Genomic DNA, 112,087 nt, shown 5'->3' with positions numbered 1-112,087 from the left:
CGCCACGTCGCCGTCGACGCGGACCTCGTAGTCCATCGTACAACTCGAGTCGCCGAGCCGGGTGACCGAGAGCGCGACCGTGGGGTCGTCGCCTTTGGTGATCGGACGCTCGTAGGAGATCTCGAGGGTGACGATGACGAAGGATATCTCCTCGTCGGCGAGTCCAGCCACGTCCCGGAGGTAGTCGGTCCGGCCGGCCTCGAGGTAGCTCGCGTAGACGGCGTGGTTGACGTGGTTCATCGGATCGAGATCGCGGAAGCGAACGGGGACGTCGACGGTAAACTCAGCACTCATTGTGTGTTTTCCGAGCAGACTGAGACGAAAATACGTACCGATTCGGGTAGTCGGTACTACTGATCCAGAGCAAGAGAGTGGCCGGAGAGACGGGTATCGTATATTGAGGAGAGCCCTCTGCTATCGTGGCAACAGCGAGTTGTCACGCCCTCCCCAGCCGGTCTCTACTCACGGACGCGAAGCGTCCGTCTGTTTACGGGCTTCGCCTGTTCACGTGGTATGCGAGACCTCCGGTCTCGCACTATTCGTATGGTTCGCGGGACCGACGGTCCCGCGCTATTCCTTCGCTCATCCACTGTCAGAGCGAACTCTGACAGGCCCTCGCTCGTAAACTCGCGAGGACCTCGCGCAGTATCGTCGGCTGCCTTCGCTAGCGCTCAGCCAGCCGACAGTGCGCGCCACCGCAGATCGGTTCGGCAACTGAAACCGAGAGAAAACGTTCCGTATTCACCGGGCCGCTCTGTCGTCACTCGTACAGCCGCGCGTGTTCGCTACAGAACGCCGGCTCGCGAAGCTGTGCGTCGATCAGGTCCTCGTGGTAGTGGGCGTTGAACAGCCGACACACCTCCCGATCGCAGAACGCCTCGCCGGTCTCGAGGTAGTGGTACGTCTGCAGGACGTACCCTTTCAGCGCGTCGGTCGTTCGCGGGTCGTTCTCGACCAGAAAGTCGCCCTCGACCTGGTTCTCGAGGACCTCCCGCGGCGGGGCGTCGCCGGAGAGCAGGGCGTGGCGTTGCTTTTCCTTGTAGTATGCCTCGGGCTTTGCGGGAGCCTCGTAGAGGCCGGGCACCGAAACGAGTCCCGGCTGTCCGAGGACGGTGACGCGCTTGTGCCAGCGGCCGTCGTGGTCGCCCCACGTTCCGATGGCTCGATCGAGGATCGGGACGTGGAGCGTCTCGAGGCCCCGTTCGTCTTCGGGGAGGGCGGCGTTGAGTGCCCGCTGGATCCCCACGCCGTCGTAGAGGACGCCGCCTTCGCGTTCGGGGTGCTCGAGGGCGCGCTCCTCGTAGCGGATCGTCCCCAGCATCGTGGTGCCCGTCTCGCGCTCGTAGGGCGAGGGAACCCGCGCCTCGGCGAAGCGTTCCGGGAGGTCGTCGATGCGGTGGACGTCGAGGAACCGCTCCCGGACGGCCACGTCCGCGTCGATCCGCGCTCCCAGCCAGTCGGCGACTGCGTCGACCTCGGCGACCGTCGACGGCGCGCGATAGCAGATGACTCGTTCGACCATGCGGAACGGTACCGTGTTCAGTCGTCGGCCGGTGCGGCCCGCGACGTCAACTCGACGGGATCGGCGTCGACCTCGAGTTCGTCGAGTGCGACCTGCGCGGCGCGTTTCCCCGAGACGAGCATGGCACCGAAGGTCGGGCCCATCCGCGGGAGCCCGTAGGTCGTCGCGGTCGCCATCCCGGTCGCGACGAGGCCGTCGTGGACGAGGCCGGTGTGCTCGACGACGGCGTCCTCGCTCTTGCCGACCCACATCGAGTCGTGACCGGGCGAGTCGTGGCCGGGTGCGCCGTACGTATCGGCGTCGGTCTGGTCCATTCCCGTCGCGGATTCCTCGGCGTCGGCGATGCCGGGTGCGTCGAGGACGCCCCGCTCGTCGAGTTTCTTGACCGCCATCGCGTCGTGGCCGGTGGCGTCGATGACCAGATCGGCCTCGACGGCGATCGGGTCGACGCAGGTGATCTCCCGGGGCAGCGCGTGGACCGGGGTCCAGTTCATGACGATACCGGACACCTTGTGGTCCTCGCGGATGACGATGTCCGTGAACTCGGTCATGTTCTGCATCTTCGCGCCTGCGTCACAGGCGGCCTTGATGAGGCCGGAACAGGCCTCGGGGCCGTTGGCGACGTAGAGGTCCTCGCTGTCCTGGGACTCCTTGTAGGAGACGTCGAGTTCGTCGAGGACCTGCTGGGCGGGATCCCGGACCGTGACCTTGTTCATCAGGAAGCCGCCGAGCCAGAACCCGCCGCCGAGGTAGTTGTTCTTCTCGACGACCATCACCTTCACGCCGCGTTCGGAGAGTTCCTTCGCGGCCGTCAACCCCGAAGGACCCCCGCCGACGATGATGACGTCCGAGTCCGAGAAGTCCATGAACTCCTCGGTCCACTCCTGTCCGATCGCACGCGTCACGTCTGCTTCGCCGACCTGGCTGAACTGCTCGAATTCGCTCATACAACTAGGTGGTATTACTCAGTAGTGTTAAGTCTATCGTAGCCACTATCGAAGATATAATCAACTTTCGTGGGATTCTCGCGGAGGAATACGTTCGGCGACGAACGCGTCGTCGTCGAAGACCCGCGGTTCGGCCGTCCGAGGACCGACTCGACGATTCATACGGTTTGCCGTCCCGATTGACCGGTGAGACTGCAGGACGGTCCCACCGGCACTGACGGACGGGAGACCGTCTCAGTCGTCGACGAAATCCGTCTCGCTCTCGGTGCCGGAAGCCGGCCCGTCTCGAGTCCCGCCACCACCGGGGGGCTCGGTACTGCTATCGTCGATGACGCCTTCGGCCCACGTTCCGAGCCGGAACCAGGCGACAGCCACGACGAAGGCCGCGACCATGCCGACGGCAAACGCCCACCAGATCCCCGCGACGCCCCACTCGAGGGCGGCGACCGTCACGCCGATTCCGGGGAGCGTCACGGACCACGAAAAGGCGAGGACGACGACGAGGGGGATCCGGAAGACCCACCGCGAGAGGATCGAGAGGATCATGGCCTCGCGGGTGTTCCCGGCCCCGCGGAACGCGCCCTGGATGACCATCACGCCGGCGAAAAGCGCCCAGAAGGGGGCGGTGATTCGCAGGAAGTCGATCCCCTCGGTGACGACGGCGGGATCGGCGACGAAGAGTCGCAAAGCCGCCGCCGGAAACGCGAACAGGATGGCCGCGACGACGAAGATGAACGCCATCGTCGCCGCGGTGGCCGTTCGCGCGACGGCGACCGCCCGATCGGGCGTCTCCGCGCCGAGGTTCTGGCCGACGCCGGTCGCGGTCGCCTGGCCGACGGCCCCGGCGACGGCCCATGTTACCGACATCAGCCGGATACCGATCCCGTACGCCGCGGTGGGCGCGGCCCCGAAGCGGGCGACGAACCCGGCCATCGCCACCGCCGCGAAGCTGCGGGCCCAGCCGTCGAACGTGGCGGGGTAGCCGATGTGGACCAGTCGCGCGAGAAGTGTCCGATCGGGCGTGAGATCCCCGAGTCGCAGCCGAACGCCGAATCCCCCATCGAGGAGAATCGCGATCCCCGCGGCGGTCGCGAGCCCGCGCGAGAGGAACGTCGCGATGGCCGCGCCCCGCGTCCCCATCGCGGGGAACGGGCCCCAGCCGAGGACGAGAAACGGATCGAAGACGACGTTGAATCCCGCCGAGACGAAGACGAGCCACATGGCCGTCTTCGTGTCGCCCGCACCCTGCAGCGAGGCTCGGAAGGCGAAGAAGAGGAAGGTAAAGGGCAAGGCGAGGAAGATCACTTCGATGTAGGCGAGCGCTTCGAGGAAGACCGGGCCTCGAGCGCCGATCAACTCGAGCAGCGGTCGCCGGACGGCGTATCCCAGCGCTGCGAGGACCGTCGAGACGGCGAGCGTGAGCAGGATCGTCTGAGCGACGACGCGGTCGGCCGTCCGGTCGTCGCCGGCACCGACGTACTGGGAGACCAGCGCGATGGTGGCGGCGGTGATCCCCATCGCGGTCGAGACGAACAGCCAGGAGAGGGGGAACATCAGGGAGACGGCGGCGACGGCGTCACTGCTCACGCGGCCGACCCAGAACATATCGGCGAGGTTGTAAACGGTCTGGAGGAGGTTCCCCAGGACCAGCGGCCACGCGAGGCGGAGGAGCTTGGGGGAGATCGCCCCCGTCGTCATGTCGACGCGCTTGCGCTCGGGATCCGTCGCTGCCACGAAGTCTCGTGTGTGAATCTCAGTCAGGTACAACAAAAGGGATCGGCTCGCGGGAGCCGTTGCCGGTTCCGGAGCCGACGATGCTCATCCGCTTCTGGCAATGATTCCGCGCCGCTCGGGGATCGAAGATCCAGTCGGTCGGTTAGCGCGGTCGTTCTATCGATACGTTGTCTGTCTGGCCTGTCCCCGCCCGGAAGCCGCGGAAGGTGTCGATCCCCGGGAACCGGTTGACGACGCGCCGCCGACGGGTACCGGTAGAGAGGGCCACCGGAACGGCGACGATCAGAACCACAGTCAGGGCGATCCCGATCGAGACGAGGCCGACGAAGGAGGCGATGAAGACGAATGCGACGAGCGCGCCACCGACCAAGCGCCAGGCGCGATCGAATCCACTGAGAGTTTGTTCCATTTTGGTATTCTCCGCGTGAGTTCACGCGGTTCCCTCTATGACTCGAGCGGAAATAACACATCCGGTAGCACACCACATGGTATTCGCTCGCGCGCTCGAGCGAGCCGTCCCCACTGCCGGTGTGCTGTGCATAGATCCCTCACGCACACACGCGACGCACGAACGCACGCACACCCGCGCAGTACCCGGGTTTTCGGCGAAAGCGTTATCAGATCTTCAGTCGTACCGAGCGACGATGACCGACACTCGTCCGCGACGACCGCGACCGGACGGCCGACCCGGAGGTGAGCCGCGGTGGAACTGATAATCACGGAGAAGGACAACGCGGCCCGCCGGATCGCCGACATCCTGAGCGGCGGCACCTACGACTCGAGCCGCGAGAACGGCGTCAACGTCTACGAGTGGGGCGGCAAGCGATGCGTGGGGCTGTCGGGGCACGTCGTCGGCGTGGACTTCCCCTCGGAGTACTCCGACTGGCGGGACGTCGAGCCCGTCGAGTTGATCGACGCCGACGTCGAGAAGACGGCGACGAAGGAGAACATCGTCGCAACGTTACGGCTGTTGGCCCGTCGCGCCCAGCGCGTGACGATCGCGACCGACTACGACCGCGAGGGGGAACTGATCGGCAAGGAGGCCTACGACATCGTTCGGAACGTCGACGACGACGTCCCCATTCGCCGGGTTCGGTTCTCTTCGATCACGGAAAACGAGGTCCAGAACGCCTTCGACGAGCCCGACGAGCTCGATTTCGACCTCGCGGCTGCCGGCGAAGCCCGCCAGATCATCGACCTCATCTGGGGGGCCGCGCTGACTCGCTATCTCTCACTGTCCGCAGGCCAGCTGGGCAACGACTTCATCTCCGTCGGCCGGGTGCAGTCGCCGACGCTGAAGTTGATCGTCGACCGCGAGCGCGAGATCGAAGCCTTCGATCCCGAGGACTACTGGGAGATCTTCGCGGACCTCGCGAAGAGCGAGGCGCAACGCGCCTCGGAGACGTCGAGCGGTGAGGAACCGCGAGACGACGACACCGCCTTCGAGTCCCAGTACTTCTACCGCGACGAGGACGACAACGAGGCCGAGCGCGTCTGGGAGGAAGCCACCGCGGACGAGGTCTACGAGACGCTCGCCGACCGCGACGCCGCGACCGTCGTCGACGTCAATCGGCGGACCCGCACCGACACGCCGCCGGAGCCGTTCAACACGACCCAGTTCATCCGCGCGGCCGGTGCCATCGGCTACTCGGCCAAGCGGGCGATGTCGATCGCCGAGGACCTCTACACCGCCGGCTACATAACGTATCCGCGGACCGACAACACCGTCTACCCCGACGACCTGGACCCCGGGGAGCTCTTAGACGAGTTCGTCGGCCACTCCTCGCTCGGTGAGTCCGCCGAGTCGCTGCTCGAGGCCGACGAGATCGTTCCGACGGAGGGCGACGAGGAGACGACCGACCACCCACCCATTCACCCGACGGGCGAGATCCCGAGCCGCGGCGACGTGGGCGACGACGAGTGGGAGGTCTTCGAACTCGTCGTCCGGCGGTTCTACGCGACCGTCGCCGAGGCTGCGATCTGGGAACACCTCAAGGTCGTCGCCGAGGTCGACGACTACCGGCTCAAGGCAAACGGCAAGCGCCTCGTCGAGCCCGGCTACCACGACGTCTACCCGTACTTCTCCACGACCGAGAACTACGTCCCCGACGTCGACGAGGGCGAGGAACTGGCGCTCTCCGACGTCGAACTCGAGGCCAAACAGACCCAGCCGCCCCGTCGCTACGGCCAGTCGCGGCTCATCGAGACCATGGAGGAGATGGGGATCGGGACGAAGTCGACCCGCCACAACACGTTGGAGAAGCTCTACGATCGGGGCTACATCGAGAGCGATCCGCCGCGCCCGACCAAACTCGCGATGGCCGTCGTCGACGCGGCCGAGAACTACGCCGACCGCGTCGTCAGCGAGGAGATGACCGCCCAACTCGAGGCCGACATGGACGCCATCGCGAACGGCGAGGCGACGCTCGACGACGTGACCGACGAATCGCGCGAGATGCTCGAGGAGATCTTCGAGAACCTCGCGGACTCCCGCGAGGAGATCGGCGATCACCTCCGGAAGTCGCTGAAAGACGACAAGCGACTCGGCCCCTGTCCCGAGTGTGGCGAGGACCTGCTCGTCCGGCGGAGCCGCCACGGCTCCTACTTCATCGGCTGCGACGGCTATCCCGACTGCGAGAACACGCTGCCGCTGCCATCGACCGGCAAACCGCTCATTCTCGAGGAAGAGTGCGAGGAACACGGCCTGAACGAGGTCAAGATGCTCGCGGGCCGACAGACGTTCGTCCACGGCTGCCCGCTCTGTAAGGCCGAGGATGCCGGTGAGGGGCCGGTGCTGGGTACATGTCCGGAGTGTGGCGACGAGCACGGCGGCGAACTGGCGGTCAAAACGCTCCAGAGCGGGTCGCGACTCGTCGGCTGTACGCGCTACCCCGACTGCGAGTACTCGCTGCCCCTGCCCCGCCGCGGCGAGATCGAGGTCACCGACGAGCACTGTGAGGAACACGACCTGCCCGAACTCGTCGTCCACAGCGGCGACGAGCCCTGGGAACTGGGCTGTCCGATCTGTAACTACCAGGAGTTCCAGGCCCGCGAGAGCGAGTCGGGCTCCGACCTCGAGGCGCTGGACGGCGTCGGCGCGAAGACCGTCGAAAAACTCGCCGACGCGGGGATCGAGGACCTCGAGGATCTGACCGAGGCGGATCCCGACGCGGTCGCGGACGACGTCGAGGGCGTCAGCGCCGATCGCATTCGAAGTTGGCAGGCGAAGGCGTAGGTTCGGACCTGCGTTTTGACGGTTTGAACCCTTTCTCGGAGAAGACGGCGGGCAGTTGCGAGTAGCGAGACCACGGCAGTGTGCCGAGGCACGCGGCCGAACCGACGACGGCGAGCGCCTCGACGGCGTCTCGCTGGACGCGAGTCGATCGGCGCGCGAACCCAACGGGGGTCGCTGGGCCGTCTCGAGCCAGGTGAACTAAACCGATCTCGGCCGTGTGTGGACCCATGACCGACCCACGCGACCGGTGGAACGAGCGATACGAAGGGCCTACCGCCGAATTTCCCGACGATCCCGTTCCGGAACTCGAGGGCCGACTGTCGACGCTTCCGGACGGTCGCGCGCTCGACGTCGCGACGGGAACCGGCCGAAACGCCGTCTTCCTCGCCGAACACGGGTACGAGGTGGACGCGGTCGACGTGTCCGACGTGGCACTCGAGCGTGCCCGCGATCGGGCCGCCGACCGGAGCGTCGACGTGAACTGGATCCGTGCGGACGTGGCCGATTTCGATCCCGGCTGCCAGCGCTACGACCTGATCACCGTGAGCTTCTTCGCCGCCCTCGAGTGGCTGCCCGATCTCAAGGACGCGCTCGCCCCCGGCGGCGTCTTGCTCTCCGAACACCACCTGCGTTCGAGCGACCCCGTCGCCGGCCCCTCGAGCGATCGGTACCGGTATCGATCGAACGACCTGCTGCGGGCCTGTCTCGACCTGACGATCCTCTCCTACGAGGAACGACGGCGGCCGATCGCGGGCGACGCCGACGAGACGATCGCCGTCGCGACGCTCGTCGCGCGACGCTCGAGCGGTGGTCGGCAGTCGTATCCGAACGAGTCCGTCGCCGACTCGGACAGCACGTCTCGCTGAGACACGCCGCTCCACGAACCAGTTTTCGGACGGCGAGGCGCTGGCCCGGTCTTTCGAGAGCGCTCTCACGAGCGGCGACGCGACGATATTTCCTCCCCTACTGGCGTTCTCGGGGCAGTTCGCTGCGTTTTTCACACTTCGGTGCCGAGACGAGACCCATGGCGTCCCTCGTCGTCACGGCACTGGCTGGCGTGATCTTCGGCCTCGCACTCGCGGCCCCGCCGGGGCCGATGAACGCGATCATCGCCGAGGAAAGCGTCGTCCGGGGCTGGCGGGCCGGCTTCCGGGCCGGGCTCGGTGCGATGCTCGCGGACGCGATCTTCTTCGTCCTCGCGCTGGGCGGCATCGTGGCCGTCCTCGATCGCGTTCCGGCCGTTCGACCCGCGCTCTATCTGGCCGGGGGCTGTCTCATGTTGTACTTCGCGGTCGGTGCGATCGGCGACGCGAGGGCTGCCACGTCGTTTACCGACGCCAGCCGGGCCGCAGCGACGGGGTTTCGCAAGACGTTCGTCCTCTCGTTGACTAACCCCTACCAGATCGGCTTCTGGCTCACCGTCGGCGTCGGCCTCCTCGAGCCGGGAACCCTCGACGTCCTCGCGTACGCACCGGCCGTGGGGCAGGCACTCGCCGGGACGTTGGTCGTCCAGACCGGTTCGCCGGCGCTACTGATCGGCTTCTTTGGCGGAATCGCCGTCTGGATCGTCACCTATCCGGCCGCGCTGGACGCGGCGGGTCGACGTGTCGACGCCTTTGCGCCCGCCGTTGCCACACTGAGCGCGGTCGTCCTCGTCGGCTTTGGGCTCCTCTTTCTCGCGTTGGGGACACTCAGACTCCTCTGATACGGTCTCCTGTCCGTCAGTGCCGGTGGGACCGACTGCCCTGCGGTCTCTCCGGTCAATCGGGACGGCAAACCGTACGAGCGGGACCGATGGCACGACCGACTGCGTCCGGCGGCTACTCGCCGAGCGCGGCGATCTCGTCCTCGAGCCACTCGCGGAACCACTTGACGCGTTTCAGGCGCTGGTGGGCGATGCTCTCGGCGGTATCGCTCTGGACGCGCGAGGCGGCGTCGTACCCGCGTTCGAGGACCCGCTCGATCATCTCGTCGCAGTCCATGTGGGTGCGTGACTCATACCCCATCCGCAACAGCATCAGTGCGGTGCCGTTCGCGCCGACCTTGTCGAGCATGTCGGCTTCGATGAGACACTGCGTCTCGAGTGCGACGTCGGTCAGATCGCCCTGATAGGAGTGGTGTTCGATGGCGCGACACACCTGTTGGATGAACGATTCGGGGTAGTTGGCGCGGGACTCGAGGTACTCGCGGGCGACGCGAGCGCCGGCCTCGGCGTGGAGTTCCTGATCGGTCTCGAGTTTGGCGACGTCGTGGAAGAGGGCGGCGACGCGGGTGACGTCGACGTCGGCACCCTCCTTCTCGGCGATTTCCGTCGCGAGGTCGACCACGTTGAGGATGTGGTTGTGCCGGTATTCCGCGGAGTGCCAGGGGTACCAGCGCATGCGACCCCCTTCCTCTTCCTTTTCGACGCTGGCGGCGAGATACTCGAAGACGAACCCTTGCATCTCTTCGAACTCCGCGTCGGTCACTCGCGTTTCCTTTATTTCAACGCCCACGATAGATCCCTCCGCAATAGACGAACGATAGTCATTAACGGAATGTTCGGTCGTTTCGTTCTTTAGCCTTTGGTTCGGACCGGTTTCGATGAGACGTGATAGTCACGGATGAATATGTGACGGGGCTGACCGACAGCCACTCGCCGCTCGGTTGACGGTTGGCACCCGAAAACCCGCGGGTCGACCGTCGCAAGCCCACCATTTTCCGTTAAAGTCAAACAGTCGGCTCTGGAACGGAGAGGTATGAGCAGCGAACAGGAAGCGGAGTCGATCCGATGTCTCGTCGCCAAAGTGGGTCTCGACGGTCACGATCGCGGTGCCCACGTCATCGCTCGAGCGTTCCGGGACGCCGGGTTCGAGGTCATTTACTCCGGATTACACAAAGCCCCCGAAGAAATCGTCCAGGCAGCGGTTCAGGAGGACGTCGACGTGCTCGGCATCTCCATTCTCTCGGGTGCCCACGATACGCTCGTCCCGAAGATCATGGACGGGCTCGAAGAGTACGGTGCCAAAGAAGACACGCTCGTCCTCGCCGGGGGCGTCATCCCCGAGGAGGACCGTCCGGGACTCGAGGAAGCCGGTGTCTCGGCGATCTTCGGCCCCGGCACCTCGATCGAGGAGACCATCGAGTTCGTCCGCGAGAACGCGCCCCAGCGATGAGCATGGATTCGGACGACGAATCGCTGCTCGAGGCGTTACTGGCGGGTGAACACCGCGCGCTCGCCCGCGTCATTTCGAAGATCGAGAACCGGGCACCGGGATACCGCGACCTCGTCTCGGAACTGTACGCCCACACGGGCGACGCCGACGTGATCGGGATTACCGGCTCGCCGGGTGCGGGCAAGTCGACGCTGGTCGACAAGCTCGCAGAGGAGTACCGCGACCGCGGCGAGACGGTCGGGATCATCGCGATCGATCCCTCCTCGCCCTTTACCGGCGGGGCCGTCCTCGGCGATCGGATCCGGATGGCCTCCACGGTCGGCGACATGGACGTCTTCGTCCGGTCGATGAGCGCCAGAGGCACCTTAGGCGGGCTCTCGACGGCGACGGCGGACGCGGTCAAGGCGATGGACGCCTTCGGAAAGGACAAGATCATCATCGAGACCGTCGGTGCCGGGCAAAACGAGATCGACATCGTCCGGACTGCAGACACCGTCGCCGTGCTCGTCCCGCCGGGGTCGGGCGACGACATCCAGACGCTGAAAGCGGGCATCCTCGAGATCGCCGACGTCTTCGTCGTCAACAAGGCCGACCGCGATGGAGCCGACCGGACCGTCCAGGAACTGCGGGAGATGGTCCACCTCGGCGAGGAGAGCGGTCCCGGCGGTGGCGGCCACCACGGCGTCGGTGCGATGGGCGGCGGTGGTGACGACTGGGGAGCCACCGACGACGGAGACGACGAAGACGAGAGCTGGACCCCGCCCATCGTCGAAACGGTCGCCACGAAGGGGACCGGCGTCGAGCGCTTCATCGACGAACTCGCGAATCACCGAACGTACCTCGTGGATTCGGGCACCCGCGCGGAGAAGGTCCGCCAGCGCTACGCCGAGGAAATCCGCACGCTGCTGCGAGAGGACGTCCACTCCCTGCTCGAGACGGAACTCGCCGACAGCGGCGGCGTCGACGAACTCGCCGAAGCCGTCCGGCAAGGCGAGACCGATCCGTACTCCATCGCCAGCGACGTGCTCGCGCCCGTCGAGGCCTGCGTCGAGCACCTCGAGACCGGCGTCGAGCACCTCGAGACCGGCGTCGACGGCTCGAGCGTGGAGTAACGGTCCCGTCCAGACGTCGATCAGCGGGGACCACGCCCTCGAGCGTGCACTGCTGTTTTTCGTTGCCGTTATCGTCCGAGATCGAGCCCGAACGGGCGGGCGATGGACTCGGGTGTTCGTTCCGGGACCAGTTCGTCCGGCAGGACGTCCCAGTCGAGTTCGTCCTCGCCGGGGACTCCATCGGTCTCGAACGCGGGGTCGTCCGCGGGCGGCAGGTCGCGAGCGTCCGCCGGGGGCGCGTCGTGTGCGTAGACGCTCGCTGGGTGATCGACGGTCCAGACGTGTAACATACAGGGCGTCCGACAGGGAAACTCGAGGTCTCCCTCTTCGAAATCGCGCTCGTAGGCCTGTCGGTAGTACCACCACGCGAACCGTCCGGGAAGACCCGTATGTGCGTGCCACGGCGAACACAGCTCCTCGGACTCGTCCGTGCCGTAGACCGCCGGCGGTTCGACCGGCTCCCCGCCATCGGTCGCAATGAACATGACGCCGATCGATCGCCAGGAGTCGTTGTCGACGAGGACCGACTCCGGCCGCTCGGGATCGAGCACCGCGTCGTCCCCGATGTACGTGGGACTGAGCCAGTGTGACCAGCTGTCGTCCTCCGTTTCGAGCGTGTCGAAATACGGCTTGAACCCCGCATCGATCAGCGCGTCCGCGTCGGGATACCGACGCTCGAGGGCGTCGGCGACCGCCGACTGCAGTTCGACCGTCGCCGGGTGGTCGTCCGTACAGCCGTCCATGCTCGCCCCCTCGCAGTGGGTCATTCCGGGCTCGATGGTCGCGTCAGGACAGTCCCCATCGAACCGTCGGGCCGTCTCACCTCGGCCCCCACTGTCGTCGGCTCGGACACTGCCGACGGCCCCAAGTGCGGCCGTCCCCGCCGACGCCCGCAACAGTGCCCGTCGGGACACGATCGACTCGTCGCCGCTGTCGTACATACCAGCACGTCCCACACCGACGACCGGCATGAAACCATGTTGCCGGTCGGACTGACAGTCTCTCAGCGGGACACGGCCGGCTCCTCGTCGACCGGCTCCGCTATGACAGCGCCGACTCGAGTTCCGCTGCGATCCAGACGGCCGGAGGCACGTCCTCCTCCTCGACGAAGCGAGTGATCTCCCGGCCGTCGTCGTCTTCGACGACGATCGTCGGGATCAACTCGATGTCGTACTCCTCGACGCCGGGCCCCTGTTTGTCCTCGTCGAGGGCGAACTCCTCGATTCGGTCGTCGGGGACGGCGGCCGCCTCGAGGGCCGCGCCGAAATCGGGCAACAGGGCGCGACAGTCCTTACACCAGTCGCCGCCCCAGATCTTGTATCGCAGTTCGTCGTTGTGTGCCGTGAGCGTCTCGACCGCCGCCTCGTAGGACGCCGCGTCCCAGGTCGGGTTCGGCCGCATCGTCTCGAGACTCATACGGCGTCGTTACGGGCGGACGGGCTTAACAACCGTGTTCTGGATCTTGTCCGTCTTCGGACGGTCGCCCCCAGTCCTTGACACGCGCCGGGAACGCAATTCCCGTCGCCGAAGAGAAACCGTTTCGTCGCGTTATTCGGCCGGCTGTACGATGCTCTGGCCGCTCTCGAGTGCGAGCCCGCCCTCGAGCGTCCGGACGGGGTAGGGGATGTCGATTCCTTCCTCGTCGAACCGGCGTTTGACTGCGGTGACGTACTCCCCGCGTGTCCGAACGAAGTCGGCGCGGGAGGGGTTCGAGATCCAGAACCGCGACTGGAGGCCGACGTCGGAGTCGCCGAGTTCCGTCAGCCGGACGGAGGGTGCGGGATCGTCCATGATATCCGGATGGCGCTTGGCTTCGTCGACGATGATCTCGGTTGCGCGGTCGATGTCGTCGTCGTAGCCGATCCCGAAGACGAACTTCAGACGGAGCTTGTCGGCGTCGACGGGGTTCTTGAGAACGCCGTCGGTCAACGCCGAGTTCGGGACGGTCAGCAGTTCGTTGTCGAACGTTCGCACGCGGGTCACGCGGAGGCTGATGTCCTCGACGGTGCCCGAGTACGTGCCGTCGTCCCACTCGATCCAGTCGCCGATGCGGAACGGTTTGTCCGTGTAGATGAACACGCCGGCGACGAAATTAGCGATCACGTCCTGCATGGCGAACCCGATCGCGAGCGCCCCGGCCGCCGCGATGCCCGCCATCGAGACGAGGAAGCTCCCGTAGCCAGCGAAGCCGAACGCGACCGCGAACGCGAGAAACGCGATGCCGAACTTGGTAAGCATCAACAGCGGGTTCTGGGCGTGTTCGTCCAGCTCCCGCCTGTTCATGGCCCGCGTAACGAGTGGCACGACGAGGAGCCGGCCGACGACCCAGATCGCGACCAGCGCGATGACGAACCGGATCGCTCCCTCGGCCGTTCCGGCCTGTGCTGCGGTCAGTCCCGCGTTCTCGAGTGCGCTGCCGATCGGACCGAGCGCCGTCGCCTGCAGCGGGGCGGACCCGGCCCCGACGCTCATCGGTAGACCACTGCCGTGTGGCCCCGCGTCTCGAACAGTTCGGCATCGACGCGGTCAGCGAGGTCGGCCGCCTTCTCCTCGGTCGAACTTCCCGCTCGAGCAGCACGGAGGAATTTCACTTTGACGAGGTCCCGATCCGAGAGTTGAGCGTCGAGTTCGTCGACCACCGACTCGATGCCGCTTTTCCCGACCCAGACGGTCACATCGAGATCGTGTGCTCGTTGCTTGCGCTCCTGTGTATCCATGGCCCCGAGTAACGAATCAAGCGGCTTCAATCTTCCCGATTCGGACGCTTCAACTCGAGAGACCGATCACGTCGACACTGGCCAGATGCGTGGCTCACTCCTCGTAGGGGTATCTGGCGTGGGCACCGCAATCACAGGTGATCACGACGTGGCCGTCCTGCAATCTGACGCGAGCGTTCGCTCCCGGCCGGAGGTACGCATCACACCGATCGCAGGTAAATCGACGGAACTCCCGTGGGAGCGTCAGTCGGTTTCGCTCCGCGACTCGCCGCGCGAGACGAACGTAGTAGCGAGCCCGATCGTCCGCGCCGTCGGCTGCCGCCGCTCGAGCGAGGTCGTGAAGCCGTTCGATTCGCTCGGCGGCAACGTCCATACCCGTCTTTTCGTCGGTCGCCGTATTGATGTTGCGCTCCCGGGACGGAATCGGATCGCTGTGGAGAACCGACGGCGAGGAGCAAGCGTCTCCCCGTGACCGTCAGTGCCGGCAATGGGCGCGAGTTCGCTCCCTCTTGGCCTATTGCGTTCGTTCCGATGGGCGATTCGAGGACGGCAGGAACCGTGTGACCTAATATCAGGCGACAGCCGGTATTAAGGCGATGCCCTCAGTGAGTGAAAACTTTCATTACCCTATACGTCGCTGCTTGTAGTACGCAATATTGATATATATACTATGAAAGGAGGTGCTACAACCCGCTATGAATTGGTCCCCCTCTCCACCTGACGCCGGTCTCAGCAGACGCTCGTTCCTCGCCGCCGGAGCGACGGGAGCCGCCGTTACCACGGGTGGCTGTATCGATCGCGTCCAAAGCGTCGTCGGGCAGGCCGGAAGCAATCAACTCTCGGTGTCTATCACGACGGTTCCAGCGGACGCGGACAGACAGAACGTCAGAATCGCCAATCGACTCAAGGACCACCTCGAGCAGGTCGGAATCGGCGTCTCGATCGATATGCGGTCCCGATCGGAGATGTTGAGCGCGGTCCTGATCGACCACGATTTCGATATCTACGTCGGGCATCATCCGGCGGATTACGACCCTGATTTCCTCTACGAGAGCCTCCACTCGACGTTTGCCAGCGAAGCCGGGTGGCAAAACCCCTTCGGATTCACCCGTCTGTACTTCGATCGGCTCCTGGAGGAACAGCGTCAGCTCGAGGGCGAGAAACGGAACCGACGCATCGAGTCGATCCTGTGGGGACTGGCACGCGAGAAACCGTTCGAACCGATCTGCGTTCCCGACGAATATCGCGTCGCCAGCACCGATCGGTTCGATGGCTGGGAAGAGGGTGATATCGCCACCCGATACGGCTATCTGGGACTCGAGCCGGCCGAGGACGTCGACGACCTCCACGCGCTCGTGACCGACAGCCGGCTCACGACGAACCTCAATCCGCTTTCAGCGCCGTTCCGGAACCGAGGGACGACTATCGACTTGCTCTACGATTCGTTGGGAACCGAACACGGCGGCGAGGTGACACCGTGGCTCGCCACGTCCTGGGAGTGGACCGAAGAATCGGGGGACGCAGCGACCGCCACATCGGAGCGTCCGGCAACGCGGACGGCGACGATCACGCTTCAGGAGGAGTGTCAGTTCCACGACGGCGAACCCGTGACCGCCCACGACGTCGCGTTCACGTACCGCTTCCTCGCGGACACGTCGCTGGGACGGGCCCCGATCCAGTCACCGGCGACGCGGTATCGGGGTCACGTCGACATCGTCGACGAGATCACGGTCGAGAGCGACGACGAGTTGACGATCACTATCACTGGCGAGCAAGCGGTCGGCGAACGGGCATTTACCGTTCCGATCTTGCCCGAACACGTCTGGAGGGAGCGAGTCAATCAGTACGCCAGTGACAGCGACTTCACTGCACCGCAAGGAGAGTGGGCCGTCGTTACCGCGGACAATATTCCGCCCGTCGGTAGCGGGCCGTTCCAGTTCGACGAGCGGACCGAGGACGAGTCCCTCGTTCTCACGCGATTCGACGAGCACTTCACGCAACGGGACGACGTCGCGTTGCCCGAGGCGACCGTCGACGAACTGCGCTTTACCGTCGAGCCGAGCAGCGCCGCTTCGATCGGCCGGGTAGCGGACAGCGATGCGGACGTGACCGCGTCGATGCTTAGTACCCACTCGCTCCCCGCGATCCCCGATTCATCGGCCGTCGAACGGCTGCAATCGCCGTCTCGAACCTTCTATCACGTCGGATTTAACGTTCGCAATGCACCGTTCAGCAACTCGCATTTCCGCCGGGCGATCACACAGTTGCTCGACAAAGAAGCGATCGTCGAGGAGGTGTTCTACGGGAACGCGACGCCCGCCGCGACGCCGGTCACCGGCGAGTGGCTCCCGTCGAGTCTCGAGTGGGGCGGTGAAGATCCGGTGACGCCGTTCCCCAGCTCGGATGGCGACCTCAACGTCGAGGCAGCGAAGGCAGCGTTCGAGCGCGCCGGGTTTCGGTACGATGATAACGGGCGGCTGCTTGAGGGCTAGTAGATGCGATGCTCGCCGAGGTGCTGACTCAGCTCGTTATCGTTATCGGGCTATTGCTCCCGATTTCGATCGTCGTTTTCATCGGCCGTGAGCGCCTCGTCCGAACCCACGCCGAGTGGCGAAGCCGACTCAGGACGACCGCGCCGACGATCGCCGTGTTGCTCGTGGTCTTGCTGATCAATCGGGTCGCCAGGCAGCAAGCGCCGCGACTCTCCCGAGAGGTCGGACACCATCTGACTGCGACGTTCTACAATATCGAGGGGGAGTTCATCCTGATCTTCCAGTCGATCGCGAACCCGGAGACGACCGCATACTTCTCGAGTATCTACGTCTATGGCTATACGTTCCTGCTGATCTTCCCGGTCATCCTCTACTTTACCCTCTCCGATACACGGATATTTCGGCGGTTGTTGACGGCGTACGCGCTCAACTACGCCATCGGGCTCGTCCTCTACATTCTCGTCATCGCGTACGGTCCCCGAAACGTAATGCCGGCTGAAGTCGCGGAAACGATGCTATACGATACGAATCCGCAATATCAGTACCTGACCCGGGAAGTCAACAGCAACACCAACGTCTTCCCGTCGTTGCACACCTCGCTGTCGGCGACGGTCGCGACGTTCGCAGCGATAACCCGATCGACGTTCCCGAAGTGGTTCCCACTCGCCGTCGTACTGGCGGCCAGCGTCGCGATTTCGACGATGTTCCTGGGGATTCACTGGGGGATCGACGTGGTCGCAGGACTGTTGCTCGCGGCGCTCTGTGTCGTGCTCTCGGATCGACTCGTCGGTCGCTGGTCGCTGTCGGAACTGCTCGGGGACCGGTTACAGCAGTTCGAGGATCGGATACCGGGATCGAACGGAAACGAGTGACGATCGAGCCTCGCCAGCGGCGTCCGTACGGCCATCGACCCGAGGAGCCCTCGCTCGAGTCGAGCGCAATACTGTTATATCGCGGCACGTCACTATGATAAACGAACGAAATGAATAGGAGACGGGCCGCCCCGAACCACCGTAGTCGCAGCGACGACCGCGGCCCCCTCAGTCGCCGGGCGATGCTGGCGGCGACGGCCGGAGCGACACTCTCGACCAGTGGCTGCCTTCGACAGGTTCGGGACATCGTCGTGCCGGACAACATCAAACAGCTCTCCGTGACGATCACCACGCTTCCAGCGGATGCCGACAGACAGGGCGTTCGGATCGCCGGTCGACTCGAGGACGCCTTCGAAGCGGTCGGAATCGACGCCTCCATCGACGTCCGCTCGGAAATCGAATTTCGTCGCACGGTCCTGTACGATCACGAGTTCGACATCTGCATCGGTCGGCATCCGGGAGGAACCGATCCCGACTTCCTCTACGAAGCGTTGTACTCCCGGTATGCCGACGAATCGGGGTGGCAAAACCCCTTCGGATTCGCCGATCAGGATATCGACGAACTCCTCGATGCACAACGGAACGCCGACGGGGACAACCGTCGCAAGGTCGTCACCGAGGTTCTCGACGCGATCGCAACTGACCAGCCGTTCGTTCCGATCTGCATCCCCGAAGAACATCGGGTGGTCAGAACGGATCGGTTCGACGACTGGGAGGCGGGTCATCTCGCGACACGCCACGGCTATCTCGGCCTCGACCCGATAGCGGACGCCGAACGACTGAACGTTGCACACACGGACTCGAGACCGACTGAAAACCTCAACCCGATCGCAGCCGACTACCGTGGTCGCGGGGCGATCACCGAGTTGGTATACGACTCCGTGGCGACACAAAACGGGACGAACGCACTCCAGCCGTGGCTGGCCAGTTCCTGGGAGTGGGATGATAACACGGTTAGCGTCGACCTGCGCGAGAACTGTACGTTCCACGACGGTGAACCGGTCACTGCAGGCGACGTCGCCTTTACCTATCGGTTCCTGCAGGATCTCTCCCTCGGGAATCACGAAGCTCCCTCTCCTGCCCCCCGGTTTCGAGCCCAAGCCGACGCGATCGAGACGATCGATGTCGTTCACGGCAGCCGCCTCGAGATGACGATGGATACGAACCGCACGGTCGGCGAACGCGCGTTTCTCGTGCCGATCCTGCCTGCACACGTCTGGCGGGAGCGAGCGGGCGACGTGATGGGTCCCGGTGGACCGACTATCGCCCAGGGCACTACCGAAGGCGTCGTTGCCAACAACGTTCCCCCGATCGGGAGCGGCCCCTTCCGGTTCGAACGGCGAACCGAGGGTGACTTGCTGGTACTCACGCGGTTCGACGACCACTTCACCCGCCGCCTGGACGTCGATCTTCCGGAGCCGACGGTCGACGAGTGCCGTTTCAGGATCCATCCGGACAGCACGGGGGCGGCTCGGGTCGTCCAGGAGGGGACTGCCGACGTCACGAGTCTGCCGCTGCGTGCCTCCCTCGTCGATACCGTCACCGAATCGGACGACGTTCGCCTGCTCGAGTCCCCCTCGTGGACGTTCTACTTCCTCGGGTTCAACACGCGCAAACCGCCGTTCGGGAACTTTCAGTTCCGTCGCGTCGTCGCACAACTGATCGACAAGGAGTGGCTCTGCGACGAGATATTCGCCGGTCGTGCCCGCCCCATCGCGAGCCCGGTCCCCGACGAGTGGACGCCGGCGGAGCTCGAGTGGGACGGATACGACCCGGAAACGCCGTTTCTGGGCTCGGATGGGGAGGTCGACGTCAGTTCGGCCAAATCCGCGTTCGAAGCGGCGGGGTTCAGATACGACGATCAGGGCCGGCTTCGGGCCAGACAGTGAGCCCCGTCGATCCGGGCTGTCTCACTGGTCGTGAGCGAAAACGCTGCAAAACGGAACGGGTCGTCGTTACTGGTCCTCGAGCGCGTCGGCGATGCGCTTTAGCGCACGGGTCTGGTCACGCATTTCGTCCCGGAGCTGTCGGACTTCGCGGACGAGTTCCTCGTTGCTCTCCTCCTTGGCGCTGGGGCCGCCCGCACCCGGCCCGCCCGCGCCTGGACCGCCCGCACCCGGGCCACCGGGGCCACCGCCCATCATCCCGCCCATCATCTGCGCGAACGGGTTGCCACCCATGCCACCGGGGCCGCCACCGCCGCCGCCGAACGGGCTTTCGGGGGGTTCTCCTTCGCCCTCACCTTCTTCGGCTCGCTTCTCGCGGATTTCCTCGACTCGCTCGCGGAAGGATTTCTCCTCGCTGTCGTCGCCTGCGTTTTCGTCGGTGGATTCGTTTTCGTCCGTCATACCAACGGATTCTGTTGCGTCGGGGAAAAGGGTTGCCATGTCTCGGATGACCGTGCCGGTTGCTATCGTGACACGATTCCCCCTCGGGGATCGCCGTTGGAAACGATCGCTGCGAGCCGACTCCCCGGACTATGGCTGCGATCCGAACGACCCAAGTGACGACTGGAGGTCGCGATCCGTCCGTCCCGCTTCGATGTCGTGGCCGACCAGATCCCGCATGTCGACGCCGTAGGTCGTCCCGCCGTTCTCGAGGACCAACAGCCGTCCCTTGACGCCGACGACCCGTCCCGACGCGATCGTCTCACGGACCGGTCGAGCCTCGAGGTCGATCCCGTAATCGAATCGGAACCGGTCGATCACGTCGAACTCCGCGAGGACGGACGTCCAGGCGGGCTCGTCGACCGTCGCCGCGAGCGACGCGACCTTCGGCCCCGTTCGAACGCGGTCGACCAACTGCGTCGCGATTTCGGCCTCGAGCTCCCGGGCGATCCGGCCGTTCGAGACGGTATGGACGTGAGCTCCACGATCCGCGCCCTGTTCACGCAAGCGGGTTTCGAGGCGTCGGTGCTTCGTGACGCCGACCTTGAACGTGTCGGGAGCGAAGGCCGCGATGTAGACCGCGTGGTCCTCGTAACAGTCCATCTCGTCTTTCAGGCAGGTGCCGGTACAGCGGGCACAGACCCACGTGCTCGTGTGATACTCACAGTAGGGTGTCGACGGCCGGTTACAGGAGACGTGTTCGCCGTCGTCGATGGTCCCGGCACAGTGGCGGTCTCCGAGGGCGTAGGCGAGGTCGTCTCCGGGCTCGAGCGGACGGCGGTCGACGTCGCCACTGCCGGAGCTCACCAGCAGCGACGATCCCCGTCCGCTCGGCTCGTAGCCGACCAGTTGCACGGGGGCAGGTAGGGACCAGGGACGGATAGACGTAGCGCTCTCCGGCGACGGCCGGCCGCTGCCATGGCCGATCACTCGGCCGAGGGAAGACCTATCCGCGAAGGGGTCGAATGCCCCGACATGACCCTCGAGGGAACGCTCGAGACGGCGGGCGACGATCCCAGAGACGCCGTGTTGTTCGTCTTCACCGTCACCAATTCGGGCACCGAACGAGTCACGCTCCAGTTTTCGGACGCTTGCAACGCGGAGTTCGTACTCGAGGACGGCGACGAGGAAGTCTGGCGGTTCAGCGATGGGCGGGTATTCGCACAGATGCTCAGTTCCGAAACCCTCGCGCCGGGTGACGAGACGACCTACGAAGCGGAGTGGTCCGATCCGGTGCCGGGGGAGTATACCGCCGTCGCGACGTTGCGAGCGCGAGACGAGACCTGCGAGGCGAGGGCCGACGTGTCGGTTCCGCCGTAGTATCGCCGCTGGCACGTACTTCGGCGTGTCGTCGCTCGTACGTACCCGTCGGGGGAACGCACACACGTCGCCGCGTTTCGACGGCCCACAGCCAATGCGGGCACGGGGACTGTCGATCTGGCGTGAGTCCTGTCACGATTCCAGTCGACTCCACCGGCGGGTATCTCGTCGAGCCCCGAACTGTTCCGCAAACGAAACTGTCTTTCCGGCTTGCACACAACGATCGGTCGATGGTAACAACTGGAGACGCTGCCCCCGACTTCACCGTACCGCTCGCAAACGGCGACATCGAGGAGTTTTCGCTGTCGGAGCGCCTCGAGGCGGAAGCACCGATCGTCCTCGCGTTCTTCCCCGGTGCGTTCACCAGCGTCTGTACAACCGAAATGTGTGCGTTCCAGGACCGACTGGCCGGCTTCAACGATCTCGATGCCACCGTCTACGGGGTCAGCCGCGACTCGCCGTTCACGCTCAACGAGTTCCGCGAGCAAAACGACCTCGAGTTCGGCCTGCTCAGTGACTACAACCAGGACGTCATCGACGACTACGGGATCGCGATGGACTTCGCCGATCTCGGCGTCTACGGTGTCTCCAAGCGATCGGTGTTCGTCGTCGACGGTGACGGCCAGATCGCGTACTCGTGGGTCAGCGACGACCCCGGCGTCGAACCCGAGTACGACGAGGTCCAGGCTGCGGTCGAGGACCTCTCCTAACGCAGCGTCGATACCGACGACGACCCTTTCTCGCCCCCGTCGCAGGGCTTTTTTAGTCAGCAACCGAGGGTCACGTATGAGCGACTCTGCCGCCGATGAGGCCTCCCGCCGTGTCTATGCTCCCGACGCCGATCACGACTTTCCCGACGACAAACTGAATACCGTTCTCGAGTTCATCGAAGACGACGAGGAGATCACGACCTACCTCGAGGCACAGAACGTCAACGCGGTCGATCGGATGCAGTACAACGATCACGGGACGAAACACATCGAGATCGTCCGCAACCGGGCGCTGTGTCTCTACGACCTGCTCAAGGCGGGCGACGTCGATTTCAACGGCGCGCGCCAGCAGGGGCTCGACGAGGAGGACGAATCGGTCATCATCGCGCTTGCGGCCACCTTACACGACGTCGGCCACGTCGTCCACCGCGATAGCCACGCCTACTACTCGATCCCGCTGGCCGCTGATATCCTCGATCGAGTCCTCCCCGAGTTCTACGACGTCGCCGAGACCGTCCGGATGAAAGGCGAAGTCCTCCACGCGATCCTCTGTCACCACACCGCCGAGACGCCGCTGACCACCGAGGCGGGCGTCATCCGCGTCGCCGACGCCCTCGACATGGAAAGCGGTCGCTCGCGGATCCCCTACGAGTACGGCGGTCGCGGCATCAACACCCTCTCGAGCCAGGCGATCAAGCGCGTCTCGCTCCAGCCCGGCGACACCACCCCAGTCATGGTCGAGATCGCGATGACCAACGCCGCCGGCGTCTACCAGGTCGACAACCTCCTCAAGGCCAAACTCGAGGATTCCGGGCTCGAAGACCAGATCCGGATCGTCGCGCTCAACACGAACGAAAACCACGAGCAGTTGGTCGAGCGGATCGAGCTCTAACAACGAAATGTTACGCTGCGGTCGCGGCTTCGCCGCTCCCTCGGTGAAATCTTCAAAAGAGCGCGAAGCGCCGACGACCTCGCGGGATCTTCGATCCCGCTCAGTTTCGATCAAAAGCACCGGAAGACGCTCCGCGTCTTCTGACCTCTCGTTCACTCCGTTCACGAGAGCACTCCTCCCCGTTCCGAGCGCTTCGCGCTCTCCACATCGGTCGTCGGCCCGCTCGTTCGCTTCGCTCACTCGCGGTGGGCTTCGGTGAAGAGCCTGCCCTCCCCCGAGTCGCGAGTTCCTCGCAACGCTCGGAACTCGCTCCCGGCCGTTCGATCTAGACGGTTCCCACACTCAGGCGAGTTCGTACCGCCCGTCTCGCTGCTCGAGATACCCGTGCTCCCGAAGCGTGCCGGTAATCGAGAGAACCGTCCCTTTCGTGACTGCCAGATCGTCACGGAGTTCGTCCGCGGTTGCACCGTTCCCTGCAGCCACGTATAAGTAGACGAGTTTCGCTCGTGCGGAATCGAGATCGGTTGGAATCGATACGTCGAGGTCCGTCGTTGCTGTTCGATTCATACTCCACGCCTGTCTTTCGACGATAATAAAAGTCATCTACAACGATCGTCGAAAACCGGGCGGGACGACGGCTTCTTGGCTTGTCGAGACGAGATGCGTCGATCGTCGAATGTCCGCCGGAACTGCGAGTTGGTGTCTCGAGTGGCCGTTCTCGGGTATAGGCAATCGTCGTGACGGATAGTTCATGCTAACACATTGCAAACTCGCTGCACGGGGGTGACTCGGACGGACTGCTTTTGTGGACTCACTCGGGAACACTAGCGCACGCAATGTCGACGCAAATCACCGTTCTCGCGCTGCTAACTGGGTTGTTGACCGGCGCACTGTTCCGGTTCTTCAACGTTCCGATCCCCGCACCACCTGAATTCCCCGGAATCATGGGAATCGTCGGGATCTACGTCGGCTACAGGATAATCGAGTATTTCGATGTCGGCGTCGATCTGCTCGAGGTGCTCGGACTGTAGGGATCGAGTAGTGTCCGCTGGCCGCGTCCTCAGGCTGCTTACTCGCTACTGAAAAAGAATTGCATGAGGATCCAGAGCGTCAGCAGGACCGCCGCCGGCGAGAACACTACCGCTATGAACAGCAGCGGGCCGGCCAGAACGGAGTTGCCCAGGAAAGACGCGACGACGAGCAGTGAAACGGTACTCATACGGATGGCATGAGTCGGAAACGGTTTAAGGGATTCTACTCGCAGCGAGCACCGGTTCGATTACTGGAAAACGAAAACGACTGCGCCGTCGTCAGTAGCTGCGCTCTTTCGGCTCGTAGGTCTTCTCCTGTCCCTCGAGGATCACCGGCCGGTAGAAGATCGAGGGTTCGCCGTCGTCCCAGGAGATGAGCGTGTGCTTGAGCCACTCGTCGTCTTTGCGTTCCTGGTGTTCCTTGCGCCAGTGTGCGCCGCGGAACTCGTCGCGCACGAGCGCGCCGAGCGCGATCGACTCCGCGACGTCGATCAGGTTCCGCGTCTCGATCGTCTGCTGGAGGTCCGTGTTGAAGGTCCGGGAAGGATCGTCGACGTAGACGTCCTGGTACTCCTGGCGGCACTCGCGGATGATCTTCAGGGCCTTCTTGACGCCCTCCTCGGTTCGGAAGACGTTGACGTAGTCGGTCATCGCCTGCTGGAGTTTCGCGCGGATTTCGGCGTGTTGGACGCCGTCGTCTTTGTCCATCAGGCGGTCGACGCGCTCGCGAGCCGTCTCGACGGTTCGTTCGAGAATCCCCTCGGCGTCGGCAGTGACGCCGCCGTCCGCGGCGACGCCGCCGCTCGTGCCGAGTCCCGCTTCGCCTGGCGCGACGGGGAGTTCGGTCTCCGTTTCGTCCTCGACGTCGTCGCCGTAGCCGGTCCGAATCTTCGGCTCGCCGAGGTCGTCGCCGGCGGCGTGGCGGCCGGCGCGCTTGCCGAAGACGATCAGTTCCGGCAGGGCGTTCCCGCCGAGTCGGTTACCGCCGTGGACGGAGACGCAGGCACACTCGCCGGCGGCGTAGAGGCCGTCGACGCAGGTCTGGCCGTTCTCGTCGACTTCGATGCCGCCCATCGCGTAGTGCTGGCCGGGCTTGACCGGCATCGGCTCGACGAGGCCGTCGACGCCCTCGAAGTCCTCCGCGAGGTGGAGGATGTTCTCGAGGCGGTCCATGATGCGTTCCTCGCCGAGGTGGCGCATGTCGAGGTGGACGTACTCGTCCTCGACGCCCCGGCCCTCGTCGACCTCGGTGAGCTCGGCGCGGGCGACGACGTCCCGCGAAGCGAGTTCGCCGGAGTTGTTCGCGTAGCCGTGTTCGAACATGAACCGCTCGCCCTCGCTGTTGTAGAGGATGCCGCCTTCGCCGCGGACCCCCTCGGAGATGAGGACGCCCGTCGACGGCAGCGACGTGGGGTGGAACTGGATGAACTCCATGTCCTCGAGCGGTGCACCCGCGCGATAGGCCATCGCGTGGCCGTCGCCGGTACAGGAGACGGCGTTGGTGGTGTGGTCGAACGCCTGCCCGGGGCCGCCGGTCGCGAGGACGACGCCCTGGTTGGCCTTGAAGCCTTCAATCTGTCCGGACTGAACGTCGTAGGCGACGACGCCGTGACACTCGCGGTCGTTGGGGTCGGCTTCGTCGGTCGTCGCGAGGTCCATCACGTACCACTCGTCGTAGACCTGAATACCTCGCTTGACGACCTGCTCGTACATGGTGTGGAGCAGGTGGTGTCCCGTCTCCGCACCGGCGTAGGTCGTCCGCGGGTACGAGAGGCCGCCGAACGGTCGCTGGGAGACCCGGCCGTCCTCCTCGCGGGAGAAGGGCATCCCCCAGTGCTCTAAGTTGATCGTCTCTTCGGGGGCGTCCTGAGCGAGGGTCTCGACTGCCGGCGCGTCGCCGAGGTAGTCCGACCCCTTCATGGTGTCGTAGGCGTGGAGTTCCCAGTCGTCACCCTCCTGGAGCGCGGCGTTGATGCCACCTTCGGCCGCGCCGGTGTGGCTGCGGACGGGGTGGAGCTTCGAGACCATCGCCACGTCGGCTCCCGCTTCGTGCGCTGCGATCGCGGCCCGGAGGCCGGCGCCGCCGGCGCCGACCACGATAACGTCGTGTTCGTGCATAGTTACCAGAATTTCAGGTTCTTCTTGACTGCTTCCCGCTTGAGCTCCTGAATGTGCTCGGTGAGCGGAATGTCTTTCGGACACACCTCGGTACAGGAGAACTGGGTCTGGCACCGCCAGACGCCGTGTTCCTGCTCGAGAATGCGGAGTCGGTGCTCTTTGATCTCTTCGCCCTCGCGGTCGTCCATCGCGAACTTGTAGGCCTTGTTGATCGCCGCGGGGCCCAGATACTCGTTGTCGCCGGCCGCGATGTTACAACTAGACATACACGCGCCACACCAGATACACCGGGAGGACATCTTGATCTTCTCGCGGTTTTCCGGACTCTGGCGCTGTTCTTCGAGGTCCTCGACGGGCGGCGTGTCCTCGTCCTGGAAGTAGGGTTCGACCGTATGCATCTGGTCGTAGAAGTGGTCCATGTCGACGACCAGATCCTTGACGACCTCCTGGTGGGGAAGCGGCTCGATGCGAACCGGCTGTTCGAGGTCCGAGATCTGGGTCTTGCAACCCAGCCGCTGCCTGCCGTTGACGAAGAAGGCGTCGGAACCACAGACGGCCTGCCGACAGGAGTGACGGAAGGTAAGCGAGGAGTCGTACTCGTCACGCGCGTACATGACCGCGTCGAGGACGGTCATCCCCTTGGTGAACGGCACGTGGAAGTCGTCGAACCGGGGCTCTTGCTTGTCCGCGACCTCAGGGTCGTAACGGAACACCTTGATGAGGACCGTCTCCCCCTCGAGTTCGGCCGTTTTCTCGGCGCGTTCGTCGACCATCCCGTCGTCTTTCTCCTCGAGTCGCCGCTCCTGGGGCGACTCCGCGCCTTTCATCTCCGGATCTTCCGGTGCCTCCTGGCTCTCGGGTTCGGCTTGTTGTGTACTCATGTTAGATCATCCCGTTCATCGTGAGTGCGACGTAGATTCCCTGTGCGACGAGTCCGACGCCGGCGATGGTCAGCACCGCCAGCACGACCTTCTTCTGGGTTCCCTCGAGGCCCTGATTGACCAGAGCGTTGTAGACGCCGTTGACGCCGTGGAACGCGGCGGTCACCAGAAACAGGACCATCGTGAGGAAATACCCGATGTTCTGCATTCGGACCTGCGTCTGCAAGAAGGTTACCTCGTACGCGTGGTTGACGAAGTGGAGGAGGAAGAAGTGGAAGGCGAGAACGACGACGAGAAACGCCGCCGTGATTCGCTGGAGGAACCAGCCGGTGCCACCGGGCGTAAACGAGGAGTATCGTTCCGCCATTAGAGCGTCACCCCCGTGAGGAAGGTCGGGACGCTCGCGACGGTGATCGCGCCCGTCAACACCAGCGAGGCGTAGAAACTCTTGTCCTGTGACTCGAGCCCGATCCCGAGATCGACCATCAGCAGGCGGAGGCCGTTCAGGATGTGGAAGACGGCCACCGCGAGCAGACCGATCTCGAGCAATCGGATCAGGAACAGGCCCTCGAGTCCCTGTAGCGTCGTGGTGTAGACGTCGTTTTGTGCCTGGATGACATCCGTGCTTTCACTTGCTGCGCCGATAGACGTACTCAGCACGGCGATATGGGTGAACAGGTAGCCGATCAGGACCCATCCGGTGAACTTGTGGAAGATCCACGCCCACATGCCGGCCGAGAACTCCTTCCAGCGACCGAAGTCCTCGATGAGACCGCGATTGTAAGACTGACTCATGCGCTCATGTGGACCGTTTGACCGTGGCGGTATAGAAGTTACTTTTATCTCGCCCAACTCGGTTTCCCTCCCGACGAATCCCTACAGAAAGAAATCAGTTCGTGTGACGAACTCCCGAACGGGTTCGGAAGGCAGCCACCGAGCGTGGGGACCCGGCGATCGGTCAGTCGTTTCGCCGGAGTTCCGACCGCGATCGCTCCGTCAGCCGCTCGCGCTCGAGGGCGGTGAGTGTATCCGGCGAGAGGCCGACGAGGTGACAGAGCGGGTTCCCCGGGTAGACGACGGGGTTTTCGAGGACGCCGACGATGAGGCCGGTAAACGGTGCCTCGACGGTGACGATGTCCTCCTCCTCTTTGAACGGGTTCGTGATCGTACAGATGACCTCCCCCTCCTCGACGAGCGCACCGCGGCCGCGTTTCATGTCGACGATGCCGCCAGCGTCCGCGCGAAGCCAGGTCTTCTCGTTGTCGTCGTCGATGACGGTTCGCCAGCCGGGCCAGTGGACCGAGGAGTCCCGATGGAGCCCGAACTCGGCGAGTACGCTCGCGACGCCGGTGAGTGCCTGGTCGATCAGGCGTCGCTGGAACCGGTGGGCTTCGCCCATCTCGATGGTGATCGTGGGGATCCCGGCCTCGGTCGCCTCCCGGCGGAGCGTGCCCGAGGGCCCTTCGCCCGCGATGATGACGTTGGAGCTGAACGCCTTGGCGAGGCGGGCTACGTTGGAGCGCTCCATGTTCGCCCGGACGTGGATCATGTTCGTCCGTCCGCGCGTCGAGGTGTGGAAGTCGAGCCCGATGTCACAGGGCTCGATGAAGTTCGTGTAGATCTGGTGGGCCATCCGCCTGGCGCTGGTCGATCCTTCGCGGCCGGGGAACGATCGGTTCAGGTCCCGGTCGTAGATCGGCAGATACCGCTCCTGAGCGAGGAATCCGGGAACGTTCATCACGGGGAGGCAAACGAGCGTCCCGTGGAGAATCGAGTGATCCCAGTCGTGGGCGACTTCCCGGACGACCTCGATGCCGTTCAATTCGTCGCCGTGGGCCGCCGCGGAGAGGAACACGGTCGGCCCCGGTTGCTCGCCGTTGATCACCGTCACGGGGATTCTGACGGGATCGCCGAGATACGTTTCGCTGATTCCATAGCGGATGTTCGCCGACTCGCCGGGGTCGACTCGACCCCCGTTGTACGTGAACGCCTCCGCCATCGGTTCGGAGCTATCCGACTGATCGGGTGGCTCGCTGGCCGCGTTGTCGGTCATATACCCTTCTCCGGGGCAACCACCGTGAATCTTCTCCCTTGGGTAGCTCCGGGGGTGCCCCTGTTACGCGTGCACGCATCCTCAACATGTCGGTTCTTCCGGAGAACGCCGCGTTCGATCGAACACCGGCAAGCAAAATCTGGGACTGTGGGCATACGTTTTGTATCTGGCAGTGTTACACTCCCCCATGGAAATTCGAGAGGCCACCGACGCCGACGTCGAAGCGATTCGCTCGATCGCTCACGATTCGCTCAACTCCACGTACACGGCCTTCCTCGAGGAAGCGACCATCGACGATGCGATCGAGCAGTGGTACGGTGACTCCATCGCCGACGAACTCGCCGACGACCGGTCGCTCTTTCTGGTCGTCGAACGCGACGGCGAGATCGCCGGCTTCTCCCAGAGCGAACTCGTCGGCCAGCCGGCTACCATCGGCCACCTCCTCTGGCTGCACGTCCACCCCGACCACCGCGACGGCGGAACGGGCGTGCGACTGCTCGTTCGCACTCGCGAGCGGTTGCTCGAGGAGGGCGCGACGGGGATCCAGTGTTTCGTCCTCGCGGACAACGAGGGCGGCAACGAGTTCTACCGAAACCACGGCTTCGAGCAGGCCGGCCAGCGCGAGGTCGAGATCGGCGACGAAACGTTTACCGAGAACGTCTACATCGAGTGCGACCTCGACGACGACGGCGAATGGGGCGCGATCGACGAGCTCACGGTCGACGGCGAGACGATCTACGTGAGCTACGGAGAGGCCGCCCGCGGGAGTCGATCGCCGTTTTACACGGCCTACAAGAGCGAGGACCGACACGACCAGTACGCCTGGTTCTGTGGCAACTGCGACTCGATCGACAACGCGATGGACGCGATGGGGCGAATCGAGTGTAACAACTGCGGCAACCGGCGGAAAGCGACGCGGTGGGACTCGTCGTACCTGTAGGGTCGAGCCGCCAGTTCCCCTCTTTCTCGTCGTTTGGTCCGCCAGTTCCACTCCGTACGGGCAGTTTGCCTGCTGTACGGACGCCGTTCGGCTAGTTAGGTGACGCTACAGCCCAGTCTGTACCCGCTCGTACCGGGATTTCCCCGGCAGAACGGTCCGGTCCGGCGGCCGGCCGTCCTCGGTCCTGTTACGTGTGCCTTCGCGCTGTTGTCCCCCCATTACAATTGATCGATCGCCCGATTCGACGAGTACGTTGGCCGCTTTCGACCGCTGCGTCGACAGTCACGAGTGTCCCATCGCCGAACTATGAACAGGGAGGACCACATCGTCGACGGCTTCAAAGCAACGCTCATTGCGCGCGCGACCTACATGCTCTCGAGCGCGCTCTTACTCTTCGTCCTGGCACGGTATCTGCTCGATCCGGACGGCTACGGCGCGCTGTACTGGGCCATCGGTGTGTTGGCGATCATCCAACTGTTCGCGGATCTCGGGCTCTCGCGGTCCGTCGCGCGGTACATCTCCGAGTACCGGGAGACGGATCCCGGACAGGTACCACACCTACTCAGAACGACGGTTACGGCGAAACTCGTGTTGATCACGGTCGTCGGGTACGTGCTGGTGCTCTTTCACGAGCGGCTCGCGCTCGCGCTCGGTGAGCCGGGAGCCGTCCCGTTTCTCGCAGCGGGGGCCCTCTATCTCCTGGCGTTTTCCGCGAGCACGTTTTCGCAGGTCGCACTCCAGGGATTCAATCACCTCGGCTACAGCGCCATCGTTCAGGCCGTCAGCGGGATCGGCAGGCTCGTCTTCGCCGTCGCGTTCGTCCTCGCCGGCCTCGGCGCGCTCGGCGCGTTCTTCGGCTACATCGTCGGCTACGCCATCGCCGCTGCGATCGGAGTCGGAATCCTCTACTATGGATTCTACAGACGGTACGAGACGGCCGAGGAATACGAGGAGGGGCTCTCGCGCAGGCTGCTCGAGTACAGCGTCCCGCTGACGGCGACACAGAGCGCGAACGTCATCGACAAACAGATCGATATCGTTCTGGTCGGTTTCTTCATCAATCCCGCGGCGGTCGCGTTCTACACCCTCGCGAAGCAGATCACCGACTTCGTTCTCGCACCCGCCGAATCGCTCGGGTTTACGATCTCACCGAACTTCGGCGAACAGAAGGCCGCCGGGGAACTCGAAAGCGCCCGGCAGATCTACCAAACGTCGCTGACGAACGTCCTGTTGCTCTACATCCCCGCGGCGGTCGGCCTGGCGATCGTCGCGAGGCCGTTCCTGACGCTGGTCTTTGGAACCGACTACGCGGCCGCGGTACCCGTGTTGCAGGTCCTCGCCGGGTTCGTCGTGTTGCAGGCGATCACGAACCTGACGAGCGATAGCTTGGATTATCTGGGGCGCGCTCGAGCACGCGCGATGGCCAAAGGCGGGACGGCCGTCGCCAACTTCGGGTTGAACGTCGTGTTGATTCCGACGATCGGGGTCGTCGGTGCCGCGATCGCCACGGTGGCGACGCACTCGGTCTACGTGGCGGTCAACCTCTATATCGTCCACACCGAACTCGGCCTGAACGTCGCGCGGATCGCCCGCAGGACGGGACTGATCTGTGGGATCACTGGTGTGATGGCCGTCTCCGTACTCGTGGTGACGCCGTTGGTTTCGAACCTGCTCATGTTGTTCGGAGCGATCGCCGTCGGCACGATCACCTGGGCCGTCCTGGCCGTGCTGAGCGGGTTGGTCGATCCGGGACAGGTTCGATCTGTTATCAGCTGATACATACGGCGTATTACACTTACCCGGTGGGAGCGACTGTCACAACCGACCGAACTGCCAATACTTATCCGACGGGTTGGCGTTTATCCCGTATGGCCGGTGCCGATCCCGTAACCGTCGGGGTATTGAGTCTTCATACAAGTAAGGAAACCAAGGCGATTCTCAACGCCGTCGAAGAACTCGGACACGACACCGAGTGGCTTCGCAACGAGAACACGTCGGTCAGCGTCGCTGACGGAAGTCCCGTCCTCGAGCCCGACGTCGACGTGATCGCGAATCGAATGTTGCTGTCGAACACCGAACAGCCCGCGGAGGAACTCGGGCTCGCGAACACGTTCTCCCAGCTGGTGCCGACGCTCAACGAACCGAACGCGGTGTTGACTGCGATTCACAAGCTGTCGACGGCGACCGCACTGGCGGCGAACGATATCAGGACGCCCGACGTCACGCTCGCGCTCAGCGGCGATCGATTGAACGCCGCACGGGATCGGTACGGCGAAGAGGCGGTGTACAAGACTGCGATCGGGACCCACGGCGGCGGGACGTGGAAGGTCGGCCCCGACGATCCCATCAACGCGAAGGTGGGCAACCGCTATGCCTTCCTGCAGGAACTCGTCGATATGGAAGACGTCCGCCACCGCGACCTGCGCGTCTACGTCGTCGGCGGCGAGGTCGTCGCCGCGATGTACCGCTACGCGCCGGACAACGACTGGCGAACCAACGTCGCACTCGGCGGCTCCGTCGAGGACGCGACCGAGGATCTTCCCGAGGAGGCCCGCGAGATGGCCCGCAAGGCGGCCGACATCGTCGGTCTCGATTACGCGGGTGTCGACCTCGTCGAAGGGGACGAAGGCTGGTTCGTCCTCGAGGTCAACCCGACGGCAGGGTTCAAAGGGCTCTACGAGGCAACACAGGTAAGCCCGGCACCGTACATCGCGAAGTTGGCGATCGAACGTGCAGGCGGCGAGGTCGACGACTCCCGAGTGCGAGATATATCGACCGTCCTCGACGATTCCCGACCGACCGCCCAGCCCGCAGCGATGACCACGGAGACGGAGCACGCGGTGATCGGCTACACCGAAGAGGTCGTCCTCTCGGGGACCAGCGGCTCGAAATCGGTGCTCGCGAAGTCCGACACCGGTGCGACGCGGACGAGCATCGACACCGGCCTCGCAGCCGACATCGGTGCCGGCCCGATCAAATCCATCACCCGCATCAGATCCGGGAGCAGCAAGCAATCGAAAAGCCGTCCCGTCGTCGACGTGGTCGTCGGCGTCGGCGGCAACCAGCATACGGTCACGGCCAGCGTCGAGGACCGCAGCCACATGGACTACCCGGTCCTGCTCGGCCGGGATATCCTCGAGAACTACCAGGTCGACGTCAGCCGTCGGATCGACAGCGAGGCAGCCGACACGCCGGAAGAAGAAGAGTAATCGGCTGGCACGGATCGGTGAACCGATCTCGGAACGGCGACTCGTGACCCGACGCCCGATGGTCCGATTAATTTATTGACTTGTTGTCCGAACGTGTACTCGCATGACAACGGTCCTCGCCTCCACGCTCTCCGAGACGCCAGTGATGGGAGCAGACGGAACGGAGATCGGAACGGTTCACAACGTGACGATGAACGTCGAAACCGGAGCGCTCCGACACGTACTCGTTACCCCAACTGCCGACACCGTCAGGGGGTTCGACAGGAACGACGACGGAAAGATCGTCGTCCCCGCCCACTGTCTGAGCGACATCGACGATTACCTGATCGTCGACCGGACGAAACGCGACTGAGACGGTTTGCCGTCCCGATGTCCCGGTCCCACCGGCATTGACGGACGGGAGACCGTCTGAATCCCCCGTGCTCGACGCCGAGCCACCCGCCTTGGGCCCCGTCGGATCGACCCGTCGAGTCACGTCGCCGGTCGCGTCGAACGCGAGTTCGACGACGGGCGGCCCACTCGAGAACGGTGGTGGTGGTGGAAGCGTGACAACGGATAGTCGAGAGACGGCCAGCCGTCGCCTTCGTTCGTCTCGTACCGCTGGTACCAGCGACGAACCCGATCGGATCGCTGGCCGTGATCGGTCGGCTCCGTTTCCCATATCGGAAATATAGTATCCTAAACCCAAAACTGAGGTTCTCATCGATACATCTATTATTCCACAATCCAATCTTCCCATCGTAGGCAACTGTTCATGTCCGACGACATACCCAACCACATCACGGGCGATCCCGACTCGCCCACCACGGACGCCGACCGCGATTGCGAAGCGCTAGCGACGAACGCCGAACTCTCGGAGGGGGGCCGATAATGGAGGACCGTACTCACGACTGGTGGCCGAATCAGTTGAACGTAAATATCCTCGACCAGAACGCCCACGACCTCGGGCCGTACGGCGACGACTTCGATTACGCCGAGGAGTTCCAGGAACTCGACCTCGAGGAGGTAAAGGCCGACATCGAGGACGTGATGACCACGTCCCAGGACTGGTGGCCGGCCGACTACGGCCACTACGGGCCGCTGTTCATCCGGATGGCGTGGCACAGCGCCGGCACCTACCGCACCAGCGACGGGCGCGGCGGGGCGTCGGAAGGCGCACAGCGGCTCGCGCCGCTCAACAGTTGGCCCGACAACGCGAACCTCGACAAGGCACGCCGCCTGCTCCTGCCGGTCAAGCAGAAGTACGGCCGCAATCTCTCCTGGGGCGACCTGATCATCCTGGCCGGGAACGTCGCCATCGAGTCGATGGGCGCGAAGACGGTCGGCTTCGCCGGCGGGCGGGAGGACGCGTTCAAGCCAGACGAGGCCGTCGACTGGGGCCCCGAGGACGAGTGGGAGGCCTCCGAGCGCTTCGACGAGGACGGCGAACTGCGGAAGGGCCTCGGAGCAACCGTGATGGGGCTCATCTACGTGAACCCGGAGGGTCCGGACGGCAACCCCGACCCCGAGGCGTCCGCGGAGAACATCCGGGAGTCGTTCAGCCGGATGGCGATGAACGACGAGGAGACGGTCGCGCTTATCGCCGGCGGACACACGTTCGGGAAGGTCCACGGCGCTGCCGACCCCGACGAGCACGTCGGCCCGGAGCCCGAGGCCGCGCCCATCGAGGCGCAGGGTCTCGGCTGGGAGAGCGACTACGGCTCCGGCAAGGGCAAGGACACCATCACGAGCGGCATCGAGGGGCCCTGGACCCAGGCACCGACCCAGTGGGACACGGGCTACCTCGACAACCTCCTCGAGTACGAGTGGGCGGCCCAGAAGGGCCCCGGCGGCGCTTGGCAGTGGATTCCGGTCGACGAGGACCTCCGGGACTCCGCGCCGGATGTCGAGGGCGAGGAGAACGTGACGCCGATGATGCTGACGACGGACATCGCGCTGAAGCGCGACCCGGACTACCGGGAGATCGTCGAGCGCTTCCAGGACAACCCGATGGAGTTCGGCATCAACTTCGCGAAGGCCTGGTACAAGCTCACCCACCGCGACATGGGGCCGCCCGAGCGGTTCCTCGGCCCGGAGGTCCCCGACGAGGAGATGGTCTGGCAGGACCCGCTGCCAGCGGCCGACTACGACCGGATCGACGACGCGGACGCCGCCAACCTCAAGGAGGAGCTTCTGTCCTCCGACCTGACCGTCCAGCAACTCGTCAAGACCGCGTGGGCGTCGGCGTCGACGTACCGCGATAGCGACAAACGCGGTGGCGCAAACGGTGCGCGTCTCCGCCTCGAGCCCCAGAAGAGCTGGGAGGTCAACGAGCCCGAGGAGCTGACGACCGTCCTGCAGACACTCGAGGGGATCCAGGAGGAGTTCAACAGCTCGCAGTCCGACGGCACGCGCGTGTCGCTGGCTGACCTCATCGTGCTCGGCGGCAGCGCGGCCGTCGAGCAGGCGGCGGCCGACGCGGGCTACGACGTCGACGTCGACTTCGAGCCGGGGCGCGTCGACGCCAGTCCCGAGCAGACCGACGTCGACTCCTTCGAGGCACTGAAGCCGACGGTCGATGGGTTCCGCAACTACATCGCCGACGACGTCGAGGAGGAACCCGAGCGACACCTCGTAAACGAGTCGGAGCTCCTGAACCTGACTGCGTCCGAGATGACGGCGCTGGTCGGCGGGATGCGCACACTGGGCGCGACCTACGGGGACTCCGACCTCGGCGTCTTCACCGACGAGCCGGGGACGCTCACCAACGACTTCTTCGTGAACCTCCTGAGTATGGAGACGGAGTGGGAGCAGTCCGAGGAGTCCGAAGACGTCTACGTGGCCCGCGACCGCGAGACGGGCGAGGTCGAGTGGCGGGGGACCCGCCTCGACCTCATCTTCGGGTCGAACTCCCGGCTGCGCGCCATCGCCGATGTCTACGGCTCCGAGGGCGAGGAGGAGAAGCTCGTCCACGACTTCGTAGACGCCTGGGAGAAAGTGATGCGGCTCGACCGCTTCGACCTCGAGTGATCGAGGTGGCGCGACGAGGCTGATCGAGGGAGCCACCGACCGCTTTCGCTGCCCCATCGGTCGACCGGTCGGCCCGACCGGAGTCTCGCGTTACTCGCTTCGGATGACGATCTCGTCGTCCGTAATCTCGGTTACCTGAGCCGCGTCGACGGGGTAGTCGTCGTCACCGTGGCCGCCCCAGTCCAGCCGCGCTTTGAGGCGGTCGGTCAGCCCGGGTTCGGGGTCGATGTAGGCCGTCTGGCCCTCGACTTCGGCGACCATTCCGATCTGCTGGCCCGATTCGTCGACGACGTCCTTTCCCTGATCCTCGTGAGTGAGTTCGACCGACGACGCCACCGGTTCCTCCGTCGCTCCCATCTCGGCGTCGGAGCCGGCACTCGTCGTCGCCTCGCCACTCGTGGCTTCCACGTCGCCTCCCGCCATCGCTCCGTACTCCTCGATGTCGATGATCTCGCCTTCGAGAACCTCGCTGGTGATGACCTCCGACTCGATCAGTTCGGAGTCCTCGAGCACGTATTGCATCCGCCGCTGCTCGCGTAGCTCCTCTTCGATCGTCCTGCGTTCGATGAGTTCGCTGTGAACGGCGTCGCCTTCGGCCCGCTGGCTCTGGATCACTTCCTGTTCGACCACGTCGTCGGGCGTCACGCTCGAGCGGATGATGTCGCTCTCGAGGATCGATCGCTGGACGCTCTCGAGTTCGATGTCCGTCTCGATCTCGTCGCGCTCGAGTTGTTCGTCCTGTTCGATGTCGACGTCGACGACGCGGCTCTCGACGGTGTAGCGCTCGATCTCCTCGATCGTGTCCAGGCGAGTCTCGTCGACGGCGACCTCGATTACGTCGTCGGCGACGAACTCCGTCTCGACGATCTCGCGGCTCAGCAGTTCGGAGTCGACGACCTCCCGTTCGACCAGATCCGTGTCGATCACTTCGCTCTCGATCGTGTCCCGCTCGACGATCTCCCGCTCGACGACTTGCGTCTCGACGATTTCGGTCGTTACCGTCTCGCCGCGACGCAGCGAGTCCTCGAGTTCGTCCCGGCCGAGATCCGCCCGATCGAAGGCCCGCTCGCGGTCGACGATCTCGAAGAAGCCCAGCCCTTCCCCGGCCGGTTCCTCCTCGTGGTAGACGAACACGAGGTCCTCGTCGTCGAACCGGTCCTCGAACTCCGCCCAGGTATACTCCTCGTGATCCGCACCCAGTTCGTCCCGGTGAGCGAACGTGTGACCGTGGCCCTCGCTGTCGCTGATCCCGACCGGGACGGCATCGCGAGCCTCAGCCCACTCCCTGATTCGCTCGGGATCGGAGGTCATTCGTCGCTGCTCGGCTGCGTCCGTCTCACTCGAGGATCTGTCGTTTGCCATCTCGGTCGGTCATGCGACCGACCTGCACTTGAGTCGTCGGGGTCATCCCATCCGGTCAGTGTCTCCTTTCTCGAGTCGCCTCGTATTGCCTGCATACTCCTGGGGGTAATCCCGTATTGTGATCGATCCGTCCGTTTCGATGGGAACCGACAGCGGCCACAATCAGCTATTACGCGGACAGAGCGGTCGGTCAATCGGACTCGTACTCGGCCCAGATGTACCGGGTCGCCACTGACCGGTACGGTCGCCACGACTCGGCGATCTCCCGCATCTCGGCACGTGACATCTCCCCCGTTTCGTAACCGTTTCCATACAACTGCTCGATCCCACGGCGGACGGCGAGGTCCCCGAGGGGGAGAACGTCCTCGCGCTCGAGTACGAATAACAAGAACATACGCGCCGTCCAGTCTCCGATGCCTTTGATTTCGGTGAGGGTGTCGATGACCTCGTCGTTGGAGTATTCCGCGAGCCCGTCCCGAGTGAGGTCCTGTTCCTGAAACGCCCGAGCGGCGTTGCGGATGTACTCGATTTTGCTTCGGGAGAGGCCGGCGGAGCGGAGTGGCTCGTCCGCTGTCTCCAGGACGGCTTCCGGAGTGACTTCGCCGCCGAACGACTCGAATACCCGCTCCCGAACTGCGTTGGCACTCGCCGTCGAGAGTTGCTGGTTGATAATGGAAATGCAGAGTCGCTCGAACTCGTCCCACTCCGGCTCGACGTATGGATCGTGCGTCTCGATCAGTCGCGCCATCACGGGGTCCCGTTGCAGGACAGGTTCGGCCTCGTCTATCATTTCGTGGACCGAACGATAGTACCGAGACGGCAAAGGTATCTCGATAGTGGTCACTCTTCACACGTTCGAGGGCCGAGGTGGTGGCGGGACATCGTTGAATTAGATCGCGGTACGGCCTGGATTCGATCCGAACACGCTGTGGGTAACTGTTCGCCATCGTCGCCCTCGAGCGCCCGGACGCGGTGGCCATATCGAGGCCTCGCCGGCGATCGCAACGGCGGGTCCACGGGCCGGGCTCGAGAACTGGTGCTTGGCGAGCCCGCTCGCGTCGGCGCTACCGACGGATTCAAGTCGAGTTGTACGAACGCAAATACAATGAGACTAGTGGAGACGGCTATCATCGAACGCCGACTGATTCCCGGGACGATCACCGTCGTCCCATCGCGACGACCATGAGGGGGTTCGTTCTCGGGGGCGTCAGTTCCGGCGTCGGGAAGACGGTCGCGACGCTGTCGATCGTGCAGGCACTCGAGGATGCTGGCTACGCGGTCCAGCCCGCGAAGGCGGGTCCGGACTTCATCGACCCGAGCCACCACGAGGCGATCGCGGGTCGTCCGTCCCGGACGCTCGATAGCTGGCTCTGTGGCGAGGACGGTCTCCGTCGGAACTACCGACGTGGGGAGGGCGACATCTGTGTCGTCGAGGGCGTGATGGGGCTCTACGACGGCGACGGTTCGAGCACCGCGATGGTCGCCGAATCGCTCGGGCTGCCGGTCGTCCTCGTGGTCGACGCGAAGGCCGGGATGGAGAGCGTCGCGGCGACCGCGCTCGGGTTCCGCGAGTACGCCGACACCATCGGCCGCGACATCGAGGTCGCCGGCGTCGTCGCCCAACGGGTTCACGGCGGTCGCCACGCACAGGGCATCCGTGACGCCTTGCCCGACGGGCTCGAGTTCTTCGGCCGAATCCCGCCGGACGACGACCTCGAGATTCCCGACCGCCATCTCGGACTCGAGATGGGCGAGGAGGCGGCGTTGCCGACCGCGGCCCTCCGGGAGGCGGCCGAGTCGCTCGAGGCCGATCGGCTAGCGGCCATCGCGCGCGAACCGCCCGGTCCCGACTCCCCGACCGAGCCCGGAGCGCCGGTCGATGCCACGATCGCCGTCGCGAGCGACGCCGCGTTTTGCTTTCGGTATCCGGCGACGATCGAGCGGTTCCGCGAGCGTGCCGAGCTGGTCACGTTCTCGCCGGTCGCGGGAGATCCCGTTCCCGCGTGCGACGCCGTCTATCTCCCCGGTGGCTACCCGGAACTCCACGCCGAGACCCTCGAGGCAGCCGGCACGCTCGCGGAACTCGGTGACCTGGCGAGCGCGGGACTGCCGGTTCTCGGCGAGTGTGGCGGTCTGATGGCGATGAGTCGGTCGCTGACGACCACGGACGGAACGCGAAGCGAGATGGCCGGGGTTTTGCCCGCGGACGTGAGCATGCACGACCGCTACCAGGCGCTCGACCACGTCGAACTCGCGGCCACCGAGGGGACGCTGACGGCGGCCGCCGGCGAGGAGATCCGCGGTCACGAGTTCCACTACTCGAGCGCCGACGTCGACGGCGACGCCCGCTTTGCGTTCGAAACGGTTCGGGGCGACGGCATCGACGGCGACCACGACGGCCTGACCGCACACGAATCGCTCGGCACCTACGTCCACGTCCATCCCGAGAGCGGGGCCTTCGATCGGTTCCTCGAGCGGGTCTCCGCCTGACCGGTCTCGGAATCGAGGCCGACGGAAATCAGCCGTCCGCGTCCGCCCGTTCCCAGAGCGGGTAGAGCTCGTCCTCGATCGGCTCGGTGATCGATGCACCGTCGAGACGGAGTTCGGCGTCGCCGCCGTCGCAGTTCCGAACGGTTCCGATCACCGCGGCCTCGAGTCCCGCGTCCGCGAGCGCCCCGAGACAGTCGTCGGCCGCGCTTTCGGGGACGGTCGCGAGCAACGCGCCGGAGCCGAAGATCCGGAGCGGGTCGACGCCCGCGGCGGCACACAGCGTCGCGGTCTCCTCGCGGATCGGGACGTCGTCGCGATCGACCTCGAGTCGGACGTCCGACGCGCGGGCGACCTCGAGCAAGCCGGCGGCGACACCGCCCTCCGTGGGGTCGTGCATCGCCGTCGCGTATTCGCGGACGATCCGGGCTTCGGGAACGACGCTGATCTCCGCGAGGAACCCCTCGGTGCGCTCGCGGGTTTCGGAGTCGACCCCGAGTTCGTCGCCGAAGTCGGCCGCGAGGATGGCCGATCCCTCGAGCCCTGCCGCCTTGGTGAGGACAACGGCGTCGCCCGGTTCCGCGCCGCCGGTCGGGACGAATCGGTCGGTCGCCCCCATCGCCGTCAGCGAGAGAATCGGGCGCTCGAGTTGGTCGACGTACTCCGAGTGGCCGCCGACGATCGACGCGCCGATCTCGCGGGCGGCTTCGTGGAGGTCGTGTGAAATCTCCTCGAGGAGCGGGTCGCTCGTTTCGCCCTCGTCGCTCGGCAGCAAGACGACGGCCGTTAGCCAGCGCGGATCGGCCCCCGAGACCGCCACGTCGTTGGTGGCGACGGCGACGCCGAGGGTGCCGACCTGGGACGCAGCCAGGGAGATCGGATCCGAACTCACGACGAGCGTCCCCTCGCCGTCGGGCCAGTCGATCGCGGCGGCGTCCTCGCCGTCAGCCGGGCCCTGTAGTACTGTCTCATCCGTCTCGGCCGCCCCGGTCCGCTCGAAGACGTGTGCGAGGAGGTCGTCCGGACTCACCTTGCCGGGCATACCACGAACTGGGACGATGCGCCGTTTGTAGCTGTCGAAGGATCGGTACAGGATTTCGGACGCACAACGAGACGCTCGAGCAGAATCGCCTGAAAGCCCCGATGTCGCTTGTATTTCACCCGAACGCGGGTTGTCGGGGTCGCTATCGTAGTGGCAAGGACCGCGACGGAGAAACGGAACCGATTTCGAGCCGCTCAGGCGTCGGGCGCGACGGCTTCCATCGTCTGCCGAACCTGCTCCTCGCTCGCGCCACGCGGGAAGCTGACCGCGAGGGCGTCGAGGCCGTCGACCGCCTCGTAGCGCTCGAGCTTCTCACGAGCGGTTTCCGGATCGCCGGCGGCACAGAGGTCGTCGAGGATGTTTTCCTCGACCAGCTCGAGGGCGTGTTCGCGGTCGCCGTCCTGCCAGGAATCGTAGATCTCGGTCGCTTCGTCGTACCCCTGTCGCTCGAGCGCGTCGCGGTAGAACGTCCCCATCCCGCCGACGTAAAAGCCGATGTGCTGGCGGGTGAGTCGCCGGGCCTCCTCGGGATCGTCGAGCGCACAGCAGGTGACGCCCGTGGTGATCTGGACGTCGTCGGGATCCCGGTCGCCGAGCTCGGCACCGCGCTCGATGTCCTCGAGGCGGTCTTCCGTTCCCTCGGGGGTGAGCATGATGCCGTGCCAGCCGTCGGCGAAGCGACCCGCGAGTTCGACCGCTTTGGGACCCATGCCGGTGACCTCGATCGGCGGCGGCGTCTCCGGCGGCTCACAGCGCAGCCGGAACCCCGAGAGGTCGAAGTCGTCGCCGTCGTAGTCGACGGGCTCGCCCGAGAGCACCTGCCGGACGATCTCGACCGTCTCTCGGGTGCGCCTGAGCGGGTTGCCGTACTCGACGCCGTGCCAGTTCTCGACGACGACCGGGCCGCTCGGGCCCAGTCCCAGTCGGAATCGCCCCTCGGAAACCTCCTGGAGCGTCGCCGCGGTCTGTCCCAGCAGGGCCGGCGACCGCGAGTAGGTGTTGAGGATGCTCGAGCCGATGTCGATCGACTCGGTTCGTTCGGCCATCGCCGTCAACACGGTCACGCCGTCACGACCCCAGGTCTCGGGGAGCCAGGCGCAATCGTAGCCGCCGTCTTCGGCAGTCTGTGCGTAGTCGACGATCGAGTCGATCGTCGGCTGTGCGGCCACCGGCAGGTGGACATCTCTGTCAGTCATCGTCAGACACAGACGAAACGGGCCCTTTTGGGTGTATGGGAACCGGAGGCGGGATTACGATCGTTTATACGCGGGCTCGAGTGGCCGTCGTTGACGGTTCCACGGTGCCGAATACGGACGGGTGATCTCCGTTCGGACCGACTCGAGACGCCGCCTGCAGTGGCACGCGCCGGGTTCGCGACGCTGGAGTCGATGAGTCGTCCGGGCCCTGCGATTCGGTGGCTCACCCGACACGGGAACTGGATAGTACGCTGACACCATGCTCGAACGGCTACTGGCGAGCGATGGCGGCATCCTCCCCGTCCGATTCCGTTATCGAGTAGTTTAAAAACGGCGGGCGGGAAAGAGGGGGTATGAGTACGATCGAGGAACAAGAGACACGCTCCTGTGTCTCCTGCGGGCTCAATATCGCGGGCACGAACGCCGCCGCGTTCAAATGTCCCGACTGTGGCCAGCAGATTTACCGCTGTGCCAAGTGTCGCAAACAGAGCAACCTCTACGAGTGCCCCGACTGCGGGTTCACCGGACCCTAATACACGACAACCATGGGAAAAGTAGCTGCCAAAATCAAGGTCATGCCGGACAGCCCCGAAATCGACCTCGACGCGCTTCAGGAGCGCCTCGAGAGCGCCCTCCCCGAAGGTGCGAAGATCAATGGCGTCGAACGTGAGGAAGTCGCGTTCGGACTCGTCGCGCTCTACCCGACCGTAATCGTCCCCGACGGGACGGGCGGGACGGAGACCGTCGAGGAGAACTTCGCCGACGTCGACGGCGTCGAAAGCGTCGAAGTCGAGAACGTCGGCCGGATATAAGACGACCGCTTTCGCGTTTTTCACCCGGTTCGCTATCGCTCGAGAGCTCGCTCCGTGCGATCACCTGTCGCTCTCACGGCCCTCGAATCGAGGTCGGAACACGGGTACGTCGGCACTCGAGGCCCGCTTCACTGCAACCGATCGAGGGCGTTCCGACCGACCGCCGTCGACTCGAGGCGCTCGAGGAGGATCCGGGCGGCCACGAACGCCAGGATCCCGATCACCACGCCCACCACGGTGTCGGAGAGGTATGCGTTCCCAGGTAGATCCGCGAGAACGCGATCAGTCCGGCGAGGAGGGCGACCGGTTCGAACGGAAGCGCCTCCGAGCGACGGGGGACGAACGCGACCGTGCGGTCGTCGATCCGAAGCACCTGCTCGACGAGTTCGCCGATGACGTGTTCTAGGTGCGTCTCCCGGAGGATACCGACCGACGATACATGGTCACTCTGACCCCTGTAGCTACTGTCACAAGAGGGACGCGTCGGAACGACGGACTCCTTCGTCCAGCGGCCCGTCTCCGAAGCGGTAGCGCCCAACTCGGTCAGCGGCCGTGCCCGACGAGTCACCGTCCGACGATCCGATCCTCGAGGAGGACCGCTCCCAGGACGAGCCAGACGCCGACCTCGAGGAAAAACGACGGCGTCCAGAGGTAGTGGAGGACGAACGAGCCGGGCGGGATCCCCAGCGGGTCGGACGGGACGACGACCGGCCAGCCGACGAAGAGGGCGTCGCCGGGGCGGCCGTTGACGACGACGTGGAGGGCATCGAGCAGGAGATGTGATCCCCATCCGACCGCCGCCGCTGCCCCGACTCGGCTGTGCCGTGCGAGCGGGAGCGCCACGATCAGGAGGATGGCGCTGTGTCCGATCGAGTGATAGAGCTCGACGACGCCGACCATCCCGAGGGGTTTATCGACGAGATCGGGAAGCGCCGCTCCGACGACCAGCCAGCGAGACGACAGCGTCGTCGCTCTCCCGACGAGTGCGGCCGCGACGAGGTGGGTCGGGAAGAGCACGAGTGTCACTACGGTCGCGGTCACATATCAGTTCTGTCCGCCCGGGATCACGTGGGGGAGTCGGCCGCTGACGGCGAGGAAGTCGCGAGCGAACACCGCCAGCGACGGCGCGAGGACGGCGGGTGCGAGGGTCCAGACGAGCGCCGTCGACACTGCGGGGGCGAGCGCCATCGTCACGAATACCATCTGTACGCCGGCCAGATACTTCCCGAGGTTACTGTCGGGCGTGTCGAACACCGGTCGACCACGAACTCGCCGCCAGTAGACGCCGGCGAGAAAGACGTAGCGGGCTGCCGACAGCGAGAGGTACCAGACGGGGAGTTGGCCCCACAGCACTGCCACTACCGGTGCGGCGACGAAGCCGAACGTATCGAACGCCATATCGAGGCGACGGCCGAGGGCGGTCTCCCGCCCGACCGTCCGGGCGACGGTGCCGTCGAGTTTGTCGAGCACGACCCCGCTACCGTAGCACAGCGCAGGTACCCACGCGAGGTCGGTGGTCGCTGGGACGACGACGAACCCGGCGACGACCGCGTAGAGCCCGCCCCGGAGCAGCGTCAGCGTATTCGCCAGCCCGAACGGGCGATGCCACGGATCGCGGGCGAACCGGTTCGCGTCGATGCTCCGGCCAACGTACCAGAGCTGGCCCGCCCAGCAGAGTCCGGCGACGGCTGCCGGGTGGACCACCCAGCGGGTCATCCCGGCGGCGGGAAACAGCTCCCGAAGCAGGGCGGCGAGACAGAACGCACCGACCAGCGGCAGACCGAGACGGAGCCACCCGTGTGGCGACTGGTCACGCTGGCGGCCGGCCATCGATGCCTCCTGGTCCGTATCGCCCCTGGTGTCGGTGCTGGCGGCGCGCGTTCGCCGGCCCGAACCGGGCCCGTGCACGGAGTCCGTTCGAATCGCTCATTCAGAAGACTCGTCTCGAGGAGAGTGACCGTACCGAATTAAAAACACGACCAAACTACGCAGCGATTTTCCCACCATACCGACTCGCTACCGCAACAATACGACGAGAATCGCGACGAGCACTACCTGTGCGACTTTATCGACGGCACCGAGCGTCCCGACGTCGGCCGGGAACGATTTCGACCCGGCCGCGAAGTTGACCCAGTACCAGAGGAGTATCTGAACGAGGGTATAGACCACCCCCACGGCGTAGACCGTTCGCCGCCGGTAGTCGAGTAGGAGGAGGCCGATCCCACCCAGAAAGCCCAATCCCGCGAGTACGAAGCTTCCTCCCATCGCGGACGGAAGCATTCGGACGCCGAGAAAGAGGTGGACAGCGGCCGTGACGAGCGTCGCGACGACGCCGATCCAGTGTAGCCCGGTCAACGACTCCGTGTGAAGCGCCGTCCGCTGTGTCTCCGCCGTTCCCATACAGTTCCTTTGCGTTTTAATCACATAGGTGTACTGTTACCACACATCAGTTACCGTTCGAAATCCGGCTTCCGGAGCGTCTCGAGACGTGCACACTCCTCGTCGCTCAGTCTCTGGGCGGCCGCGGCCAGGTTCGCGACGACGTGTGCCCGCGTCGTGCTGGCGGGGATGGGAACGACGCCTCGGGTCACGTTCCACGCAAGGACGACCCCGGCCGGCGAGAGGTCGCGATCCGCCGCGATCTCCTGCAATACGGGCTCGTCCAGCAGGCCGGGTGCCGACAGCGGTGAGTGGGCGACGACCCGGATCCCACGGTCGTGGCAAAACGAGACGAGGTCACTCCGTGGCTGGTAGGGGTGGCGTTCGATCTGGACGAGTGCGGGCCGGACGGTTCCCGCCTCGAGGACCCGCTCGAGTTGCGCCCGCGAGACGTTACAGAGGCCGAGACGGCGCGCCCAGCCGCGGTCGAACACCGCCTCGAGGTTTTTCCAGGCCGTCTCGAGGGGGATCCCCGCCGTCCGAATCTCGCCGTCGTCGTCCTCGGGAAACGTCAGCGACTCCTGGCGTTCGACCGGCTTCTCGGCCAGTCGGTCCAATCGGCCCCGATGCTCCCAGGCGTCGGGCCAGTGGAGCGTGTAGCAGTCGAAGGCGTCGATACCCAGCTCCGCCCGGCTGCCCGCACACGCGTTCAAGAGATGTTCGCGGCGGTGGTTGGTGCGCCAGACTTTCCCGACGAGAAAGAGGGTCTCGCGGTCGGCGGAGCCCGGCGCGGCCAGCAGGTCGCCGATCCGGTGTTCGTTGCCGTACAGTTCGGCGCTGTCGAGCAGCCGATAGCCCGCGTCCAGCGCCGTCGCGATGGAGTCCACGCGGTCGACGTACTCCCCGTCGCGGTAGCGCGAACAGCCAAAGCCGATGGGCGGGAGTCGAAGCGAGTGGCGTCCCGTCGCGCGCCGGACGCGGTCCGACGGCGCGACGGTCGGCTCGGGAACGGGAGCGCTCGTCGCCCCGTAGTCGGGAACGGCGATCGGGCCGCCAGCGTCGGCGGCCGCTTCGATCGCGTTGCAAACCGCGACGACGTGTGCACCGCGACGGCCGGTGTCCCGAGACGGCTCCCCGGTCGCGACGCTCGCCGCGAGCTCCTCGAGGGCGTCGACGTAGGCGTAGGGCTGGCTGGGCGACTGTGGCGGTGCAGTCGTGTAGTTTCGCCCCACGCGGCCGAACTGGACGTCGTCGATCGCGGTGTCCATCGCGCCGGTGCCCTGCAGATACAGCGATCCGTCGTCGCCGTAGAGTTCCAGCCCGTAGAACTCGCGGCTGCGATGGGGCGCGTAGAAACTGGCGGTCAGCCGGACGATGGGTCCCGCGGCGAACTCGAGCGTCGCCTCGACGTGACTCGGGGCCGCCGGCGCTCGTGATTCGCGGTCGGGCCAGACGTCGAGACTGTCGGCGACGCGAACGCGCTCGACGGGGCCGAACCACGAGACGAGCACCGCGAGCGGGTAGACGCCGCCGTCGTACAACGGACCGATCTCGAGGAACGAGTCGGGCCGGTCGTGCCAGTCGGTCACGCGGCCGACGTGGGCATGTGCAGCGCCGAGTCGGACGGGGCCGAGCCGGCCGTCCGCGAGCAGTCGCCCCGCTCGCCGCTGAGACGGTGCCCGCGGCGTTCCGGGTGCACAGCCCAGCGCGAGGGTCCGCCGCCGTGCCATCGCCAGCAACTCCTCGGCGATGTCGGCCTCGAGCGCGAGGGGCTTTTGCGAGTAGACGTGGCGGTCGGCCGACAGCGCCGTCCGCGTCACCGGCGCGTGGGCGGCGTGGCTCGTCAGGTTCACGACGAGGGGCGCGTCGACCGCCGCGAGCGCCGTCTCCAGATCCGTAAACGACGGACAGTCGTGTTCCTCCGCGAGGGCCGTTGCCCGTTCGCCGTCGAGGTCGCAGACGCCGGCCAGCGAGAGCGGACTCGTCGCCAGACCGGCTGCGTACTCGGTTGCGATCGCACCCGCACCCACGAACAGACAGTTCACAATCCTACCGGGACGGCGATCCATATATTTCTCTCGCCGGTGCCGTTTTGTCCGTTCGGTCCGAACGACGGGCGTGACGGAACCGGGAATGAGTCGGCTCGGAACGGCCTACCTGCGGTGTCTGCAGGCGCTGGGCCGCCGGCTGGCCTACGGGACGAACGTCTACGAGCGCGAGTGGGACGTCCTCGTCGTCCTCGACGCCTGCCGGGCGGATCTGTTGCGGTCGGTCGCCGCCGAGACCGACGTTCTCGAGGACGTGGCATCGATGCGGTCGGTCGGCAGTTCCTCCTCGGAGTGGCTCGAGAACACGTTCGAGGGGACTCCCGAGACGTCCCGGACGGTGATGGTAACCGGCAACACGTGGACCGATCGGTATCTCGAGGCCGACGCCTTCGCCGCACTCGACGAGGTCTGGAAGTACGCCTGGGACGACGACCTCGGGACGGTCCCGGCGGCGGCGATCACCGACCGGGCGGTCGCGCTCGCACGCGACCGCGATCCCGAACGGCTGGTCGTCCACTACATGCAACCCCACCATCCGTTCGTCCCGGACCCGCTGACGGGCGACGAGGGCATGGCCCGTACCGGCAGCCACAGCAACGACGGGAATCCGTGGGTGTTGCTTCGCCGGGGCACGGTCACGAGAGAGCGGGTCTGGGAGGCCTACGAGGCCAATCTCCGGTACGTCCTCCCGGAGGTGGCGACGCTGGTCGCGAACGTCGACGGCCGGGTCGCGATCACCGCCGACCACGGGAACCTCTTCGGGGAGTGGGGGCTGTACGGCCACCCGATGCAGACCCCGGTGCCGGCGTTGCTCACCGTCCCGTGGGCGGAGACGACGGGAACCGACCGCGGGACCCGCGAGCCGACGCGTTCCCCGCCGGAACCGCTGCCGGTTTCGCGGATCTACGGGGCCGAGACCGACCGCGATCGACTCGACGCACTTGGATATTTATAGTAAGCAGGGAGTACGCTTTTAGTTGGGAAAATCTTGCGTGCAAGACGTGCAACGCCAGCTGAGCCCCTCACGTTGCGAGCCATGCGGCATCGACCCTGCGTTCGGTTCGCCGACACTACCCCGGAGACGCCGGCTCGAGCCATGACCGGGCGGGCGCTGTATTTCACCGGCCCCACGTCCGTCGCCGTCCGCGAGCAGCCGGTCCCCGACCCGGGTCCCGAGGAGGTACGGGTTCGCGTGGAACGCTCCGGCATCAGTCCGGGAACCGAGCTGTTGGTGTATCGCGGCGAGCTGTCGCCGGAGATGGCCGCCGACGAGACGATCGACGCACTCGAGGGGACCTTTTCGTATCCGCTCCAGTACGGCTACGCCGCCGTCGGCCACGTGACGGCCGCCGGAGACGCCGTCGACGACGAGTGGCTCGATCGACGGGTGTTCGCGTTCAATCCCCACGAGAGCCACTTCGTCGCGGAGCCCGAAACGCTCGTCCCGACCACGCTCGAGCCCGAACGGGCGCTTTTCATTCCGAACACGGAAGCAGCGGTCAACTTCGTCATGGACGCACGGCCGCGGATCGGTGCGCGGGTGGTCGTCTTCGGGCAGGGGCCGGTCGGCTTGCTGACGACGGCTCTGCTCGCCGAGTTTCCGCTCACCGAACTCGTCACGGTCGATCAGTATCCGAACCGCCGTGACCTCTCGCGGTCGTTCGGTGCCGACCGGTCAGTGGCTCCCGAAGACGTCGACGATGCGATTCCCGACGGGGCCGACATCACGTTCGAGCTCTCCGGAAACCCGGTCGCTCTCGACGACGCCATCGAGGCGACCGGCTTCGCGGGGCAGGTCATCGTCGGCTCGTGGTACGGGACGAAAGACGTCGAACTCGGACTCGGGGAGAGCTACCACCGGAGCCACGTCCGGGTTCGAAGCAGCCAGGTGAGCCGCCTCGATCCGGACCACGCCGACCGCTGGGACAAGGACCGGCGGATGGCCTACGTCCGGTCCTGGCTGGCCGAGACCGACCTCTCGGCGCTGCTCACCCATCGTTTCGAGATCGATCGGGCGGCCGAGGCCTACCGCCTGCTCGCGGAGCGTCGAAACGAGGCGGTTCAGGTCGCGCTTACCTACGAGTGACACACGAGAGCGGACGCCCACGGCGGTCGCCGGGAGAGGACGGGAAGTCGCGAGCACCCTCTGGATTTAGGTGTCTGTCGACCGATACTGTGGCTGTGTACTCGACCACGGTAGCAACTGATTTCGTGGCACAGCACTACCTCACCGTCCCGAACCCGGGTCCGGAAGGCGAGCCCCACTCCCATCACTACGAGGTAGAACTGACGTTCAGCGGCCCCGAACTGAACGAGTACGACTACCTCGTTGATATCGACGACGCAGAGGCGGCGCTCGCATCGCTGGCCGACCGCTACCGCGACGAGTTGCTCAACGATTTGCGGGAGTTCGAAGGGGACAATCCCAGCGTCGAGCGGTTCGCTCGCGTCGTCTTCGAGCGCGTGACCGACGTCGTCACCGACGACACCGTCACCGAACTGACCGTCACGATCTGGGAGGACGAGGAGGCCGCAGCCACCTACGACGACGCCGTATGAGAGTGGGGCTGACGCTGTACGGGAGCATCGACGAGCGATCCGGCGGGTTCCGCTACGACCGGAAACTCCTCGAGGGGCTCCGACGAGCCGGCGACGCCGTCGAACTCGTCGAACTCCCCTGGCGGGCGTATCATCGCGGCCTGCTCGACAACGGTTCCCGGACGCTTCGAAAGCGGCTCCGCGTCGACGTCGACGTCATGCTCCAGGACGAACTCGCTCACCCCTCGCTGGTTCACACTAACCGGCAGCTCCCCTATCCCGTCGTCAGCATCGTCCACCACCTGCGGGCGAGCGAACCGCGGCCGCTGGCCCCGCTGTACCGCGCGGTCGAACGCCGGTACCTCGCGACCGTCGACGGCGTGGTCTGTAACAGCGCCGTCACGCGCGAGGCCGTCACCGACCTCGGGGTCGATCCCGACAGGACCGTCGTCGCGCCGCCAGCAGGGGACCGGTTCGACCCGTCCGTCGACGCCGAGACGATCGACAGCCGTGCTCGAGCGGAGCCGCTACGAGTGATATTTGTCGGCAACATCGCTCCCCGAAAGGGACTGGACACGCTCGTCGAGGGACTGGCCGCCGCCGAACCCGACGCCGAACTGACCGTCGTCGGCCGATCCGTCGACGAGGAGTACGCCGCGTCGGTTCGCCGCAGCGTTCGCACGCACAGCCTCGAGGACCGCGTCTCGATGACTGGCGAACTCACCGACGAGGAACTCGAGACCGCGCTCCGGTCGAGCCACGTCCTCGCGGTGCCCTCGCGATACGAGGGCTTTGGCATCGTCTATCTCGAGGGGATGAGCTTCGGGCTCCCGGCGCTCGCGTCGCGGGCCGGTGGCGCGACCGACGTCGTCACCCACGGTGAGACGGGGCTGCTGGTCGACCCCGACGATCCGGCGGCCGTCGCAGCGGCGTTGCGGACCTTCGCGAACGATCCCGATCGGCTGGCCGCGATGGGGCGGGCCGCCAAACGGCGCTACGAACGCCACCCGGACTGGGAGGAGACGACCGCTCGCGTCCGTCGCCTGCTCGCCGACGTCGCCCCGAGCGCGGGGGTGGTGACGTGACCGACGGGTTCCAGCGCTACCTCCGGGCGAAACGCACGGTCGACGACCGCTCGCTCGATCGACGGCTGGTCGAGCAGCTACGCGAACGGCTGGCGTCCCGTAACGAAGCCAGCGAGGGTCCCTTGTGCGTCCTCGAGATCGGTGCCGGAATCGGGACGATGGTGACTCGATTCCTCGAGTGGGACGTGCTCCCCGCGGGTGAGATCCGGTACACCGCCGTCGACCTGGAGTCGGACAACGTGACGGAACTTCGCCGGCATCTCCGGGCGTGGGCCGAGGACCGCCCCGTCTCGGTGTCCGGGACCGACGTGCTCACGCTCGAGGGGCCCGATCGACGCATCGCGGTCGAACCCGTCGTCGCGGAGGCGGTGGCCTACGCCGATCGCGCGGCGACGGCGTCCGACCTCCTCGTCGGCGCGGCCGTGCTCGATATCCTCGAGTTGGAGGCGCTGGGACCGCTGCTCGGCGCGGTCGCTCCCGGCGGACTCTACTACTTCCCAATCACGTTCGACGGGGCGACCCGATTCCGGCCGACCCATCCCGCCGACCCCGACGTCGAACGGCGCTACCACGACCACATGGATGCGAAACCTGGCGGCAGCAGTCAGGCCGGTGGGGACGTCCTCGTTCGACTCCAGGGCATGGACGGCGTCTCGCTTCTCGGGGTCGCGGGCTCGGACTGGGTCGTCCGACCGGTCGACGGCAGCTATCCCGGAGACGAGGCGTACTTCCTCCGTCACATTCTCGCTACCGTCGAGGAAGCGGTCGGCGAGATCGCCGGCGAGGAGTTCGAGGGACTCGAGGAGTGGCTGGCCCGTCGCCGGGCCCAGGTCGACGCCGGGGAGTTGCTCTATCTCACGCATCAACTGGACGTGCTGGGGCGCGTCGACGAGCGGACGGGTGTCACCGATACCCGACAGTGACGGCGGTTTCGACTGGTTCTCGAGCGAGTCGCCGTTCGCCCCAGGAGACGGTCTCGGCGCGCGTTAGCGATCGGGATCGCGGTCGCGGTTCGCACCCAGATCGGCCTGGGAGACGATCTCCGCGCCGACGGGCGAGAGGTCGATCGTCACGTCGTCGGTGACGGCCTTGCTGATCTCGTCCAGGTTCCCCGCAAGCACGGTCAGCACGTCGTCGGGACTGGTGTAGACCAGCATGTTCCCGTCCTGGCCTTCCGCGACGAGTTGCGTGTCGTTCAGGACGACCTGGTCGTTCTGGATCGTCGCCGAGACGACCGGGAGCGCCGCCGGCTTCCCCGGTTCGTCGTCCCTGACTTTGCGGATGTGGACCGCATCGAGGTCGATGACCTCCTTGTACTCCTTGATCCGTTCGGCACAGTCGACCATGTCGTTGAGGAGCGCGGTGCGGCGCTCGTTGCCGTGATCGCCGTCGAGACAGTGCTGACAGACGCGGAGTTCGATTCGCATTAGCCCTCGATTGGGGTTGGATACCGATGAGAATTCCGCTTCTGCCCGTCCGTTTTGGAACGCACGGTCGCGATCCACGACGGCGAAATCGGTGTGCCCGACCGCCTCGAGTTAAGCTCGCAACTGCTCGTGAAGCTCCCGAATGCGCTCGGTCCCGCGATCCACGTAGCCGCCGTGATAGCACACGGTGTGCTCGATCTCGAGCGCCGCCAGGGTGCCGACGGAGTCGATCGCGCGGTCCAGCTCCGGCGTGAAGCGTGGTTTCGGTCCCTCGAGGGGATCCTCCCCGTCCGCGACGAGCGCATCGCCGGCGACGAGCAGCTTCCCCGTCGGGAAGTACAGCGAGACGTGGCCGGGCGCGTGGCCCGGTGTGGCGACGACCGCCATCGGCCCTGCGAGCGTCGGGAATCGAACGCCATCAGCGAGTTCGATATCGATATCGACGGGGGGATACCGGTCCCCATCGCTTTTGATCGGCTCCCGATCGCCCGACACGTACGGCGCTTCCTCGCGGTGGGTCGCGACGACCGCGTCGACTCGCTCGAGCAGTTCCGCGAGCCCGCCGGCGTGGTCCCCGTCGTGGTGGGTCAAGAGGACCAGCCAGATGTCATCGAGGTCGTACTCGAGGGCCCGGAGGTGGGTCTCGAGCCCGTCGACGGCACCGGGGGGCCCGACGTCGAGCAACACGAGTCCGCGGTCGGTTTCGACGATCGTCGGCGTTACCGTCAACTGCTTACCGCCGTACTCGACCGGAATCGGAAGTACGTGAACGCCGGCGTCTTCCTGCATACGACACCCATTCCCCGCCATTCACGAAGCGTTTGGGTATCCCGGTCGTCGTCCGCAACTGAACCCGTGCACTGACAGCCATCTAGGACTATATATAATAATTACCAATAGTTTATTACAAAGAAATAGTAAAAATACGTTGATGGGAACTGAGCGCCAGTTCGAAGCCCTCGAGGCTACCGACGAGTCGCTTGCCCGGGTTCGAGAACAGGAACTCTCCGAGACGATCGATCCACTGATCGACGCATACGACGATATCGTCGGTGACAGGGATCGGTTCATCTGGCACTGGCTCGCGTCCCTGTTTCCGTCGGTTCGACTCTCCTGTGTCGATGTCGATCGCGAGCGCGCGGTTCACGACGCGAAACTGCTCGCGTCGATATTCATCGTCGTGGCCGACGACGTCGCCGAACGACACGGGGATCGGGCGACGTTCGACGAACTGGCTGCGATCCCGTTCGATCATCGACGCTCCCAACCCGACCGACCCGCCGTCGACGGTGCCGTCGTCCGCTATCTGCAGGATGTCTGGGAACGGTTCTCGACGATATACGACGCCGGTCCCCGATCGGCGGAGTTCGCGGACCTCCTGGAGTTCGATCTCAAGCAGGCACTGCGGGCGATCGAGTACTCGTATCTCGCGAACCAGTCCCCCGACCTCGTCTCCGAACACGAACTCTGGCAACACGACGTCCACAACATGCTGATACTCGTCTGTGCCGACATCGACCTCGCGAACGCCCGGTCGTTCGACTCGAGGGAGCTATCGGACCTGCGGGAAGTGTGCGATCGGGGCCAGCGGATGGCCCGGATCGGCAACTGGATCTCGACCTGGAAGCGGGAACTCGCCGAGGGCGACTGTAGCGCCGGCGTCATCGTCCACGCGCTCGAGGCCGATATTATCTCCGACAGGCAGGTACGGCGGATTCGACGGACACCGACCGACGAAGCCGTCTCCCCGGTCGTCGAGGCCATCAGCGAATCCGGCGTCGAGGACTACTTCCTGGAGCGCTGGCAAACCGAATACGAGGAAGCCAGCCGACTCGAGTCCGAGATCGAGAGCGTCGATATCGGCGCGTATCTCGAGGGATACGAGACGGTGTTGCAGTACCACATCGCAAGCGAGGGGAAAAAGTAAGCACGCCCCGTCGTCGGCGACGGAAGCAGAACGGTTCTCACGCTGTGTAACTCTCGAGAGAGCATATATCCGATATTGTCGTGGCTTTGAACATGCGCGTCCGACACGTCAAGTCGTCGACGGTTCTCGTCGAATCGGGAGATACCGCCGTCCTCTGTGACCCCTGGATCCTCGACGGCGCGTTCTACGGTGCCTGGGCACACTACCCGCCCGTCGAGTTCGAGCCCGAAGACTTCAACGACGTCGACTACATCTACATCTCCCACATTCACCCCGACCACTGCCACCGCGAGACGCTCGAGCGACTCGACTCCGAGGTTCCCGTCCTCATCCACGACTACAACTGGGACTTCCTCAGACACAACGTCGAGGCCGCCGGGTTCGACGTCCGCGAACTGCCCCACGACGAGCGGATTCACCTCGGCGACGACCTGTCCGTGAACGTGCTCGCGTCGGACGACTGCGACCCGGCGGTGTGTGGCAACCACTTCGCCTGCCCGTGGATGGCCGAAGACGCCAGCACGCAGGGGATCGACGGCTCGACGCAGATCGATTCCATGGCGGTCTTCGACGACGGCGAGCACACCGTGCTCAATCTGAACGACTGTCGCTGGCCGATGTCCCAGCACGCTGCCGGCCGCATCAAAGAGCAGTACGGCGAGATCGATCTGGCCATGCTGCAGTACACTTTCGCGGGGGGCTATCCCCAGGGCCGGATCGACTACTCCCACGAGACACTGCTCGCGGAACGCGAGGACCGCCGGCTCCAGTCGCTGGAAAACGCCGTCGGCTTCCTCGAACTCCTCGAGCCCAGCTACTACATGCCCTTCGCCGGCAGCTACACGCTCGCGGGCGATCTCGCGGACCTGAACGAGTACGTCGCGCGGTCGACGCGGTCGGAGGCACGAGACTACTTCGAGGACGACGAGCGGGTCGCCGACGGCTCGGAGTGTGTCCTCCTCAACAGCGGAGAGTGGTTCGACGTCGCCACGGGCGAGCAGTCGGCCCCGTTCACGCCCGTCGATCAAGAGAAGCGCCAGGAGTACATCGAAACGGAGCTCGCAGACCGGGCGTTCACCTACGAGTCGGATCCGATGCCGACGCTCGAATCGTTCGAGGAACACCTCCCGGCGGCCTACGAGAACTTCGACACGAAACGCCGAGGGATCGGGTTCGAGTCGGAAACGGAAGTCCTCCTCTCGCTGGTCGACGACCACTACATGCGATTTACGGCGGACGGCGGCGGCCACGAGGTCGTCGACGGACTGCCGGACCGAACCGATCGCCGACGGGTTCGGATGGAAATGGATCCCCGACTGACGCTGCGGATCCTGAAGGGGCCCCGATACGCCCACTTCAACAACGCCTACATCGGATCCCATCTCGGCTTCTCGATCGAACCCGACGTCTACGAGCGGTCGCTGTTCTACTCGATGAGCTTCCTGCACGCCTGAGCAGGCCACGGGCCGAACATCGTCGCCCTCGCTGGACGGGTCCGTGGCAGGGTTCGAGGGCGACACTGCCGCCCGAGGAGTCCGCGAAAGACGGTGGGTGGAATACGTGTGTTTTATAACCGTCACCGGACAAAGCGGTCGTACGACTATGCCGAAATCTAATGGCCCTCGTCAGGGAACCCGGAAGAAGCTCGCGAACGATCCTCGAGACCGCGGTACCTCGCCGCCACAGCGTGCGATTCAGGAGTACGAGGAGGGTGAGAAAGTCCATCTGAAGATCGACCCAAGCGTTGCGGACGGTCGCTTCCACCCTCGATTCGACGGTCGCACCGGCGAAGTCGTCGGCAAACAGGGCAGCGTCTTCAAGGTCGCGATCAACGACGGCGGCAAGGACAAGACCCTGCTCGTCGCCGCGGCCCACATGCGCGCACAGAACCAGGAAAAGAGCCGGATCTAACCGCAGGATGACGATCTTCAAAGAGATCGTCGACGAGGAGTTCCTGACGGTCTCGGAGACGAAGGAGCTGCTCGCCGACATCGAAGCCGAACGCGCGATGGACGAGGATCGCGAGTTGCGCTACGAGCTCGCGCGAGCGATCGAACACGCCAACCGGTTCGCCGTCCTCGAGCCCGAGGAGGCCCAGGCGCTCGTCGACGACCTGCGAGCGCTCGAGAAAGTCGACGAAGCGACGGCCTACAAGATCGCCAACCTCCTGCCGCGGGACCGGGACGAGCTTCGGTCGGTCTACGCACAGCAGCGCTACTCGCTGTCGGGAGACGAACTCGACGAGATTCTCAACGTCGTCGCACAGTACGCCTGAGACGGACTGCCGTCGCTGGGTCCCGGCACACCCGCAGGGCGGGTCGGGGCTGGGCAGGAACTGACCGAGCCCGTACGGGACGATCGACCGGGCCGATCCGACGCGATGCAGTGGAACTACTCGTCGACGTCTCACTGGCGTCCGTTCGGTCCCCTGAGAGCGGGGCGACTCTTTAAGTACGCCGTCGCCGTATCGGGACGTAATGAGCGAAGCCGATGGCGACGAGACGGACGTTCGACGCGCGGTCGTGTTGGATTATCTCGCACACGGGCTGTCCGACGACAGCCGACCACAGTACGCGAAGTCACCGGCAGGCTACGCTGTCGGCATCGAGGATTTCCAGCTCTATCAGGTCGCGTTCGACGAGGAAGAGCGCCTGACCATCGGCAGCGAGGTCGTCGTCGAGCCGTCGGCCGAACGGGATATCGTCACCGAGTGCCACCGCGTCGAGTACGACGATCTCTCCTCGGGCGCGCAGTCGGAACTCGAGTACGTCGTCGAAGATCTCGTCGAGGAGCACGAAGAGCGGTTCGTCGACTTCTACAACGACGCCCAGCCGATCACGCTGCGGCTCCACCAGCTGAACCTGCTGCCGGGGATCGGGAAGAAGCTCCGGAACGGCATCTTGGACGAGCGAAAGCGCAAACCCTTCGAGAGCTTCGAGGAACTCTCCGAGCGGGTCTCCGGGCTGCACGACCCCGATCAGATCCTCGTCGACCGGATCCTCGAGGAGCTTCGTGACGACGACCTCAAGTACCAGACGTTCGTCGGGCGGCGCGAACAGGAACAGAACCAGTAACGACCACGGCAGTCCGGCCGTCCAGCGGCGAGCGGGGACGTCGCCGAAACGGAGCTCGAGGACACCCCTGGGGCTCCGGCGAGGGACATCGAGCACACGAGACGGTGCGTTTACACGCACCCCAGCCAAACCCTCGGCAATGAGAGATCCAGACGGACTGATCGCCCGGGCCGGCGTCCGCGGCGATCCGGACCGCGACCAGCACTTCCTCGTCGACGACCGCGTGCTCGATCGGTTGCCGACCTACCTCGAGGAGATCGACGCCGACACGAGCCACCTCCTCGAGATCGGCGGCGGAACGGGCGCGCTGACCGACCGGCTGCTCGCGGTCGGCGACGAGGTCACGGTCGTCGAGCGGGACCGCGACCTCGCCGCGTTCCTCCGCGAGGAGTTCGCCGCGGAGATCGACGCCGGCGAGTTGACCGTCGTCGAGGGCGACGCCCTCGAGGTCGAACTGCCCGATTTCACGGCGTCGGTGTCGAACCTCCCCTACGGCGTCTCGAGCGAGATCGCCTTTCGACTCTTTCCCGAGAAGAAGCCGCTGGTCTTGATGTTCCAACAGGAGTTCGCAGAGCGGATGGTCGCCGAGCCGAACACCTCGGAGTACGGCCGGCTCTCGGTCTCGAGCCAACACTACGCGGAGATCGAACTCGTCGAATCGATCCCGAAAGAGGCGTTTTCGCCGCCGCCGGCGGTCCAGAGCGCGGTGGTTCGAGCGGTGCCACGCGAGCCCGACTACACGGTCGCCGACGAGGACTTCTTCCTGCGGTTCGTCAAGGCGCTGTTCACCCAGCGCCGAAAGACGATCCGGAACGCGATCCGGAATACGGCCCACATCTCCGGGCTTACGGAGCCGGAAGCGGTCGTCGACGCGGCGGACGAGGCGGTGCTCCGAAAGCGAGCCGGCGCGATGGCCCCCACCGAGTTCGCCGCCCTGGCACAGCTCGCCTGGGAGGTCGGTGATCCCGACGACTCCTGACCCGCGACTCGAGGCACGCGGCTGACTGGCGTCCGAGCCGTGACCGCGCGTGTCGGGCAACGACACAACCAACGGATACTCAAAGCTGCACGGCCGAGAGGCTCGAGAGACGAAGGCATGTCCGGACTACTGACGGGGCTGGACTGGCTGTCGGAGATGGCTCCGACGACGGCCCACAAACTCGCGGTGTCGGTCGTAGCCGTCGGGCTCGTCGTCGTCGTCTTGCTCTCCTACCGGCGGCTTCACGAGTGGATGGCCGACCGCGTGAAGCCGCTGTACGCCGACATCGTTGCGGTGGCGGTCCTCGTCGGTGCGTGTCTGCTGAGTGCCGCCATCGTGACGGGGGTCTGGGGTCGGACGGACGAAATCCAGCAGTTCTACGCCGGACTCGATCTGAACAGGGATGCCGTTCCGCGCGCGGTCTTTTCGTTCATACTGGTCGTCGTGACGGTTATCGTCAGGCGATTCGTTCGCCGAATCATCACGGAGGTGATGGATTCGACGGCGGCCGTCACCGAACATCAACGCCAGGTCACCCAGCGGCTGTCGCAGGTGATCATCTGGTCCGTCTCGGTCGTCGTCATTCTCGGGATCTGGATCGAGGATCTGGGCAGCCTGCTCGTCGGGGCCGGCTTCCTCGGGATCGTGCTGGGGATGGCCGCCCGCCAGACGCTGGGGACGATGCTCGCCGGCTTCGTCCTCATGTTCGCCCGTCCCTTCGAGATCGGCGACTGGATCGAGGTCGACGACAACGAGGGGATCGTCACGGACATCTCGATCGTCAACACCCGCGTCCGCTCGTTCGACGGCGAGTACATCATGATCCCCAACGACGTCATCGCCTCGAGCATGGTGACGAACCGCTCGAAACGGGGTCGCCTGCGACTCGAGGTCGAGGTCGGGGTCGACTACGGGACGGACGTCGATCGCGCGGCGGAACTCGCGGAAACGGCGATCGACGAGGTCGACGAGGCCCTCTCCGCGCCGTCGCCACAGGTGGTCGGCAAGTCCTTCGGTGACTCGGCGGTCTTGCTGGGCGTTCGTTTCTGGATCGACAAACCAAGCGCCAGACGCTACTGGAAGGCCAGAACCGCCGCGATCGACGCGGTCAAGCGGGCGTTCGAGGACGAAGGCATCAAGATCCCGTTCCCGCAGCGCGAGCTGTCCGGCCGGGCCGAAACCGGCGGCTTCCGGATCGCTGACGAGGACCGAAGCCCGCCGTCGGACGACCGGGACGCCGGCGGCACGGAACACCGAATGACGACACCGGAGGAGAACTAGATGGGACTCGAAGAACGACGCGACGAGGAACCGGACGTCTACCAACCCGCCGAAGATTCACACCTGCTGGCCGAGGCGACCTGCGAGCGTCTCGAGGGGGACGAGCTCGTTCTCGAGGTGGGGACCGGCTCGGGCTACGTCGCCGGCCGGATCGCCGACCGGACGGACGCCCGCGTGATCGCCTCGGACCTGAACCCCCATGCCGTCCGCCAGGCTCGCGGGGCGGGCGTCGAGACGGTGCGGGCGGACCTCGTCTCGCCGTTTCGTGACGCGACGTTCGATGCAGTCGCCTTCAACCCCCCCTATCTGCCGACCGATCCGGAAAACGAGTGGGACGACTGGATGGAGCACGCCCTGTCGGGCGGCGAGGACGGTCGGGCCGTCATCGATCCCTTCCTCGAGCGCGTCGGCCGCGTGCTCGCATCCGACGGCGTCGTCTACCTGCTCGTGAGCAGTCTGACGGGGGTCGACGAGGTCGTCGAAGAAGCCGGCGAACACGGGTTCAGCGCCGTCGCCGTCGCCGACGAGTCGTTCCCCTTCGAGACGCTGACGGTGCTCGAGTTGCTCCGGTAGCAGCCGAGATTCGCGGCGGGATACGCCGTCCGAAGGTTCTTTTCGAACGAGTGAGAGGTATCGAGTGATGCCCTCGACCCGACGAACGCTGCTGAAGAGCCTCGGCGCGACTAGTGTGAGTGTCGCCGTCGCTGGCTGTTCGCTGCTCTCGCGACTCAGCGGTCCGGATGAGCCGCCGCCGTCCGGCGTCGACGAGATGCCGGATCCCGAGGACAGTGCCCGCGGAGCGAACGGCGAGTGGTCGACGTTCGGCTGCAACGCGGCCAACACCCGCGAGGTCGGTGACGGCAAGGCCCCGGTCGACGGTGTCGCCGAGCGCTGGCGGGCCGAGGTCCCACAACTCACCTATCGGGCCCCGGTCGTCGCCGGCGGGCGCGTGTATCAACCCGAGGTGGACACGCTCCGGGTCCTCGATGCCGCCGATGGGTCGGAGCTGTGGACGGCCGAGGGCGTCGAACGGGTGCCACTGGTCTGGAACGGCGTCGCCTACGTTTCGACCGGGGCCGTCATTCGAGCGCTCGAAGCCGACACGGGAGAGCAACTGTGGGAACGGGAATTCGAGACGCCTGGAGTAGTGACCGCGCCCTCGACGCGCGCGGGAGAGCAACTCGTCTGTGGCGTGGGGGAACGAGTCGTCGCGCTCGATTCCGACGACGGGACGGTCCGATGGGATCGGGAGGTCTTCGGGCAGATACAGGACCATCCTGCCGTCTTCATGGCGCACTGGTTCGTCATCACCACTCGAGCCGGAATGGTGTATTTGCTGGACAGAGACGGAATGGGGGGACATCGGTGGCAACTACCTGCCGAGCCGACAGCGCCGCCCAGTGTGGACACTGACTCGGTCTACGTCAACTGCAGAAACGGGACCACGTACGCGCTGATGGACGACGGTCTCTCGGATCCGACACGACACTGGGCAGCCGATACCGGCTGGGCCGACCGCGGTATCGCCGTGGCCGACGGGCTCGTTCTCGTCGCGAACGGGCAGGCGCTTCACGCCGTCGATACCGAATCCGGCGATCGCCCCTGGGAATACGAGGTCGGAGACTGGCGACACACCGCGCCGGCGTACGGTCGGGACACCGTCTTCGTCGGCGGCGACCGCCTTCGTGCGCTGGACCCGACGCCGGGTGACAGTCCGGACGGCGGTCCCGCGGTCCGGTTCGAGCGCGAGTTTGGAGGTCGCGTGGGACCGGGACCGGTCCTCGACGACGGAACGATCTACGTCGTCGCACAGGTCGACGACGAGACGTACGCCTTGCTGGCGCTGGACTGATATAGTAGCCACTGAAAGTCACTGCACACCTGACCGTATGCCGGCGTCGCGGTCAGTGTGTAAATCGTTTCAGTGGCTACTACAGGAGACCGTCGAGTCACGAACCGCTCGAGTCGAGTCAGTGATCGAGAGCGATCCGCCTGCGTTTCGTTCTGCCGGCTCATCGCGCCGGAGCGGTCTGTGGAACGCGGTCACGTGTACCGCAAAACCCGTCTTGGAATCGGCCCCCATCCCGAAACATTACTGCAGTGTATTAGTACGGATGGAAAATATTAAGCGTCGGTATAGCCTAGCCGGGGACACGATGACTGAGTACGTTTCGACCACGCCGGGGCTGTATCCGCTCCCGGACTGGGCGAAAGACGACCTTTCGGACCTCAAGGGCCACCAGAAGCACGACCTCATCAGCGGCGACGAGAGCGACGAGATTACCGCGGCCTACGAAGAGGCCCGCGAAGACGTGATCGACGTCCAGCGGGATGCCGGCCTCGACCGCATCGTCGAAGGCCAACTGCGGTGGGACGATATGCTCGCACACCCGCTCGCCGTCGCCGACGCCGTCGAGACCCACGGTATCGTCCGCTACTACGACAACAACAACTTCTATCGGGAGCCGGTCGTCACGGACGACCTCGAGCCCACGGGCGACGTCGCCGCGGAACTCGAGGCCGCCACGGCGCTGACCGACGGGGACGACCTGCAGGCCGTTCTCCCCGGTCCCTACTCGCTCGCCGACCTCGCCACCGACGACCACTACGGTGACGAGGCCGACTTCCTCGGTGCGATCGCCGACTTCCTCGCGGGCGAGGTCGACGCCTTCCCCGAGCACGAAACGCTGTTCCTGCTCGAGCCCTCGCTGGTCGAGTCGGTACCCGACGACGGTGAAGACGAGCGAGCCAGCGAGGCCATCGATCGAGTCGCGGGTGCGACCGACGCCGACGTGGTCGTCCAGCCCTACTGGGGTGCACTCGAGGAGAAGGTCTACGCCCACCTGCTCGACGCCGATATCGACGCGGTCGGTTTCGACTTCGTCGCGAACCAGGACGACAACCTCTACAACATTCAGGAGTACGGCGCGACCGACGACGTCGCGCTCGGCCTCGCCGACGGCCAGAGTACCCTCGTCGAGGACCCGGAAGCGGTCCGCGATCGGGTCGACTGGGTCGAAGGCCAACTCGGCGTCACCGAGTTCGAGACGGTCTACCTGACGACCAACACCGAGACGTTCTACCTGCCCTACAACAAGTATCGGGAGAAACTCGAGGTCCTTGCGGACGCCGCGGAACTCGCGGAGGTGAAAGCAGCATGAGCACGAACGACAACAAAGATCAGTTCCGACCGGACGATCACGAGAACGACCACTTCCTGCTGACGACCGTCGTCGGCTCCTATCCGAAGCCCAAGTGGCTCAACCGTGCGAAGGAGCTCTATCAGGACGACGATCACGACTTCGACGAAGACGACTGGCAAGAGGCCAAAGACGACGCCGCCCGGCTCATCACGAACGAACACGAACGCGCCGGCCTGGACGCCGTCGTCGACGGGGAGATGCGGCGCAACGAGATGGTCGAGTTCTTCGCCGACCGCATCGAGGGCTACGAGTTCAACGGTCCCGTCAAGGTCTGGGGGCACAACTACTTCGACAAGCCAAGCGTCGTCAGCGAGGTCGAATACGACGACAGCTGGCTCGTCGACGAGTACAAATTCACCGCCAGCGCTACCGACCGCCCCGTAAAAGTCCCGATCACGGGTCCGTATACGCTCGCGAGCTGGGCGTTCAACGAGGCTTACGAGGACGACGGGGAACTCGCCTACGCCCTCGCGGACCTCGTCAACGAGGAGATCGAGAAGCTCGTCGACGCCGGCGCACGATATATCCAGATCGACGAGCCCGCGCTCGCGACCACGCCCGACGACCACGCGATCGTCGGCGAGGCCTTAGAGCGCATCGTCGCCGACATCCCCGAGGAAGTCCGCATCGGCCTCCACGTCTGTTACGGCGACTACTCCCGGATCTACCCCGAAATTCTGGAGTTCCCCGTCGACGAGTTCGACCTCGAGCTCGCCAACGGCGACTACGATCAGCTCGACGTCTTCAAAGACCCCGAGTTCACGAAGGACCTCGCGCTCGGCGTCACCGACGTCCACGTCGCCGAGGCCGAGTCCGTCGACGAAATCGAGGCGAACATCAAGAAGGGCCTCGAGGTCGTCCCGCCGGAACAGCTGGTCGTCTCGCCGGACTGCGGCGTGAAACTGCTCCCCCGCGAGGTCGCCTACGGCAAGATGGCGAACATGGTACAGGCGGCCCGCAACGTCGAAGCCGATCTCGATGCGGGCAACGTCGACGTCGAGCGCGGTGCGCCGACGCCGGCCGACGACTGAGCCGCTCGAGCCGGCAGCGCGACCGATCCGGTCCGCGTTCTCGCTCTCGCCGTGCGGTCACGAAAACGGCTCACACGAGCGCACCACAAAGGGATAACTGCAGGGCCGGTGAACGACCGTCCATGCCACTCGAGGTCGGCGTTCTCGGCTATCGGTTCATGGGGAAAGCACACGCGAACGCATTGGCGCGGCTCCCGATGTTCTTCCCGGACGCGCCCGCGGTCGAACGCAGCGTGCTCGTCGGTCGGGACGAAGACGCGCTCTCGGATGCCGCCGATCGTCTGGGCTTCGACGCCACCGCGACCGACTGGGCCGACGTCGTCGACGACGTCGACGTCTTCTACAATCTCGGTCCGAACCACGTCCACGCCGAGCCGTCGATCGCGGCCCTCGAGGCCGGAACCCCAGTTTTCTGCGAGAAGCCCCTCGCGCCGACGCTCGAGGGGGCCGAGGCGATGGCCGCGGCCGCCCGCGACGCCGGCGACGACGTCCCCGCCGGCTGTGCGTTCAACTACCGCTTCGTGCCGGCGATCCAGTACGCAAAGGAGTTGCTCGAGGCCGGCGAACTCGGCGAGATTCGTCACGTTCGCGGGCGCTACCTCCAGGACTGGCTGGTCGATCCAGACGCGCCGTGGTCGTGGCGAAACGACGAGGAGCTGGCCGGATCGGGCGCGCTGGGCGACCTCGGCGCGCACACGGTCGACCTCCTGCGATTCCTCGTCGGGTCCGACGACCTCGCGGGCGAAGTCGAACGGGTCAGCGGCCACCTGCGGACGTTCGTCGACGAACGCCCGGTCGAGGGAAGCGATGGCGAGACACGCCCCGTCACCGTCGACGACGCCTACTCCGCACAGCTCGCGTTCGAACACGGTGCCATGGGTACCCTCGAGGCTTCCCGCGTCGCTGCGGGCCACAAGAACGACCACACGATCGAAATTCACGGCTCCGAGGGGAGTCTGCGGTTCTCCCTCGAGCGCCTCAACGAACTCGAGGTCCACCGCGACGGCGACCGGGGCTACGAGACGATCCTTGTCACCGACGAAGACGACCCCTACGTCGACCACTGGTGGCCGCCGGGCCACGTGCTGGGCTGGGAGCACACGTTCGTCCACGAGAACTACGAGTTCCTCAGCGCGGTCGCCAGCGGGGCGTCGGAGACGCACCGACCGTTCGAACCTAGCTTCGAAGACGGACTCGCCGCCCAGCGAGTCCTCGAGGCGATCGAACGCAGCGACGACCGGGGCGCGTGGGTCGGCCTCGAGTGATCGCGCCGAGCTACAGGACCGGTACGAGCATCGAGGCGAACTCGTAGGTGTAGACGTGGTTGAGCAGGACGTAGGTGACGACGCCGAGGAAGAGACTCAGGATCCACGCGCCGGCGGCGATCCGGCCGACCCTCGCGTGGGCGGTGTTCCGGAGCTCCGCAGGGGTATGAGTGAGTCCCAGCACCAGCGCATAGAGGACGACCGGGACCGAGACGATCGAGAGGACGATGTGGATCGCCAGCATGACGAGGTAGGCGTAGTAGACGGAATCGGGGCCGACGAACTCCTTCGTGCCGCCGCCGCCGACCTTGAGCAGGTAGACGACCAGGAATCCGAGGATCAACACGAACCCGCTGACCATCGCCAGGCGGTGTTTCTCGACCTCGCCGGCGCGAATCCAGTACCAGCCCAGTGTCAACACCACCGTCGCGGTCGTGTTGATGACCGCGATCACGTGTGAGAGCAGATCGACCTGTGCGTTCGTCAGGTCGGGATAGATCGGGACGTCGAGCAGGAAGGTCCCCAGCACCAGCGCGTATCCGACGATCGTCAGGACGATCGTTGTACCCACCGGTCGCTCCCGAAGCCGCCGTCTCGCGTCAGCGGTTGCCATTGTCGGCCGTTAGGAGTACCATCGTATCATCCTTACTGTTCGATACCCGCCGACCCGAATCCGTCACCGGCGACTCCTCGAGCGGCCCCGACGCCGAATACGACCCCGACGGCGTCAACTGATCTGGATCGCGGGTTTGCCGGGCCGGGCTTTGGTCGCCTGTTCGCCGTCGTCGGTCGCCCGGCGGACCGTCACCTCGGCACCGAACTCGTCGGTGACGAGCCACGACGCACGGTCGAGGATCGCACGTTCGCGATCCGCCGCGAGCACGTACCCGCTGTCCCCGCCATCGCGGGTCGCCAGTTCGCCGACGAAGGCCCCGACAGCGGCCCGGTCGGCATCGATCTCGAGCGTCTCGTCCGCGAGCACGCGATCGACGACCGCATCGACGTCGACGGTGCCGGCTCCATCGGCATCGTCGGCGGTGACGGCCTCGTCGACCAGTTCGGCGGCCCGGTATTTCCACTCGCGAGCGACGACCAGTTCGATCCGCTCGGGTTCGTCGATCGCCGCCACGTCGACGATATCACGGACGTCCTCGAGGGTCCGATCGACGAGTTGGCGTTCGCGCTGGTAGGCCGAGGCGTCGCGTTCGGGCGCGGGCCAGTCGGCTTCGACGGCGAGGCCCTCGCCCCGGAGTTTGTTCCAGAGTTCCTCGCCGAGATGGGGTGCCATGGGGGCGATCAACGCAGCGAGCGTCAGCAGGCCGCGCCGGTAGATCTCACCGTGTGGTCGGTCGTACTCGCGATACCGCCTGAGCAGGCGGGCGAGCTCCTGAATCTCGGTCGCGGCGCGGTGGAAGCGGAATCGCTCGTACTCGTCGGTAACTGCAGCGATCGTTCGGTCGATCTCTCGGGCGACGTAGTCGTCGTGCTCGCGCTCCTCGAGGCGGGCGTCGCCCGCCTCGACGAAGGCGGTCGCCATTCGGTAGAGCGTTTGCTGGAGGTCGTACGCGCCACGAACGTTGTTCGCGGTCCACTCGAAGTCCTGTTCGGGGTGGGCCGCCGAGAGCACGAACAGCCGCGTCGTCTCCGCACCGTACTCCTCGGGCGCGACGACGTTCCCCCTGGAACTGGACATCTTTTCGCCGTCGTAGAGCACCGTCCCCTGGCTCATGAGTTCCCGAATGGGCTCCCGTCGCTCGAGGAGGCCGAGATCGGCCAGTGCCTTCGTGAAAAACCGGGTGTACAGCAGGTGGAGGATGGCGTGTTCGTCGCCGCCGACGTAGACGTCGACGGGCAGCCACTCGTTCGCGAGGTCGGTGTCGAAGGGGGCGTCCGCGAGGTCGGGCGAGAGAAAGCGCAGGTAGTACCACGAGGAGTCGACGAACGTGTCCATCGTGTCCGTCTCGCGGCGTGCCGGGTCGCCACACTCGGGGCAAGTCGTTCGGTTCCACTCCTCGGCCGCGTCTAGGGGATTGCCCGTCGTCCGGACGAACTCCGGAAGCTCGACCGGGAGGTCCTCGTCCGGCACCGGAACGCGCCCGCAATCGTCACAGTGGACCATCGGGATCGGCGTCCCCCAGTAGCGCTGTCGGGAGATCAGCCAGTCCCGGAGCCGGTAGGTGACGTCGTCCTCGAGGGCGTCGTGGGCCGCCACGAGCCGTTCGCCGGCCGTCCCGCTCTCGAGGCCGTCGTACTCGCCGCTGTTCTCGAGGATCCCCTCGCCGGTATAGGCCTCGCGTTCGACGTCGGTCTCGACGGACTCGTCCTCGGGGACGATCACGCGCTCGATCGGCAGCCCGTGTTCGCGTGCGAACGTGTGGTCGCGCTCGTTGTGGCCGGGAACGCCCATCACGGCACCGGTACCGACGTCCTCGAGGACGTAACCGGCGACGTAGACGGGCAGTTCCTCGCCGGTCAGCGGGTGGATCGCGGTCGCGTCCGTTTCGACGCCCGAGAAACCGACCTCGTCCGGATCCCGCTCGCGGACCGTCTCGACGTACTCGGCGACGGTCTCACGGGCCGCCGGCCCGTTCGACTCGTCGGCAGACCCACGTTCCTCGTCTCCCTCGGCCAGCGCTCGAGCCAGTTCGTGTCCCGGCGACACCGCGAGGTAGGTCGCGCCGTAGATCGTCTCCGGGCGAGTACTGAACACGTCGACGAGGTCGCCCTCGTCGCCACCAGCAGCGTCACCGACCCCGGTCACTTCGAACGTGATCCGTGCCCCTTCCTGCCGGCCGATCCAGTTGCGCTGGATCTCGCGGACGCCATCGGGCCAGCCCTCGAGCTCGTCGAGTCCGTCGTGGAGCTCCTCGGCGTAGTCGGTGATCGTGAAGAACCACTGGTCGAGTTCGCGCCGCCCGACGGGCGTCTCACACCGCCAGCAGACCCGTTCGCTGCCGTTGCTCGCGGCATCGCCGCTCGCCCCATCCGAGGACTCGCTGCGCTCGTTCTCGCGCTCGACGACCTGGGCGTCGGCCAGCACCGTCTCGCAGTCGGGACACCAGTTGACCGCCGCCGCCTCGTACTCGACGAGCCCCGCCTCGTAGAGACGCTTGAACAGCCACTGATTCCACCGGTAGTAGTCGGGCTCGCAGGTCGTGATCTCTCGAGACCAGTCGTAGCCAAAGCCCATCGTCTCGAGTTCCTCGCGCATGCGCCGGATACACGCCTGCGTCCAGGACTCGGGGTCGGTTTTGCGCTCGAAGGCGGCGTTCTCGGCCGGCAGCCCGAACGCGTCCCACCCCATCGGGTGGAGGACGTCGTCGCCTTGCATGCGACGATAGCGCGAGTAGGCGTCCGTGATCGCGTAGTTGCGGACGTGCCCCATGTGGAGCGTGCCCGACGTGTAGGGAAACATCCCGAGGACGTAGGTGGGATCGGCGGCGTCCTCGTCGAGTTCGTAGACGTCGTCGCGCTCCCAGACGTACTGCCAAAACTCCTGTATCTGCGCGTGATCGTAATGACTCGTCATTGTCGGCGAGGTCCGTTGGGTCCCACTCTGTGGGCCGGCTATATCATTGTTCGGCCGTCCACGTGATTCGCCGCTCCCAACGGAACGCACCGTCGGGTCGCCGATCGATGCCACCTCGAGCGACACGTGGTCCACGAAACGACCGTGCGGTAGTCGTGCCCCGATCGTGAAAAAACCGTTCCGCGGGTGGACTTATCGCGTTCCGGCAGCCGTTCCTCGCGGCACGTCACGGCCCGCAGTGTAGGCGATGTACGCCGACAGTACCGCGCCGAGGAGTCCCGACACGACGTTACTCCAGGCCAGTCCCTGACTGGCGGCCTCGAGGCCGTTCATCGCGAACTGGCCGTCTATCGCGAACTGCGAGACCATCAGCCACAGCGCCAACAGCGCGACGAAGGACATGACGCCGGCGCTGGTCGCATACCCGTTGGTGATCCGATAGTAGTTGTATCCCGCGAGCAGGAAGATCGCGCCGCCGATCAGCAGGTTGTTCCACAGCATGGACTGGGCCGCCTCGTAGACGAATGGCGAGACGGCCAGCCACAGGCCGATCAGGGAGACGAGGCCGCTCAGCCACTTCTTCCCTGCCGGCTCGCCTTGCTCGCGAGCGTGCGGTTCACCGGTCGACGGGTCGTTGGTCGTGGATTGGCTCATGCTTCCCTCGAGTGTCGCTACCACGATAGCGCTGATAAAGCGCGACGACCGTTCCACCCAGCCGCCGGAAAATCGGCTCCGAGACCGCCCGTTCCTGGACCCGTCAATGACGCGTGAGAGGGTCCAAAACCTGCTTTACGACTCCCCAATAGGCGACTTGCGAGACTCCCTCAGAGAGGGTAACGAAGTACGCTCATCCGTAGGAGATTGTTGATACTGCTGAGCGGTCGCTGTGAAGTCAAAGAGGACAAGGGCACCGCGTCAGCGGTGCCCGACACGAATGATTCCACTCGATGTGTTTGGGTCGGAATCGGTCGCAGCGGACCTGTTGCAGCAGGTTCGCTGGCGTGACGGTGTTACCTGTCCCCGCTGCCGTTCTGACCGAACGGTCAGAAACGGCAGCTACAGAGAGTTCCAACGGTATCTCTGTAAGGATTGCGACCGCACGTTCAACGACAAGACGGGCACGATTTTCGCTCACTCGAAGGTTGTACTCCGCCGGTGGCTGTTCTCGATCTACGCGTTTCTCCGGTTTAACACGAGTCTCCGACAACTCCAGTGCGAAATCGAGGTCACACACAAAACGATGCACCGGCGCATCGAGCGCTTCGCCAGAGCGCTCGATGCGCCTTCTCTCGATCTTGTCGGCCCGGTCGAAATCGATGAAGTGTACGTTTCTGCCGGGAAGAAAGGCCGCGAGCGCGACCAGGAGTCGCGCTCGCGTGGCCTGTCCACGCGTGGGCGAGGTTCATACGACGGCGACAAGCCACCCGTGTTCATTCTCGCTGATCGCGGCACAGGACAGCGGTACGTAATCCCAGCGAAAGCCGCCAACGAGTCGACGATTCGACTCCTCTTGGCAGACCGCCAAGAGGAGTCGTTGACTGTCTATACTGACGGCTTTCGAGCGTACGAGCCACTCGAAGCGGACGACGCATTCACCCGTGAATACGTCGTCCACGGTGACGGTGAATACGCCGACGAAGAGGTCCACGTCAATACCTGCGAGAGCCACGCGTCGCTGACGCGACGGTGGCTCTCGCCGCATCGAGGTATCTCGAAAGATAAGCTGACACAGTATCTCAGAGCGTTCCAGCTTCGCCGAGAACTATATCGAAAACCGGGACGAGACGCACTCAAACACGCTATTCGAGCAACACTCTGAAATCAACAATGAACTACGCAAGAGCGAACGAAGTATTACCGTCCGCCTGCCCGCAGCCGCGTATCCTGTCGAGACCGCTCCCGACAGTTCGTCGTCCGAGGGTGGGGTGGCCGTTCCTCTCGCCTCTCAGCGATGGCACCTACGGTGTCCGACAGTCGATATCCACGGGCTGAGAGACGCCGACGAGTCGCTCTCTGCCCTCTCTCGATTCGGGGGCCCACCACGGTGGACGTCCTCGAGGTGCGGGAATCCACGAGATTGAGTATCCGAGTGCGCGTCCACTCGGGCTTCCGGTGGACTGTGTCCGGGGACGATCGAATGGGTTCCGTATCACCGAGAACAAAACATCACTAACAGTAATATAGTCCCGGGCGGATTCGAACCGCCGTCATGGGCTGTCTTCCGTGACGGAACGAACCGAACACGTCCAAAGGCCCATATGATTGGCCACTACACCACGGGACTTCACTTCCGGAGTAGGGAACCGGCGCACAATAGTGTTACTTTTCTCCGGCGGGTGAAACGGTTATCCGTCCCTCTTCAGCGCGTCGATGGCAGCTTCGACAGAGGGAAATCACGTTCTCCACCGTGTGCGTCTTCGGGATGATCGAACGATCGAACTGGCTGTAGGTGGTGTACGTCCGGGTTCCGATCGAGTTCCGCGCGATCACTACCACAGTGTTGATACTCGTAGTCCTCTCGCTCGAGCGCCTGCCGTCGAATCCGCCACCACGTGCGACCGTATTCGATCGGCCCGCCCTCACACTGGTGGTGATCCGGTCCGACGACGTTCTCCGACAGCCAGTCGCCGTAACAGCCGAGCGTACAGAAGGATCCCCGCTTCTGTTCGTCGATCCTCGCGGAACGCACTTCGAGGTCGTCGCCACACGCCTGGCAGTGAACCGTTTCTCTGTCGCCTTTCACGACGAGTTGTCCGGAAGCAATCCTTCGGCGGCGTCAATACAGTCCTCGCAGAACTCGCGCCGCGCTTTCGGATCGTAGAACCCGAGCCCACAGCCGCGACACGTCCGATTCGGAAGCGGATCGTCGTGTGCCTTCGTATGGTACTGTCGCGTTCCTCGTTCGGTGGTCAGGTATTTCCCGCGCGTCGGACAGTCCACCCGGGGGGTGGCCTCGCCTCCGGATATAAAATCGCGGCTGCTCAGGAACGAGAGAACGCGAAATCGGGTCCGATCGGCCGGGAGACGTTATAGGTAGCCTTCCTCGGCCAGCCGCTCGATACCCTCCTCGAGTCGCTCTTCGCTCGCCGCATACGAGATCCGCGCGTAGCCGGGAGTGCCAAAGGCGCTTCCCGGGACGGTCGCGACGTGGGCGTCCTCGATCGCCCCCTCACACCACGCTTGGTCGTCGTCATCTACCGGCACCATTATGTAGAACGCGCCCTCGGGCACGGCGACGTCGACGCCGTGATCGTCGAGGAGGTCGGCGACCAGATCGCGGCGCTGTTCGAAGGCCTCGACCATCTCCGTGACGGCGTCCTCGGTCTCGAGCGCCTCGAGACCGGCGTGTTGGACGAAGTTCACCGCCGAGGAGACCGAGTGGCTGTGGAGTTTGCCGGCCTGATCGATCAGCTCCTCGGGGCCGGCGAAGTAGCCCAGCCGCCAGCCGGTCATCGAGTAGGCTTTCGAGAAGCCGTTGACCGTGATCGTGCGGTCTGCCATCCCCTCGAGCGTGCCGAGACTCGTGGGTTCGACGCCGTAGGCGATCTCCTTGTAGATCTCGTCGGAGATGACGGTGATGTCGTGTTCGACGGCCAGATCGCGGACGCCCTCCAGGGCCGCGTCGGAGTAGACGGCACCGGTGGGGTTCGACGGCGAGTTGACGATCAGCAGCTCGGTCTCGTCGGAGACGGCGGTCGCGAGGTCGTCGAGTGCCGGCTCGAGCTGGAACTCGTGTGCGGAGAGGTCGATCCGGGTGAGATCGCCGCCAGCCATCTTGACCATGGCCTCGTAGGAGACCCACGCGGGGTCGAGCAGGGCGACCTCGTCGCCGTCTTCGACGAGCGCCTGCACGATCTCGTAGAGGGCCTGCTTCGCGCCGGGCGTGACGATGATCTCGTCCGCGGTGTGATCGAGGCCGTCGTCGGCCAGTTTGTCGGCGATGGCCTCGCGCAACTCGAGGATGCCCGCGGAGGTCGTGTAGCCGGTGTGGCCGGCGTCCATCGCGTCCTTGCCCGCTCCCACGATATTCTCGGGCGTAGGGAAGTCGGGCTCGCCGACGGAGAGGTCGACGACGTCTGCGCCCTCGGCCTCGAGTTCGGTGGCGAGTGCGGAGATCGCAAGCGTTGCGGACGGTTCGACTCGGCTGACGCGGTCGGTGAATTCCATCGTCATTGCTGGGAATCGGTCGCTGGACTGGGATCGGGTAGTTCGTCGACGAGATCGAGCGCCCCGTCGACGGCCGTGGCCGCGTTCTCGACGCGTTCGCGCGATTCGGCGGCGGACATGCCGGGCCCGGTTACGCCGAGGGTCACGGGCGTGTCACGCTCGAGACTCACGTCGGAGAGTCGCTGGGCGGTGGCGTCGGTGATCACCTGATCGTGATCTGTATCGCCGGTGATGACGGTGCCGATCACGGCGACAGCGTCGACTCCTTCGCGGCGAGCGAGCCGGTCGGCTGCCAGGGGCGCGTCGTACACCCCCGGCACGTGGACCGTCTCGTACACCTCCGCACCCGCGGCGTTGGCCGCCTCGAGTGCCTCCTGCTCCATCTGCTCGGTGATCGGTCGGTTGAATTCCGCGACCACCAGTCCGAGCGTGGTCATAGGCGACCGGTGGGGAGGGCGGGTAAAAGAGGTACCGTTCTTCGCGGACGACGGCACGTGAGCCAGCCAGCCGACACCTTCGTATCGATGTCCGCCGGTCGACGCCGTCGTCACCGGCTCACGGCCTCACTCGAAGAGAAGGACGCACGGGAGCGACTCCGACTCTACGACCCGCAGTAGCGTGTACGAGATACCCGCGAGACCGCCGAGAAACGATGGATTGGCGAGATATGTCTGTTCGTCTGACGTACGGAAAGTTCCGTTCGTCGCCTTCCGGGCGAGACAGCCCTCCAGTGCCGTTTCCGGGGTCTCCACGCGACGCTCGGTGCGTCTCGCGGTGGCGTTGAGAAACTCGACGCGGCCGCAGTTCCCGTCGGCGAGGTCGTCTACCGGTAACAATTCATCGGCGTCTATCCCGTCGAGGGCTCGCGAAAGATCGCGTTCAACGAGTTCGTGATCGGTCGCCGCCCGCATCCCGAGTCGCGAGAGACCGATTCCGGTGCGGCCGTAACTCCATCGATCGGTGAACTCGTCATCGACCCAAGGCCGGCGATCCCGCCAGTTCGAGGCTCTTTCGGAGTACTGCTGTGCCTCGAATTCGACGGCTTCTATCGCCGCGGACAGATAGGCCTCGTCGCCGGTCGCTTCGTACAACCGCGTGAGCGAGTACGCGATTCCGCTGGCTCCGTGTAGGAATCCGGTCAGAGGCGGACACTCGTCGATCGTGTGCCATACGCGGTATCCTCCCTCGGATTCGGATCGGTTGGCGAGCAACTCGTCGCCACACTCGGTTGCGATCGACACGAGCTCGTCGGATTCGTACCGCTCGTCGAGCGCGAGGAGGCCGAGGATTGTCCCCGCCGCCCCTCCGGCGACGTCGTACTGTGTATCGGGGCCGACCGCGTCCGTCCCTATCGACCGGGCGGCCTGAACACCCGTTCGGAGCGTCGCTTCGTCGCCGAGCATCGCCCCGACCGTCGCGATTCCGTAGATCACGGATCCGATACCGGTCACTCCACCGTGTTTCGACATCGACGGCGTGACCTGAGCGGATCGAACCGAGCGAAGAGTCGGTTCGATCACGTCCCGCGCGACGGTCGCGTAGCGATCCTCGCCGGTAAGTTGGTACAGACTGGCAGATAGAAGTGCGACGCCACCGGTCCCGACGTGCAGCGTCTCGTCGAACGGATGAATCGTCAGTCGATCGGTCGTGTCGATCGACTCTATCCACGTCCAGTTCAGTTCCTCACTTTCCCGCGACGAGCCGAGTCGACGAATCCGCTCGAATAGCGCCGCCGCTTCGGACCGAAGCGATGTCTCGTCGATGGACGATTCGTCGGGTCGAATCGCGCCACCGAGATCCGGCGATGGATCCGGTTTCGCTCCGAGCGCTCCTCGGATCAACTCGAGTTGCGTGTTCATGTCCGCGATCGAAGCCGATTCGATCCGGTCTCGGCTTCGACTGATCCCGGACGTTCCGGCGTCGACTCCCGTCGGTTCACCCCCGAATTCGATCTCCGTTCGATCGGTTTCAGACGTGAACCGGGGCGGATCCAGTCGTCGCAGTTCGACTCGCTCAGAATCGTAGAGTTTCCACGGAACGTCCCCGGAAACGGTTCCGTCGCAGAACGGAACCGCCAACTCCTCCATCGCCACACCGAACCGGAACCCGTCACTGAGCGAGGCTCGCGAACACAACTTCTGCAGAAGGGTCGCGTACACCTGCGTCGGTCTGTACACGATTCTGTTTTCGACCCCCGAGAACCGATCGAACAGTTCGATCTCGTCGAACAGCGCTCCTGAATCTCGCAACTCGAGTATGGATCTGTACGTCTCTTCGAATCCAGTGGTGACCGCCGTCACGTACTCGTCGGGCGGCCGTCCGCGGCCGTCTACCTTCGGTACGTTATCGCTCCGATCGATGGCTGGATGGTCGCGTTCGACCGCCATCACGTCGGTGTTGACGGCCGTGATGTGAGGCGAACTGACGTGGGTTAGCGTCGCGTCGTCGTCGGAGATACCGATTCCGGCCATCAGTGCAGACGTATCACCACCGCCGAGTTCGGCCATCGAACCGCCGATCTCGTAGGGCAACAGGAGGCTCAACAGAACGTTGTTCCGGACGAAGCGCTGAACGCCGGTCGGCATCGGGGAGCGGTCGGGGCCGATATACGGGTGGAAAATCGTCTCAGCGTCGACGAGTGCGGGAGTCGAGCCCGCACTAACCAGATTCTCGAGGTGACAGTCGGTGAACTCGAAGAAGTACGTGAGGCAACTGAGAGCACCGGCTCGGCGGTAATAGCGTTCGACATCGCGTTCGGTTCGACAGTCGCGTCGCTCGATCCACTCCATCCACCCGTATCCGTCCCGACGCACGTACGTCGGTTCGATCCCCATCGTGACCGGCAACTGCTCGTCGAGATCCGCGAGGGTATCGTAGAACGCCGCACCGGCCCCAACGCTTCGAGGCTTGTATGCGACCGTGACGCCCGATTCGAACTCCACGCGCATTATCGCACGCCCATCGCCGTGCGTGTCGTCCGCGAGGGAGTAAATTTCGACGACATCGCCGAGGTCGCCGTCCTCGGTAAAGCGCTCCGCGAGCAGTTCCCGGTCGGCTTGCAGGCGGCGACTGAACTCTTCGAGATGCTCGTCCCACTGTCTGATCTGAGTCGTGAGGAGTCTAGCGAAAACCGGATATTCCAGACAGAGAGACGGGAACGCACCGGAAAAGAGCGCCTCGATGAACTGATCGTAGTACGTCGTTGGTCGCTCCGAGAACTCGTCAGGGTCCGCACGAGCCAACGCTTGATCGTGTGCGGCGACGTAGGTCTTAAATTCGACGTACAGTATTCGTGAAAATCTCGTCTCGAACCGTACTCGAAACCACTCCTGCATGATCCCGATCGTGTCGTCGGATAACACCTCAAGGGCCACGTCGCCGAGTTGCTCCCGGGCGTACTCCGCAACGACTGCCGAAAGCGCACCGAACGGTTTCTCTCGTTCGTTGTGAACCCATTGCTCCGGATTCGGGATCAAGTTCTCCGGAAATTCGTCCGGAGAGTGCGACTCGATCGCTGCTGCGAGCGCGTCCAATCGATCGACCCAGGCGGGTATCTCCTCGCCTTCGGCCAGCGTATCGACGCACGCCGCTCGCCGTAGCTCGTCCTGCGAGAACTCCTCGCGGTCGAGTCGTCGGTGGAACGATTCATCGTCCGGATATCGTTCGCGCCACGCTTCGACGAGATCGTCGGCCGTGGCGTCGTCGATATCGTACTCGAACGCATCCGGGTCGGAGAGTCGTTCGAGGAGGGTTCGAGACTGTGCTGCGATTCGCCGCTGCTCCGTTTCGCTGAATATCTTGCTCATAGTGTTCCGATGATCTCTCGACACCAATCGTGATTTATTTCTAATTAGTGTACACCTCATACATAAGTAGCTGGGGTAGAAATACTACTCGAGGTATATGATTTAACGCCCCCAAGTACCGGTTTGGCGGATCGCGTCGTGTACGCCGGTGGTCTTTTCGGGTTTCGCTCCCGTCACCGCGTTCGATTCACGACGGTTGGGTACTGAGCGACAAATTTTTCATCGGTAATTACGTAACGCAAGATAATGGACAAGGGGAGCGAAATCGGACTCTTCGCCGCTGCTCTCGGGATTCCACTCGTCCTCCTCTTTGCACTCCTGGGTTCGATCCTGGCCGCAGCACTCGCGTTCACACTCGTAGTGGGTCTTTGCGTCTCGTTCGTGGTCGCGGGACGGCTCGCGGACAAGTCTCGGTCGGAATCCGAGTCGGACGAGTCTCCCGAGCGAAACGCGACCGATTCACTCGAGACCCTCCGAGACCGATATGCACGCGGCGAACTCACCGAATCGGAGTTCGAGCGACGAGTCGAAACGGTCCTCGACACCGAGTCGTCGCGCTCGAGCAACGAGACCCCGAGCCGGGCCGACGAAGACGCCGACCGCGAGCCCGAGTTCGATCGAGCCTAATTCTTCCGTCCCGGCAGTCTCGGTGCGAGTCGAGTCGTAAGCGGGGACGCGACGACGGACCGGTTGTGAGGGTCCGTTGGGACTTCAGTAGTGGCCCATGATGCCGCGCTTGCGGGTTCGTTCGACGAATCGTCCAAAAATAACGTATCCGACGACGAGATACCCGACGCTACTCCCCACGAGAGCCGTCAACTCGAGCAGCGAAAACTCCCACAGTCGAGTCCCGTCCGTCATCGCTCGCATCAACAGGTCGCTCCCGAAACTCAACGGAAGGAAGACCAGAATCGGTCCCTGCACCGCTCCCGGGGCCGCGATAAGCCCCACGAAACCGAACTGGAGCAACTGCTGAACGTTCTCGATTCGCTTGTACAGCAAGGAGAGTCCGGCGATGAAGTAGCCGATCCCGACTGCCGGAAGGATCGTCATGACGAGCAGGGGAACGATCGTGACGAGGTCGACCGTGAGGGATCGGCCGGTGGTCACGAGCATCAGTCCCAGCAACCCGATCGCCAGCCCGATGCTGACGACGATGTTGAAGACCGTCTTGACCCCGAGTACGTGACCAATACCAAACGGAGACATGTACAACTGCTCGAGCGTTCCCCACTGCGCTTCTTGCATGATGCTCCGCGCGACGTCGAAGTACGCAGCACTCGCGGCCAGAAACAGGAAGAATCCGATGACGACAGTATCGAGGGCGCTATCGATGCTGTTACCGCCGACCGTTTGCCCGCCGAAAAAGACCATTGCAAACATGAGGTAGACACCAAAGAGCATCAGAACCGTGTTGAGCCAGTAGCGTTTGAGCAGGATCAACTGCTTTTCGAAGACCGCGATCAGCAGTCTCCGATGACCGGACATCCGATCACACCTCCCCGTCGTCGATAATGCGCAGGAAGATGTCTTCGAGGTCCGGTTCGACGGTATCGACTGACACGAACGTCGTCGACGACTCCCGAAGAACGTCCATCAACGCGTAGAACTCGTTTCCTCGCACGCTGGTCGTCTCGAAGCGGTGTTGGTCGCCGTGTTCGGCCCACCGAGTGGCACCGAATCGTTCGGTCAGTTCAGTCCGTACGTCGGGGGACAGTCGGCCCCGGACGGTGATACGAAAGGTCTGGGTGTGAAATACGTCAAGGAGATTCTCGACGGTGTCGTTGGCGAGTATCTCACCGTCATTCAGAATGATCACGCGATCGCAGACCGCTTCTATTACTTGCATATCGTGACTCGAGAGGAGTACCGTTCGCCCGTCGCGAGTGACCAGTTGCCGGAGCTCGCGACGTAACTCTAACGAACTCTCGACATCGAGGCCGAGCGTCGGCTCGTCGAGAAACACGACTGGTGTTTCCCGGACGAGCGTACACGCCAGCGACGCCTTTTGTTTCATTCCGCGTGAGAGTTCGTTTACCGGAGTGTCGGCTTTCGACTCGAGTCCGACCTGCGAAATTATCCGACCGACCCGGTTCGGGTCAGCCGGTTCGTCTCCGAGTCGGGCGAAAAACCGCACGTTTTCACGAACGGTCAGTCGCCAGTAGATGTTTCGCGCTCCCTCAAGCATCGCTGCTACCGACCGATACACCATCTCGGATGACTTTTCGACGTCGGTGCCACAGAGTCGAGCGACACCGTCACTGGGTTGGATTAGGCCCAGAAGCATTTTGATGGTCGTCGTTTTCCCGGCACCGTTGGGTCCGAGCAGACCGACGACGGTTCCCGCTTCAATCTCGAACGAGAGTTGGTCTACCGCGGTAACGGTATCCGAGCCGGTTCCGTACGATTTCGTTAACCCGTCGACCGACACGACCGTCTCGGACCGGCCATGGGAGACGGGTTCGCCTCGCGGATGCCGATTCGAAGCTTCTGTCTTTCCGCCCATGTATAAAATTATAGAACAGACCATATTTAATACTTATTGGTAGAATAACTTCGTCAAATGACGACGGAGCGTGAAGACGAGTGATAGTGGTCGACACGACGGACCGATGCACCTACCGCCCATCGTTTTTCCTATCATTTTATAGAATGATTTAAGATTCCTGGTGTATATTTTCTAATCGGTTATGTCAGTTGCAAACCCCGATGTAGACGTAACCAGTGGCCCAGAGACACTGAAGAACCAGTTCGACTCGGCGTTCGAACCGGAAACGGATTCGAGTCCGGCCGTCCAGTTGACGACGTGGACGACCGTCACCACGACGACCACAACCGGGACGGCCGACTGACCCAGCAGACCGCTCTCCGGTTACGGTTGTGCTGGGAATTATAATATCTTATTATATAGTAAAAAGATTTAATATCTATTCCGTATAATAGTATATTGGCTATGTCCACAGTTCAGAATACGATTGGCGGTTTCGAAGCAACGAAAGCCGAATTTGATTCGGAGTTCGATATTCGCGAACTCGCACCGATCCGAGCCGACGATACGATTACGACCACGACGACGGTGACCGTCACGACCACAACGAGTGCGCCGTTTTCCTGTAGCTGCTGAACTGAAACACCGACCAGCCAAATCACGTTTCTTTGCTCCAGCGCTCGTCGAACGAGCGCGGTAGCGACGGGTACCGACGACACGGTCGAACCCTCTCGACGTCGGGCCCGAGTCGAGTTCGGAGCGAAGCGGAACGCAAATCACTAATTCTTAAGCGCAGCCACCGTCAACGACCGCGCAATGACAACGCTACGGACGCCGGGACCGACGATCGGCGTAGTCGGAGGGGGACAGCTCGGGCGGATGCTCGCCGAGGCGGCCGCGCCGCTTGGCGTCGAGGTGGTCGTCCTCGATCCGACGCCTGACTGTCCGGCCGCGCCGTTCGCCCGCGATCAGATCGTCGCCGGGTTCGACGACGAGGCGGGGATCCGCGAACTCGCCGCGCGCGCCGACGTGCTCACGTTCGAAATCGAACTCGCCGATCAGGACGTGATGGAGCGCGTGAGCGAGGACACCGGAACGCCCGTCCATCCCGACCCTTCGACGCTCGAGACCATCCACGACAAACTCGTCCAGAAGCGCGAACTCGAGGCCGCCGGGGTTCCAGTGCCGCCGTTCCGCGAGGTCGAGGACGCCGCCGACGTTCGGGCGGCGATCGACGACTACGGCGCGCCGGTAATGTGCAAGGCCCGGACCGGCGGCTACGACGGCCGGGGTAACGTCCCCGTGGAGTCGAAAGCCGACGCCGCGGACGCCCTCGAGTCGGTCGCCGGCCCCGCGATGGTCGAGTCGTTCGTCGACTTCGAACGCGAGGTGTCGGTCATCGCGGTCAAAGGCGAGGACGACGTCGCGACCTTCCCGATCGGGGAGAACGTCCACGAAGACGAGATCCTCCGGGAGACCGTCGTTCCAGCACGCTCGAGCGACGCCGTCACCGAGCGAGCCCACGCGGTCGCGCGCGATGTCCTCGAAGTAATGGACGGACGCGGCGTCTACGGGATCGAGCTTTTTGAAACGCGTGAGGGAGAGATCCTCCTCAACGAGATCGCGCCGCGCCCGCACAACTCCGGCCACTGGACGATCGAAGGGACCCAAACCTCCCAGTTCGAACAGCACGCTCGTGCCGTCCTGGGCTGGCCGCTTGGCTCGACGGAGCTGCGCTCGCCGACCGTGATGGCGAACCTGCTCGCCGACGTCGACGCGGAACAGTCCGCACAGTTAGGCGACATCGACGAGATCCTCGAGACGCCCGGCGCTGCCCTCCACTGGTACGGCAAGCGGCAGGCCCGCCCGCTGCGTAAAATGGGGCACGTGACGCTCTCGGCGGCCGAAGAGAGCGAATCGGTCGACGAGCTGCTCGAGCGTGCACGCGAACTCGAGGACGCCGTGACGTTCCGACCGTAGCGTCGGCCGCGAGTTCGCCAGTCGCTCGCCTCGTTTGCCACCGTTTCAAGTCGGTCGCCCGACCACCACCACCTATGAGCGACAGCATCACCGAACTGATCGACCGCCTGCACGACGAAGCGACGCAGGACCGTCCGTCCGAGGAAACGCCCGACGTCGGCATCGTGATGGGCAGCGACTCCGACCTCGAGACGATGATGACCGGCGGCAAACGCCCCGGTGCCTACGACGCCTTCGTCGAGGAACTGGGCTTCGCCGAGCAAACGGACTTCGAGAGTCCACCCGACGAGCGGTTCACCTTCGAGACCTACGTGACCTCTGCCCACCGAACGCCCGACTTAATGACGGCTTACGCCGAGACGGCCGAGGAGCGCGGTCTCGAGGTACTCGTCGCCGGGGCGGGCGGCAAGTCCGCTGACCTCCCGAACATGACCGCGTCGATCGCGTACCCACTGCCGGTCATCGGCGTCCCCGTCCAGGAGAAATCCGTCGACAGCGTCATCGGCATGCCGACCGGTGCACCGATGGTCGCGGTCGATGCCGGCAAGTCGTTCAACGCCGCGCTGTCGGCCGCCCAGATCCTCGCGCGACAACACGACGAGATCCGGGCGCGACTGGTCGATTATCACGAGGACCTGCGCGAGGGCGTCGGAACCGTTTCTCGAGACCTCCACGATGGCGGGACTCCGTCGTTCCGGAACCGCGAGTAGCCCGAGGTTCGCGCCGAACGGACGATCGATCGCCGGTCAGCCCACGCTCGATCGCTCGACCCTATAGTAGCCACTGAAACGATCGACACACTCATCGCAACGTCGTCGTACGATGAGGTGTGCATTGACGTTCAGTGACTACTAGATCCGTCGCAGGACAATACGCGGCTCGAACGGCGGTTGTCGGCGTATCTCGGCGTCGCGTAACACCGTCTTACCGATTCGTTCAGGGGTTGCACTCTTACAAATAGTATACGGTGATTATTCACGAGGGTCCACTCGGGCTGAACTCCCTTCTCGGCCCGTGTTTCCCCGAAAAACGAAGAATCAACCCTTATGTGCGTGCGGTCTGAAGCCTCGAACGTTACCGAGATGAATGATTGGATCGCCATCGGGGCGCTGGCGCTCGTCGGGGTACTGATACCGGTCGGGATGATGTCGGTATCGTATCTCCTGCGGCCCACCGTGCCCGAAACGAGCAAACGAGCCACCTACGAGAGTGGCGAGATTCCGACCGGCGGAACGCGCATCCGGTTCAATATCCAGTACTACATGGTTGCGCTGCTGTTCGTCGTCTTCGATATCGAGACCGTCCTCCTGTTCCCGTGGGCGGTCGCCTATCAGGATGCGCTCGCGGCGGATATTCCACTCGTCCGTGCGCTCGGGCCGATGCTGTTGTTCGTCGCCATCCTGCTCGTCGGACTCGCGTGGGCGTGGCGCACGGGTGCAGTACAGTGGGCACAGACACCCCGCCAGCTGGAAACTGACAGATCATGAGTAGCGAACAACCACGCAAGCAAATCTACGACAGCACCGCACCGTCGACGGACACCCGCGACTCGCGGATCGGCGAGGGTGCCGACGACCGCTTCAACTCCAAGCTCCGCGAGGCCTTCGGGTCGACCCCGTTCATCCTCACGAAGTTCGACAAATTCATGAACTGGGTGCGGGGCAACTCGATGTTCATGCTCCAGTTCGGGATCGCGTGTTGCAGCATCGAGATGATGCACACGTACGCGATCAAACACGACCTCGACCGCTTCGGGGCCGGTGTTCCCCGCGCCTCGCCCCGACAGGCCGACGTGATGATCGTCCCCGGGACGATCGTTTCGAAGTTCGGCCCCCGCATGAAGCGGGTCTACGACCAGATGCCCGAACCCAAGTTCGTCGTCGGCATGGGCTCGTGTACGATTTCGGGCGGCCCCTTCCAGGAAGGGTACAACGTCGTCAAGGGAGCCGAGGAGATCATCCCCATCGACATCCACGTTCCCGGCTGCCCACCGCGACCGGAAGCGCTCGTCTACGGCATCGTCAAACTCCAGGAGCGGATCCGCAACGGCGAGTCGACCCCCGTCGTCGTCAAGCCCTACGAACTCGAGGAGTTCGGCGACCTGCCGGAGGACGAACTCGTCCAGAAACTGGCGAGCGAGATCGACGAAGACGACCTCGTCATGCGATACAACTGGGCTGATTCGCCATGAGCACGGGACTCGAGCGAGGACAGCAGCCACCGGTCGAAGTGTCGGAAGACGACCTCGCGGCCCTGATCGGTGATCGCGCGCTCGCACGCGACGATCACCTGAACGCACCGGGATTCGTGATCCGGCCGGACGACGTCCAGAGCGTCCTCACGGACCTGCAAGACGAGGCGGGGTTCGATCACCTCGCCAACCTCACCGCACAGGAGTACGCCGACCGGTACGAATCGATCTACCACCTCCGAAAGTACGCCGATCCGACCCAGGAGGTCTCGATCGTCGTCCCGACGACCACCGATAACCCGGTCAGCCAGACCGCCGAACCGGTCTTTCGAACCGCCGACTGGCACGAGCGGGAAGCCTTCGACCTCGTCGGCATCGACTACGAGGGCCACCCCGATCCGCGTCGGATCCTCCTGCCCGAGACCTGGCAGGGCCATCCGCTCTCGCGGGGCTACGACCAGGAGAAACCACAGCTCGTGACTCTCTCGGAGCACGCCAATCCGGTCCAACCGGACCACCACGACGACGAGTCGGACACGATGTTCCTCAATATCGGTCCGCACCACCCGGCGACCCACGGCGTGCTCCACATCGAGACGGTGCTGGACGGCGAGACGGTCGTCGACGTCGACCCCGACATCGGCTATCTGCACCGCTGTGAAGAGCAGATGTGCCAGAACGGGACCTACCGCCACCAGATCATGCCGTACCCGGACCGCTGGGACTACGTCTCCGCCGGCCTGCTCAACGAGTGGGCATACGCGCGGACGGCGGAGGATCTCGCCGACATCGAGGTCCCCGACTACGCGCAGGTCATTCGAACGATGGGGGCCGAGCTCTGCCGGATCGCCTCCCACATGCTCGCGCTTGCCACCTTCGCGCTGGACGTCTACGGCGACTTTACCGCCATCTTCCAGTATGGCATGCGCGACCGCGAGGTCGTCCAGGACATCCTGGAGGACCTGACCGGCCAGCGGCTCATGTTCAACTACTTCCGGCTCGGTGGGGTCGCCTGGGACCTGCCCGAACCCCGCGAGGAGTTCTTCGAGAAGACGCGAGACTTCCTCGACGGGCTCCCCGCGAAGGTCGACGAGTACAACGATCTGCTGACCGGCAACGAGATCTTCCAGATCCGGTGTCACGACACCGGGATTCTCGAGCCCGAGGTGGCCAAACAGTACGGCTGTACCGGGCCCGTGGCCCGGGGCTCGGGCATCGATTACGACCTCCGTCGGGACGACCCCTACGGCTACTACGAGAACCTCGAGTGGGACGTCGTCACCGAAGACGGCTGCGACAACTACTCCCGCGTCCTCGTGCGCATGCAGGAGGTCGAGGAGTCCGCGAAGATCATCGAGCAGTGTGTCGACTTGCTCGAGGACTGGCCCGAAGACGAGCGGACGGTCCAGAGCAACGTGCCACGGACGCTCAAGCCGGACGCGGACACGGAGATTTACCGCGCCGTCGAGGCCGCGAAGGGCGAACTCGGGATTTACATGCGCTCGGACGGGACGGACAAGCCGGGTCGGTTCAAGATCCGGAGTCCGTGTTTCCACAACCTCTCGGCGCTGCCCGAAATGTCCGAAGGGGAGTACATCCCGGACCTGATCGCGTCGCTTGGCAGCCTCGATATCGTGCTCGGGGAGGTGGACCGGTAAGATGTCCGGCATGGCGTCGGTCCCGCTGCAGGATACCGTCTTGCTTCCCGAGCGATTGGGGGATCTGACGGGGCTCGACCAGTTCGGGCTCGCCGGCGAACTGCTGGCGACTCTCATCGGGGCGGTATTCGTCGGCTCCCTGATGCTCACGATGACCGCTCTCGCTGGTCCGTGGGCGAAGCGAAAGATTACCGCCTCCTTTACGGATCGAATCTCGATCAACCAGATCGGTCCCGCCGGAATCGGGATCATCATCGCCGACGCCGTTCGGATGCTCTCGAAGGAGTTGATCGTTCCCGAGAACGCGGATCGTCCAGCGTGGGATCTCGCGCCGATCGTCGTCGTCTCCTCGGCCCTGCTGGGCTTTGCCGTCATTCCGATGGGGAACGGGATCCAACTCGCGGACCCCGAAGTCGGACTCGCCTACGTCTTCGCAGTGTCGGGAATCGCGAGCCTCGGACTGGTGATGGCCGGCTACGCGTCGGCGAACAAGTACTCGATGCTCGGCGGGCTCCGCGCGGTGGCACAGAACGTCGCCTACGAGATCCCGCTGGTCGTCACCGGGATGTCCGTCGTGATCTTCGCCGGCACGCTGCAGATGGGCGAAATCGTCGCGGCACAGGGCGAGACGTTCGTGACGATCGTGGGGATCGACGTTCCGCGGTGGTACGCGCTGGTCAATCCCTTCGCGTTCGTCCTCTTTCTGGTGGCGAACTTCGCTGAGGTCGGCCGCAACCCCTTCGACACGCCGGAGGCACCGACCGAGATCGTCGCTGGCTACCAGACCGAGTACTCCTCGGTCTACTTCGTGTTGATCTATCTCGGGGAGTTCCTCCACATCTTCCTCGGCGGTGCGATCATCGCGACGATCTTCCTCGGCGGACCCGCCGGCCCCGTCCTGCCGGGCATCGTCTGGTTCATCATCAAGATCTGGGCGGTGTTCTTCGCGACGCAGTGGCTGCGCTCGGCGGTTCCCCGCGTCCGGATCGACCAACTGATCGAGATCGGCTGGAAGGGGCTGCTCGTGTTGGCCTTCGCCAATCTCGTCTTGACCGCGGTAATCGTGGGACTGATAGCATGATCGGGATACTCAAATCGATGGCAACGACGATGAAGCACGCACTGGACGGCTCCACCTTCACGGTGGAGTACCCCGAGACCGCACCGGACGTCTCGCCCCGGTTCAGGGGCGTCCACAAGTTCAGTCAGGAGCGGTGCATCTGGTGTCGTCAGTGCGAGAACGTCTGTCCGAACGACACGATCCAGATCGTCACGAACGACCAACGACAGGGCGAACAGTACAACCTCCACATCGGGCAGTGTATCTACTGCCGGCTCTGCGAGGAAGTCTGTCCCGTCGACGCCATCCTCCTCACGGAGAACTTCGAGTTCACTGCGGACACGAAACACGACTTCGTCTACAACAAAGAACAGCTGAAAGCCGTTCCGTGGTACAAGGACATCGACCCGCTCGCCGCCCGCGAACCCGATCGGGACGCGTGGGTCGGTGAAGGCGAGGGAGAGGTCGACTATCAGTAACGGGTCCGCCCGTCCCGCAAACGGGCACTACTAACAACCATGAACTACGAGCTGATCGCGTTCGCGCTGTTTGCCCTCGTGACGCTGGCCAGCGCGATGGGTGTCGTGCTCATGCAGGACCCGTGGCATTCGGCGCTCCTGCTGGGCGTGGCGCTGCTCAGCGTGGCGGTCCACTACGTGATGCTGGCGGCGGAGTTCGTCGCCATGATGCAGGTCCTCGTCTACGTCGGCGGGGTCCTCGTCCTCATCACGTTCGCCGTCATGTTGACCCAGCGCGACGACACCGACGCTGACACAGAGGTGGTACAGGCATGACGACCGGTCCGAAACTCCGACTCGGCAAGACGCTGGTCCCGGGACTACTCGCCGTCGGTCTGTTCGCGGTGATGGCGCTTATCACCCTGAACACGACGTTCGAGCCGATGACCCAGGCTGCGGGGGCTGGCTTCCCCGAGAACGTCTCGATCACGGCCGAACTCGGGTACGCCCTGTTTGGCTTCGACGAGTTGCAGACGATCGGCGGCACCGAACCGTTCCTCGCCGCCGTCTTGCTCGTCGCCGTCGCACTCGACGCCGCACTCGACGCCTCGCTCGTCCTCGCGAAACGCGAGGAGGGCGGCGAGCCCGTCTCCGCACTCTCGAGCGCCGGCGAGGCCTCGAGTGGCGGTGAGGATGCAACGCCGGCCGTCGCCGACGGCGGTTCTCGGTCGGACAGCGGTTCGACCGAAACCGGGGGTGAGAGCCGATGACCGTCGACGTACAGTACTACGTACTGTTGTCGATGGCCGTGTTCTGTATCGGCCTGTTCGGGGTGCTGACGCGTCGCAACGCACTGTTGTTCCTGATGTCCGTCGAACTCATGTTGAACGCCGCGAATATCAATCTGATCGCGTTCGCGTTCTATCACGGCAACCTCACCGGCCAGCTGTTCGCGCTGTTTACGATGGCGCTGGCTGCCGCCGAGGTCGCCGTCGGACTCGGGATCATCCTGGTGTTGTACCGTAACTTCCGTGATGTCGACGTCACGGTTCCAAGGACGATGAGGTGGTAAGATGGCAGCAACAGCAACAGGACCGTTCGGATTCGCACCGGCGATCGCAGTGTTCCCGCTCGTGGCCTTCGTAGTCGCGCTCCTCTTCGGGAAACACCTGCCGAAAAAGGGCGCGATCCCGGGTATCCTCGCGACGGGAGGGTCGCTCGTGGTTTCGCTGGTTATGTTCGCGGCCGTCGCGGGCGGCGACGTCCATCACACGACGCTCTACGAGTGGACGGCCGGCGCGGCCGAGAGCGCCACCGGGGTCGAGACGATCGCGTTCTCCTTTGGGATCCTGATCGATCCGCTCTCGGCGCTCATGCTGGTGATCGTCTCGCTCGTCGCCTTGCTCGTCCACGTCTTCAGTCTCGGCTACATGAACGCCGAGGGAGAGACCGGGCTGCCGCGGTACTACGCCGAACTCGGCCTCTTTACGTTCAGCATGCTCGCGTTCGTCTTCGCGGACAACCTGCTGATGGCGTTCATGTTCTTCGAACTCGTCGGCCTCTGTTCATACCTGCTGATCGGGTTCTGGTTCCGCACGGAATCGGCCCCCTCGGCCGCGAAGAAGGCGTTCCTGGTCACCCGCTTCGGTGACTACTTCTTCCTGATCGGGGTCGTCGCCATCGCGGCGACGTTCGGCACGGTCGGCTTCGCCGGCGAGGAGTCGTTCGTCACCGCAGCCGAGACGGCGATCGACGACGGCACGGCACTGTTCGGCTTCGACGCCGAGACCTGGGTGACGATCACCGGACTGCTCGTGCTGGGCGGGGTGCTCGGCAAGTCCGCGCAGTTCCCCTTCCACACCTGGCTGCCCGACGCCATGGAGGGTCCGACCACCGTCTCCGCGCTCATTCACGCGGCGACGATGGTCGCGGCCGGGGTCTACCTGGTCGCCCGGATGTTCGGCTACTACGCGTTGAGTCCGACCGCGCTGGCGATCATCGCCTTCGTCGGCGGCTTCACCGCCCTGTTCGCCGCGACCATGGCCGTCGTCAAAGACGACATCAAACAGGTGCTGGCGTACTCGACGATCAGCCAGTACGGCTACATGATGCTCGGGCTGGGCGTCGGCGGCTACGTCGCCGGCGTCTTCCACCTGATGAACCACGCCTTCTTCAAGGCCCTCCTGTTCCTCGGTGCCGGTGCCGTCATCATCCTCATGCACCACGAACAGGACATGTGGGAGATGGGCGGCCTGAAGGACAAGGCACCCGTCGTCTACTACACCTTCCTCGCCGGCGCGCTCGCCTTGGCGGGGATCGTCCCCTTCTCGGGCTTCTGGTCGAAAGACGAGGTGCTGTTCGACGCACTCGCAGTCGGACTGGAGCAGCCGGTCATCCTCGCAGCCTACGCGATGGGGCTGCTCGCCGTGTTCTTCACCGGCTTCTACACGTTCCGGATGGTCTTCCTGACCTTCCACGGCGAACCCCGGACCGAGACGGCCGCCGATCCCCATCCGGTCGGCTGGGCCGTCAAGGTTCCGCTGCTCGCGCTCGGGACTCTCGCCGCCGTCGCCGGCCTCGTGAACATGGCTCCGATCGCGAAGCTCGCGGGGGTCGACATCACGTTCCTCGAGTTCTGGCTCGACGGCGAGTACGGTGCCGTCGAGGGGCTGACCTACCACGCCTACCACGAGACGGTGGCCTTCGAAGAGGGCTATATCGGCTCGGAGACGACGACGATGCTGCTGGGCGCGGGGCTATCGCTCGGGCTCGCGCTGGCCGGCGCGGTCACGGCGCACACGCTCTACAACGTGCCCGAACCGTCCCGTCACACGGCGAAACTCGGCGGCGCGTACCGCGTCCTGAAGCACAACTACTATCAGGACGAGTACCAGGTCTGGCTCGCGGAGGGCCTGACGCTGCCGCTGGCGCGGGCGGCCGATCGGTTCGATCAGACCGTCATCGACGGCGTCGTCAACGGCACGTCGACGGCGAGTCTGTTCGGCAGCAGTTGGATAAAGCGGCTACAGACTGGTATCGTGACTAACTACGCGGCGTTGCTGGTGGCCGGGTTCATCGGCTTACTGTTGCTTCTGGGCGCTCTCGGAGGGTGGTTCGTATGATGATCGAAGCACTGATCGCGGTCGCACTGATCGGCGCGCTGGTGACCTTCATCGCGCCGAATCGCATCGCCGGCAAGCTTGCCTTCGCTATTAGCCTCGTGCCGGCGGCGCTCAGCCTGTGGCTGTTGGCCGCCTTCGACGGCAGCGGAAACGCCTTACTCGACGGCGAACTGGCGTTCGAATCGCAGGCGGCTTGGCTCGAGGTCGGCGACTACTCGATCTCGTGGTTCGTCGGCCTCGACGGCATCAGCCTGCCGCTGGTCGTCCTGACGACGATCCTCTGTACGCTGGCGATCGTCAGCTCCTGGACGCCTATCGACGAGCGCGAATCCCAGTTCTACGGGCTCATCCTCTTCATCGAGGCGAACCTGATCGGCGTCTTCTCGGCGCTGGATTTCTTCCTCTGGTTCGTCTTCTGGGAGGCGGTCCTAATCCCGATGTACCTGCTGATCGGCATCTGGGGCGGACCACGCCGGAAGTACGCCGCAATCAAGTTCTTCGTCTACACGAACGTGGCGTCGCTGGTGATGTTCGGTGCCTTCATCGCTCTCGTCTTCGGGCTCGGTGACTCGGTCACCTCCTTCGCGTTGCCCGAAATCGCGACGGCGATGCTCGATGGCGGTCCCGAGGGGCTCTTCGGCCTCGGCGGGACGACGCTCGCCTCGGTCGTCTTCGTCGCGATGTTCCTCGGCTTCGCGGTGAAAGTGCCGATCGTCCCCTTCCACACGTGGCTGCCCGACGCCCACGTCGAAGCGCCGACGCCGGCATCGGTGTTGCTCGCCGGTGTCTTGCTGAAGATGGGGACCTACGCCCTGCTTCGATTCAACTTCACGATGTTCCCCGATCAGGTGGCGGCCTACGCGGTGCCGATCGCGGCGATCGCCGTGATCAGCGTCATCTACGGCGCAATGTTGGCACTCGCCCAGACCGACCTCAAACGGATCGTCGCCTACTCCTCCGTGTCGTCGATGGGCTACGTCATCCTCGGACTGGTCGCGTACACCCAGTTCGGGGTCGGCGGCGCGACCTTCCAGATGGTCTCGCATGGCCTGATCTCCGGGCTGATGTTCATGGCCGTCGGCGTCATCTACAACGCGACCCACACGCGGATGGTTACCGACATGTCGGGAATGGCCGACCGGATGCCGATCGCGGTCGGTATTCTCATCGCCGGTGCCTTCGGCTATATGGGACTGCCGCTGATGAGCGGGTTCGCTGCCGAGTACTTCATCTTCTTCGGTGCCTTCGGGTCCGGAATCCCGTACGCACCGCTGTTTACCGCGCTGGCGATGTTCGGCATCGTCATCGTCGCCGGCTACCTGCTCTTTGCGCTCCAGCGGACGGTGTTCGGACCGTACCGACTCGAAACCGACTACGAGGTGGGCCGCGCGCCCGTCCACGACGTCGCGTCGATGGTCGTGCTCCTGGGACTCATCATCGCCCTGGGCGTGGCCCCCGACCTGATCTTCGACATGATAACCGACGCAATCGATCCGATCATCCAGGGAGGTGAGTTCTGATGGCGGTTCTGCAACTTCCCGAGTGGACGGCACTCGCCCCGGCGCTCATCCTGGCAGGGACGGCACTCATCCTGTTCCTGATAGATAGCATCGACCCCCACTCGACGAATCGCACGCTGCTGGCTGGCACCGCCGTCGTCGGCTCGCTGTCGTCGCTGGCCGTCGCCGTCTGGTACACCGCCGCCGGGGTCGGCGCGACGGGGATCGACAACTACGGCGTCATCGACCTGCTTGGCGGCCAGTTCGTCGTCGACCAACTGGCGCTGTACTTCATGATCATCATCGCGGTCGTCACCGCCCTCGTCGCGGTCGCGAGCTACGACTACCTGCGGGATCACACCTACCAGGCCGAGTACTACTCGCTGGTCATGCTCGCCGCGACCGGGATGTCGACGATGGCCGCCTCGAACAGCCTCGTGACGATCTTCATCGCGCTCGAGTTGACGAGCCTGCCGTCGTACGCTCTCGTCGCGATCCTGAAGGACAACCGCGGCAGCGTCGAGGCCGGCCTGAAGTACTTCCTGATCGGGGCCGTTTCCTCGGCGATCTTCGTCTACGGTGTGAGTCTCGTCTACGGCGCGACCGGCTCCTTGCAACTCACGAATATCGCCGCGGTTCTCGAGAGCGGTGACGGGGCCGTCGCCGAGATGGACGGCCTGCTCGGACTCGGCATCCTCATGCTGATCGGCGGCATCGCGTTCAAGACCGCGAGCGTCCCCTTCCACTTCTGGGCCCCCGAGGCCTACGAGGGCGCGCCCGCGCCGATCGCCGCGTTCCTCTCCTCGGCCTCGAAGGCCGCCGGCTTCGTGCTCGCCTTCCGCGTGTTCACGACGGCGTTCCCGCTCGAGGCGACGACGGCCGTCATCGGCGTCGACTGGACGCTGGCGTTCGTGATCCTCGCGATCGTCACGATGACGGTCGGGAACTTCGCGGCGGCGACCCAGGAGAACGTCAAGCGGATGCTCGCCTACTCCTCGATCGGCCACGCCGGCTACGTGCTGATCGGGCTCGCGGGCCTCTCCGCGGACGGCGGCGAACTCGTCATGGGCGCGGCCATGATGCACCTGCTGGTCTATGGCTTCATGAACACGGGCGCGTTCCTGTTCGTCGGGCTGGCGGAGTACTGGGGCGTCGGCCGGACCTTCGAGGACTACAACGGCCTCTCGACGCAGGCTCCGTTCGCCTGCGGGGCGATGGCGATCTTCATGTTCAGCCTCGCAGGCGTCCCGCCATTCAGTGGCTTCTGGAGCAAGTATCTCCTCTATACCGAACTCATCAACGCGGCGGCGGACAACACGCTCTTGCTCGTCCTCGCGGCCGCGCTGGTTATCAACAGTGCGCTCTCGCTGTACTACTACTCGCGGCTGGTCAAGGCCCTCTGGATCGAGGAACCGATTCTCGACCGGGACTCCCTCGCCCAGCCGACGGCGCTCTACGCGGCGATCGTCGCCGCCGCCGTGATGACCGTGGTCCTCCTCCCGGCGTTCGGGCCGATCGCCGACGCCGCGACCGAGGCGGCGGCCGCGGTCGTCACGTAATAGGGGTCCAGTCGGTACCGGCCCAGCCACACAGGGCGGGTCGCGGCTGGGCCGGATCCCAGTGACAGCGGGCCGTATGAGGAACGGACGAACGACCCGGTAGCTTTTACCGGCCGGGGTTGCAAGCCGCGATAAATGGGTTTCCGGCTGGTGCTCGGTTGCGGGACCGTCTGTCGACAGGTGACGGAGCAGTTGCCCGATCGCGACGGAGATCGATCGCTCGTCATCACCGACGACGAAAGCACCGTCGAGACGTTACGCGAGGAGAGCGTGCCGGCCCGCGACGCCGATCCCACCGATCCCGCGACCATCGCGAACGTCGACCGACCGGACCTTATCTTCGTCGCTAGTGACCGCACGGACGTCAACCGGGCCACGCTCGAGGCCGCTCGAGACCGCTTCCCCGAGGCGGTGATCGTCGCCTATCTGGGCGGGAACGCGACGGACACGGATCGCGATCGGTTCGACGAACTCGCCGACGCCGTCGTCGATCCCGACGGTGCCATCGCCGCGCAGGTACTCGACGACGCGGCGAGCCCCTCGGCCGAGGCCGCGATCGAACTCCGGGAGTTCCTCGCGGGGATCGACGGCCGACTGGCGGTCGTGGCCCACGACAACCCCGACCCGGACGCGATCGCGAGTGCCGTCGCGCTCGTCGACATCGCCGAGTCTGTCGGCGTCGACGCCGACGCCTGCTACTTCGGCGAGATCTCTCACCAGGAGAACCGGGCGATGGTCAACTTGCTCGATCTCGACCTTCGAAACCTGGCTCCCGATGCATCGATCTCGGAGTATTCGGCCTTCGCGCTGGTCGATCACTCCCGTCCCGGCGTCAACGATCAACTCCCCGAGGACCTCCACGTGGATATCGTCATCGATCACCATCCTCCTCGGGGCCCGGTTCCCGGCGAGTTCGTCGACCTTCGACAGGGAGCGGGGGCAACCAGTACGATCCTGGCCGAGTACCTCGATCGGTTCGACGTCGCGTTCGACGTCGCGACCGCGACGGCGCTGCTGTACGGGATTCGGATCGATACGAACGACTTCACTCGCGAGGTCTCTCCCGACGACTTTCGGGCCGCGTCGCTGTTGTGGCCCCACGTCGACACCTCGCTGCTCGACCAGATCGAACAGCCCTCGCTCGAGGGTGAGACCCTCGAGACGATCGCCAAGGCGATCAAAAATCGGATCCAGCGCGGGTCGGTTGCGGTCGCGAGCGTCGGGCGCATCGGTGATCGTGATGCGTTACCCCAGGCAGCCGATCAGTTGCTCACGATGGACGGCATCGAAACGACGCTCGTCTTCGGCTTCAACGACGAGATGGTGTTCCTGTCGGCCCGGTCGCGGGCCGCCGACGTCGATCTCGGGGAGACGCTTCGGGACGGGTTCGACCGGATCGGCAGCGCGGGCGGTCACGCCGACATGGCGGGTGCACAACTCGAGATCGGCATCTTGGGGAGTGCCGACGACGAGGAGGAGGTCGAGTCGATCGTCAGCGTGGTCGAAGAGGTGATCACGAACCGCTTTTTCGAGGCGATCGACACGCGGCCGGGGGTTCCGGTCGGCGCGTACACCCAGACCAGCGAGTGGCTGTTCACCCAGCGGGGCGAGCGAGACGACGGCGAGTCGGCGTAATTGGTGTGGGTGCCAGCGGCGCGGACCGTCAGTGACAGTCCTTTTGCGCGGGGCTCTCGTAGGTCCGTGCATGGAAGTCGCGTCGGATCGGACGAAGCCGAAGGTCGAAGACTACATGACACGTGACGTGGCGACGGTGTCGCCCGACGAGACCGTCGGCGACGTTTCGACGCGGATCGCCGAAAGCGAGGAACACAGCGGCTTTCCGGTCTGCGATCGACGCCGCGTCGAGGGGTTCGTCAGCGCCCGCGACCTGCTGCTCGCGGACGACGACGACCCGATCTTTACCGTCATGGCGACCGATCTGCTCGTCGCCCATCCCGAAATGAAGGTGACGGACGCGGCACGCGTGATCCTGCGGTCGGGCATCCAGAAACTGCCCGTCGTCGACGACGCGGGCAACCTCGTGGGGATCATCTCCAACGCCGACGTCATCCGCAGCCAGATCGAACGCGCGACCCCCGAGAAGGTCGGCAAACTCATGCGAACGCTCGAGCAGATCCACGAGATCGAACTGACGGAGGAGCGACGAACGGTCCCCCTCTCGGAGCTGACGCCGACGCAGGGTCGGGTCTACGCCGACGAACTCGAGGGACGGCGGTACGAACTCGAGCGTGGGCTGGCCGAACCGTTAGTGGTGATCGACAACGACGGCACGCTCCTGTTGGCGGACGGCCACCACCGCGTGCTCGCGGCCGACAGGTTGGATATCGACGAGATGGACGCCTACGTTATCGTCATCGACCAGGAGATCGAGCTGGGGATGGCACGGACGGCCGAAAAGGAGGAGCTAGAGCGGATCGACGACATCGACGTCGTCGACTACGCACGCCATCCGCTCGTCCAGACGACGAAGCGACTCCAGTCGAAGGGCGGGACCGGGGACGACGAACCGGCGTAGACGAGAGCGATCACCGACGCGTCTCGAGTGATTGTCGGCACGGCGGGCGGTGTTGGTCCCGTCTCCGAGCGGCGTTCACCGGCGGTATCGCGGTTCCGCTGTCGTCGCCACAAAGGTTTAACTCCGCGCGAACCCTCCTCCTGTACGAGTAGACACATGAGTTCCGACGATACTGACGAGCATCCGGTCGACGGGACGGAGGAGGGCGAGGAACCGATCGAGGGACCGGAGGACTTCCTCGCAGACGACGGGGAGGCCGTCGGTCGAGCGCCGACCGCCGAGGAACTCGACCAGCGAATCGTCGACTTGCTCTCGTGGATCCTGGACACGGAGACCCGCGCGAAGATCTACGTGTATCTGCTGGCAAACCCCGGGAGCACCTCCGAGGAGGTCGCGAAGGGAACCGGTCTCTACCCGAGTACCGTCCGCGAAGCGCTCGCGGAACTCCACGACGAAGACCGCGTGACACGAGAGAAACGGGCCAGCGACGGTGCCGGGAACAACCCCTACGAGTACGCGGCGATCCAGCCGAGCGAACTCGTCGGCGGCGTCGTCGACCAGGTCCAGCACGAACTGAACACCATCTTTCGGCTCGATCGCGTCCTCGACCGGGAGCCCGACCGCGAGTCGACCCCCGGCCTCGAGGAGGCGGTCGAACCGGTCACGATCACCGTCGACGACACGGCTCCGACGTCGGACACCGATGCCGATTCGGACGGAGAATCGGGGACCGATGGCGACGTCATCGAGTTCGAAGACGACGACGGCGATGCCGACGACGATCACGGTCAACTGACCTGATCCGGTCGCTCGTTTTCGGATTGCCGGTTCCCTACTCCTCGAGTTCGAGGACCGTCGGCCGCTCGAGGTCGCAGTCACGGCCGACTGCCTCGATGGTCGTCGTCGGCCAGCGATCCGTCGCCGTCAGGAACTCGATTTCGTCGTCGGTGACCAGTGCGGTGTCCTCGCTTTTCGCCCCCTGAACGGACGGGTTCCACGCGTAGGCCATCGGCGATTCGACCGGCGCGTCGTGGTCGGGTGTCGCGATCCACTCGCGTCCGGCGAAGCCGGCAGCGCCGCCCTGATGGTGGTGTTCCCACTCGCCGTCGTAGCCGACCTCGTCGTAGGCGTTCTGGATCGCGGCGAAGACGTCGCCAGCGGTCTCGCCGTCGGCTCCACTGCCGTCGCTCGTGGCGGCCGCCCGGGTCGCTGCCAGTGCCGTCGTCTCCACGCGAGCGGCAGCCTCGTGGCGCTCCTCGAGCCAGGACGGCGGATCGAAGGCGACGGTCCGGGTACAGCTCGCGTGGAGGCCGGCCCGCTGGGCGGTCACGGAGACGAGCGCGTAGTCGCCGAGTTCGGCTTCGGTCGGCGTGTAGTGGCGATACTGCTGGACCCGCTTTGCGCCCCCGACGAGTACGACGGGCGTTTCGATGTTTCGCGCCGAGAGGGCGACCCGCAGCGCCGACGCGACCTCGTGTTCGGTATCCTCGGGGCGCAGCTCCCGACAGACTGACTCGACGGCGGACGCCGTCTGTCCGCCGAGTTCGCGGTATCGCTCGCGATCGCGTTCGGTCAGCGGCTGGCGCAGTGACGACGGATCGATGCGCTTGAACCCCGGAATCGAGATGTCGGCGACGGCCCGGTCGTCGTCGGCGACGTGCGCTGCGATCGCTTCCTCGAGCGACGATGCGTACCAAGGCATCTCCACGACCGAAACCTCCCCCGCCTCGAGATCGGGGAGTTCCTCCGCGACGAGCCGGTCGGCTTCGATGTTGTCCGTCACGAGGGACACCTCGGTCCCGTCGTACCCAACGGCAGCGACGCCGGTATCGGCCTCGCGGTCGACGACGTTGCTCCCGCCCGTGAACCAGGCAAACGAGTTGGGCCGGGCGAGCCAGATCGAGTCGAGGTCGTGGGACTCGAGGGCAGCCTCGAGTCGCTCGCGTTTGTCCATGTCGGGTTCTGGCGAGGATCGTTCTTGAATCCGGCGAACGCTTCTTCGGTGGCCAACCGGGGCGGGCTGTCGGGACGTGGACGAACCCGTGGCCCAGTCGAACCCGATCGGCGTCCACCCCTAGCGCTCGAGTCGCCGTTCGATCGGCCGGTCGCGGAGGTCGACCGTCGCGGCAAAGACTGCTCCGAGGACGACGCCCAACAGGGCGTGACCGAGCAGGCTGCCGGCAGCGGTCGTGGGGAACTGCTCGGTGTTGCCCCCGACTGCGGTCGCCCAGACGGGGAGGACGAGCAACGGGAGAACCGCCCAGACCGCGAGCCCGTAGACGAGACCGGCACCGGTCACCCGGGAGGGCACGCCGGTTCGGGAGAGCGCATCGGTTTCGACGTCGGTCCACGACACGCCGAGGATCGATGGGCGCGTGACGAGGAAGCCGAACACGAGTCCGAGGACGATTCCGTGAGCGACGTGGATCGCCCAGCCGAGGGGACCGGCTGACTCGAGGCCGTAGATCGCGGGGATCGCAGCCTCGAGGACGTCCGGCTCGAGGAGGACCATGACGATCCCGAACGCGATCGCGCCGACCGCACCGCCGACGAGCCAGCCGGCAGGGCCACTCAGTCCGAACGCGGCTGCGGTGTCGGATTCGCCACTCGTCGTCGGACGGCTACCACGAAGGAGTCGAAAAGCGTTGGTGGGGTCAGCGATTCGGTATCTCGGCCCTGGGTGACCGTTCCGAGCCCGAGCATTGTAGTGGCTCGCTCGCGAAGCACTCCCGTGGAGTACGAACTGCTCGCGTGGCCGCCCGACGGACCCAAGCTCCGACTCGACCACGAACGGTTCAGCTACGCCGGCAAGTTCGTCATGACGAACACCGGCAAGGCAGTCGCCCGCGCCGACGACGGCCGGCTCGTCGCGGCCGTCGCGTTCAACGAGGATCGCACCGACGACGACGTGTTGTGGCTTCGCTACGTGACCGTCGACCGCGACCGCCGCGGCGAGGGGATCGGCCCTGCACTCTGCCGGCGAGTGCGGGATCGCGCCCTCGAGCGCGGCTACGGCCGACTCCGGATCGCCGTCAACAACCCCTACGCCTACGAGGCGCTCTATCGGACGGGATTCGTCTACACCGGCGAGACGACGGGTATCGCCGAACTGATCCTCGAGTATCCGACGCCTGACGACCACGGTACCGCGGCGTGGACCGATCGAGAGCGGTATCAGGCTGGCCTCGAGGAGTACCGCGACCGGGGCCTCTCCGAGGCGGAGGAGCAGTTCCTCGAGTCGCGGCGCGAGGCCGAGCCGCCCGCCCTCGAGTCCGTCGAGTAGCGATCTCGGCGTTCGCAGTCGACTGCTCCGCGTTGTGTTCAAGCACCCGATTCAACTCGCTCGAGGGCGAACGCGATGGTATGGTCGACGAGCCACTCGACAATCTCGACCGCCGTATCCTGCACTTGCTCCAAGTGGACGCCCGCGGTGCCAGCGACACGGCCATCGCCGACGAAACCGACGTCACGGGGACGACGATCAACAATCGGATCACGCAACTGGAGGAGAAGGGCGTCATTCTCGGCTACAATCCCGAGATCAATTACGAGGCCGCGGGGTATCCGATGCGCGTCCTCTTCATTTGCTCGACCGACCTCTCCCGGCGGTCGGAAATGGCGGAGCAGGCACTCGAGGTGCGGGGCGTCGTCAACGTCCGGGAGATGTTGTCCGGCGAGGAGAACCTCCACGTGGAGGTGGTGGCCGAAGCGACGACGGACATCAAGCAAAGCACCGAACAGTTAGACGAGTTGGGGCTACAGCTCGTGAGCAGCAACATCCTGGCGGAGGAACACGTCCAACCGTGGAATCACTTCCACCAGGAACTCGTCGGCGAGCCCGACGCGCTCTCGGACCGCGAGTCAACCGAAAAGTAGCCATCGAAGCCGATATTGATTGGAGTATTGAACTGTTACCGGCGGGTCCCCGGCCGAATCGCCCCCGTTCGCTTGAAAAAACCAATCGGTCAGCGGTCTCTCCTCAGGATTGTAAAGTATGCAGAGTTATCGCAAAAAAGAGGTTAAGAGGGGCGAGACCAATCGATACGTGATGGCAGGACCGCATACGTCACGACTGACCGAAACGTTCGATCTCTTGTCTCATCCCTACCGGCGCTACGTGCTATACTATCTCACGAGAGAATCCGAGGCGGTCGGGATCGACACCCTCGCAGCCGTGATCGCCAACTGGGACGGTGACGGGACGAAGACGCCTCCCGGGAGCGGTCGCAGAGACGTCGAGACCGCGCTCCGTCACACGCACCTTCCGAAACTCGCCGACGCCGGCATCGTCCTGTTCGGCACGAACGCGGATGCGATCGAGTTCAGGGCAACGGACAGGTTCGACCGGATCCTCGAGGAGACGGCACGTCTCGACGGCTACATGCAAACCGCTCCCAGCGAGTGATTGCGAGAGCGCACGCGATCGCCCGGATCGTTCAATCGTAGCGGATCGTCAATCCGTCCTCGGTGATTCGAACCCCGTAATCGGCGATCGAAAACGAAATAACGAGCCGACTATCGGCAGTAACGAGCGCATCGAGCGCTTCGGGATCGACGTAATCGTAGAGGGTGTTGTCCAGTGTCGTCGAGAGATCGGCCGGTGTAACCTCTTCTAAGGATGCGATCGCTCCGATGATCGCCATACTCGGCTCGGTGGTCGCCCAATCGTAGTGATGGTGGACGGACTCGGAGTAAGTAGAGCAGTCATCCATAGTCATCGGTAGCGCTGTGTTCGGTTATAGTTGCCGCGCCGTATGAACGAAACCGACCGCCGCTCGCACGACTGCTGCCACTGTGGGCTCGCCAGTTCCGTTACTACGGGTGTGGAAGGGCGGGGACGGTTCGCTCGCGGATCGAACGCGGATCCACGAGGACGCCGACTGCGAAGCCAACGATTCAAATCCCAGTCCGCCTAACTGCCGTCAATGGGAAACGCTGCACTTCGGGACATCGCCGTCATCGAGGACATCCCCTTCGCGGACATCGAGGGCGTCGTCGCCGTCGACGCACACAACTGGCTCTATCGATACCTGACGACGACGGTCAAGTGGACCGACAGCGGCACGTACACGACCGCCGACGGGACCGAGGTCGCCAACCTCGTCGGGATCGTCCAGGGACTCCCCAAGTTCTTCGAACACGACATCACGCCGGTGATGGTCTTCGACGGCGGTCCCTCCGATCTCAAGGACGACGAGATCGAGTCCCGCCGCGAGCAACGACGGAGCTACGAGGACCAACTCGAGACTGCCCGCGAGGAAGGCGACGCAGTCGCGATCGCCCAACTCGAGTCTCGCACCCAGCGACTGACGCCGACGATCCAGGAGACCAGCCGCGAACTCCTGGGACTGCTCGACGTGCCGATCGTCGAAGCGCCGGCGGAGGGGGAAGCCCAGGCCGCCCACATGGTCACGCGCGGCGACGCCGACTACGTCGGCTCCGAGGACTACGACGCCCTGCTCTTTGGCGCACCGCTGACGCTGCGTCAGCTGACGAGCAAGGGCGACCCCGAACTGATGGACCTCGAGGCCACGCTCGAGCACCACGACCTCACCCTCGAACAGCTGATCGACGCGGCGATCCTCGTCGGGACGGACTTCAACGAGGGGGTCTCCGGCATCGGTCCCAAGACCGCGATTTCGGCGATCACCGAACACGGCGACCTCTGGAGCGTCCTCGAGGCGCGGGGCGACCACGTCGAACACGGCGATCGCGTTAGACAGCTATTCCGCGATCCCAACGTGACCGACGACTACGAGTTCGAGACGACGCTCGAGCCGGATCTCGCCGCCGCCCGCGAGTACGTTACCGACGAGTGGGGTGTCGACGAAGACGAGGTCGCACGCGGCTTCGAGCGAATCGAGGAGAGCGTCACCCAGACCGGGCTGGACCGCTGGACGTGAGTTCCGAACCTGCTCTTAATCGAATTTTTGCCGAGGGTGCGCCAAACAAAACGTCGTCTCAGAACAGGTGTTTGTCCTCGTCCAGGAGTTTCGCGGGGCCGCCGACGTCCCAGACGGTGGTGGAGACGCCGCAGTCGGCGACGGCTTCCTCAACTTCGTCGGCGTGTTCCTCGGTGGTGTTGACGTAGACGCTGGCCCCCGTGTCCGTCGAAAAGTAGACGGGGATGTCCTCCTCCTCGCGGAGTTCGCGGACTTTGTTGAAGACCGCGAGCGTGGCCGGCTGCCAGTAGACCCACCCCGAGGGGCCGGTCATGGTCGTCGCAGCCAGCGACAGCGAGTCGTGTTCGGCGCGTTCGAACACGCCCTCGAAGTCGTCGTTGCGCAGGGAGTCACGCATCTTCGCGATCTGTTCGTGGATGTGGGCGTTGCGGGCCTGGAACATGTGGCTGTCGGCGGCTTCGCGGTGGGCGTCGTCGGTGTCCTTGTGGTAGGGGACGAGGCCGACGACGATCTTGAGGTCCTCGTGGAGGTTCGAGGGGACCCGCTCGGAGCGACAGTCCTCGTCGTTCATCCCGGTGCGGAGATGTGAGAAGGCACCGGTGACCGCCCGCGCGGACGAGGCCGACCCGACGCGGGCGATCGTCGAGATCTCTCCTCTGGAAGCGTCGAGTTCGGCCGCCTCGGCCAGGGCCATCGCCGCGGCCGCAAAACCGGAGGAGGAAGATCCCAGCCCGACGTTGGTCGGGAAACTGTTCTCGCTCTCGAGGCGGACCGGGTAGACGGTGTGCGCCGCGTCGGACTTCGAGCGGGCCTTCTCGACGACTGCTTCGACCCGTTCGTACGCTCGCCCCTCGAGTTCCTCGCCGTCGACGACGAAGGTGTCCTCGTCGTAGTCCATCGAGAACTCGACGGTCGTGCGGGTGTGGCTCGGGGCCGTACAGACGCTGATGCTGTCGTGGTAGGGCAGGCGCTCGATCTCGTCGCGCATCCCGTGATACTTGACCAGCCCCTGAATGGGGTGGGCCATGGCCGTGGCTTTCATACCCACATAGGTGGCTGAGGGCCGCTTAAAGCTCACGGCATCCGGCGACCGATCTCGGCCCGGGACTGACTCGCAGATTGAGACTCTTCTAAAGTTAACAGTACCCAGTCGGCGCTCGAGTCGCGAGACTATCGTAGTCATTGAACGTCAATGCCCACCTCATCGCCCGACGACGGTGCGATGAGTGTATCAATCGTTTCGGTGGCCACGATACCGCCGAAGACAGATCGCGTCCGTTCCGCCGCCGAGGCGATCCGGAACCCGAACGCTAAACAGAACCGGTTCCCACCACCCTCCTATGGGAACCCCACGCGAGACGCCCCAGGCCCAAGCCGAGGCGGTGGTCGACCGCCTCGAGGCGGAGTATCCCGAGTCGACGATTTCGTTGCGGTACTCGAACCGCCTCGAACTGCTGATCGCGGTGATCCTCTCGGCGCAGTGTACGGACGAACGGGTCAACAAGGAGACGAAACACCTCTTCGAGAAGTACGACGGCCCCGAGGATTACGCGACCGTCGATCAGGACGAACTCGCCGAGGACCTGAACTCGATCACCTATTACAACAGCAAGGCGGAGTACATCCGCGACTCCTGTGGGACGATCCTCGAGGAACACGACGGCGAGGTGCCCGATACGATGGACGAACTGACCGAGCTCTCGGGCGTCGGCCGAAAGACGGCGAACGTCGTCCTCCAGCACGGCCACGACATCGTCGAGGGAATCGTCGTCGACACGCACGTCCAGCGGCTCTCACGGCGGCTGGGGCTGACCGAGGAGAAGTATCCCGAACGGATCGAGCAGGATCTGATCGAGATCGTCCCCGAGGACGATTGGCAGCAGTTTACTCACCTCTGTATCGACCACGGGCGGGCGACCTGTACGGCACAGAATCCCGACTGTCACGACTGCGTGCTGGCGGACATCTGCCCCTCGGAGAAGGGCGACAGCGGGATCGACCTCGCCTCCGGCGACCCCTGGTAATCGGCCATTAGACGGCCTGAAACGGCGCGATCGGCACGCCGACCTTCGCAAGCCCAACGCCCTTTCGGGAGCCGCCGATACCCCATGTCGGGATCGCTATGTCCGACACCACTGACGAACACGAGACCACCGGGACGGACGAACACGGCCGCGACGTCCAACTCGAGAAGGAGCAAACCGATCCGGAGGAGACGCGAGACGAGGAGGGGCTCACCGAGGAAGAGAAGGAAGCCCGAGAGCGACGGAACGAAGCGCAACGCCGTCAGGACATCGAACAGCAGTCCGACGATCGGGAGGACGACGCCCTCGAGAATGCGAATCCGGACCACCACCGGGACGAGGAGCCGTACAACAACTGAGACGGTTTGCTGTCCCGACGTCCCGGTGGGGCCGCGGGGCGGTCGTTCCCACCGGCACTGACGGACAGGAGACCGTATGAGACGGTCTGTCGTGCCCGCTCACAGTCATCGCCTACGATAGCCGCTCGTCGGGAACGCACAGCGTCGAGAGCGTGCCGTCGGCGGCGACGACAACCCGTGACTCGGGCGTCACCATCCCGGTCGACCGCCCGTCGACGACGAGTGTCACGTCACCTTCCTCGCGTTCGACCGTAAACGTCGATTCGTCGTTTGGAAGCACCCATCGGCGCGTCTGGGTGACGAACGGCCCGATCGGCGCGACGGCAACTGCGTCGATGGCCGGCGAGAGCTGTGGTGTGTCGACTGCACTCGCGTAGCCGTGGCTGCCCGCCGGCGTCGCCACGACGACGCCATCGGCGCGGAAGGTCGCGACGGGCTCCCCACGGCTTCGGACGCCGTACTCGGAGATTCGTGCCGGTTCGTCGGTGATGAGCGTCACGTCGAACAGGGCGCGTTCTCGGCCCACGATAGTCGCGGGCTCGCCGTCACGCGTCGACTCGAGGACGACGTCCAGAACCGGATGGGACCGACGGATGCTGTCCCCATCGAGGACGGCCGCAAGTGCATCGGGAAGTCGATCGCGATCGATCGACTCGATACCGGAGACGGGACCGATCGGAAGGACGGGGGAGTCGACGCCGGCACGGGCGATCGCCGACAGGGTTCGTTCGCCAGCCGTCACCAGCACCGACGGGTCGGCCGCCAGAACGTCCTCGAGGACCCCGCTACTGATCGTCCCGCCGGCATCGACGACTGCCGTCTCGAGAGCCTCACCGATCCCGATCGCGTCGCTGGCCGCGTCCTCGGGATCGACGACGCCGACGACGGGAGAACTGTCCGCGCTCCACGCGCCATCCATGGCCGTCAGTTCACACGGCCCGCTCAAAAGCGTACGGTTGTCGACCGCGTGCCGGCGGTCGGTCGACCGAGACGTAACTGTCGGCGAGTGCCTCGGGGGATGGCTTCCCGATGTAGACGGGACCTGTCTTCGACAGCCTCATACGGTCTCCTGTCAGTCAGTGCCGGCGGGACCGCGAACCGCCCTGGGGTCCCGCCGGGACATCGGCACAGCAACCCGTCTCACTCGTCGTAGGGCCAGTCGCCGGTCACCCGCATCCCTTCGGCGAGGCCCTGGGACTCGAGATCGGCCGCGATCGCCTCCGGCTCTCTGTGGTCGACCGTCAGTTCCGTCCGAGCGAGCGCGACGACGTACTCGGTCAGGAGGATGGCCTGCTCGCGTAGCGTTCGGGGCTCGAGCTTTTCGATCGTATCGGCGAAGGTGTGTCCCCATCCCCGTCCCGGACCGTCGGCGATCGACTTGACGTGACAGCCAGGGACGCCCCACTGGACGAACGGCCAGTGGTCGCTGTGGGGCCCGACCTTCGGGACCGTCCCGATCGGGTGATCGTACCGGTCCGCGATTTCGTCGGCGACGTCTCGGAGTGCGTCGAAGCCGTGCGTGATGATCGAGAGCGTCCGATCGCGGACGACGCCGTCGTTGTTCACGACCGCCGTGATCGAGTCGTGGTCGGCGTCCTCGGCGTAGCGCGTGGATCCGACCAGGCCGACCTCCTCGGCCCCGAAGGCGACGAACTCGACGCGAGTCTCGAGGTCGTCCTCGCGCGTTGCGAGGGCGTTCGCGATCTCGATCAGCATGGCGGTCCCAGCGCCGTTGTCCATCGCGCCCTCGGCGATATCGTGGGCGTCGACGTGACTCGTCACGAGGACGCGCTCGTCGGTGTCGGGTCCGAGTTCGGCGTGGACGTTCTGACTTTCCGCAGGGTGAATCGCCGCGTCGACGGAGACCGTGACCGACTCGCCGTCGAACCGGCGGGCGAGTCGTGCGCCGACCTCGCTCGAGACGCCGACGGCCGGAATCGGGCCGATCGGCTCCTCCTTCCAGCCTACGCTGCCGGTCGGGGGGAGACACCCCTCCACGTGGTTTCGGTAGACGAACCCCGCTGCCCCGTTCTCGATAGCGTAGTGGTACTTCTCCCGGCGGTGGAGGTATCGATCGTAGTAGTCGGGAACGTCGCTGCGAACCATGACGATCGCGTCCTCGACGTCGGTCTCCTCGAAATCCTCGGGCAGGCCGTAGCCGAGATCGACCAACGGGGCGACGACGCGGTCGTCGGGGCTGCGCGGAAGGGCGATACAGTCCTGAGTGGTGTCTCCGGCAAGAATCGCGCTCTCGCCTCGCGTCCAGCCCTGTATCTCGAAGGACTCGAGGCGGGCGTTTCGCGCGCCAGCGTCGGCCAACGCGTCCCGGGTCAGTTCGGCGGCTTCCCGTTCGCCCTCGCTGCCGGCCATCCGGTTGCCGATATCGACGAGTCCCTCGAGGTGAGTCCAGCCACGGTCGCTCTCGAAGACGGTTCCGATCCAGTCGGTCATAGTTCGACCGTGGAGCGGCGGCCGGGTAATTGTACCGCCCGATCGCGGCCGCTGATCGGAAACTGAAATTCTGTTGTAAAGTGTTGTTGACACGACGACTACGAATCTTTTTTACGCCGCTCCATCTCGGAGTCGATATGCGGGAGACGCTTGCCGACTGGCGGCCGGCCATCGACGAGGCGATCGCCGATCTGGTCCCACGCGAAATCGACGCCGACTACCTCGAGTCGTTTTTCGGGCCCCCGACCTACGAGTACGATCCGACTGGCATCCAACGCGCGTTAGCGACGCCGCTGTGGGACCTGCTCGACCGGGGTGGGAAACGATGGCGCGCAGTGCTCTTTCTCGTCCTCGTCGAGGGCTTCGGCGAGGACCCGGCCGAGTACTTGCCCTACGCCTGCATCCCGGAGATCCTGCACAACGGGACGATCATCGTCGACGACGTCGAAGACGGGGCCACCATTCGGCGCGGTGAACCGGCGCTCCACCGGGTTTACGGCCGCGACATCGCGCTCAACGCCGGCAACGCGATGTATTTCCTTCCGCTGAAGATCCTCACGCGGGATCCGGCCGACCTCCCGGCCGAGCGGCGGCTGGCCGCCTACGAAATGCTCATGTACGAACTCAACCGGACACATCTCGGCCAGGGGATGGACATCTGCTGGCACAACGAAACCGAGGTCCGGATCGGCACCGACGAGTACCTCGAGATGTGTGCGTGCAAGACCGGGTGCCTGGGTCGGATCGTCGCCCGTCTCGCTGCGATCATCACCGACCAGCCTCCCGAGGTCGAGGAGGCCGTCGCCACGTACGCGGAACTGACCGCGGTCGCGTTTCAGATCGGCGACGACATCTTGGACGTCGAGCACTCGCTGGGTCGAGCCGGCGAGTTCGGCAAGGCGTTTGGCAACGACATCCGCGAGGGGAAAACGACCCTCCTGGTCATCCACGCGATACAGGAAAGCGGGCCCGACCGTGCCAACCGGCTCGAGGAAATCCTCGCGAGCGAGGACAACACCGACGACGAGATCCGCGAGGCCCTGTCGATCCTCGAGGCGGCCGGTAGCATCGAGTATGCGCGCGAACGTGCGCTCACACTGTCCGCACAGGCCCGCGAGGCGATCGACGGGCTGGCCTTCGACGCGGAGACGACCCGCAAGTTAAACGAGTTCACGGAGTTCGTCATCGAGCGCGATACGTAGCGGGTCGAACGCCGCTGTGAGGGCGACTCGACGACTGTCTCCGGTGGCCCGCAGTCGCCACGACCGCGGGCTGTGGTCACCCCAGATCCTCGTCCCGCTGGGACTTCCGGAGGATGAACGGTCCCATCGCGAGCGTTCGCTTCGCGACGGTCACGACCCGGAGGACGTAGACGATGAAGACGATGAACGGCGTGATACCGACGATGAACCCCGTGCTCGTCACCCAGACGAGGTTGTCGACGCCAAGCGTCGTGCCGGGAAACGTGCTGGCCTCGACGTACATCAGCATGATTCCCGTCATCAGGAGGGCAGGTATCGACGCGTACAACAGCGCCCGTGAGAGATTGATCAACTCCCACTGGAAGTACAGCGTCTTGAAGTGCTCCCGAGCGGGGCCGAAGAACTTCAGGAGCGAAATCATCTCGTCGATCTCTTCGTCTGCGGCGTCCGACAGTTCGTCGCCGTGATCGGCACGGAGCTTGCGGGCGTCGTAGATCTTTCGGGAGTAGTTGAATTTGAGCGCGTTCCAGATCACCTCGAACGTGCCGAACTGGGCGTCTTCGAGGCTTTTCTTGACGCTCCGCGCGTTTTCGGTGATGTCGTCGACGTAGCTGTCGACTTTCCGTTGAAGGTCGTCGCTGTGGCCGGGCTCGGCCGTTATCTCTGTCTCGAATTCGTTCGCTTCCTCCTGGATGCCGTCGACGAGTTCGTAGAGGAAGGCGGCGGGTTCGGGCGGCGTCACGTCCTCCTCGAGTTCCCCTTCCAGATCCCGGCGAAACTTCATGGCCGCTTGCATCCGATCGCGCTGGTCGCCGATCGCGCCGAGTTCCTGGGAGAGCACCAGCTGGTTGATCGTGACGACGATCGACGTCCCCGTGATGATCGCGCCGATAAAGGCCGAGAAGATCCAGAAGGTCCCGTTGTTCGACGCGACGATCACGCGAAGCGGGGTGAGTCCGGCCTGACTGAGGCCGACGAGAACGACGAACACGACGCCGAGTACGATCGCCGTCAATACCCAGCGGTTTATCCGAAGCAGGAGATACAGCCGCGGGCCGGTGAGCCGTCCGCCCCGGTTCTCGTCGGCGTCCGAATCGGAGATATCCATCCGGCGATCCGAACCGACCACGACGGTGGACAAAAGCGTCGGGCCGGGACACGACGGGTCGGTAACCGTCCGGTCTCGAGCAGTGCCCGCGTCCGGCCTCGTGTGACCCACGGAAACGCTCGTCCGAGCGCTCGGAATCGGGTCGTTCGTGCTCCGGGAGACCGGCCGAGGAGCCACATCACGTGGAAGTGACTACCGGTCTTCCCCATAGGTCACGTCGAACGGCCCTTCGTCGGGTTCTTTCTGTGGCACCATCGGACCGACCGACGCGGTTCGGTGCGTGATGGTCGTGGTCCGGAGGATGTAGGAGACGAGGAGCGCAAGGGGCATGAGAACGACCACGATCAGGGCAGTCACGACGTAGGGCAACACGGCAGCGCTGACGCTCGGTCCAGTGAAGTCGGCATACAGGAGACCGATGAGGATCGCCGACAGGATCGACGGCACGCCACAGTAGATCGTCAGCTGCGAGAACCTGGTGAGTTCCCGCTGCAGGTAGGTCGTCTTGAATTGCTCTCGAGCCACGCTGAACAGTTTCAGGGAGTCGACCAGTTCGTCGAGCCGTTCGGTGGCGGCCGGTGACAACGTGTCGGCGTACTCGCCGCGCAGATGCGTGCCGACGTACAAGTGCCAGGACTCGTCGTACGTGATCGCCGCCGAAACGGCGGTAAACGCGTCGGACTCGGATTGTGATATTTGATCCTCGATCCGATCCGTTCGCTCGTGGACGCCGTTCGTGTACCGAACGACCGTTTCGCGGACCGCCTCGTCGTCATCCTCGACGGCATCGGCCAGCGCGGCAGCGTCGTGTTGGATCGACTCGACGATCAGTTCGAGCACTCGCGTCGGCGACGCCGGGCTCGCGGGAACGGCCGCGTCGTCGGCCACGTCCCGGCGGAACTCGATGACTCCCTCCAGTCGCTCACGGGCCTTGCCGGCCGCAGTGAACTCCTGGGAGAGAATGAGCTGGTTGACCGAGACGACGAGGGTCACGAGCGAAAACGTCCCCGCGATCATGCCGCTTGCCACCCGCGTTACGGGGCTCGGGTTGGCGAAGTTGATGACGCCGAGTTCGTAGAGTCCGATCACCAGCACCAAAACGAGGCCCGAGAGGGCCCCGGTGACACCTAGTCGATTCCCTTTGACCAGCACCCACTCACGGAACCGCGTCAGCAACCCGACCTGGCCGCCGATGTCGGCTCCGTAGGACTCGAGCGTCTCGTCGCTCTCGGAGGTCCCCATGCTGAGAGCATCAATGGACCCGACAATAAGGACCTGCGTTGCACAGTTCGCCACGGTTCGAACCGGTGGCAGATGCGAGGGCCACCGCGTGGCTCGTCCCGGAACGACCGAGAGGTCGACCGGAAACGAGAACTGCCGCTTCAAGGCCTACACTGAAATGGATCGGCGATGTCGGTCCGGTGTATGCTCGGTGAGGGAACCAACTCGCGGATGATCGGTCGCCGGCCATGACCCGTTCGGAATCGACGAGCCGACGGCGAGTGCTCGCGTCGGTGGGGTCGGGGATCGCGGCCGCGGCCGCCGGCTGTCTCGGCGGGGGCGGACTCGACGGCCAGCCGGCCTACGAGGACGGAAACGTCGGTGACGTAAACGCCAGCAACGTCTCCAGTCGGTCGGCGACCCAGCTCTCGGCCGCCTCGGCACTCGCCCAGCAGGAACCCACCGCCTCGGTGACGCCCCTGAATCCGCTCGAACTGGTCGAACACGAGTTCGTCGTCGAGGACGGCTACCTCGGCTCGACGGTGCAGGGGATCGTCGCGAATACTGGCCGGAATCGGATCCAGACCGTCGAAGTACGGACCCGTATCTACAACGGTTCGGGGAACGTACTCGGCCGGTATCTCGCCAGTACCGGCGACCTCGATGGGGGGTCGTCGTGGGAGTTTCAGGTCGTCGTCCTCGAGGCCCCATCCGACGTTGCCGACTACGATATCACCGTTCTGGGAACCCCGTCGTGAGTGATCGCGATCCGGTCGCCGGTTCGCGTCTCTGCACTTCGGAGGCCTGTCCCCACTGACGATGTCGCGATCACGTCGGCCTCGACCCCAACTCGAGGACGCTTTCACCGCCGTTAGCGCCACGGCGTTCCCGATACCGCGATTGGCTGTTCAGGTGACAGAACCTCATGTATATCCGTATTCGCGCCGAACGGGAGAGTAATATGGAGGGTTTCAGTTCGAGATCGGTAGCGAGCCGAGCGGCGGTGGGAACATCGTCGGCTCCGTCCCCGCCGACCGACGGGTTCGATCGCGCTGGCAACAACCTCAAACGCGGCGGCGAAACCACCACCCGATGAGAGACTCAGACACCGTCGGCGCAGAACCGGTCCGCATCCTGCTCGTCGAGGACAACCCTGGTGACGTTCGTCTTACCGAGGAAGCGTTCAAACAGGGTCGAATCGAGAACGACATGTACGTCGTCTCGGACGGCAACGAAGCGCTGGATTTCCTCACCCAGCGTGGCGAGTACGCCGACATGCCACAGCCGGATCTCGTTTTGTTGGATCTCAACCTGCCGGGGAAGGACGGCGAGGAGGTCCTCGAGGAGTTGAAGGCCGATCCGGCGCTTCGATCGATTCCAATAATCATTCTGACGAGCTCGCAGGCGGAGGAGGATATCGCCACGTCCTACGAACTCCACGCGAACGCGTATCTCACGAAGCCGGTCGATCCCGATGAGTTCATCGAAACCGTCCGGGCCTTCGAGAAGTTCTGGTTTTCGGTCGTCCGGCTCCCGCCAGGGGTCGATAGCCAATGAGCGAGACGGACGCCCGTCTCGGCAGCGAGCACAGCCAAACAGCCACCGACACGCTCCACATTCTCCTCATCGAGGACAACCCCGGCGATGCCCGCCTGATTCAGGAGATGCTGCGAGATTCCGAGGAACTCGCCCAGCGCGTCAGCCAGGGGACGGCCCCGGGTCCGACGCCCGAGATCAGCCGTGAGAGCCGCCTCGAGGCCGGGGTCGAGACGGTCCGCTCCGAGGCGACGGACATCGTTTTGCTCGACCTGAACCTTCCCGACAGCCAAGGGGTCCAGACCCTCGAGACCGTCCACGAGGTGGCCGAAGAGACGCCGATCGTCGTCCTGACCGGCGTCCGCGATCAGCAGGTCGGCGTCGAGGCGATCCAGCGCGGTGCACAGGACTTCCTCGTCAAAGACGAGGTGACGAGCGAACTGCTCGTCCGGACGATCCATCACGCGATCGAACGCGCCCGCCAGCAGCGCGAACGCCGCCAGCAGCGCGATCACCTCGAGTCACTCAACCGACTCAACCGGATCGTTCACGACATCACCCACGCGGTGATCACGACCGAGACGCGAGCGGAACTCGAACAGCAAGTCTGCGATCGCCTCGCCGAGTCGGACGCCTACCGGTTCGCGTGGATCGGCGGTGTCAAACCGGGGAGCGACCGCGTCGTCCCGAAGGCGGCGGCCGGCGTCGAGGACGGCTATCTCGACGAGATCGAGATCACCGCCAACGAGAACGAGCAG

General features: G+C 64.8%; 114 protein-coding genes, 1 tRNA gene and 1 pseudogene (2 of these 116 running past the window's edge). 68 read left to right on the top strand and 48 right to left on the bottom strand.

What is annotated here, in order from left to right; translation table 11 throughout:
- The 5 genes from J0X27_RS03880 to J0X27_RS03860 form a co-directional block, all read right to left on the bottom strand.
- Positions 1-294, bottom strand: the 5' portion of a protein-coding gene (locus J0X27_RS03880; RefSeq protein WP_207271139.1) for an acyl-CoA thioesterase. 117 nt of this gene lie to the left of the window's left edge; the window shows 294 of its 411 coding nt (coding positions 1-294); its start codon is at positions 292-294; the stop codon falls past the left edge of the window.
- 466 nt (positions 295-760) lie between these two features.
- The gene (locus J0X27_RS03875; RefSeq protein WP_207271138.1) at positions 761-1,522 is read right to left on the bottom strand and encodes a DUF7001 family protein; all 762 of its coding nucleotides are present in this window, start codon (positions 1,520-1,522) and stop codon (positions 761-763) included.
- A 17-nt stretch (positions 1,523-1,539) separates the two neighbouring features.
- Complete coding sequence (locus J0X27_RS03870) at positions 1,540-2,469, bottom strand: sulfide-dependent adenosine diphosphate thiazole synthase (protein WP_207271137.1); 930 nt, start codon at positions 2,467-2,469, stop codon at positions 1,540-1,542.
- A 234-nt stretch (positions 2,470-2,703) separates the two neighbouring features.
- Positions 2,704-4,203: an MATE family efflux transporter gene (locus J0X27_RS03865; protein WP_207271136.1), complete on the bottom strand. Its 1,500-nt coding sequence runs from the start codon at positions 4,201-4,203 to the stop codon at positions 2,704-2,706.
- Positions 4,204-4,345: 142 nt separating this feature from the next.
- Positions 4,346-4,612, bottom strand: coding sequence for a hypothetical protein (locus J0X27_RS03860; protein WP_224214668.1), 267 nt, complete (start codon positions 4,610-4,612; stop codon positions 4,346-4,348).
- 294 nt (positions 4,613-4,906) lie between these two features.
- Here J0X27_RS03860 and J0X27_RS03855 point away from each other — a divergent pair, with 294 nt between their 5' ends.
- The 4 genes from J0X27_RS03855 (at position 4,907) to J0X27_RS03840 (ending at position 9,143) form a co-directional block, all read left to right on the top strand.
- Complete coding sequence (locus tag J0X27_RS03855) at positions 4,907-7,438, top strand: DNA topoisomerase I (RefSeq protein ID WP_207271135.1); 2,532 nt, start codon at positions 4,907-4,909, stop codon at positions 7,436-7,438.
- 55 nt (positions 7,439-7,493) lie between these two features.
- Positions 7,494-7,640 (top strand): hypothetical protein, encoded by a 147-nt coding sequence (locus J0X27_RS03850; RefSeq protein ID WP_207271134.1) that lies wholly within the window; start codon positions 7,494-7,496, stop codon positions 7,638-7,640.
- Between the two features lie 25 nt (positions 7,641-7,665).
- Positions 7,666-8,304 carry a class I SAM-dependent methyltransferase gene (locus J0X27_RS03845; RefSeq protein WP_207271133.1) on the top strand — a complete coding sequence of 213 codons (639 nt, stop codon included), beginning with the start codon at positions 7,666-7,668 and terminating at the stop codon, positions 8,302-8,304.
- 158 nt (positions 8,305-8,462) lie between these two features.
- Positions 8,463-9,143, top strand: coding sequence for a LysE family translocator (locus J0X27_RS03840; protein WP_207271132.1), 681 nt, complete (start codon positions 8,463-8,465; stop codon positions 9,141-9,143).
- A 115-nt stretch (positions 9,144-9,258) separates the two neighbouring features.
- Here J0X27_RS03840 and J0X27_RS03835 read toward each other — a convergent pair whose 3' ends face one another.
- Entirely contained in the window at positions 9,259-9,933 is a 675-nt protein-coding gene (locus J0X27_RS03835; protein ID WP_097378502.1) for an HD domain-containing protein, read from the bottom strand.
- Positions 9,934-10,176: 243 nt separating this feature from the next.
- Between J0X27_RS03835 and J0X27_RS03830 the strand changes: the two genes are divergently transcribed.
- Positions 10,177-10,593, top strand: coding sequence for a cobalamin B12-binding domain-containing protein (locus J0X27_RS03830; protein WP_207271131.1), 417 nt, complete (start codon positions 10,177-10,179; stop codon positions 10,591-10,593).
- Between the two features lie 2 nt (positions 10,594-10,595).
- Complete coding sequence (meaB, locus tag J0X27_RS03825; protein WP_207272020.1) at positions 10,596-11,705, top strand: methylmalonyl Co-A mutase-associated GTPase MeaB; 1,110 nt, start codon at positions 10,596-10,598, stop codon at positions 11,703-11,705.
- Between the two features lie 68 nt (positions 11,706-11,773).
- Here meaB and J0X27_RS03820 read toward each other — a convergent pair whose 3' ends face one another.
- From J0X27_RS03820 to J0X27_RS03800, 5 genes are all read right to left on the bottom strand, one after another.
- Entirely contained in the window at positions 11,774-12,646 is an 873-nt protein-coding gene (locus J0X27_RS03820; RefSeq protein ID WP_207271130.1) for a hypothetical protein, read from the bottom strand.
- Between the two features lie 100 nt (positions 12,647-12,746).
- Entirely contained in the window at positions 12,747-13,121 is a 375-nt protein-coding gene (locus J0X27_RS03815; RefSeq protein ID WP_207271129.1) for a TlpA family protein disulfide reductase, read from the bottom strand.
- A 132-nt stretch (positions 13,122-13,253) separates the two neighbouring features.
- Positions 13,254-14,177, bottom strand: a complete 924-nt coding sequence (locus tag J0X27_RS03810; RefSeq protein ID WP_207271128.1) for a mechanosensitive ion channel family protein — start codon at positions 14,175-14,177, stop codon at positions 13,254-13,256.
- Positions 14,174-14,422 carry a YhbY family RNA-binding protein gene (locus tag J0X27_RS03805; RefSeq protein WP_207271127.1) on the bottom strand — a complete coding sequence of 83 codons (249 nt, stop codon included), beginning with the start codon at positions 14,420-14,422 and terminating at the stop codon, positions 14,174-14,176. The genes J0X27_RS03810 and J0X27_RS03805 overlap by 4 nt, the downstream gene beginning before the upstream one ends.
- A gap of 94 nt (positions 14,423-14,516) precedes the next feature.
- On the bottom strand, positions 14,517-14,795 hold the full coding sequence (locus J0X27_RS03800; RefSeq protein ID WP_207271126.1) for a ribonuclease P protein component 4: 279 nt from the start codon (positions 14,793-14,795) through the stop codon (positions 14,517-14,519).
- 322 nt (positions 14,796-15,117) lie between these two features.
- Between J0X27_RS03800 and J0X27_RS03795 the strand changes: the two genes are divergently transcribed.
- The 3 genes from J0X27_RS03795 to J0X27_RS03785 all read left to right on the top strand — a co-directional run bounded on the left by J0X27_RS03795 (position 15,118) and on the right by J0X27_RS03785 (position 19,675).
- A complete protein-coding gene (locus J0X27_RS03795; RefSeq protein WP_207271125.1) occupies positions 15,118-16,914 on the top strand; it encodes an ABC transporter substrate-binding protein in 1,797 nt (598 codons plus the stop codon).
- 8 nt (positions 16,915-16,922) lie between these two features.
- Positions 16,923-17,786 (top strand): phosphatase PAP2 family protein, encoded by an 864-nt coding sequence (locus J0X27_RS03790; protein ID WP_207271124.1) that lies wholly within the window; start codon positions 16,923-16,925, stop codon positions 17,784-17,786.
- Between the two features lie 110 nt (positions 17,787-17,896).
- On the top strand, positions 17,897-19,675 hold the full coding sequence (locus J0X27_RS03785; RefSeq protein ID WP_425491935.1) for an ABC transporter substrate-binding protein: 1,779 nt from the start codon (positions 17,897-17,899) through the stop codon (positions 19,673-19,675).
- A 66-nt stretch (positions 19,676-19,741) separates the two neighbouring features.
- On the opposite strand, the gene J0X27_RS03780 is transcribed toward J0X27_RS03785, so the two are convergent.
- Both J0X27_RS03780 and J0X27_RS03775 read right to left on the bottom strand, forming a co-directional pair.
- A complete protein-coding gene (locus J0X27_RS03780) occupies positions 19,742-20,134 on the bottom strand; it encodes a hypothetical protein (protein WP_207271123.1) in 393 nt (130 codons plus the stop codon).
- 129 nt (positions 20,135-20,263) lie between these two features.
- A complete protein-coding gene (locus J0X27_RS03775) occupies positions 20,264-21,028 on the bottom strand; it encodes a DUF2797 domain-containing protein (protein WP_207271122.1) in 765 nt (254 codons plus the stop codon).
- Between the two features lie 120 nt (positions 21,029-21,148).
- Between J0X27_RS03775 and J0X27_RS03770 the strand changes: the two genes are divergently transcribed.
- From J0X27_RS03770 to J0X27_RS03760, 3 genes are all read left to right on the top strand, one after another.
- Positions 21,149-21,493 carry a BsuPI-related putative proteinase inhibitor gene (locus tag J0X27_RS03770; RefSeq protein WP_207271121.1) on the top strand — a complete coding sequence of 115 codons (345 nt, stop codon included), beginning with the start codon at positions 21,149-21,151 and terminating at the stop codon, positions 21,491-21,493.
- Between the two features lie 230 nt (positions 21,494-21,723).
- A complete protein-coding gene (locus tag J0X27_RS03765) occupies positions 21,724-22,203 on the top strand; it encodes a redoxin domain-containing protein (RefSeq protein WP_207271120.1) in 480 nt (159 codons plus the stop codon).
- A gap of 76 nt (positions 22,204-22,279) precedes the next feature.
- Complete coding sequence (locus tag J0X27_RS03760) at positions 22,280-23,095, top strand: HD domain-containing protein (RefSeq protein ID WP_207271119.1); 816 nt, start codon at positions 22,280-22,282, stop codon at positions 23,093-23,095.
- Between the two features lie 342 nt (positions 23,096-23,437).
- On the opposite strand, the gene J0X27_RS03755 is transcribed toward J0X27_RS03760, so the two are convergent.
- Positions 23,438-23,662, bottom strand: a complete 225-nt coding sequence (locus tag J0X27_RS03755; protein ID WP_207271118.1) for a helix-turn-helix domain-containing protein — start codon at positions 23,660-23,662, stop codon at positions 23,438-23,440.
- Positions 23,663-23,931: 269 nt separating this feature from the next.
- Here J0X27_RS03755 and J0X27_RS03750 point away from each other — a divergent pair, with 269 nt between their 5' ends.
- Positions 23,932-24,126: a XapX domain-containing protein gene (locus J0X27_RS03750; RefSeq protein ID WP_207271117.1), complete on the top strand. Its 195-nt coding sequence runs from the start codon at positions 23,932-23,934 to the stop codon at positions 24,124-24,126.
- Between the two features lie 38 nt (positions 24,127-24,164).
- Here J0X27_RS03750 and J0X27_RS03745 read toward each other — a convergent pair whose 3' ends face one another.
- From J0X27_RS03745 to J0X27_RS03720, 6 genes are all read right to left on the bottom strand, one after another.
- Complete coding sequence (locus J0X27_RS03745; RefSeq protein ID WP_207271116.1) at positions 24,165-24,314, bottom strand: hypothetical protein; 150 nt, start codon at positions 24,312-24,314, stop codon at positions 24,165-24,167.
- A 91-nt stretch (positions 24,315-24,405) separates the two neighbouring features.
- Positions 24,406-26,244, bottom strand: coding sequence for an FAD-binding protein (locus J0X27_RS03740; protein WP_207271115.1), 1,839 nt, complete (start codon positions 26,242-26,244; stop codon positions 24,406-24,408).
- Positions 26,245-26,246: 2 nt separating this feature from the next.
- The gene (locus tag J0X27_RS03735; protein ID WP_207271114.1) at positions 26,247-27,125 is read right to left on the bottom strand and encodes a succinate dehydrogenase/fumarate reductase iron-sulfur subunit; all 879 of its coding nucleotides are present in this window, start codon (positions 27,123-27,125) and stop codon (positions 26,247-26,249) included.
- A gap of 1 nt (position 27,126) precedes the next feature.
- Positions 27,127-27,492: a succinate dehydrogenase hydrophobic membrane anchor subunit gene (locus J0X27_RS03730; RefSeq protein ID WP_207271113.1), complete on the bottom strand. Its 366-nt coding sequence runs from the start codon at positions 27,490-27,492 to the stop codon at positions 27,127-27,129.
- Positions 27,492-27,920: a succinate dehydrogenase, cytochrome b556 subunit gene (sdhC, locus tag J0X27_RS03725; RefSeq protein WP_207271112.1), complete on the bottom strand. Its 429-nt coding sequence runs from the start codon at positions 27,918-27,920 to the stop codon at positions 27,492-27,494. Before sdhC ends, J0X27_RS03730 begins: the two co-directional genes overlap by 1 nt.
- Before the next feature lie 163 nt (positions 27,921-28,083).
- Entirely contained in the window at positions 28,084-29,178 is a 1,095-nt protein-coding gene (locus J0X27_RS03720; protein ID WP_207271111.1) for a succinylglutamate desuccinylase/aspartoacylase family protein, read from the bottom strand.
- Positions 29,179-29,365: 187 nt separating this feature from the next.
- Between J0X27_RS03720 and J0X27_RS03715 the strand changes: the two genes are divergently transcribed.
- The 5 genes from J0X27_RS03715 (at position 29,366) to katG (ending at position 36,336) form a co-directional block, all read left to right on the top strand.
- On the top strand, positions 29,366-30,118 hold the full coding sequence (locus J0X27_RS03715) for a GNAT family N-acetyltransferase (RefSeq protein WP_207271110.1): 753 nt from the start codon (positions 29,366-29,368) through the stop codon (positions 30,116-30,118).
- A gap of 306 nt (positions 30,119-30,424) precedes the next feature.
- A complete protein-coding gene (locus J0X27_RS03710) occupies positions 30,425-31,894 on the top strand; it encodes a flippase (protein WP_207271109.1) in 1,470 nt (489 codons plus the stop codon).
- Positions 31,895-31,986: 92 nt separating this feature from the next.
- On the top strand, positions 31,987-33,327 hold the full coding sequence (locus J0X27_RS03705) for a RimK family alpha-L-glutamate ligase (RefSeq protein WP_207271108.1): 1,341 nt from the start codon (positions 31,987-31,989) through the stop codon (positions 33,325-33,327).
- A 103-nt stretch (positions 33,328-33,430) separates the two neighbouring features.
- Positions 33,431-33,679 (top strand): PRC-barrel domain-containing protein, encoded by a 249-nt coding sequence (locus J0X27_RS03700; protein ID WP_207271107.1) that lies wholly within the window; start codon positions 33,431-33,433, stop codon positions 33,677-33,679.
- A gap of 518 nt (positions 33,680-34,197) precedes the next feature.
- On the top strand, positions 34,198-36,336 hold the full coding sequence (gene katG, locus J0X27_RS03695) for a catalase/peroxidase HPI (protein WP_207271106.1): 2,139 nt from the start codon (positions 34,198-34,200) through the stop codon (positions 36,334-36,336).
- Positions 36,337-36,426: 90 nt separating this feature from the next.
- On the opposite strand, the gene J0X27_RS03690 is transcribed toward katG, so the two are convergent.
- Together J0X27_RS03690 and J0X27_RS03685 are read right to left on the bottom strand one after the other, a co-directional pair.
- On the bottom strand, positions 36,427-37,698 hold the full coding sequence (locus tag J0X27_RS03690; protein WP_207271105.1) for a hypothetical protein: 1,272 nt from the start codon (positions 37,696-37,698) through the stop codon (positions 36,427-36,429).
- A gap of 190 nt (positions 37,699-37,888) precedes the next feature.
- Positions 37,889-38,488 (bottom strand): DNA-3-methyladenine glycosylase family protein, encoded by a 600-nt coding sequence (locus J0X27_RS03685; protein ID WP_207271104.1) that lies wholly within the window; start codon positions 38,486-38,488, stop codon positions 37,889-37,891.
- 392 nt (positions 38,489-38,880) lie between these two features.
- Between J0X27_RS03685 and J0X27_RS03680 the strand changes: the two genes are divergently transcribed.
- A complete protein-coding gene (locus J0X27_RS03680) occupies positions 38,881-40,188 on the top strand; it encodes a cobyrinic acid a,c-diamide synthase (RefSeq protein ID WP_207271103.1) in 1,308 nt (435 codons plus the stop codon).
- A 28-nt stretch (positions 40,189-40,216) separates the two neighbouring features.
- Here the strand turns inward: J0X27_RS03680 and J0X27_RS03675 are convergent, their stop codons facing one another.
- Positions 40,217-41,227 (bottom strand): AIR synthase family protein, encoded by a 1,011-nt coding sequence (locus tag J0X27_RS03675; protein WP_207271102.1) that lies wholly within the window; start codon positions 41,225-41,227, stop codon positions 40,217-40,219.
- A 194-nt stretch (positions 41,228-41,421) separates the two neighbouring features.
- The gene (locus J0X27_RS03670) at positions 41,422-42,423 is read right to left on the bottom strand and encodes a TIGR04024 family LLM class F420-dependent oxidoreductase (protein WP_207271101.1); all 1,002 of its coding nucleotides are present in this window, start codon (positions 42,421-42,423) and stop codon (positions 41,422-41,424) included.
- Between the two features lie 353 nt (positions 42,424-42,776).
- Here J0X27_RS03670 and J0X27_RS03665 point away from each other — a divergent pair, with 353 nt between their 5' ends.
- The 3 genes from J0X27_RS03665 to J0X27_RS03655 all read left to right on the top strand — a co-directional run bounded on the left by J0X27_RS03665 (position 42,777) and on the right by J0X27_RS03655 (position 43,641).
- Positions 42,777-42,956, top strand: coding sequence for an HVO_2753 family zinc finger protein (locus tag J0X27_RS03665; RefSeq protein WP_097378549.1), 180 nt, complete (start codon positions 42,777-42,779; stop codon positions 42,954-42,956).
- A gap of 12 nt (positions 42,957-42,968) precedes the next feature.
- The gene (locus tag J0X27_RS03660) at positions 42,969-43,235 is read left to right on the top strand and encodes an elongation factor 1-beta (RefSeq protein WP_207271100.1); all 267 of its coding nucleotides are present in this window, start codon (positions 42,969-42,971) and stop codon (positions 43,233-43,235) included.
- Between the two features lie 250 nt (positions 43,236-43,485).
- Positions 43,486-43,641 (top strand): hypothetical protein, encoded by a 156-nt coding sequence (locus tag J0X27_RS03655; RefSeq protein WP_207271099.1) that lies wholly within the window; start codon positions 43,486-43,488, stop codon positions 43,639-43,641.
- 158 nt (positions 43,642-43,799) lie between these two features.
- On the opposite strand, the gene J0X27_RS03650 is transcribed toward J0X27_RS03655, so the two are convergent.
- From J0X27_RS03650 to J0X27_RS03635, 4 genes are all read right to left on the bottom strand, one after another.
- The gene (locus J0X27_RS03650) at positions 43,800-44,252 is read right to left on the bottom strand and encodes a metal-dependent hydrolase (protein WP_345778254.1); all 453 of its coding nucleotides are present in this window, start codon (positions 44,250-44,252) and stop codon (positions 43,800-43,802) included.
- Positions 44,253-44,279: 27 nt separating this feature from the next.
- Positions 44,280-45,065 (bottom strand): CDP-alcohol phosphatidyltransferase family protein, encoded by a 786-nt coding sequence (locus tag J0X27_RS03645; RefSeq protein ID WP_345778255.1) that lies wholly within the window; start codon positions 45,063-45,065, stop codon positions 44,280-44,282.
- Between the two features lie 186 nt (positions 45,066-45,251).
- Positions 45,252-45,635 carry a DUF7475 family protein gene (locus tag J0X27_RS03640; RefSeq protein WP_207271096.1) on the bottom strand — a complete coding sequence of 128 codons (384 nt, stop codon included), beginning with the start codon at positions 45,633-45,635 and terminating at the stop codon, positions 45,252-45,254.
- A 50-nt stretch (positions 45,636-45,685) separates the two neighbouring features.
- Complete coding sequence (locus J0X27_RS03635; RefSeq protein WP_207271095.1) at positions 45,686-47,659, bottom strand: aldo/keto reductase; 1,974 nt, start codon at positions 47,657-47,659, stop codon at positions 45,686-45,688.
- Positions 47,660-47,747: 88 nt separating this feature from the next.
- Between J0X27_RS03635 and J0X27_RS03630 the strand changes: the two genes are divergently transcribed.
- From J0X27_RS03630 to J0X27_RS03610, 5 genes are all read left to right on the top strand, one after another.
- A complete protein-coding gene (locus tag J0X27_RS03630; protein ID WP_345778256.1) occupies positions 47,748-48,617 on the top strand; it encodes an alkaline phosphatase family protein in 870 nt (289 codons plus the stop codon).
- A gap of 141 nt (positions 48,618-48,758) precedes the next feature.
- Entirely contained in the window at positions 48,759-49,748 is a 990-nt protein-coding gene (locus tag J0X27_RS03625) for a zinc-binding dehydrogenase (RefSeq protein ID WP_207271093.1), read from the top strand.
- 95 nt (positions 49,749-49,843) lie between these two features.
- Entirely contained in the window at positions 49,844-50,221 is a 378-nt protein-coding gene (locus J0X27_RS03620) for a 6-pyruvoyl trahydropterin synthase family protein (RefSeq protein WP_207271092.1), read from the top strand.
- Positions 50,218-51,285 carry a glycosyltransferase family 4 protein gene (locus J0X27_RS03615; RefSeq protein ID WP_224214669.1) on the top strand — a complete coding sequence of 356 codons (1,068 nt, stop codon included), beginning with the start codon at positions 50,218-50,220 and terminating at the stop codon, positions 51,283-51,285. Before J0X27_RS03620 ends, J0X27_RS03615 begins: the two co-directional genes overlap by 4 nt.
- Complete coding sequence (locus tag J0X27_RS03610) at positions 51,282-52,208, top strand: hypothetical protein (RefSeq protein ID WP_207271091.1); 927 nt, start codon at positions 51,282-51,284, stop codon at positions 52,206-52,208. The genes J0X27_RS03615 and J0X27_RS03610 overlap by 4 nt, the downstream gene beginning before the upstream one ends.
- Positions 52,209-52,271: 63 nt before the next feature.
- Here J0X27_RS03610 and J0X27_RS03605 read toward each other — a convergent pair whose 3' ends face one another.
- Entirely contained in the window at positions 52,272-52,712 is a 441-nt protein-coding gene (locus tag J0X27_RS03605; RefSeq protein ID WP_207271090.1) for a hypothetical protein, read from the bottom strand.
- A 111-nt stretch (positions 52,713-52,823) separates the two neighbouring features.
- On the bottom strand, positions 52,824-53,501 hold the full coding sequence (locus J0X27_RS03600) for an MBL fold metallo-hydrolase (RefSeq protein WP_207271089.1): 678 nt from the start codon (positions 53,499-53,501) through the stop codon (positions 52,824-52,826).
- A 142-nt stretch (positions 53,502-53,643) separates the two neighbouring features.
- Here J0X27_RS03600 and J0X27_RS03595 point away from each other — a divergent pair, with 142 nt between their 5' ends.
- The 12 genes from J0X27_RS03595 (at position 53,644) to J0X27_RS03540 (ending at position 65,472) form a co-directional block, all read left to right on the top strand.
- Positions 53,644-54,639 carry a hypothetical protein gene (locus J0X27_RS03595; RefSeq protein WP_207271088.1) on the top strand — a complete coding sequence of 332 codons (996 nt, stop codon included), beginning with the start codon at positions 53,644-53,646 and terminating at the stop codon, positions 54,637-54,639.
- 92 nt (positions 54,640-54,731) lie between these two features.
- A complete protein-coding gene (locus tag J0X27_RS03590) occupies positions 54,732-56,093 on the top strand; it encodes an MBL fold metallo-hydrolase (RefSeq protein WP_207271087.1) in 1,362 nt (453 codons plus the stop codon).
- Between the two features lie 148 nt (positions 56,094-56,241).
- Positions 56,242-56,550, top strand: coding sequence for a 50S ribosomal protein L21e (locus tag J0X27_RS03585; protein ID WP_006179483.1), 309 nt, complete (start codon positions 56,242-56,244; stop codon positions 56,548-56,550).
- 7 nt (positions 56,551-56,557) lie between these two features.
- Positions 56,558-56,914, top strand: coding sequence for an RNA polymerase Rpb4 family protein (locus J0X27_RS03580; RefSeq protein WP_207271086.1), 357 nt, complete (start codon positions 56,558-56,560; stop codon positions 56,912-56,914).
- A 202-nt stretch (positions 56,915-57,116) separates the two neighbouring features.
- Positions 57,117-57,713: a DUF655 domain-containing protein gene (locus tag J0X27_RS03575; protein WP_097378565.1), complete on the top strand. Its 597-nt coding sequence runs from the start codon at positions 57,117-57,119 to the stop codon at positions 57,711-57,713.
- Between the two features lie 139 nt (positions 57,714-57,852).
- A complete protein-coding gene (locus tag J0X27_RS03570) occupies positions 57,853-58,692 on the top strand; it encodes a 16S ribosomal RNA methyltransferase A (RefSeq protein ID WP_207271085.1) in 840 nt (279 codons plus the stop codon).
- Positions 58,693-58,809: 117 nt separating this feature from the next.
- Positions 58,810-59,973: a mechanosensitive ion channel family protein gene (locus J0X27_RS03565; RefSeq protein WP_207271084.1), complete on the top strand. Its 1,164-nt coding sequence runs from the start codon at positions 58,810-58,812 to the stop codon at positions 59,971-59,973.
- The gene (locus J0X27_RS03560) at positions 59,974-60,546 is read left to right on the top strand and encodes a HemK2/MTQ2 family protein methyltransferase (protein ID WP_207271083.1); all 573 of its coding nucleotides are present in this window, start codon (positions 59,974-59,976) and stop codon (positions 60,544-60,546) included.
- 67 nt (positions 60,547-60,613) lie between these two features.
- The gene (locus J0X27_RS03555) at positions 60,614-61,825 is read left to right on the top strand and encodes an outer membrane protein assembly factor BamB family protein (protein ID WP_207271082.1); all 1,212 of its coding nucleotides are present in this window, start codon (positions 60,614-60,616) and stop codon (positions 61,823-61,825) included.
- Positions 61,826-62,129: 304 nt separating this feature from the next.
- Complete coding sequence (locus tag J0X27_RS03550; RefSeq protein WP_207271081.1) at positions 62,130-63,134, top strand: 5-methyltetrahydropteroyltriglutamate--homocysteine methyltransferase; 1,005 nt, start codon at positions 62,130-62,132, stop codon at positions 63,132-63,134.
- Positions 63,131-64,207, top strand: coding sequence for a methionine synthase (locus tag J0X27_RS03545; protein ID WP_207271080.1), 1,077 nt, complete (start codon positions 63,131-63,133; stop codon positions 64,205-64,207). Before J0X27_RS03550 ends, J0X27_RS03545 begins: the two co-directional genes overlap by 4 nt.
- 122 nt (positions 64,208-64,329) lie before the next feature.
- Positions 64,330-65,472 (top strand): Gfo/Idh/MocA family protein, encoded by a 1,143-nt coding sequence (locus J0X27_RS03540; RefSeq protein ID WP_207271079.1) that lies wholly within the window; start codon positions 64,330-64,332, stop codon positions 65,470-65,472.
- Between the two features lie 10 nt (positions 65,473-65,482).
- Here J0X27_RS03540 and J0X27_RS03535 read toward each other — a convergent pair whose 3' ends face one another.
- The 3 genes from J0X27_RS03535 to J0X27_RS03525 all read right to left on the bottom strand — a co-directional run bounded on the left by J0X27_RS03535 (position 65,483) and on the right by J0X27_RS03525 (position 69,655).
- The gene (locus J0X27_RS03535) at positions 65,483-66,085 is read right to left on the bottom strand and encodes a DUF420 domain-containing protein (protein ID WP_207271078.1); all 603 of its coding nucleotides are present in this window, start codon (positions 66,083-66,085) and stop codon (positions 65,483-65,485) included.
- Positions 66,086-66,199: 114 nt separating this feature from the next.
- Positions 66,200-69,001: a leucine--tRNA ligase gene (gene leuS / locus J0X27_RS03530; protein ID WP_207271077.1), complete on the bottom strand. Its 2,802-nt coding sequence runs from the start codon at positions 68,999-69,001 to the stop codon at positions 66,200-66,202.
- A 192-nt stretch (positions 69,002-69,193) separates the two neighbouring features.
- Positions 69,194-69,655 (bottom strand): SPW repeat protein, encoded by a 462-nt coding sequence (locus tag J0X27_RS03525; protein WP_207271076.1) that lies wholly within the window; start codon positions 69,653-69,655, stop codon positions 69,194-69,196.
- A gap of 280 nt (positions 69,656-69,935) precedes the next feature.
- Here J0X27_RS03525 and J0X27_RS03520 point away from each other — a divergent pair, with 280 nt between their 5' ends.
- On the top strand, positions 69,936-70,820 hold the full coding sequence (locus J0X27_RS03520) for an IS1595 family transposase (protein WP_207271075.1): 885 nt from the start codon (positions 69,936-69,938) through the stop codon (positions 70,818-70,820).
- A gap of 362 nt (positions 70,821-71,182) precedes the next feature.
- Here J0X27_RS03520 and J0X27_RS03515 read toward each other — a convergent pair.
- From J0X27_RS03515 to J0X27_RS03495, 5 genes and pseudogenes are all read right to left on the bottom strand, one after another.
- Positions 71,183-71,285 (bottom strand) — tRNA-Gln (locus J0X27_RS03515).
- 35 nt (positions 71,286-71,320) lie between these two features.
- A pseudogene (locus J0X27_RS03510) lies at positions 71,321-71,941 on the bottom strand (HNH endonuclease).
- A gap of 87 nt (positions 71,942-72,028) precedes the next feature.
- A complete protein-coding gene (locus J0X27_RS03505) occupies positions 72,029-73,174 on the bottom strand; it encodes a pyridoxal phosphate-dependent aminotransferase (RefSeq protein ID WP_207271074.1) in 1,146 nt (381 codons plus the stop codon).
- Positions 73,171-73,605: a 6,7-dimethyl-8-ribityllumazine synthase gene (gene ribH, locus J0X27_RS03500; protein WP_207271073.1), complete on the bottom strand. Its 435-nt coding sequence runs from the start codon at positions 73,603-73,605 to the stop codon at positions 73,171-73,173. Before ribH ends, J0X27_RS03505 begins: the two co-directional genes overlap by 4 nt.
- 126 nt (positions 73,606-73,731) lie before the next feature.
- Positions 73,732-76,974, bottom strand: coding sequence for a type 2 lanthipeptide synthetase LanM family protein (locus J0X27_RS03495; protein ID WP_207271072.1), 3,243 nt, complete (start codon positions 76,972-76,974; stop codon positions 73,732-73,734).
- Between the two features lie 246 nt (positions 76,975-77,220).
- Here J0X27_RS03495 and J0X27_RS03490 point away from each other — a divergent pair, with 246 nt between their 5' ends.
- A complete protein-coding gene (locus J0X27_RS03490) occupies positions 77,221-77,601 on the top strand; it encodes an SHOCT domain-containing protein (RefSeq protein WP_207271071.1) in 381 nt (126 codons plus the stop codon).
- A gap of 84 nt (positions 77,602-77,685) precedes the next feature.
- Here J0X27_RS03490 and J0X27_RS03485 read toward each other — a convergent pair whose 3' ends face one another.
- Together J0X27_RS03485 and J0X27_RS03480 are read right to left on the bottom strand one after the other, a co-directional pair.
- Positions 77,686-78,462 carry an ABC transporter permease family protein gene (locus J0X27_RS03485; protein ID WP_207271070.1) on the bottom strand — a complete coding sequence of 259 codons (777 nt, stop codon included), beginning with the start codon at positions 78,460-78,462 and terminating at the stop codon, positions 77,686-77,688.
- A 4-nt stretch (positions 78,463-78,466) separates the two neighbouring features.
- Positions 78,467-79,480: an ABC transporter ATP-binding protein gene (locus tag J0X27_RS03480; protein WP_207271069.1), complete on the bottom strand. Its 1,014-nt coding sequence runs from the start codon at positions 79,478-79,480 to the stop codon at positions 78,467-78,469.
- A 184-nt stretch (positions 79,481-79,664) separates the two neighbouring features.
- On the opposite strand from J0X27_RS03480, the gene J0X27_RS03475 reads away from it, so the two are divergent.
- From J0X27_RS03475 to J0X27_RS03395, 17 genes are all read left to right on the top strand, one after another.
- Positions 79,665-79,826, top strand: a complete 162-nt coding sequence (locus J0X27_RS03475) for a hypothetical protein (protein WP_207271068.1) — start codon at positions 79,665-79,667, stop codon at positions 79,824-79,826.
- 452 nt (positions 79,827-80,278) lie between these two features.
- Positions 80,279-81,442, top strand: a complete 1,164-nt coding sequence (locus J0X27_RS03470; protein ID WP_207271067.1) for a 5-(carboxyamino)imidazole ribonucleotide synthase — start codon at positions 80,279-80,281, stop codon at positions 81,440-81,442.
- Between the two features lie 74 nt (positions 81,443-81,516).
- Entirely contained in the window at positions 81,517-82,152 is a 636-nt protein-coding gene (locus J0X27_RS03465) for an AIR carboxylase family protein (RefSeq protein ID WP_207271066.1), read from the top strand.
- A gap of 372 nt (positions 82,153-82,524) precedes the next feature.
- Positions 82,525-82,929: an NADH-quinone oxidoreductase subunit A gene (locus J0X27_RS03460; protein WP_097378620.1), complete on the top strand. Its 405-nt coding sequence runs from the start codon at positions 82,525-82,527 to the stop codon at positions 82,927-82,929.
- A complete protein-coding gene (locus J0X27_RS03455; protein WP_207271065.1) occupies positions 82,926-83,633 on the top strand; it encodes an NADH-quinone oxidoreductase subunit B in 708 nt (235 codons plus the stop codon). The genes J0X27_RS03460 and J0X27_RS03455 overlap by 4 nt, the downstream gene beginning before the upstream one ends.
- Positions 83,630-85,291 (top strand): NADH-quinone oxidoreductase subunit D, encoded by a 1,662-nt coding sequence (locus J0X27_RS03450; protein ID WP_207271064.1) that lies wholly within the window; start codon positions 83,630-83,632, stop codon positions 85,289-85,291. The genes J0X27_RS03455 and J0X27_RS03450 overlap by 4 nt, the downstream gene beginning before the upstream one ends.
- 1 nt (position 85,292) lies before the next feature.
- Positions 85,293-86,372: a complex I subunit 1/NuoH family protein gene (locus J0X27_RS03445; protein ID WP_207271063.1), complete on the top strand. Its 1,080-nt coding sequence runs from the start codon at positions 85,293-85,295 to the stop codon at positions 86,370-86,372.
- Positions 86,369-86,830: a NuoI/complex I 23 kDa subunit family protein gene (locus tag J0X27_RS03440; protein WP_008009959.1), complete on the top strand. Its 462-nt coding sequence runs from the start codon at positions 86,369-86,371 to the stop codon at positions 86,828-86,830. The genes J0X27_RS03445 and J0X27_RS03440 overlap by 4 nt, the downstream gene beginning before the upstream one ends.
- Positions 86,831-86,869: 39 nt before the next feature.
- A complete protein-coding gene (locus J0X27_RS03435) occupies positions 86,870-87,145 on the top strand; it encodes an NADH-quinone oxidoreductase subunit J (protein WP_097378624.1) in 276 nt (91 codons plus the stop codon).
- Entirely contained in the window at positions 87,142-87,579 is a 438-nt protein-coding gene (locus J0X27_RS03430) for a hypothetical protein (protein ID WP_207271062.1), read from the top strand. The genes J0X27_RS03435 and J0X27_RS03430 overlap by 4 nt, the downstream gene beginning before the upstream one ends.
- Positions 87,576-87,881, top strand: a complete 306-nt coding sequence (nuoK, locus tag J0X27_RS03425) for an NADH-quinone oxidoreductase subunit NuoK (protein ID WP_097378626.1) — start codon at positions 87,576-87,578, stop codon at positions 87,879-87,881. The genes J0X27_RS03430 and nuoK overlap by 4 nt, the downstream gene beginning before the upstream one ends.
- A 1-nt stretch (position 87,882) precedes the next feature.
- Positions 87,883-89,931 carry an NADH-quinone oxidoreductase subunit L gene (gene nuoL / locus J0X27_RS03420; protein WP_207271061.1) on the top strand — a complete coding sequence of 683 codons (2,049 nt, stop codon included), beginning with the start codon at positions 87,883-87,885 and terminating at the stop codon, positions 89,929-89,931.
- Positions 89,928-91,451, top strand: a complete 1,524-nt coding sequence (locus J0X27_RS03415; protein ID WP_207271060.1) for a complex I subunit 4 family protein — start codon at positions 89,928-89,930, stop codon at positions 91,449-91,451. The genes nuoL and J0X27_RS03415 overlap by 4 nt, the downstream gene beginning before the upstream one ends.
- Positions 91,451-92,989: an NADH-quinone oxidoreductase subunit N gene (locus tag J0X27_RS03410; RefSeq protein ID WP_207271059.1), complete on the top strand. Its 1,539-nt coding sequence runs from the start codon at positions 91,451-91,453 to the stop codon at positions 92,987-92,989. The genes J0X27_RS03415 and J0X27_RS03410 overlap by 1 nt, the downstream gene beginning before the upstream one ends.
- Before the next feature lie 135 nt (positions 92,990-93,124).
- Positions 93,125-94,624: a DHH family phosphoesterase gene (locus J0X27_RS03405; protein WP_207271058.1), complete on the top strand. Its 1,500-nt coding sequence runs from the start codon at positions 93,125-93,127 to the stop codon at positions 94,622-94,624.
- A 70-nt stretch (positions 94,625-94,694) separates the two neighbouring features.
- On the top strand, positions 94,695-95,525 hold the full coding sequence (locus J0X27_RS03400; RefSeq protein WP_207271057.1) for a CBS domain-containing protein: 831 nt from the start codon (positions 94,695-94,697) through the stop codon (positions 95,523-95,525).
- 156 nt (positions 95,526-95,681) lie between these two features.
- On the top strand, positions 95,682-96,326 hold the full coding sequence (locus J0X27_RS03395) for a helix-turn-helix domain-containing protein (RefSeq protein WP_207271056.1): 645 nt from the start codon (positions 95,682-95,684) through the stop codon (positions 96,324-96,326).
- A gap of 31 nt (positions 96,327-96,357) precedes the next feature.
- On the opposite strand, the gene J0X27_RS03390 is transcribed toward J0X27_RS03395, so the two are convergent.
- Entirely contained in the window at positions 96,358-97,479 is a 1,122-nt protein-coding gene (locus tag J0X27_RS03390; protein WP_207271055.1) for a M24 family metallopeptidase, read from the bottom strand.
- A gap of 120 nt (positions 97,480-97,599) precedes the next feature.
- Positions 97,600-98,037 carry a hypothetical protein gene (locus J0X27_RS03385; protein ID WP_425491934.1) on the bottom strand — a complete coding sequence of 146 codons (438 nt, stop codon included), beginning with the start codon at positions 98,035-98,037 and terminating at the stop codon, positions 97,600-97,602.
- A gap of 219 nt (positions 98,038-98,256) precedes the next feature.
- Between J0X27_RS03385 and J0X27_RS03380 the strand changes: the two genes are divergently transcribed.
- From J0X27_RS03380 to J0X27_RS03370, 3 genes are all read left to right on the top strand, one after another.
- Positions 98,257-98,808 (top strand): GNAT family N-acetyltransferase, encoded by a 552-nt coding sequence (locus tag J0X27_RS03380; protein WP_207271054.1) that lies wholly within the window; start codon positions 98,257-98,259, stop codon positions 98,806-98,808.
- 80 nt (positions 98,809-98,888) lie between these two features.
- Entirely contained in the window at positions 98,889-99,401 is a 513-nt protein-coding gene (locus tag J0X27_RS03375) for an Lrp/AsnC family transcriptional regulator (RefSeq protein ID WP_207271053.1), read from the top strand.
- A gap of 172 nt (positions 99,402-99,573) precedes the next feature.
- Complete coding sequence (locus J0X27_RS03370; protein WP_207271052.1) at positions 99,574-99,930, top strand: DUF7344 domain-containing protein; 357 nt, start codon at positions 99,574-99,576, stop codon at positions 99,928-99,930.
- A 31-nt stretch (positions 99,931-99,961) separates the two neighbouring features.
- Here the strand turns inward: J0X27_RS03370 and J0X27_RS03365 are convergent, their stop codons facing one another.
- Positions 99,962-100,237 (bottom strand): HalOD1 output domain-containing protein, encoded by a 276-nt coding sequence (locus J0X27_RS03365; protein ID WP_207271051.1) that lies wholly within the window; start codon positions 100,235-100,237, stop codon positions 99,962-99,964.
- Between the two features lie 213 nt (positions 100,238-100,450).
- On the opposite strand from J0X27_RS03365, the gene fen reads away from it, so the two are divergent.
- The gene (gene fen, locus J0X27_RS03360; protein WP_207271050.1) at positions 100,451-101,428 is read left to right on the top strand and encodes a flap endonuclease-1; all 978 of its coding nucleotides are present in this window, start codon (positions 100,451-100,453) and stop codon (positions 101,426-101,428) included.
- Positions 101,429-101,486: 58 nt separating this feature from the next.
- Here the strand turns inward: fen and mvaD are convergent, their stop codons facing one another.
- The gene (gene mvaD, locus J0X27_RS03355; protein ID WP_207271049.1) at positions 101,487-102,470 is read right to left on the bottom strand and encodes a phosphomevalonate decarboxylase MvaD; all 984 of its coding nucleotides are present in this window, start codon (positions 102,468-102,470) and stop codon (positions 101,487-101,489) included.
- Positions 102,471-102,768: 298 nt separating this feature from the next.
- Between mvaD and nth the strand changes: the two genes are divergently transcribed.
- Both nth and J0X27_RS03345 read left to right on the top strand, forming a co-directional pair.
- On the top strand, positions 102,769-103,452 hold the full coding sequence (gene nth / locus J0X27_RS03350; RefSeq protein WP_207271048.1) for an endonuclease III: 684 nt from the start codon (positions 102,769-102,771) through the stop codon (positions 103,450-103,452).
- Between the two features lie 98 nt (positions 103,453-103,550).
- On the top strand, positions 103,551-103,811 hold the full coding sequence (locus J0X27_RS03345; RefSeq protein WP_207271047.1) for a hypothetical protein: 261 nt from the start codon (positions 103,551-103,553) through the stop codon (positions 103,809-103,811).
- A gap of 112 nt (positions 103,812-103,923) precedes the next feature.
- Here J0X27_RS03345 and J0X27_RS03340 read toward each other — a convergent pair whose 3' ends face one another.
- Both J0X27_RS03340 and J0X27_RS03335 read right to left on the bottom strand, forming a co-directional pair.
- A complete protein-coding gene (locus tag J0X27_RS03340) occupies positions 103,924-104,730 on the bottom strand; it encodes an NAD(+)/NADH kinase (protein WP_207271046.1) in 807 nt (268 codons plus the stop codon).
- Between the two features lie 221 nt (positions 104,731-104,951).
- Positions 104,952-106,262 (bottom strand): M28 family peptidase, encoded by a 1,311-nt coding sequence (locus J0X27_RS03335; RefSeq protein WP_207271045.1) that lies wholly within the window; start codon positions 106,260-106,262, stop codon positions 104,952-104,954.
- Between the two features lie 137 nt (positions 106,263-106,399).
- Here J0X27_RS03335 and J0X27_RS03330 point away from each other — a divergent pair, with 137 nt between their 5' ends.
- Positions 106,400-107,464 (top strand): polyprenyl synthetase family protein, encoded by a 1,065-nt coding sequence (locus J0X27_RS03330; protein ID WP_207271044.1) that lies wholly within the window; start codon positions 106,400-106,402, stop codon positions 107,462-107,464.
- 76 nt (positions 107,465-107,540) lie between these two features.
- Here the strand turns inward: J0X27_RS03330 and J0X27_RS03325 are convergent, their stop codons facing one another.
- Both J0X27_RS03325 and J0X27_RS03320 read right to left on the bottom strand, forming a co-directional pair.
- Positions 107,541-108,566: a DUF7972 family membrane protein gene (locus J0X27_RS03325; protein WP_207272016.1), complete on the bottom strand. Its 1,026-nt coding sequence runs from the start codon at positions 108,564-108,566 to the stop codon at positions 107,541-107,543.
- A gap of 198 nt (positions 108,567-108,764) precedes the next feature.
- Complete coding sequence (locus J0X27_RS03320; protein WP_207271043.1) at positions 108,765-109,814, bottom strand: DUF7972 family membrane protein; 1,050 nt, start codon at positions 109,812-109,814, stop codon at positions 108,765-108,767.
- A 227-nt stretch (positions 109,815-110,041) separates the two neighbouring features.
- On the opposite strand from J0X27_RS03320, the gene J0X27_RS03315 reads away from it, so the two are divergent.
- The 3 genes from J0X27_RS03315 to J0X27_RS03305 form a co-directional block, all read left to right on the top strand.
- Positions 110,042-110,551: an FxLYD domain-containing protein gene (locus tag J0X27_RS03315; RefSeq protein ID WP_207271042.1), complete on the top strand. Its 510-nt coding sequence runs from the start codon at positions 110,042-110,044 to the stop codon at positions 110,549-110,551.
- 334 nt (positions 110,552-110,885) lie between these two features.
- The gene (locus J0X27_RS03310; protein ID WP_207271041.1) at positions 110,886-111,350 is read left to right on the top strand and encodes a response regulator; all 465 of its coding nucleotides are present in this window, start codon (positions 110,886-110,888) and stop codon (positions 111,348-111,350) included.
- Positions 111,347-112,087 carry the start of a bacterio-opsin activator domain-containing protein gene (locus J0X27_RS03305; RefSeq protein ID WP_207271040.1) on the top strand. Its footprint extends 951 nt past the window's final position, so the window shows 741 of its 1,692 coding nt (coding positions 1-741); it begins with the start codon at positions 111,347-111,349; its stop codon lies beyond the right edge, outside the window. Before J0X27_RS03310 ends, J0X27_RS03305 begins: the two co-directional genes overlap by 4 nt.

The organism is Natrinema longum (genome assembly GCF_017352095.1).
GTDB lineage: Archaea > Halobacteriota > Halobacteria > Halobacteriales > Natrialbaceae > Natrinema > Natrinema longum.
The sequence above is the reverse complement of the archived record's forward strand: the minus strand, read 5'-3'. Positions and strand labels throughout refer to the sequence as shown.

Bases quoted from the DNA above. Each gene is read 5' to 3' on its own strand.
- J0X27_RS03820 (WP_207271130.1), bottom strand. From the start codon at position 12,646: ATGTACGACAGCGGCGACGAGTCGATCGTGTCCCGACGGGCACTGTTG.
- J0X27_RS03875 (WP_207271138.1), bottom strand. From the start codon at position 1,522: ATGGTCGAACGAGTCATCTGCTATCGCGCGCCGTCGACGGTCGCCGAG.
- J0X27_RS03365 (WP_207271051.1), bottom strand. From the start codon at position 100,237: ATGGATGACTGCTCTACTTACTCCGAGTCCGTCCACCATCACTACGAT.
- J0X27_RS03555 (WP_207271082.1), top strand. From the start codon at position 60,614: ATGCCCTCGACCCGACGAACGCTGCTGAAGAGCCTCGGCGCGACTAGT.
- J0X27_RS03585 (WP_006179483.1), top strand. From the start codon at position 56,242: ATGCCGAAATCTAATGGCCCTCGTCAGGGAACCCGGAAGAAGCTCGCG.
- J0X27_RS03785 (WP_425491935.1), top strand. From the start codon at position 17,897: ATGAATAGGAGACGGGCCGCCCCGAACCACCGTAGTCGCAGCGACGAC.
- J0X27_RS03860 (WP_224214668.1), bottom strand. From the start codon at position 4,612: ATGGAACAAACTCTCAGTGGATTCGATCGCGCCTGGCGCTTGGTCGGT.
- J0X27_RS03330 (WP_207271044.1), top strand. From the start codon at position 106,400: ATGCGGGAGACGCTTGCCGACTGGCGGCCGGCCATCGACGAGGCGATC.
- J0X27_RS03845 (WP_207271133.1), top strand. From the start codon at position 7,666: ATGACCGACCCACGCGACCGGTGGAACGAGCGATACGAAGGGCCTACC.
- J0X27_RS03455 (WP_207271065.1), top strand. From the start codon at position 82,926: ATGAGTAGCGAACAACCACGCAAGCAAATCTACGACAGCACCGCACCG.
- J0X27_RS03780 (WP_207271123.1), bottom strand. From the start codon at position 20,134: ATGACGGACGAAAACGAATCCACCGACGAAAACGCAGGCGACGACAGC.
- J0X27_RS03570 (WP_207271085.1), top strand. From the start codon at position 57,853: ATGAGAGATCCAGACGGACTGATCGCCCGGGCCGGCGTCCGCGGCGAT.
- J0X27_RS03490 (WP_207271071.1), top strand. From the start codon at position 77,221: ATGGACAAGGGGAGCGAAATCGGACTCTTCGCCGCTGCTCTCGGGATT.
- J0X27_RS03740 (WP_207271115.1), bottom strand. From the start codon at position 26,244: ATGCACGAACACGACGTTATCGTGGTCGGCGCCGGCGGCGCCGGCCTC.
- J0X27_RS03655 (WP_207271099.1), top strand. From the start codon at position 43,486: ATGCGTTCCCAGGTAGATCCGCGAGAACGCGATCAGTCCGGCGAGGAG.
- J0X27_RS03675 (WP_207271102.1), bottom strand. From the start codon at position 41,227: ATGCCCGGCAAGGTGAGTCCGGACGACCTCCTCGCACACGTCTTCGAG.
- J0X27_RS03580 (WP_207271086.1), top strand. From the start codon at position 56,558: ATGACGATCTTCAAAGAGATCGTCGACGAGGAGTTCCTGACGGTCTCG.
- J0X27_RS03535 (WP_207271078.1), bottom strand. From the start codon at position 66,085: ATGGCAACCGCTGACGCGAGACGGCGGCTTCGGGAGCGACCGGTGGGT.
- J0X27_RS03680 (WP_207271103.1), top strand. From the start codon at position 38,881: ATGAGGGGGTTCGTTCTCGGGGGCGTCAGTTCCGGCGTCGGGAAGACG.
- J0X27_RS03315 (WP_207271042.1), top strand. From the start codon at position 110,042: ATGACCCGTTCGGAATCGACGAGCCGACGGCGAGTGCTCGCGTCGGTG.
- J0X27_RS03595 (WP_207271088.1), top strand. From the start codon at position 53,644: ATGGGAACTGAGCGCCAGTTCGAAGCCCTCGAGGCTACCGACGAGTCG.
- J0X27_RS03625 (WP_207271093.1), top strand. From the start codon at position 48,759: ATGACCGGGCGGGCGCTGTATTTCACCGGCCCCACGTCCGTCGCCGTC.
- J0X27_RS03495 (WP_207271072.1), bottom strand. From the start codon at position 76,974: ATGAGCAAGATATTCAGCGAAACGGAGCAGCGGCGAATCGCAGCACAG.
- J0X27_RS03730 (WP_207271113.1), bottom strand. From the start codon at position 27,492: ATGGCGGAACGATACTCCTCGTTTACGCCCGGTGGCACCGGCTGGTTC.
- J0X27_RS03810 (WP_207271128.1), bottom strand. From the start codon at position 14,177: ATGAGCGTCGGGGCCGGGTCCGCCCCGCTGCAGGCGACGGCGCTCGGT.
- leuS (WP_207271077.1), bottom strand. From the start codon at position 69,001: ATGACGAGTCATTACGATCACGCGCAGATACAGGAGTTTTGGCAGTAC.
- nuoK (WP_097378626.1), top strand. From the start codon at position 87,576: ATGACCGTCGACGTACAGTACTACGTACTGTTGTCGATGGCCGTGTTC.
- J0X27_RS03520 (WP_207271075.1), top strand. From the start codon at position 69,936: ATGATTCCACTCGATGTGTTTGGGTCGGAATCGGTCGCAGCGGACCTG.
- ribH (WP_207271073.1), bottom strand. From the start codon at position 73,605: ATGACCACGCTCGGACTGGTGGTCGCGGAATTCAACCGACCGATCACC.
- J0X27_RS03665 (WP_097378549.1), top strand. From the start codon at position 42,777: ATGAGTACGATCGAGGAACAAGAGACACGCTCCTGTGTCTCCTGCGGG.
- J0X27_RS03525 (WP_207271076.1), bottom strand. From the start codon at position 69,655: ATGAGCCAATCCACGACCAACGACCCGTCGACCGGTGAACCGCACGCT.
- J0X27_RS03445 (WP_207271063.1), top strand. From the start codon at position 85,293: ATGTCCGGCATGGCGTCGGTCCCGCTGCAGGATACCGTCTTGCTTCCC.
- J0X27_RS03830 (WP_207271131.1), top strand. From the start codon at position 10,177: ATGAGCAGCGAACAGGAAGCGGAGTCGATCCGATGTCTCGTCGCCAAA.
- J0X27_RS03440 (WP_008009959.1), top strand. From the start codon at position 86,369: ATGATCGGGATACTCAAATCGATGGCAACGACGATGAAGCACGCACTG.
- J0X27_RS03370 (WP_207271052.1), top strand. From the start codon at position 99,574: ATGGCAGGACCGCATACGTCACGACTGACCGAAACGTTCGATCTCTTG.
- J0X27_RS03485 (WP_207271070.1), bottom strand. From the start codon at position 78,462: ATGTCCGGTCATCGGAGACTGCTGATCGCGGTCTTCGAAAAGCAGTTG.
- J0X27_RS03795 (WP_207271125.1), top strand. From the start codon at position 15,118: ATGAATTGGTCCCCCTCTCCACCTGACGCCGGTCTCAGCAGACGCTCG.
- J0X27_RS03505 (WP_207271074.1), bottom strand. From the start codon at position 73,174: ATGACGATGGAATTCACCGACCGCGTCAGCCGAGTCGAACCGTCCGCA.
- J0X27_RS03335 (WP_207271045.1), bottom strand. From the start codon at position 106,262: ATGACCGACTGGATCGGAACCGTCTTCGAGAGCGACCGTGGCTGGACT.
- J0X27_RS03605 (WP_207271090.1), bottom strand. From the start codon at position 52,712: ATGCGAATCGAACTCCGCGTCTGTCAGCACTGTCTCGACGGCGATCAC.
- J0X27_RS03415 (WP_207271060.1), top strand. From the start codon at position 89,928: ATGATGATCGAAGCACTGATCGCGGTCGCACTGATCGGCGCGCTGGTG.
- mvaD (WP_207271049.1), bottom strand. From the start codon at position 102,470: ATGAAAGCCACGGCCATGGCCCACCCCATTCAGGGGCTGGTCAAGTAT.
- J0X27_RS03660 (WP_207271100.1), top strand. From the start codon at position 42,969: ATGGGAAAAGTAGCTGCCAAAATCAAGGTCATGCCGGACAGCCCCGAA.
- katG (WP_207271106.1), top strand. From the start codon at position 34,198: ATGGAGGACCGTACTCACGACTGGTGGCCGAATCAGTTGAACGTAAAT.
- nuoL (WP_207271061.1), top strand. From the start codon at position 87,883: ATGGCAGCAACAGCAACAGGACCGTTCGGATTCGCACCGGCGATCGCA.
- J0X27_RS03320 (WP_207271043.1), bottom strand. From the start codon at position 109,814: ATGGGGACCTCCGAGAGCGACGAGACGCTCGAGTCCTACGGAGCCGAC.
- J0X27_RS03465 (WP_207271066.1), top strand. From the start codon at position 81,517: ATGAGCGACAGCATCACCGAACTGATCGACCGCCTGCACGACGAAGCG.
- J0X27_RS03685 (WP_207271104.1), bottom strand. From the start codon at position 38,488: ATGATAGACGAGGCCGAACCTGTCCTGCAACGGGACCCCGTGATGGCG.
- J0X27_RS03755 (WP_207271118.1), bottom strand. From the start codon at position 23,662: ATGAATCGAACAGCAACGACGGACCTCGACGTATCGATTCCAACCGAT.
- J0X27_RS03545 (WP_207271080.1), top strand. From the start codon at position 63,131: ATGAGCACGAACGACAACAAAGATCAGTTCCGACCGGACGATCACGAG.
- J0X27_RS03460 (WP_097378620.1), top strand. From the start codon at position 82,525: ATGAATGATTGGATCGCCATCGGGGCGCTGGCGCTCGTCGGGGTACTG.
- fen (WP_207271050.1), top strand. From the start codon at position 100,451: ATGGGAAACGCTGCACTTCGGGACATCGCCGTCATCGAGGACATCCCC.
- J0X27_RS03540 (WP_207271079.1), top strand. From the start codon at position 64,330: ATGCCACTCGAGGTCGGCGTTCTCGGCTATCGGTTCATGGGGAAAGCA.
- J0X27_RS03470 (WP_207271067.1), top strand. From the start codon at position 80,279: ATGACAACGCTACGGACGCCGGGACCGACGATCGGCGTAGTCGGAGGG.
- J0X27_RS03395 (WP_207271056.1), top strand. From the start codon at position 95,682: ATGAGTTCCGACGATACTGACGAGCATCCGGTCGACGGGACGGAGGAG.
- sdhC (WP_207271112.1), bottom strand. From the start codon at position 27,920: ATGAGTCAGTCTTACAATCGCGGTCTCATCGAGGACTTCGGTCGCTGG.
- J0X27_RS03600 (WP_207271089.1), bottom strand. From the start codon at position 53,501: ATGCAGGAAGACGCCGGCGTTCACGTACTTCCGATTCCGGTCGAGTAC.
- J0X27_RS03475 (WP_207271068.1), top strand. From the start codon at position 79,665: ATGTCAGTTGCAAACCCCGATGTAGACGTAACCAGTGGCCCAGAGACA.
- J0X27_RS03840 (WP_207271132.1), top strand. From the start codon at position 8,463: ATGGCGTCCCTCGTCGTCACGGCACTGGCTGGCGTGATCTTCGGCCTC.
- J0X27_RS03870 (WP_207271137.1), bottom strand. From the start codon at position 2,469: ATGAGCGAATTCGAGCAGTTCAGCCAGGTCGGCGAAGCAGACGTGACG.
- J0X27_RS03645 (WP_345778255.1), bottom strand. From the start codon at position 45,065: ATGGCCGGCCGCCAGCGTGACCAGTCGCCACACGGGTGGCTCCGTCTC.
- J0X27_RS03375 (WP_207271053.1), top strand. From the start codon at position 98,889: ATGGTCGACGAGCCACTCGACAATCTCGACCGCCGTATCCTGCACTTG.
- J0X27_RS03700 (WP_207271107.1), top strand. From the start codon at position 33,431: ATGACAACGGTCCTCGCCTCCACGCTCTCCGAGACGCCAGTGATGGGA.
- J0X27_RS03590 (WP_207271087.1), top strand. From the start codon at position 54,732: ATGCGCGTCCGACACGTCAAGTCGTCGACGGTTCTCGTCGAATCGGGA.
- J0X27_RS03575 (WP_097378565.1), top strand. From the start codon at position 57,117: ATGAGCGAAGCCGATGGCGACGAGACGGACGTTCGACGCGCGGTCGTG.
- J0X27_RS03310 (WP_207271041.1), top strand. From the start codon at position 110,886: ATGAGAGACTCAGACACCGTCGGCGCAGAACCGGTCCGCATCCTGCTC.
- J0X27_RS03400 (WP_207271057.1), top strand. From the start codon at position 94,695: ATGGAAGTCGCGTCGGATCGGACGAAGCCGAAGGTCGAAGACTACATG.
- J0X27_RS03560 (WP_207271083.1), top strand. From the start codon at position 59,974: ATGGGACTCGAAGAACGACGCGACGAGGAACCGGACGTCTACCAACCC.
- J0X27_RS03630 (WP_345778256.1), top strand. From the start codon at position 47,748: ATGAGTCGGCTCGGAACGGCCTACCTGCGGTGTCTGCAGGCGCTGGGC.
- J0X27_RS03670 (WP_207271101.1), bottom strand. From the start codon at position 42,423: ATGACTGACAGAGATGTCCACCTGCCGGTGGCCGCACAGCCGACGATC.
- J0X27_RS03815 (WP_207271129.1), bottom strand. From the start codon at position 13,121: ATGAGTCTCGAGACGATGCGGCCGAACCCGACCTGGGACGCGGCGTCC.
- J0X27_RS03800 (WP_207271126.1), bottom strand. From the start codon at position 14,795: ATGGACGTTGCCGCCGAGCGAATCGAACGGCTTCACGACCTCGCTCGA.
- J0X27_RS03450 (WP_207271064.1), top strand. From the start codon at position 83,630: ATGAGCACGGGACTCGAGCGAGGACAGCAGCCACCGGTCGAAGTGTCG.
- J0X27_RS03345 (WP_207271047.1), top strand. From the start codon at position 103,551: ATGTCCGACACCACTGACGAACACGAGACCACCGGGACGGACGAACAC.
- J0X27_RS03550 (WP_207271081.1), top strand. From the start codon at position 62,130: ATGACTGAGTACGTTTCGACCACGCCGGGGCTGTATCCGCTCCCGGAC.
- J0X27_RS03735 (WP_207271114.1), bottom strand. From the start codon at position 27,125: ATGAGTACACAACAAGCCGAACCCGAGAGCCAGGAGGCACCGGAAGAT.
- J0X27_RS03715 (WP_207271110.1), top strand. From the start codon at position 29,366: ATGGAAATTCGAGAGGCCACCGACGCCGACGTCGAAGCGATTCGCTCG.
- J0X27_RS03340 (WP_207271046.1), bottom strand. From the start codon at position 104,730: ATGGATGGCGCGTGGAGCGCGGACAGTTCTCCCGTCGTCGGCGTCGTC.
- J0X27_RS03410 (WP_207271059.1), top strand. From the start codon at position 91,451: ATGGCGGTTCTGCAACTTCCCGAGTGGACGGCACTCGCCCCGGCGCTC.
- J0X27_RS03710 (WP_207271109.1), top strand. From the start codon at position 30,425: ATGAACAGGGAGGACCACATCGTCGACGGCTTCAAAGCAACGCTCATT.
- J0X27_RS03390 (WP_207271055.1), bottom strand. From the start codon at position 97,479: ATGGACAAACGCGAGCGACTCGAGGCTGCCCTCGAGTCCCACGACCTC.
- J0X27_RS03705 (WP_207271108.1), top strand. From the start codon at position 31,987: ATGGCCGGTGCCGATCCCGTAACCGTCGGGGTATTGAGTCTTCATACA.
- J0X27_RS03435 (WP_097378624.1), top strand. From the start codon at position 86,870: ATGAACTACGAGCTGATCGCGTTCGCGCTGTTTGCCCTCGTGACGCTG.
- J0X27_RS03615 (WP_224214669.1), top strand. From the start codon at position 50,218: ATGAGAGTGGGGCTGACGCTGTACGGGAGCATCGACGAGCGATCCGGC.
- meaB (WP_207272020.1), top strand. From the start codon at position 10,596: ATGGATTCGGACGACGAATCGCTGCTCGAGGCGTTACTGGCGGGTGAA.
- J0X27_RS03640 (WP_207271096.1), bottom strand. From the start codon at position 45,635: ATGGGAACGGCGGAGACACAGCGGACGGCGCTTCACACGGAGTCGTTG.
- J0X27_RS03765 (WP_207271120.1), top strand. From the start codon at position 21,724: ATGGTAACAACTGGAGACGCTGCCCCCGACTTCACCGTACCGCTCGCA.
- J0X27_RS03790 (WP_207271124.1), top strand. From the start codon at position 16,923: ATGCTCGCCGAGGTGCTGACTCAGCTCGTTATCGTTATCGGGCTATTG.
- J0X27_RS03385 (WP_425491934.1), bottom strand. From the start codon at position 98,037: ATGGTCCTCCTCGAGCCGGACGTCCTCGAGGCTGCGATCCCCGCGATC.
- J0X27_RS03565 (WP_207271084.1), top strand. From the start codon at position 58,810: ATGTCCGGACTACTGACGGGGCTGGACTGGCTGTCGGAGATGGCTCCG.
- J0X27_RS03720 (WP_207271111.1), bottom strand. From the start codon at position 29,178: ATGACCGACAACGCGGCCAGCGAGCCACCCGATCAGTCGGATAGCTCC.
- J0X27_RS03405 (WP_207271058.1), top strand. From the start codon at position 93,125: ATGGGTTTCCGGCTGGTGCTCGGTTGCGGGACCGTCTGTCGACAGGTG.
- J0X27_RS03760 (WP_207271119.1), top strand. From the start codon at position 22,280: ATGAGCGACTCTGCCGCCGATGAGGCCTCCCGCCGTGTCTATGCTCCC.
- J0X27_RS03430 (WP_207271062.1), top strand. From the start codon at position 87,142: ATGACGACCGGTCCGAAACTCCGACTCGGCAAGACGCTGGTCCCGGGA.
- J0X27_RS03745 (WP_207271116.1), bottom strand. From the start codon at position 24,314: ATGAGTACCGTTTCACTGCTCGTCGTCGCGTCTTTCCTGGGCAACTCC.
- J0X27_RS03770 (WP_207271121.1), top strand. From the start codon at position 21,149: ATGACCCTCGAGGGAACGCTCGAGACGGCGGGCGACGATCCCAGAGAC.
- J0X27_RS03750 (WP_207271117.1), top strand. From the start codon at position 23,932: ATGTCGACGCAAATCACCGTTCTCGCGCTGCTAACTGGGTTGTTGACC.
- J0X27_RS03480 (WP_207271069.1), bottom strand. From the start codon at position 79,480: ATGGGCGGAAAGACAGAAGCTTCGAATCGGCATCCGCGAGGCGAACCC.
- nth (WP_207271048.1), top strand. From the start codon at position 102,769: ATGGGAACCCCACGCGAGACGCCCCAGGCCCAAGCCGAGGCGGTGGTC.
- J0X27_RS03805 (WP_207271127.1), bottom strand. From the start codon at position 14,422: ATGGATACACAGGAGCGCAAGCAACGAGCACACGATCTCGATGTGACC.
- J0X27_RS03690 (WP_207271105.1), bottom strand. From the start codon at position 37,698: ATGGCAAACGACAGATCCTCGAGTGAGACGGACGCAGCCGAGCAGCGA.